Below are 110809 nucleotides of genomic sequence, written 5' to 3' on the forward strand. Positions count from 1 at the left end.
GACACCGTCATCAACGTCAATTTCCCGGCCTGTACGCCGGAAGAGGTGCTCGGCATCCGCGTCACCCGCCAGGGCAAGCGCAATCTCGGCTTCCTCAGGATCGACGAGCGCAGGGACGGCCGCAACAATCCCTATTTCTGGATCGGCTTCGAGCGCGCCGCGATGATGGATACGCCTGCCGAAGGCACCGATCTGGCGGCGCTGCGCGAGCGCTATGTCTCCGTCACGCCGCTCCGGCTCGACCGCACCAATGAGGCGTTTTCCGAAGCGCTGAGCGCGACGCTGAAGTAATCGCTAGCCGCCGCGAAGGGCGGCTTCGATGGTCTTGCCGAGCGCGTCGAGCTGGAACGGCTTCTGCAGCGCCGGCCGGTCGCGGTACTGCTCGGGCAGGCCGGAGGAGCCGTAGCCGGTGGCGAAGATGAACGGGCAGCCCTTCGCCCTGATCACATCGGCGACCGGAGAGATGACCTTGCCGTTGACGTTGACGTCGAGGATGGCGATGTCGAACTCGGTCGCCTGGGCGAGCCGCAGGGCCTCGGTGATATCGCCGGCCTCGGCGGCCACCTTGTAGCCGAGCTCTTCGAGCATATCCGCGACCATCATCCTGATCATCACCTCGTCCTCGACGAGGAATACAGAGCGGCCCGAAAGCCCTGTCGCGGTCATAGTCGTTGAGTCCTTGCCCATTTGCGGAAAACGTTCGCAGATAACGCGAATCGACGCAATGCGCGTTTCGGCGAGCGGACACCTGAAAATGGTCTTTGCAGCCAACCCGTTGCAAGCCGATTTATGGTCCAATACCGCGCCCGAACGGCTATCATGGGTTCCTGGGTAGGAACAGGATTCCTGCCCCGGGTCTTAACGAGACACGTGGCCCCGGACCCGACGAGACGATAAGCAGCGATGACCTCCGATCAGCACCCGCCGGAAAAGATGATGTTTCAGCTCTCGCTGAGGCGCCGCGGCATCAGCGATCAGGCGGTGCTGCGAACCATGGAGGAGGTGCCGCGCGATCTGTTCGTCGAGGAGGCCGATCGCGACGCCGCCTATCGTGACAGCGCGCTGCCGATCGCCTGCGGGCAGACCATCAGCCAGCCCTTCGTCGTCGCCTACATGACCGAGCAACTGCAGCTCCAGAAGAAGCACCGCGTGCTCGAGATCGGCGCCGGCTCGGGCTATCAGGCCGCCGTGCTGTCGCGTCTCGCGGGCCAGGTGCTGACCGTCGAGCGCTACCGCAAGCTCGCGGAGGCGGCACGCGCCCGGCTCGAAAAGCTCGGCTGTCACAATGTCGAGGTGATGCTCGGCGACGGCCTCAACCTGCCGGCCAATATCGGCCCGTTCGACCGCATCATCGTGACCGCCGCGATGGAGCAGCTTCCGGAGAACCTGGTCGAGCGGCTGGAGGTCGGCGGCATCCTGATCGCGCCCATCGGCCCGCACCATGGTGTGCAGACGCTGGTCCGCTTCAGCCGGACCGAAGCCGGGATCGAGCGCAAGGAACTCGTCGAGGTCCGCTTCGTGCCGGCGCTGCCCGGGGTGGCGCGGGAGCTGTAGATCTCCGGATCGGCTGTGCCGCCAACATCTTATTGGGAGGGTTAAGCCGTTATTTACTCGGCGCGTGTTTACTTAAAAGACCAGTTCTGTTGCGTACGAGTGAGTAACCATGTCTATCGTCGCCGAGTTGCTTTACTCGCGCCGCGTACCGCAGGTCGCGGCGCTGGCGCTGATCTCCTTCAGCTTCGCAGGGTGCAGCGCCGACATGTCGTCGCGCCTGTCCCAGTCGAACTTCTCCAACCCCTTCTCGTCTGATCAGACCGGTTCGGTGCAGCAGGCACCGCCGCCGCAGCGTGAGCTGCCGCAATATTCGCGGCCGCAGACGCAGCCCGGTTATTATCAGTCGCAGCCCTTGCCGCCGCCGGCGGTCTCCGCGCCGCAATCTTACCCCGTCACCGGGGGTGGTGGCGTGTCCGGGGGCGGCCGTGGCGTCAGTTCCTACGCGCCCCCGGCGCAGCCGCATCTTGAAACCACGGCCACCGTGCCGCCGCGCTCGGTCGCGGCCGCCCAGCCGGCCGGCGGGACCAAGATCATCGTCGGCACCAGCGACACGCTCGACGTGCTCGCCAAGCGCTATCGCGTCACGCCACAGGCGATCCTCGCCGCCAACGGCTACAAGGGCCCGCGCGCGCTCTCGCCCGGTCAGCAACTGATCATCCCGCATCCGGCCACAGCCGCTGCGCCCGCACCGGCGATGGCTCCTGTCGCGGCGGCTCCCGCGATGGCGCCTGCTGCGAAGCCGGTTGCAGCTGTCGTCGCACCATCGAGCACACACTTCGTTAACCACGGCGACACGCTCGCCAGCATTGCCCGCAAGAACCACATCTCGTCGGCCGAGCTTGCCCGTGCCAACGGCCTCGATCCGTCGGCCAAGCTCAAGCTCGGCACCAGGCTGACCGTGCCAGGCGCCAAGACCGCCGCCGTTGCGGCGCCGGTTGCTGCGGCCCCTGTCGCGGGGACGCTGCAGCCCGTTGCGGTTGCTCCCGCACCCGCCACCAAGATGGCCGCTGTTGCCGCACCCGTGCAAAGCGCGCGTCTGGCCCAGGCCACGACCAATGTCGAAGAGAAGGCCGCAGAGGCTCCGGCGAAAGCTGCGGAGACCACCAGTGCGCTGCCGACATTCCGCTGGCCGGTGCGTGGCAAGGTGGTCACGAGCTATGGCGCCAAGACCAATGGCAAGTCCAACGACGGCATCAATCTCGCGGTGCCCGAGGGGACGCCGGTCAAGGCGGCGGAAGACGGCGTCGTCGCCTATTCAGGCAACGAGCTCAAAGGTTACGGCAATCTGGTCCTGGTTCGGCACTCCAACGGCTACGTCACCGCATATGCCCATGCGAGTGAGCTGATGGTGAAGCGCGGCGATACCATCAAGCGCGGTCAGGTCATTGCCAAGTCGGGTCAATCCGGGGAGGTGGCGTCGCCGCAGCTCCACTTCGAGATCCGTAAGGGATCGAGTCCGGTTGACCCGCTTCAATTCCTGAACGGGGCGTGAGGCGCGGGCCCACAGAGTAGGGCACGCAATCACCACGAGTAGCTGTCATCGCCCGCCTTGTGCGCATTGCGCACTGGTGCGGGCGATCCAGTATTCCAAGGGCGGCGGTCGCCGCGCCGAGAAGCTGCCTCGAACCGTGGCGTATTGAGGCTTTTGTGTCCGGACAATCAATTTTTGAAAAACAACCCCATGCAAAGTAGCCGATGGCTGTCGGTGGGATGTCCTACTGTTCTGAATCTGCTTCGGTTTTGATGACGCCGCGGACATCGCGAGGCTTGCTGGCGACCCCGCGCCATCGTGAATGACCCAACCGGGAGCCTTTGATCTAGATCAATCTCGAAGAGTGGCATTCCGTTTCCGTAGCGGCGCAGGCCAATGACGCTCGGGTCCGGAGATCGCCATGAAGCTGGCTGATGCGAAATCGCCGCCTGATTCCGGACAATCGGTCCAGCATCCGGCAGGTGAGGGAATGCTGTACGTGCCGGGCGGCACGTTTCGCATGGGGTCGGATCGGCACTATCCGGAGGAAGCGCCGGTCCACCGTGTCACCGTGGATGCGTTCTGGATGGATTGCCATCCAGTGACGAACCGGCAATTCAAGGCGTTCGCCAAGACAACCGGCCACGTCACCGTTGCCGAGATTCCACCCGATCCAAAGGACTATCCCGGAATACTCCCGCACATGGTCTATGCGGGCTCCCTGATGTTCTCTCCGCCCGCGTATCCGGTCGATCTCCGGGACTTCAGCCAGTGGTGGACCTTCGCCAAAGGCGCGGACTGGCGGCACCCCTACGGGCCGGGCAGCGACATCCGTGGGCTGGACGATCATCCCGTCGTGCATGTGGCCTTCAGCGATGCGCTCGCCTACGCAAGATGGGCCGGCAAGGATTTGCCAACCGAAGCGGAATGGGAGTTCGCGGCGCGCGGCGGGCTGGATGGCGCCGAGTTCGCATGGGGAGATGAATTTGCGCCCGGGGGCCGTCACATGGCCAACACCTGGCAGGGCGAATTTCCACGCCAGAACACCGGGGACGACGGGTATGAACGGACATCGCCGGTTACGGCATTCCCGCCGAACGGTTACGGGCTGCACGATCTGATCGGCAACGTCTGGGAGTGGACGTCCGACTGGTACTCGCCTCGGCATGAGGCCGACGCTGCAAAAGCCTGCTGCATTCCAGAGAACCCGCGCGGCGGCCGCGAGGCCGATAGCTACGACCCCAGAACGATCAACGTCAAGATTCCACGCAAAGTCATCAAAGGCGGCTCGCATTTGTGCGCGCCGAATTACTGCCGACGCTACCGGCCGGCTGCGCGGCATGCGGAGCCGATCGACACATCCACGAGCCACCTTGGATTTCGGTGCATCAGGCGAGGTGTCTCTAACGCATCATAACGGGAGAGCGAGGCCATGTTGAATTGCATATTCAATGACGAGCTTTCGGTCGCAACGCCACGCAAGACGCAAAGCTGGATCAGACGGTCCTGCGCAGCGCTGCTCGGTGCGACGATGTTAATACCATCCCCTGGGTTGATCAGCACTCCGGCGACCGCACAGCCGGCGCAAAAGCCCAACATCCTCTTCATCATGGGTGACGACATCGGCCTGTACCAGCCAAGCATCTACCATCGCGGCCTGATGGTCGGGGAGACGCCCAACATCGATCGCATCGGCAATGAAGGCGCGATCTTCACGCATTACTATGCCGAGCAGAGCTGCACCGCAGGTCGGAACGCCTTTTTCACCGGTATGCACCCGCTGCGCACGGGCATGATTCCTCCGCAGCTTCCCGGCAGCCCGTCCTATCTGCGGCCCGGCACCCCGGCGCTCGCCAAGTTCCTGCTTGATCTCGGCTACAACACCGGCGAGTTCGGCAAGAACCATCTCGGCGATCACACCGACGCGCTGCCGACCGCGCATGGCTTCCAGGAATACTGGGGCTATCTGTACCACCTCGACGCCATGCAGGGCGTGAGCTTCCCGGACATCAACAAGTCGCCCACCCAGCAGACGGTTGCCCCGCCATGCAAGAACACGCCGATCCCCGGCATCCCGGAGGTGCCGGGCGCGGTCGATCCGAAAACGGCGGTTTGCCTGACGCCCCCGCGCAACGTCCTGTCGTGCAAGTCGGACGGTTCATCCAGGACACAGCAATGCATCGATCAAGGCCCGCTGACCCTGGAGCGATCGAAGGGCGTCGACGAGGAAATCTCGGCCAAGGTCATCGACTTCCTCGATCGCAACGATCCGAAGACGACGGGCAAGCCTTTCTTCGTCTGGTACAACCCGGCGCGCATGCATATCACGACCGTGCTGAACGACAAATACGCGGCCATGGTCGGCGAGCCCGGTGGCAAGGACTGGGGCCTCAACGAGGCCGGCATGAAGCAGCTGGATGACAATATCGGCTATGTGCTGAAGAAGCTCCAGGACATGGGCCAGCTCGACAACACGATCGTGGTGTTCACGACCGACAACGGTGCCGAAACCATCACCTTTCCGGACGGCGGCACCACGCCGTTCAAGGGCGGCAAGCTGAGCACCTGGGAAGGCGGCATGCGCGCTCCGGCGCTTGTTCGCTGGCCGGGGGTCATCAAGCCCGGCACCATCAAGAACGACATCTTCGCGTCACTCGACTGGCTGCCGACGTTTGTCAGCATCGCGGGCGGCGCAAAGGGAGACGCGCTGAAGAAGCGCATCGAGGCCGGCCAATATCCCGGCATCGTGAAGACAACGCTCGATGGCGTCGATCAGACCGAATACCTTTCCGGGCGTTCGGAAAAGTCGGCGCGCGATACCTTCTTCTACTATTCGGGCAAGGATCCGTCGGCGGTCCGCTACAAGAACTGGAAGATCTACTTCACGATGGTGTCCGACGCGCCGCAGGGCTTCATTGCCGGAGCGCTTCCTTATCACTGGGCCCAGGTCGTCAACATCAAGCGAGACCCGTTCGAGACTTCCATTGGTGCACAATACAAGACACTCATGGGCCTCGGCGGCGTCATCGGCTCCCCTTCTACAGCCTACGTGTATGACTGGAACATGCTGCCCATCGGCCAGGCGCTCTGGCTGAAGGAACTCGAGACCTATATTCCGTACCCGCCGCTGCAGGACCCGGCGAGCTACAACCTCGAGCAGGTGCTGCAACAGGTCAAGCAGGCCAAAATTGCCGGTCGCAGCGACTAGCGGCGTGCGACGAGTGTGATCCGACGAAGCGGGCGCCCCACGACGGGCGCCCGCCAACGGAATGGCAAGCAAGTGATCAAGGAGGCCGCGCCGGGCCGGTTGACACCTCCATAAGCGACGTCGGCCTCCGATGCATCAAGCGAACAGAGCCAGTTGCATCACAAGGGAGAGGAGCACGTCATGAGTAACAAGATTCCGCCGGAAGAATCCCACGACGTTGCGCCGCAATCGGGCGCCGGAATGAAACGCCGCGATCTGCTGCTGAGCGGCAGTTCGCTTGTCGCCGCTTCGGCGCTCTCGGCTGTCGGGCTGACAACCACAGCGCAAGCACAACAACAGGCGGCACCCGCTGCGGCCGGTCGGCGGCCGAACATCGTCGTCATCATGGGCGACGATGTCGGTTGGTTCAACATCGGCGCCTACCATCGGGGAATCATGTCGGGGAAGACACCGAACCTCGACAAGCTGGCCTCTGAAGGCATGATGTTCACGGACTATTACGCCGAAGCCAGCTGTACGGCGGGCCGGGCCAACTTCATCACCGGCGAGTTGCCGATCCGAACCGGGCTGACGACCGTGGGCCAGGCGGGTGCCGACGTCGGCATCCCGGCACAGGCGGCGACGCTTGCGACTGCCCTGAAGGCACAAGGCTATGCCACCGGGCAGTTCGGCAAAAACCACCTCGGTGACCTCAACAAGTATCTCCCGACCCTGCACGGCTTCGACGAGTTCTTCGGATACCTGTACCACCTCGACGCGATGTCGGACCCGTACTGGTACTCGTTCCCCATCGACGAGAAATACTACAACACCTACGGCCCGCGCAGCGTGATCCACAGCTATGCCACCGACACGGAGGATTCGACCGAGATGCCGCGTTGGGGCAAGATCGGCAAGCAGAGGATCGTCGATGAAGGCCCTCTGCCGCCGTTCCCGGACATGTCGAACGTGCCGAACATGCACGACTTGCCGTTCCTGAAGCCAAAATACGACATGACGACCTTCGACGAGGTGTTGGTCAAGGCTTCCACTGACTTCATGTCCAGAGCCAAGAGGGACGGCAAGCCGTTCTTCGTCTGGCACAATACCACGCGCATGCACGTCTGGACGTTTCTCTCCAAGAAGTACAGCTCGATGCAGAACAGCCAGACGAACTACGGTCTTGAGGAAGCCGGCATGACGCAGATGGATGACAGCATCGGCGCACTGATGAAGCATCTCGACGACATCGGCGAGGCCAACAACACCATCTTGATCTTCACGACCGACAACGGCGCGGAAGTATTCACGTGGCCGGATGGCGGCATGACGCCATTCAAGAACACCAAGGGCACCGTCGGGGAAGGCGGCTTCCGCGTACCTTGCATTATCCGGTGGCCGGGCCAGATCAAGCCGGGCACGGTCGAGAACGGAATCTTCTCCGGCCTCGATTGGTTCCCCACCCTGATGGCCGCGGCGGGCAACCCAGACATCACCACTCAGTTGCTGAGGGGCGTGAAGCTCGGCGAGCGGACCTACAAGAATCATCTCGATGGCTACAACCAGATGGATCTCCTTACTGGCAAGGGACCATCCAAACGCCAGGAGATTTTTTACTTCGGCGGCCCGCATCTGGGCGCGGTTCGCTTGGACGATATGAAGTTTACGTTCTTCGTGCAGCCTTGGGGGTGGCCGGGTGAAAAAGTCACCACGGACATGCCGCTCCTGACCAATCTCAGACAGGATCCATTCGAGAGGTTGTCGATCATGCGTGGCGAGTCGCTGAACACCGGGTCCCCTGGCTACATGAACGAGTTCTTCGCCCGTGAGTTCTGGCGCTTCGTCCTGGTGCAGCAATATGTCGAGAAGCTCGCGTTGACGGCGGTCGACTATCCGCCGATGCAGGACCCGGCTTCCTTCAACCTCGATGCTGTCAAGAAGAAGATCGACGAGATGATCAAGCACCGCGAGGGCCAGTAAGCCACTCGCAACGCTGGAGGTCGTCAAGGCGCAGGTCGAGAGGGCCATGCTGACGTTAGGGGCGGCGGCAGCAGGTGCCTATCCTGCTATGGCGCCGCCTGCGGCTAATACCCGTACCCACCCTGCTACTGAGGAGGATACATCATGAGCAATGACGAGAACTCGAGGAAAGTGGAGAGCACTGCGGAGAAAACCAGCGGAGGATTGAAGCGTCGCGATCTATTATTGAGCGGTAGTTCGCTCGTCGCCGCCTCGGCGCTCTCGGCTGTGGGGCTGACAACCCCGGCGCAAGCGCAGCAGCCGGCACCAGCGCCCGCAGCGGCCGGCCAGCGGCCGAACATCGTCTTCATCATGGGTGACGACATCGGCTGGTTCAATATAGGTGCCTATCACCAGGGTATCATGGCCAGTCGGACACCAAACCTCGACAAGCTCGCCGCAGAAGGCATGCGCTTCACCGACTATTACGCCGAGGCGAGCTGCACCGCGGGTCGCGCCAATTTCATCACCGGCGAATTGCCGATCCGCACCGGCCTTACCACCGTCGGCCAGGCCGGGTCTCCCATAGGCATGCCGGCGCAAGCGCCAACCATCGCGACCGCGCTGAAATCCATGGGGTACGCTACCGGACAGTTCGGCAAGAACCACCTTGGCGACCTCAACGAATTCCTGCCGACGGTGCACGGCTTCGACGAGTTCTTTGGTTACCTCTATCACCTCGACGCGATGGAAGATCCGGCCCACCGCAACTACCCCCAAGCGCTCTTGGCGACAGTCGGTCCCCGCAACATGGTTCATTCCTGGGCGACCGACGTCGACGATCCGACGGTGCAGACGCGCTGGGGTAAGATCGGCAAGCAAAAGATCGAGGACTCCGGACCGCTTTATCCAAAGCGGATGGAGACGGTGGATGACGAAATCCTGAAGATCACGTTCGACTTCATCGACAAGGCCAAGCGGGACAACAAGCCGTTCTTCGTCTGGCTCAACCCGACCCGCATGCACGTCGTCACGCACCTTTCGGAAAAATACGAGAACATGCGCAACTCCGAAAACGGCTGGTCGGTTTCCGAGGGCGGATTCGCCCAACTGGACGATATCGTCGGCGCCGTCATGAAGAAGCTCAAGGACGAGGGCTTCGACGACAACACGATCGTCGCGTTCACAACCGACAATGGCGCGGAGAACTTCACCTGGCCCGATGGCGGACAGACGCCATTTGCAGGCGGCAAGGGAACGGCCATGGAAGGCGGTTTCCGCGTGCCCTGCATGATCCGCTGGCCGGGCAAGGTGCCGGCGGGAAAGGTCGAGAACGGCATTATCTCCGGACTCGACTGGTTCCCGACCTTCGTCGCCGCAGCGGGCAATCCGAATATTGCCGACGAGTTGAGGAAAGGAAAGCAACTCGCCGGCAAGACCTACAAGGTCTACCTCGACGGGTACAACCAGATGGACCTGATTACCGGAAAGGGCCCGTCTGCCCGCCACTCGGTCTTCTATTTCACCGAGGGCACACTGAGCGCGGTGCGTATCGACGACTTCAAATATCGCTTCACCGATCAGCCAAGCGGCTGGTTGGGCGCCACGGTCAAGGTTGATTGGCCGATCCTCACCAATATCCGCCTTGATCCCTTCGAACGCACGAACATGCCCAACGGCGCGCAGGGGTCGTTGGCATTCTATAACTGGTTTGTTTACGAGTTCTGGCGGTTCCAGTTCGTGCAGCAGGAGGTCGGCAAGCTCGCCCAGACGGCGATCGAGTTCCCGCCGATGCAGAAGGGGCGAGCTTCAACCTGGAAGCGGTCAAGGAGCAGATCGAAAAGGCCATGCAGTCGCAGGCTGGCAAGTAGCAGATAAATATGAGGTGAGCGGGCGCTCCGCGTCGGAGCGCCCGCTTCAGGCCTTCACAATCACTGCCTTCACTGTTGAAAGGGACCAGCCATGGCGATGCCTCGGGCTTTATTCGGCGTCAACCGCCGCATCCTGCTGTCGTCGCTGGCGATGCTTCCATTGCTCTCTGCCTCGCTTCGCTCGACCACGGCGGAGGCTCAAGCGCAGCGCGATCCGCTTCCCTCCTGGAACGACGGCGCGACCAAATCGTCAATCCTCGACTTCGTCGCGCGTGTCACGACGCAAGGCGGACCCTATTTCGTACCGCCTGATCAGCGCATCGCGACCTTCGACAATGACGGCACACTATGGGTCGAGCAGCCGATGTATGTGCAACTGGCCTTCGCCCTCGACCGCGTGAAGGCCATGGCGCCAATGCATCCGGAATGGAAGACCAAGCAGCCGTTCGCGGCGGTGCTGGACGGCGACCTGAAGGCGCTTGCGGCTTCAGGCGAAAAAGGATTGGTCGAAATCATCGCCGTGACACATGCCGGCATGACCACGGCGGAGTTCGAGAAGATTGTCACGGATTGGCTGGCGACCGCGCGCGATCACCGCTTCAAGCGGCCGTATACCGAACTGGTCTATCAGCCGATGCTCGAACTGCTCGCCTATCTCCGGGCCAGCGGCTTCAAGACCTTCATTGTGTCAGGCGGCGGCATCGAATTCATGCGGCCCTGGACCGAGCGGATCTACGGAATACCGCCGGAGCAGGTTGTCGGATCGTCGATCAAGACCCGATTCGAGATCAAGGACGGTGCGCCGACGCTCTTCCGGCTGCCCGACATCAACTTCATCGATGACAAGTCCGGCAAGCCGATCGGCATCAACGAGCACATCGGCCGCCGTCCCATTGCCGCGTTCGGCAACTCCGACGGCGATCTCGAAATGCTGCAATGGACGACGCTCGGCGCCAGCGGCGCGCGGTTCGGCCTGATCGTCCACCATACCGACGCGGAACGTGAATATGCCTACGATCGCGACTCGCATTTCGGGAAACTCGACGTCGCGCTCGACGCTGCAGCGCTGAACAGGTGGACCGTCGTGGACATGAAGAAGGACTGGAAGCGCATCTTTGCCTTCGACTGACATGCTCTAAGGACCCATAAGTGCCATCTAGACGGCCATAGCCCTTGGCTGGCATCGCGTTGCAGCAAGAGACGCCAGGGAACGGCAATGCGAGCTTGCTTTTTTCTCACTCGTTGGTGGGGCCGAAAATAGAATCACTGGCACAAACTGCATACTCAACATTTCCAGCCATGTGAGGGTTGCAGCAAGTCTGCCGTGGCAACCGGTCGGACTTGGGTTACCGAATGTGGCTCTTTGGTCGCAGCATTGATCTTTCTTACGACAGATCTATCCCCGTTGAAGTTTACATGATGAGCCCCGGTCGCCTCGGGGGTACGCTGCTGTCGCCGAGTTGTATTCGGAGGCGACACATCTTACGAGGCACGACATGACAGGGAGCATTGCACTGGCTGCGGGGCAGAGTGAGCGACCGAGATCAGCAAGTCGACGCAGACTTGGCGTTGCTGCATTCGTCATGGCACCGTCGATTATGTTTTTTTCCCATTGTGCGTTGGCCGATGAAAACGGCGTCAGTTTCTGGGTGCCCGGCTTCTTTGGAAGCCTCGCGGCGACGCCGCAGCAGCCGGGGTGGTCGCTGGCGAATATCTACTACCATACCTCCGTATCGGCCGGCGCCGACGTCGCGCGTGCACGTGAATTTTCGCTCGGCAGGGTTCCGGCCAACCTGACCGTAAACGCAAACCTGAATTTGAGTGTCAACGCCACCGGCAATCTGGGCTTTGTGATCCCGACCTATGTCTTCGAGACGCCGGTGCTCGGCGGCCAGGCGTCGGTGTCCCTCATAGGAGCCTATGGCGTTGTCGGCACCAGCCTGGCGGGGACCTTGTCAGGCGTGCTCACGGGGCCGTTCGGCAACAGCGTCCCCTTCGCGCGGTCCGATACCATCAGCGACACGACATGGGGCTTTGGGGATCTGATCCCGCAATTCGCATTGCGCTGGAACGCCGGCGTCCACAACTACATGACCTATATCACCGGCGACATCCCGGTTGGCGCTTACCAATCCGATCGCCTGTCGAATATAGGCATCGGACACGGCGCGATTGATGCGGGCGGCGGCTACACCTATTTCAATCCGCAGACCGGCCACGAATTCTCCGGCGTGCTTGGCTTCACCTACAATACCAAGAATACAACGACGCAGTATCAGAGCGGCGTCGACATGCACTTCGACTGGGGTGCATCGCAGTTCCTGTCGAAGCAGGTCATGGTTGGCCTCGTGGGCTATGTCTACAAGGAGCTCGGCTGCGACAGCGGTTCAGGCGACCGTGTCGGCTGCTTCCAGTCCCAGGTGGTTGGAGTCGGTCCGCAGGTCGGATTCCTGTTTCCGGTCGGCGACATGCAGGGCTATCTCAATTTGAAAGCTTACGGCGAGTTCGCTGCGGAAAACCGGCCATCGGGCTGGAATACCTGGGTCACCTTCTCTATCTCGCCGCCCGCGCCCGGAGCACCTCCGACGACAAAGCCCATCGTCAGAAAATACTAGCAGCAATCAAGCTGCGGCTTGTCAGTTTGCTGATCATTCTTTGCAACACGCGGGCAACCGGTGGCACCTGGTCTCCGTCGAAGCTCTTGCGGTGACCACCACCGAGGCCGTAGTGCCGGCGCGTAGCAGGCGTCGCCTTCGCGCGCGATTCCTTTGCGATCTCGCCCGCCGCGCCTGAAAGTGCCGTCACGCCGACCCGGCACATGGTGACAAAGCATGGCACGCGCCTTTCTGGGAAAGACAGCCGTAACCGGGTTGCGATCCGACCGCTAATTCACCGTCAGCTTCACGCCGAGCCGTCCCGCTAGCTCCTGCACGAACTGCCAGGCAACACGGCCCGAGCGCGAGCCGCGCGTGGTCGACCATTCCAGCGCCTCGCGCTCCAGCGCCTCGTCGTCGACCTCAATGGCGAAATGGCTGCAATAGCCCCGCACCATGGCCAGATACTCGTCCTGGCTGCACCGGTGGAAGCCGAGCCATAGTCCGAAGCGATCCGACAACGAGACCTTCTCCTCGACCGCTTCGCCGGGATTGATCGCGGTCGAACGCTCGTTCTCGATCATCTCGCGCGCCAGCAGATGGCGGCGGTTGGAGGTGGCGTAGAGGATGACGTTTTCGGGGCGGCCCTCGATGCCGCCTTCGAGCACCGCCTTGAGCGACTTGTAGGACGCATCATTGCCGTCGAAGGACAGGTCGTCGCAGAACACGATGAAGCGGAAGGACGAGGCGCGAAGCTGTTCCATCAGCGCGGGCAGGCTCTCGATGTCCTCGCGGTGGATCTCGATCAGCTTCAGCTTGTCGGACGGTTTGCGCTCCGCGTTGATGCTGGCATGCGCCGCCTTCACCAGCGACGACTTGCCCATACCGCGCGCGCCCCATAGCAGGGCATTGTTGGCCGGCAGGCCATTGGCGAAACGCTCGGTGTTCTCCATCAGGATGTCGCGCATCCGGTCGACGCCCTTCAGCAGGAACAGCTCGACGCGGCTGACCCGCGGCACCGCAGCGAGGCGGCCGTCGGGGTGCCAGACATAGGCGTCCGCCCGCTCGAACGATTCGCGTTCGACGGCCGGCTTGCCCTGGGCGGCGAGGTGCGCCGCGATCGTCTCCAGCGCGCGGACGATACGATCCTGGGAGAGGTCCGGGGCTGCCTTATCGACGGCCTTGGGGGGGGCCTTGGGACGTTTTGCCGCGACGCGGGCAGGCATCCTGGCAGGGGTACGGGGGCCTTTGCCGGCCGGGCTTTTGCTTGGTTTTTTGGGCATGTCCGAAGTTCCTGAGAATGCAGCCTTATCGGGCCTGAGGCCGCGCCGCAAGGTGGCCAAATCGCCGGTCTGGCAGCGTTGCAATTGGGGCAATGGCCGCTATAGTCCGCGCGAATTTGACCGAACCGGTCGGCTTTGAGGGCCTGACCGGTTTTCCCCCGTTTCCGCGAGGATCGTCCGAATGCTGATTACCCCTGCGTATGCCCAGGCCGCGGGCGCCGGCGACACCAACAGCATGTTGATGTCGCTGCTGCCGTTCGCCCTGATCTTCGTGATCATGTACTTCCTGATTCTGCGTCCGCAGCAGAAGAAGGTGCGCGACCATGCCGACCTCGTGAAGAACATCCGCCGCGGCGACACCGTCGTGACCTCCGGCGGCCTCGTCGGCAAGGTCACCAAGGTCGTCGATGACGACCAGATCGAGTTCGAGATTTCCGACGGCGTGCGCGTGCGGCAGATGCGCCAGATGATCTCCGGCGTGCGCGCCAAGGGCGAGCCGGCCAAGGAGTCCAAGGATAGCAAGGAAGCAGCCAAGGACGACGCCGCGTCGAAGTGAGCGCTTCCGCGAGCATCCCAATCTCCTGATCTGACAGGTCCAGTCGATGTTGTATTTCACGCGGTGGAAGGCGCTCGGGATTATCCTGACGGCGCTGATCGTGTGCCTCTGCGCGGTGCCGAACTTCTTCCCCGAGGCGCAGGTCAAGACCTGGCCCGCCTGGGCGCAGCGCCGGCTCGTGCTCGGCCTCGACCTCCAGGGCGGCTCCTACCTGCTGCTCGAGGTCGATTCCAGCTATGTGAAGAAGGAGAGGCTGGACCAGGTCCGCGACGACGTCCGCCGGACGCTGCGCGATGCCAAGATCGGATTCACCGGCGGCGTGACCGTGCGCAACGACGCGGCCGAGGTTCGCATCACCAAGGAATCCGACGTGCAGCCGGCGCTCGCCAAGCTGCGCGAGCTGTCCCAGCCACTGGGCGGACTGATGGGATCCAGCGGTCAGCGCGACCTCGAGGTGACCGATGCCGGCGGCGGCGTGATCCGCCTGACGATTCCGCAGGCTGCGATGCTCGACCGCATGCGCAAGACGATCGAGCAGTCGATCCAGATCGTCGAGCGCCGCGTCAACGAGCTCGGCACCGTCGAGCCCGTCATCCAGCGCCAGGGCAACGACCGCATCCTGGTGCAGGTCCCCGGTCTTCAGGATCCGACCCGCCTGAAGGAATTGCTCGGCAAGACCGCGAAGATGGAATTCCGCATGGTCGATACGTCCGTGCCGCCGGATCAGGCGCAGCAGGGACGGTTGCCGCCGGAATCCGAACTGCTGATGAGCGCCTCGCCACCGCCCACGCCCTATGTGGTCAAGAAGCAGGTGCTGGTCGCCGGTGGCGACCTGACCGACGCCCAGGCGAGCTTCGACCAGCGCACGGGTGAGCCGGTCGTCAGCTTCAAGTTCAACACCTCGGGCGCGCGCAAGTTCGCGCAGGCCACGCAGGAAAACGTCGGGCTGCCCTTCGCGATCGTGCTCGACAACAAGGTGATCTCGGCGCCCGTCATCCGCGAGCCCATCACCGGTGGCCAGGGCCAGATCTCCGGCAATTTCACGGTGCAATCGGCCAACGATCTCGCGATCCTCTTGCGCGCCGGCGCGTTGCCGGCGCCGCTCACGGTGGTCGAGGAACGCACCGTCGGTCCGGGCCTCGGCCAGGACTCGATCGAGAAGGGTGAGCTTGCGGCCTATGTCGGCTCGATCCTGGTCATCATCTTCATGCTGCTGACCTACCGGCTGTTCGGGGTGTTCGCGAACATCGCGGTGGCGATCAACGTCGCCATGATCTTCGGCCTGTTGTCGCTGCTCAACGCCACGCTGACGTTGCCCGGCATCGCCGGCATCGTGCTCACCGTCGGCATCGCGGTCGACTCCAACGTGCTGATCTACGAGCGCATCCGTGAGGAGCTGCGGGGCGGCCGCAATGCGATTTCGGCGATCGACGCCGGATTCAAGCGGGCGCTTGCGACCATCCTCGATTCCAACATCACCACCTTCATTGCCGCCGCCGTGCTGTTCTACATCGGCACCGGCCCGGTGCGCGGCTTTGCCGTGACGCTCGGCATCGGCATCATCACCACGGTGTTCACCGCCTTCACGCTGACCCGGCTGATCGTGGCCTGGTGGGTGCGGTGGAAGCGGCCGCAGAGCGTGCCGATCTAGGAGCTAAGACCGTGACTCACTACGTTCTCATCGGGCTTGGCATTCTCATTGCCGTTCTCACCGTGGTCGCAGCGCTCGGGCTGCTGCCTTCGCTGCGCATCGTCCCGGACGATACGCATTTCGACTTCACGCGCTTCCGCCGGATCAGCTTCCCGATCTCGGCGGCGCTGTCGATCGTCGCGATCACGCTGTTCTTCACCCATGGCCTGAATTTCGGCATCGATTTCCGCGGCGGCACTTTGCTGGAAGTGCAGGCCAAGTCCGGCGTCGCCGACATCGCCGCGATGCGCACGACGCTCGATGGCTTGCGTCTCGGCGAGGTCCAGCTGCAGCAGTTCGGCGGCCCCGAGAACGTCCTGATCCGCGTCGCGGAGCAGCCGGGCGGCGACGCCGCCCAGCAGGAAGCCGTGCAGAAGGTGCGCGGTGCGCTCGGCGATTCCGTCGAATATCGCCGCGTCGAGGTGGTGGGACCGCGCGTTTCCGGCGAGCTGCTGGCCTACGGCATGCTCGGCCTGATGCTCGCGATCGTCTCGATCCTGATCTACCTCTGGTTCCGCTTCGAATGGCAGTTCGCGCTCGGCGCCATGATCGCCAACGTGCACGACATCGTGCTGACGATCGGCTTCATGTCGATCAGCCAGGTCGATTTCGACCTGACCAGCATCGCGGCCCTTCTGACCATTCTGGGCTACTCGCTCAACGACACAGTCGTCATCTACGACCGTATCCGCGAAATGCTGCGCCGCTACAAGAAGATGCCGATGCCGCAGCTGCTCAACGAGTCGATCAATTCGACCCTGTCGCGCTCGATCATCACCCACTTCACCGTGACGTTGGCGCTGCTGGCTCTGCTGCTGTTCGGCGGCCATGCCATCCACAGCTTCACGGCGGTGATGATGTTCGGCGTGGTGCTGGTCGGCACCTATACCTCGATCTTCATCGCGGCCCCGATCCTGATCTATCTCGGCGTCGGCGAGCATCGCGAAGATGCGCCCGATACGGCTACGCCCGCGAAGAAAACAAGGCATGATCCGAACCGCGTGCCCTCGCAGGCGTTTGCGAGGGCAGTAAGCTCATTCGGACGAAGCACATGGCCGGCGATCCCAACGCACCGCATTTTCCCCGCTCGGCGCCGATCGAAGCCTATGGTAAGGGCGGCTTCGCCTTTACCGGCATGTCGCATCGGGGATCGCTGCTCTGCCTGCCCGACGCGATCTGGGCCTGGGACGTGACGGACCCGACGAAGATCGACCGCTATTCGCTGGATCGCGTCTTCACGGCGGCCAACAGCATCGACACGCTTCTGATCGGCACCGGAACCGGCGTCTGGCTGCCGCCGCCGGACCTGCGGCAGGCGCTGAAGGCGGTGAGGGTGGTGCTGGATACGATGCAGACCGGTCCCGCCGTGCGCACCTACAACATCATGATCGGCGAGCGGCGCCGCGTCGCGGCCGCGCTGATCGCCGTGCCATGAGCAGCGCTGCGCCTCCGGCCGATTCCGTCACCTTCTGCGCCGGCCTCGTGCGCAGCCATGACTTTCCGCGCTATGCCGCAACGCTGTTTGCGCCGGCCGCCGAGCGCCAGGCGCTGCTGGCGCTCTATGCCTTCAATGTCGAGATCGTCCGCGTCCGCGACCAGGTGAGCCAGCCCTTGCCCGGCGAAATCCGCCTGCAATGGTGGACCGACATGCTGTCGGGCCATGTCCACGGCAGCGCCGAGGGCAATCCGGTGGCGGCAGAGCTATTGCGCGCGATCCGCGATTTCGACCTGCCGGTCGAGCCGTTGTCGCTGCTCGCCGACGAACATCAGTTCGATCTCTACAACGATCCGATGCCGACCATGGCCGCTCTGGAGGGCTATCTGGACGCGACCTGTTCGGCATTGTTTGGCCTCGCGGCGCGGGTCATGGCGCCACCTTCGGAGGCGGCCGAGCATGTCGCAAGGCATGCAGGGCTCGCCCAGGGCATCGCGCAGGTGATCGCGAATCTGCCGCGCGACTCGGCGCACCGGCAACTGTTCCTGCCGCAGCAGCTGCTGGCGGCCCATGGCTGCCAGATGGAGGACGTGTTCGCCGGCAAGGAGACGCCGAATCTGCATGCGGTGCTCAGCCAGCTCGTGGGCGAAGCCGAGCAGCATTTGACGACGGCCTTGTCGCTGTTGCCGGAGGTGCCGGCGCCGGCACGGCCATCGTTTCTGCTGCTGAGCCAGGTGCGGGGTGACCTCAAGCGCCTGTCGCAACCCGGGCGCAATCCGTTTGCGCCGCAGCCCCCGTCGCGGCTGCACACGCTGTGGACGCTGTGGCGGGCTTCACGTTCTCGGGAATTTACCAAATAGCGGCCGGCTTATCGCCTCAAACGGCCAAATGCTCTATGCTGTCCTATGGCTGAGTTGTCCCAAAACACGTCCCCCAATCTCGGCGGCTTGCCGGTCGCTCTGGGCGACATTCATGCCGCCGCCGATATCATCCGCGGCGCCGTCGTCGAGACGCCGTGCAGCTACAGCCGCACGCTGAGCAACATTTGCGGCTGCGACATCTGGCTGAAGTTCGAAAATCTCCAGTTCACCTCCTCGTTCAAGGAGCGGGGGGCGCTCAACCGGCTCACCGCGCTGACCCCGGAGGAGCGTGCGCGCGGCGTCATCGCGATGTCGGCGGGCAACCACGCGCAGGGCGTCGCCTATCACGCCAAGCGGCTCGGCATTCCCGCCACCATCGTGATGCCGGTCGGCACGCCAATGGTGAAGGTCGAGAACACCAAGCACCACGGCGCCGAGGTGGTGGTGACGGGCGCGACGCTGGAGGAGGCGGCCGCCTATGCGCGCAGCCATGGCGAGGCCCGTGGCATGATCTTCGTCCACCCCTACGACGACCCGCTCGTCATCGCGGGGCAGGGCACTGTCGGGCTCGAAATGCTGAAGGCGGTGCCGGAGCTCGACACGCTGGTGGTCCCGATCGGCGGCGGCGGCCTTATCAGCGGCATCAGCATTGCCGCGAAATCGATCAAGCCGACGGTGCGGATTCTTGGCGTCGAGGCGTGGCTCTACCCCTCGATGTACAACGCCATCCATGACGGCAATCTGCCGGCGCGCGGCGACACGCTCGCCGAAGGCATCGCGGTGAAATCGCCGGGCAAGATCACGACCGAGATCGTCCGCCGCCTCGTCGACGACATCGCGCTGGTGAACGAAGCCGAGCTCGAGCGTGCGGTCGCGACCCTGATCTCGATCGAGAAGACCGTCGTCGAGGGCGCCGGCGCCGCCGGACTTGCCGCGCTGATGTCCGATACGTCCCGCTTTGCCGGCCAGAAGGTTGGCCTCGTCCTGAGCGGCGGCAACATCGACACGCGGCTGATCGCCTCCGTCCTGACGCGTGAGCTGGCGCGCGAGGGGCGGCTGACCCAGCTGTCGCTCGATATCCCCGATCGGCCGGGGCAATTGGCTGCCGTCGCCTCACTGCTGGCCGAGGCCGGCGCCAACATCATCGAGGTCTCGCATCAGCGCACCTTCTCGGATCTGCCGGCCAAGGCGACGCTGCTTCAGCTCGTCATCGAAACCCGCGACAGCGCGCATCTCGACGAGGTGATGGCCAAGCTCGGCGCATCCGGCTTGAGCGCGCGCTGTACCTGAGCGGCGCGCCACTATCGCGGCGCCAAACCCGCGAGGTGGCCGATCAGCCGGTCGATCTCGGCTTCCGTATTGTAGTAATGCGGGGAGGCCCGCACGACCGGCGGCAGCGAGCGGATCTCGGCATCGATGCGGGTGCTCGCCGGATCTGAAGCGCCGATGGTGATGCCCGCTGCAGCGGCGCGGCTGACGATGGCGTCCGCCTCATACCCATCCATCGTGAAGCTGACGATGGCGCCCGGCGTGCGGCCGAGGTCGCGAATGGCGATGCCACGAATGGGCGCAAGGCCGCTGCGAAGTCGGTCCGCAAGCAGCCGGCAGCGCTGTTCGATCGGGCCGAGACCGATATCGAGCGCGTAGTCGACGGCGGCTCCGAGACCGAGCCGCGCTGCGTAATTGTTCTCCCAGGTCTCGAAACGGCGCGCGTCGTCACGCAACCGATATTCATCGCGCGAGACCCAGGGCGCGGCAAAGTGATCGATCATCGGCGGCTCGAGCCGTTGTAGCAGCTCGCGGCGGACGTAGAGAAAGCCCGTGCCGCGCGGGCCGCGGAGGAATTTGCGCCCCGTCGCCGACAACATGTCACAGCCGATGGCTTCGACGTCGACCGTCATCTGGCCGACCGCCTGGCAGGCGTCGAGCAGATAGGGAATCCCGTGCGCCCGCGCGATCTTGCCGATCGCCGCCGCGGGATTGACCAATCCACCATTGGTCGGGACCCAGGTGATGGCGATCAGCTTCACGCGCTCGTCGATCATGCGCTCGAGCGCGTGGACGTCGAGCTCGCCGCTGGCATCGCTCGGCACGACATCGATGATCGCGCCCGTGCGCCTTGCGACCTGAAGAAACGCGACGTAGTTGGCAGCGTATTCCGCTTCGGCGGTCAGGATCCGATCGCCATGGCGAAACGGAAGCGCGTAGAACGCCATCTGCCAGGCAATTGTCGCGTTCTCCATGAGGGCGATCTCATCGGGCGCGCCATTCAGAATGCGCGCTACGGAGCCGTAGACCGCATCGAGCCGATCGGCCTCGCGGTCGGCGGCGGCATAACCTCCGATCTCGCCCTCCAGGTCGATGTGGTCCTTCATTGCCGCGACGACGGCAGTTGGCATGAGGGCCGCGCCGGCATTGTGGAGATAAGCGAGGCGGGAGGCGGCCGGGGTGTCGGAACGTATCCGGTCGATGTCGATCAAGTGCGGTCTCCGCGTCTGCTGTCCCGATCCCATGAATTAGGCGCGTTGACGAGCGCGAGCAAGCTCATGTGCAGCTTGGAATAAAATGGCCGATTATTGCCTCGTCTTGGTATCGGATTCCAAATCGGCGGCCATTCTCCCTGAATTTTGAGAAACCCGGTGACTTCGAACGCTATATCTTCCCGGATTGGGAACAGACCATGCAAGAGAAAACGCAATCCCGCTCAATGACCGGGACGCCCAGGACCAACATCACCCGACGGATCGACCTCACGACCCTCAGGCTGTTCATCGCCATCTGTGAGGAAGGCAATTTGACGCGCGCCTCGCAGCGCGAGGCGATCGCGCCCTCTGCTGTCAGCAAACGCATGCATGATCTCGAGGAGGTGCTCGAGGTCGCGCTGTTCGAGCGGCATCCGAACGGCATGGCGCTGACGCCGGCCGGTGAATCGCTGCTGCATCATGCGCGCGTGACGCTGCTCAACGTCGAGAAGATCGCCGTCGACATGGCCGAGCATGCGCGCGGCGTGCGCGGGCATGTGCGGATGCTGGCCAATCTGTCGTCGATCGTCGAATTCCTTCCCGACGATCTGCCCGGCTTCTTTCGCTCCCACGAGCTGGTGCGGCTCGATCTGCAGGAGCGTCCGAGCGCCGATGTCGTTCGCGGCGTCGAGGAGGGCGTGGCCGAAATCGGCATCTGCTCGGCCGACGTGTCGACGCGCGGGCTGGAGCGGTTCTCCTATCGGCGGGACCGCCTCGTCATCGTGGTGCGATCCGATCATCCGCTCGCGTCGGCAAGAGACGTTTCGTTCGCCGACACACTCGACTACGACCATGTCGGCCTGTTTGCGACGAGCTCGATCTATCTGCGCTCGCAATACACCGCGCAGCAGATCGGCAAGTCGATCCGGTTGCGGGTCCACGTCCCGGGTTTTGATGCGGTGTGCCGGATGGTGCAGGCCGGCATGGGTATCGGCCTCATTCCCGACCGCGCGTTCCAGGTCCTCAGTCACGGCATGAACCTGACGGCCGTCGAGTTGAGCGACGACTGGGCTGATCGCGAACTGGTGCTGGTGGCCAGGGATCCCGCGGGACTGTCGGCGACGAGCCAGTTGATGCTCGATCATCTGCGATTGCCCGGAACCAAACCTCACTGATTGCGGCCTTCGTACCGTTCGTCATCCGCGAACGCGTGTTCATCAAAGGATATTGGACTTAGGGCCCTGCGCTCGGCGACACCACGATCAAGGACGATCGAGGAGCGCCAGACGTGGACGGACCATTATCCGGAATACGAGTCGTCGAACTCGGAACTTTGATCGCGGCACCATTTGCCGCGCGGCTCTTTGCCGAGTTCGGCGCCGAAGTCATCAAGATCGAGCAACCTGGCAGTGGCGATCCCCTGCGCAGATGGCGCAAGCTGCATCAGGGCACCTCGCTCTGGTGGTACCTGCAATCCCGCAACAAGAAGTCGATCGCGATTGATCTGAAATCGCCTGACGGCCGCGACGTCGCGCTGCGGCTGGCCGCGCAAGCCGATGTCGTGATCGAGAATTTCAAGCCAGGGAGCCTCGAGAAGCTCGGCCTCGGGTGGGACGTGCTATCAAAGCTCAATCCGGACCTGACACTGGTCCGCATCTCCGGCTACGGGCAGACCGGCCCCTATCGCGACCGCTCCGGATTCGGCGCGATCGGCGAAGCTATGGGCGGGCTGCGCTTCACCACCGGCGATCCCGACAGCCCGCCGGCCCGGGTCGGCATCAGCATCGGCGACAGCCTTGCGTCGCTTCATGGTGTGATCGGCGCGCTGATGTCGCTGCTTCGTGTCAAGACGGGGCAGGGGCGAGGGCAGGTGGTCGACGTCTCGCTCTATGAGAGCGTGTTCAACCTGATGGAGAGTCTCGTCCCTGAATATGACCTCATGGGTCATGTCAGGACCCGCACCGGGGGCGCCCTGCCGGGCATCAGTCCATCCAATACATATCCCAGCTCCGACGGGCGCAATGTCGTGATCGCCGGCAACAGCGACGCGATCTTCAAGCGCTTGATGTTGGTCGTCGGGCGGCCGGACCTTGCCGACGATCCGGCCCTTGCCAGCAATGACGGACGTGTCCGCAGCAACGCCTTGCTCGATGCTGCCATCACTGCATGGACCTCGGAGCGAACGATGGACGAGATCCTCGCTCACCTTGATGCGGCGGATGTTCCCGCAGGCCGGATCTATTCTGTCGCGGACATCGTCGAGGACCCCCATTACGCCGCCCGCGACATGATCCTGCCGACCGAGCTGCCGGGCGACGTCACCGTGAAGATGCCGGGCATCGCGCCAAAGCTCTCCGACACGCCCGGCGCGGTCAGATGGCCGGGCCCGACGTTGGGACAGCATACCGATGAGGTGCTGAAAGGCCTTGGCTTGCAGGCAGGCGATATCGCGCAGCTGCGCAGAAGTGGAGCGGTCCGATGATGGCAACACCGCCGCACATCATGATCCAGGAAGTCGCCCCGCGCGACGGCCTTCAGATCGAAGCGAAATGGGTCGAAACCAGCGAAAAAATCCGGCTGATCAATTCGCTCTCCGCGATCGGTTTCGGCCGCATCGAGGTCTCGTCGTTCGTGTCACCGGCGGCCGTGCCGTCGCTGCGAGACGCCGCGGACGTCTTCGCCGGCATCGAGCGGCGGCCCGGCACGATCTACACGGCGCTGATCCCGAACCGGAAGGGAGCTGAGCTCGCGCTGGCGGCGCGTGCGGACGAGCTCAATTTCGTGATGTCGGCGAGCGAGACGCACAACCACGCCAACATGAACTTGACGCATGCGCAGTCGCTGGCCTCGCTTGCCGAGATCGTGAAGCCGGCCCGCGCCTGCGGTGCCATGGTCAACGCCACCGTTGCGACCGCGTTCGGCTGCCCGTTCGAAGGTGTGCAACCGTTCGAGAAGGTGCTCGATATCGTCAAACGCTATCTCGATCTCGGGGTCGACGGCGTCACGCTCGCCGATACCACCGGCATGGCCAATCCCATCCAGGTCTCGCAGCTCGTGGCCGAGGTCTTGATGCTGGTTCCTGCGGACATGGTCACGCTTCACTTCCACAACACGCGAGGACTCGGGCTGGTCAATGTTCTCGCGGCCTGTGACACCGGCGTACGCCGCTTCGACGCTGCGCTGGGCGGCCTCGGTGGATGCCCATTTGCGCCGGGCGCCTCCGGCAATGTCTGTACCGAAGACCTCGTCAATCTCTGCCACGAGACGGGCTTGCGAACCGGTCTCGATCTGCAGCGCTTGATCGATCTCTCGTTCCGCTTGCCTGGACTGGTCGGACACGAGGTGCCGGGACAGGTCGCCAAGGCCGGCCGTCCCCTCGATCTGCATCCCATACCCGAACGGCTACGACGCTCGGCCTGAGCGATCGCTATCAAAATTCAAAATAAATTGGAGGAAACCATGACGATTGCCACGGCGGCAACTGCCGACCTCGATACTGGACTCACAGAGCATCAGGTCATCAAGAAGATTGCGTGGCGGCTGATGCCGCTGATCATCGTCTGCTACTTCTTTGCGTTCTTCGATCGCGTCAACATCAGCTTCGCCAAGGCCGCGCTCCAGACCGATCTCGGTCTCAGCAACACCGCCTACGGATTTGGCGCCAGCCTGTTCGTCGTTGGTTACGTCCTGCTGGAAGTGCCGAGCAACATGCTGCTCTATCGCTTCGGCGCGCGGCGCTGGATCGCCCGCATCATGATTTCCTGGGGGCTGGCGACGGCGGCGATGGTCTTCGTTCATAGCGAGTGGCAGTTCTATGCACTGCGCTTCGTGATTGGTGCCATGGAGGCGGGATTTGCGCCCGGCATTCTCTACTACCTGACACTCTGGTTTCCAAAATCGCATCGCGGCCGCATGACGTCCGTGTTCTTTCTCGCCACTGCATTCTCGGGGATCATCGGCGCGCCGATCTCGGGTCTCATCCTCAATTATCTGAACGGGCTGCACGGTCTGGCCGGTTGGCAATGGCTGTTTCTGGCCGGCGGCATTCCCTGCGTTGCGCTTGGCTTCGTCGTGCTGCTGCGCTTCGACGATGGGATCGAGCAGGCCGAATGGTTGAGCGACGACGAGCGCCGGTTGATCTCGGTTCAGCTGGATCGCCAGAAGAGTGAGATCGGAGAGAATTCGGCATGGCGCTCGCTGCTCATGCCCGGCGTGCTGCTGCTCGGATTCATCTACTTCCTGATCCAGATCGCCTCCTACGGCCTCAATTTCTGGGCGCCTGACCTGATCAAGGCGGCCGGCGGCGGAAGCGCGGCCGCGATCGGCTTCCTGACCGCCGTTCCCTATATCTGCGGCGCCATCTGCATGATCGTCGTAGGCCGATTGTCGGATGCATCAGGCGAGCGCCCGAAATTTGTCGCAGCCTTGATTCTGACCGCGGCCGTGGGCTTCTTCGCGTCCGGTGCATTCGACAGGAATGTCGTCACGCTGGTTGGCGCGCTTGCCATCCTTGGTGCCGGCGTGGTTGCGGCCATTCCGACATTCTGGACGCTGCCTCCGAAAATTCTTACCGGTGCGGGGGCGGCCAGCGGGATCGCGCTCATCAACACGCTGGGGCAGGTCGGCGGCATCGTCAGCCCGGTCATGGTCGGATCGGTCAAGGATATGACCGGCAGCACGACACCCGCGCTCTATGTCATTGGTGGCTTGTGCGTGCTCTGTGCGTTGCTGCTGCTGACGGCGCTTCCGCGAGACCTGAAAGCCAGGGACGTGACGGAACCCCGGAGCGCATAGGCCGCGGCATTGGCGCGCCTTGGTGGGGCGCATTCAAGAGGGTATCTAGGCGAAAGACATCACACCGCCGTCCATTCTCGATGGATGGCGGTGTGATGGCCCGGAACCGAAGGGGACGCGCAATGGCGAAGAACACGATTTGCCTCTGGTACGACAAGGACGCCGAGGCGGCTGCCCGCTTCTACGCCGAGACGTTCCCCGACAGCGCAGTGAGCGCCATTCACCGCGCGCCCAGCGACTACCCGTCGGGTAAGGCCGGCGACGTGCTCACCGTCGAGTTCACCGTGGCCGGCGTCGCCTGTCTCGGCCTCAACGGCGGTCCGATTTTCAAGCACAACGAGGCTTTCTCGTTCCAGATCGCGACCGACGATCAGGAAGAGACCGACCGCTACTGGAACGCCATCATCGGCAATGGCGGGCAGGAGAGCGCCTGCGGCTGGTGCAAGGACAGATGGGGCCTCTCCTGGCAGATCACGCCGCAGGTGTTGACTGAGGCACTGGCGGCCGGCGGCGCTGAGGCAAAGCGCGCCTTCGATGCGATGATGGAGATGACGAAGATCGACGTCGCCGCGATCGAGGCCGCGCGCCGCGGCTGAAATTATCTCGCCTCAGATGCAGAGGCCGAGCAGCTTGACGTGGCAGCCGCTGGACTTCGGCTTGCTGGCGGGGGCGGCCTCGCGCTTCACGGCAACCAACGGCTCCCCGTCCTTCTTGCCCTTGCCCTTGCCCTTCGGCTCGTAGTCGCCCGCGATCACCATGGCCCAATAGGTTCGCTTGCCACTGGCATTTTTGGCGCTGGCGATGCCGACGCGGGAGGCGTTGTGCAGCAGCAGGTTCTTGCGATGCCCGGACGAGTCGATCCACTGTCCCAGCGTCTTCTCGAAATTGTCGTAGCCGTAGGCGATGTTCTCGGCCGCGCGGCCCGCGCCGGCCGGTGCGACGCGCCGGTTGAACGGGCCAAGCGCGTCGTGGCTGAGGTCGTCCTTCGCCGCCATCGCGCGGGCCTGGTCCATGGCGATGCGGTCGAGGGTTGAATCGCGGACGACGCGGACCTCACCGTGCTTGAGGCGAAAGCTGGAGATCAGCTCGGCCGGGGAGTCGGCCATCGCGGGCGCGGCCGCGAGCAGCAAAAGGCCAGCGATCACGCCGCCAACCACACGATGCATCATCATCCCCCGAATGCCCATGACCCGCCGCCCGAATGATCCGATCGCTTCTCTATCGCCAATGTGGACGCTTCAAGGCGCGAGCACCCCGTCAGCTCGCCGGCAGGTCGGCCTCGAAGTTGAAACGGTCCCGCAGGTTCTTCCGCTGTTCCAGGATGTCCTTGAGGAAGGCGCGGTCCTGGTCGTTCTTCATCATCGGCTCGATCAGGTCGAGCTGGTTCATGGCGACCAGTTGCAGGATCTCGGTCCGCGGCTTGCCGCTGGTATCGCGGGGCAGCGCGTGTACGACCTGGATGTGCTCCGGCGGCTTTGGACCCTTGGCGGCCGAAAGTTCGCTGCGAAGCTCGCCTTCAAGCGTGGCCTGATCGGCCTCGACGAAGGCATAGAGCCCGACGCCGGAGCGGCGGTCGGCGAAGGCGACGATGGCGGTGTCGCGCACGGCCGGGTTCTTGCGGATCAGCTCGGCGAGCACCGGCGCGTCGTTGACCAGCCGGCGGCCGCCGCCCTCGCGGTCGGTGAAGTTGAACAGGCCGCGCGTGATCGCGCGATAGACCTTCTTGCCGGTCGCGAGCCACAGGCTGGCGGCGAATGACTTCTTTGCCAGGATTTTCCGCTCGCGTGGCGTCAGCGCCTCGGGTGCGTAGGAACGCTTGTGCTTGAGCAGATGCCGCAGGTCCTCGTAGGCGAGGATGCGGTAGAGCCGGCCACGTCGGTTGAAGCAGGCCGCGAGCTGGAAGTCGGTCACGTAGGCGCGGCCGTCGCGGCCGACCAGCCAGTTCTGCTCCTTGGCGAGATCGTTGTGGCAGATGCCGGCGCGGCGCAGCCGGCGTAGCGCCGCCTTGGCCGAGCGGAAATAGGCGAGGTCGCCATGCGGCTTGGCAAGATGCAGCGCGACGCCGTCCACGAAGCCGCGGACTAGCGCGCGGCGTCCGGCCCAGAGTAGCTCAGGGCCGACATTCAGCCCCTTGGCGAGGGCCAGCGCATGCTTCTCGCGGGCGAACAGATGACGCGCCAGCACGAAGGACCACCACGGCACTTCGTCGAGCCGGCGCAGTACGGCGTCGACCTCGCCGCTGTCGCCGCGGAAGCGGCCGCGCTCGACGGTCGAGAACACGTCGCGCTTGAGCAGCACGCCCTCGGTCCAGCGCGCCGACAGTGTCGCGGCGTCGTCTTTGGGAAGACTCATCGAAAACTCACGCGGCTGCGGCGATGCGCAGGTGATCGGCGATCCAGCGATCGAGATCGGCGAGCGCCAGCGCGCTCATCGCCTGTTTCTTGGCCACCGTTTTCTCGTTGCCGCGCAGGCGGGTGCCGTCGGGCTTCTTCGTCGGAGCATTCGCAAGCGGCGGGAACAGGCCGAAATTGATGTTCATCGGCTGGAACGAGCGCGTACCGGGCTCGATGGTCTCGATATGGCCGCCGGTGATGTGACCGAGCAGCGATCCAAGTGCCGTCGTAGCAGGCGGGCTCGCCAGTGTCTCGCCGCGCGCATCCGCTGCCGCATAGAGACCGGCGATCAGGCCGACGCTGGCGGATTCCACGTAGCCCTCGCAGCCGGTCATCTGACCGGCGAAGCGCAGCCGCGGCTGCGCACGCAGGCGCAGCTGGCCGTCGAGCAGCTTTGGCGAATTGAGGAAGGTGTTGCGATGCAGGCCGCCGAGGCGGGCGAATTCGGCCTTCTCCAGCCCCGGAATGCCGCGGAAGATGCGCTGCTGCTCGCCGTATTTCAGCTTCGTCTGGAAGCCGACGATGTTGTAGAGCGTGCCGAGCTTGTTGTCCTGGCGCAGCTGCACGATGGCGTAGGCCTTCGTGGTGGGATCGTGCGGATTGGTGAGGCCGACCGGCTTCATCGGGCCGTGGCGCAACGTCTCGGGGCCGCGCTCCGCCATCACCTCGATCGGCAGGCAGCCGTCGAAATAGGGCGTGTTGGTCTCCCATTCCTTGAACTCTGTCTTCTCGCCAGCGATCAGCGCGGCGACGAAGCCGTCATACTGCTCCTTGGTCATGGGGCAGTTGATGTAGTCGGCGCCGGTGCCGCCGGGGCCGACCTTGTCATAGCGCGACTGGAACCAGGCCACCGACATGTCGATGGACTCGCGATGCACGATCGGCGCGATCGCGTCGAAGAAGGCGAGCGCGTTCTCGTCGGTGAGCTCGCGAATGGCGTTGGCGAGTGGCGCGGAGGTGAGGGGGCCGGTCGCAACGATGACGTTGCTCCAGTCGGCCGGCGGCAGGCCTGAAACCTCGCCGCGGGCGATCTCGATCAGGGGGTGGTCGTTGAGCGCCTTGGTGACGGCCGCCGAGAAGCCGTCGCGGTCGACCGCGAGCGCGCCGCCGGCGGGCACCTGGTTGGCGTCGGCCGCGCGCATGATCAGCGAGCCTAGCCGGCGCATTTCAGCGTGCAGCAGGCCGACGGCGTTGTTGGCGGCGTCGTCCGAGCGGAACGAATTGGAGCAGACGAGCTCAGCGAGCCCATCGGTGCGGTGCGCCTCGGTCATGCGGTCCGGCCGCATCTCGTGCAGCACCACGGGCACGCCGGATTTGGCGACCTGCCAGGCGGCTTCGGAACCGGCAAGGCCGGCGCCGATCACGTGCACAATGTTGGATTGGGGTCCTGTCATGGGGCGGACAGGTAGCGCTTTTCGGCGGTCAGTGGAATCGCCGAGATGGAGTTTTCTGCCATCAGAAACGACAACGCCCGCACGAGGCGGGCGCTATCGGTTCGTCCGGTGAAGGGCTGAACGAATCAACCCTGATACTGACCGGCGGCAACGCGCGGGATGTCCGAGCGATCGAGGCCGATGTCGGCCAGTTCGCGATCGCTGAGCTGGGACAGCTCGGCAACATTGCGCTGATAGTCCCGGAAAGCCTGGATCATGCGGATGAGCGAGAGCAGCATTGGTAGTCTCCTGTAGTTCGATTCAGCCCTTGCCCGGGCCTCATCGTTGAAATGAATATAGGTGAGAGTGGTGCAGTGCGAAAGTTCCGATGTTGCGATGCAGCTAAGCGCGAGGTGCATAGCGGTAGTAACGGACGATTAACCCGGGAGCACTCTCGCCCAAAGGGTAGGCGAAATAGGGAGCCACTTGCCATAAATCACCGTGAATTCACGGGTTTACTACCACCGCTCTCGTCACCGGTGAAATGAAAATAGGTAGGGTTCCAACTGTTCTCAAGGCGATCAGTCAGCGTCTGCGCCCAAGTCTCGCATGCGCGAATCGCATGATGGTGGAACTATAAATATGAATATAAGTTCATTCTAATGAAGGGTGCCATGCGACCGGGTCCAGACGATCCGACTCGCTCCGGGCTGGCGTATCGCCAGACTAGCGGGCAAGGAGTCTGCTGAAACTCATCCTGACGCGTTTCAGACCGCAACCGCCTCCCTGGTGCGGTGCACACACGCCGAACGTGTGGCGTTCATTACAAGGGTGTAATGAAAATCAGAAATTTCGCATGGTGCCTCTGCGCTGCGCGCAACATCACGCAATTCTCGCGAGGAATTTATTGCGGCAAGTTGCCGCGCCCGGAGAAAAGTCATGTCGCAGATTCCGGCAATGTCGCTGGCTCTGTCCCAAGAAGAAGAGAAGGAAAGTAACATCATGACGAAGTTACTCGGGGTTATCGCAATTGCCGCCGTCGCGTTCGCCGTCGCGCCGGCCCAGGCCGCCAAGCACGCCATGGGCGGTTGCAGCTCGGCCAATCTGGAGAAGACGGAGACTGCGATCGAGAACATGGCCGACGGCGACAGCAAGTTCGTGGCGCAGAAGGAGATCGCGGCTGCGCAGGACGCGCTGCTCAACGGCAAAATGGGTGTGTGCGGCGCGCACCTGAACAAGGCGATGAACGCCACCATGGGTAAGTAAACGCACCAAGAGAGGGCCGATCGCCGGGCGATCGGCCCTACGCGTCCTATCGGGCGCTATTTAAGGGGCGCGTGCGAGCTGGGTCGCGAAATGGGCGACGGTCTTGGAGTAGACTTCGCTCTTGTTCCACTGCTGCAATACCGCAAAATTCGGACTGCCCGGCTGCCAATCCTTGCCGCGCTGCCAGCCGTAGCCGGCGAGATAATTGGCGGTGGAGGCGAGCACGTCGGGCGCGTTGTGCAAGAGGTCGCGCTTGCCATTGCCGTCGAAATCGACGGCGTATTTCATCCAGGACGACGGCATGAACTGGGTCTGGCCGAGCTCGCCGGCCCATGCGCCTTTCATGTCGGCGGGGGCGAGGTCGCCGCGCTGGACGATGCGCAGCGCATCCAGCAGTTCGGCACGAAACTGTTCGGAGCGGCGGCAATCATAGGCCAGCGTTGCCAGCGAGCGGATGGTGGCGAACTTGCCGGTGTTGACGCCGAAATCGGTCTCGAGACCCCAGATCGCGACCAGCACCTCGCCGGGCACGCCATAGGTCTGTTCGATGCGGGACAGCACCGAGCCGTACTGCTTCATCATGTTGGAGCCGCGCTGCATGCGCGGCGGCACCATGCGGCCGGAGAACTCCTCGAAGGTCTGGGCAAAGACTTTTTGCGAGCGGTCACGGTTGAGCACGCTCTGATCGAGCGTCACGCCGGCAAGCCCGGCGGCAACAGCCTGCTGCGAGACGCCCTTGGCCGTGGCGTCGGCTTTGAAGTCCGCGAGCCAAGCGTCGAAATTGCCCGAGCCGCAGGCAACAGCGGCGAGGGCTGGCTGGGCGGTTAGGATTGACGCGGAAAGGGCGAGGGCTGCGAGAGCGAGACGAGAAATCGTCGGGGTCATCAGATGAAATGGATTCCGTGAAGTGATCTGACCGGCGGCGCAATTTCGATTGTAACCGCGGCCAAAGCAAGGCGTATGACAGCACGCAATCCTGCCCGAGCCGAGCCCGGGCAGGATCGCGATGTCACGATATCGTCAGGCGTCCGTCCGATTGCGCCAGGGGAAGAGGTTGGCGGGGAAGTCGGCGGCCGGCTTGCGCGGGCGATGCGGCGGTGGCGGCACCGGACGTGCACCGGGCTCCGAGACGATCACCTTGCGGTAGAGGTGCCAGGTGGCATGGCCGAGCAGGGGGATCACCACGGCAAGGCCAAGGAACGCCGGAATCGTACCGAGCGCCAGCAGCACCGCCACGATCAGGCCCCAGGCCGCCATCGGCACCGGGTTCTTGGCGACGACGCGCAGCGACGTCACCATCGCCTCGAACGCGCCGGCATGGCGGTCGAGCATCAAGGGGAACGACACGGCGCTGATGCAGAGCGCGGCAAGCGCAAACAGGAAGCCGGTGCCGCAGCCGACCACGATCAGCCACCAGCCTTGCTGGGTCGTCAGCACGCGCGTCATGAAATCAGAGATCCCGGTCGCGCCCTCATAGCCGAACGCCGCGATATAGATCGCCTGAGCGGTCGCAACCCAGGTCACGAACAGAGCGAGCAGCAGCGTGCCGAGACCGAGCATGGCGCCGAACGAAGGCGAGCGCAGCACCTCCATGGCATCCCAGGCGCTGGCCTCCTCATAACGTTCGCGCCGGCTGGAGAGCTCATAGAGACCGAGCGCGGCGAACGGACCGATCAGCGCGAAGCCCGCGGCCAGCGGGAACAACAGCGGCAACACCGAATAGCCCATCACCACGCGGGCGAGCACGAGGCCCAGTACCGGATAGATCACGCAGAGGATGATGGCGTGGCTCGGCACCGCCTTGAAATCTTCCCAGCCGCGCCTGAGCGCGTCGTGCAGATCGGACACTTGGATGGTTCGGATCACCGGTCCAGCCGCATCCGCGGTCTGGGCCACAGTGGGGACATTGCCCGGGTAGAGTGTGGCCATGGTCGCTAGCTCCCTTGCCAAGCGGCCGAATTCGGCGCCGACAACGGCGCAAGCGGCCGCTTTTCTGAGTTTCGCGATTCCGGCCAGACGCGAATTCCGGACGTCATCGCGAGCTGAAAGTGGAGCGTACGCCCATTTCCGAGTCCTGTCCCACACGCTTGGTTGAGATTCGATGCCGCACCGCAACCTCAACGATGTCATTCGGTCGTCATTTCGCCGCAGATAAGCTGATGCTGGTTGTCGGTTCGCAGAACTTCGCGGGCGTAACGCAGTAACTTCGTCTATAAGTGGCACTCAAGGCCCTTCCAACGGATCCTTTTCGGGGAGAAGACATGAGCATTTTCGGGAAAATCATGGGCGCGATCTTCGGCAGCCATCCGGCTTCCGCCGCACCCGCAGGTGGCGCACCCTCGGGTAGCGCGCCCGCCAGCGCCGCGCCGGGCGGATCGGCGCCTGCTGCCGCGCCGACGGCAACCGTGGACGTTGCGGCCATCGTCGACAAGCTGGTCGCTGCCCAGAAGGAGAAGCTGGAATGGCGCACCTCGATCGTCGACCTCATGAAGGCGCTCGACATCGACTCCAGCCTTGCCGCGCGCAAGGACCTCGCCAAGGAACTCGGCTACAGCGGTGACATGAACGACTCGGCGAGCATGAACGTCTGGCTGCACAAGCAGGTGATGTCCAAGCTCGCCGCAAATGGCGGCAAGCTGCCGCCGGAGATCAAGCACTGACCGATTGGTGGTCGTAAGCCAGGGGGGCCTGCGATCTCGCGGGCCCCTTTTGCATTCAGGCGACGAGGTCTGCTTCCTCCGGATGCCTGTCGAGATAGTCGACGACGAAGCCGCAGCCGGCGATCACCTTCTTGCCGTCACGGCGGATCAAGTCCAGCGCGCCCTTGACCAGCTCGGATGCAATGCCACGGCCGCGTAGCGCGCGCGGCGTCTCGGTATGGGTGATGATCACGGCCGACGGCGTCAGCCGGTAATTGGCGAAGGCGATTTCGTTGCCCGCATCGAGCTCGAAGCGACTCCTGTCCTTGTTGTCCCGTACCGCCATGCCAGATCCCTTCGAAGCGCTGCGTGTTCTCTGATCTAGGCGCCTGAACCGGCCCTTGCCAAGGTGCGACCAAGGGAGGTTGCCGCAGGGGAGATATCCGCAAAATGCGTGTCCCGTTCAGCCTCATTGCGCTGCTCGCGGCGCTCGCCTCGACCGGGCCGCCGCCGACTACGGCGAGGCGATCCGCCTCGCGCCGACCGACGCGCGCGGCTGGCGCAATCGCGGCATGATCCGGCTCTATCGGGGCGACAACAAGGGCGGCCTCGCCGACTACGACAAGGCGCTGCAGTACGATCCCTCCGACGTGTTCTCCTGGAACAACCGCGGCCAGGCCAGGCTGCGCCTCGGCGACAGGCAGGGCGCGATTGCCGATTTCCGGAAGGCGCTCGAATTGCGTCCAGGCCTGCCGTCCGCCCATGATGCACTGCAGAAGCTCGGAGCGCTCACGCGAGAGCCATAATTGGCTCGCTGTTTCGCTTGCAAAAAACGCTGGTCAGTCTTGCAATCGTGCACCGGTTCCCCAAGTGTTGTTTCAGGACATACGCTCGAATGCGGCCGGCAAGGTCGCTAGACGTTCGGAGTGTTATGGTTGCCAGCCGCCGACGTATGCCTCTCTTGTAGGAGGGTACGATGTCGGACTTTAGTTTCTTCAAGACTCATCGAACGTGGGAAGATTGGTGCGGGATGCTGCTCGGCGCGCTGATTGTCGCGTCGCCGTGGTTCCCCATCCAGGATCACGCGCCGGTCATCGAACGCCAGGTGATGGTCCTGAACACTGTCGCAATCGGCCTCGTCGTATTCGGCCTCAGCCAGCTCGAATATGTCGCGTTGCAGCGCTGGCAGGAGGTGGCAACGATCGTGGTCGGGCTCTGGCTCATCGTCTCGCCCTATGTGTTCGGTTATTCCGGCGAAGGTTTTCTCCGGATCTACCATACCAGTCTGGGAGCGGTGGCGGTGATCCTCGGCGTGCTCCAGCTGTGGCAGGACTGGGATCTGAGTGACCAGGATATGCTGAAGCATGGGCAATAGGCGGTGGATTTGAGCAGGCCCGCCGCATGCACGGTGGGCCTGCGCCCGCTTAACTCTTCACCAAATCCGCATACTCCGGATGTTTCTCGATCCACGCCTTCACGAACGGACATTGCGGGATCAGTTTCAAGCCGGCCGCGCGGACCTGATCGAGCGCGCCTTGCACCAGCTTCGAGCCGACGCCCTTGCCACCGAGCTCCTTCGGCACGTCGGTATGCTCGAAGGTGATGACGTCGCCGTCGAGCTTGTAGTGTTCGGTCGCGAGATGGCCCTCCACCTCCAGCTCGAAGCGATGATCGGCCTTGTTATCGATGACGTCGCTCATGGTATCTCCCGTCAGGTCTTCAACGAGTCCGTCAGCATCTTGCGGATCGACCAGGCCTCGCCGTCGGACGAGCTCTTGATGTCGTCGATCCGCCAGCTATTGGCCTCGCGCACGAAGTCATAACGCACGATCAGGTCGGCGGGTTTGCGGTCGTTGCGGTGGCCGGTGATGGTCACCGCGATCGTCGCCTTGTCGGCCTCCACCTTTTCCGCGTCAACCTTGAAGGATTTCACATCCGGTTCCTGCGAGTTGGTGACGGGATCGAAATCGACCGGCCCGACATCGCCCTTCGGCGTATGCGCATCCGCCTTGGCCCACAGCGCGACCAGCGCCCTGGAGAGATATTTTGTTTTGGCCGCCTTGTTCTCGATGACGAAGGCGCCGCCGCCATCGCCTTTGCCCTTGGCTGCGCGCGTGTAGATGGCGGTCAGGATCGCGACGGGGTCGCTGGAGGCAGGCATCACGGCGAGTGCCGGGGAGGCGGTGGCAAGCAGAGAGGCGGCGACGAAGGTCCGACGGGTGAGCATGAAATGTCCCTGAGATAATGACGTGCGACTGCAGGGCCGGAGCGGCCGGCGTCAGCGCGTATCTCTGTAGACCTATGGAGCGGCCGCTCGGTTCAATCGGTCGCTTTGGCGAGCCTGGAATCTTCAGATTGCGGCTGCGGGCGGAGGCAACCCTGGCAGATGACGAGGGAGCGGGTGACCTTGGCGTCCTGCTCGGCCTCGATGCCGTCCTGGGCCTGCCACCATTCCTTCGAATAGGGCTGAAGTCCGGCCTGCGACCTGTTGCGCTCGGAGCCGGCGTCGGCGCGGGTGGCACGCGGAGCGCCGGAACGTGGCTGGTTGGGATCCTCGCCGGCGCCGTCCCATGCATAGCGCGCAGGCTTGAAAGCGGGGTCGGCGGAGAGGTGCGCCTGAGGCGCCACGGCACATCCGGCGAGCGCCAGCGACAACAGGAGGAAGGCGGGCGCTTTGACCATGATGCGGCACTCTGTACGCGAGAACTGGCCGAGGTTGCGCTGATCATGTTTAAAATTCCCTGAACGATTGCCGCTGCGCCGGCGACAAACGCGAATGCCATATCTGATCCTCCTGTTCACACTGCTCGCCACCGCTGCGCGCGCCGATGATGCAAGACCGTTCAATCCGGCCGACTATCCGCCCGGCGTGCAGAAGGCGCTGCGCTACGCCAATGAGGAATGCGACAGCCAGGACGGTGGCCAGGTGAGCTTCGCGCCTGACACCGTGCGCAAGATCGACCTGACCGGCGACGGCCGCGAGGATTACATCGTCGATTTCCGCGACACCAAATGCGGCGCGCGCGAGACACCACCTATTGCGGAACCGGCGGCTGCGTCATGAACGTCCTGGTGACTCTGCCCGATGGCAGCCTGCGCCCCGTGTTCGACGGCTATGTCCGCAGCTACAGGATCTTGCCGCCGGCGATGAAGCGTGGCGCGGCGCGCACCATTCGCTTCGATCTGCACGGCAGCTATTGCGGCGGTTTCGGTGCGCAGGCCTGCTGGAAGGAGAAGGCCATCACGGCGACGCCGTTTGCGTTCAAGCAGCCGTAGGGCAGATGCGCGGCCGGCGGCCTTGCTAGGTCGCGTTCGATGGCGATAAATGGGCTGCAAGGAGCGGGCAGCTCGTGCGCCGTCCGCCGTCGAAGAGGAAGCCCGATGCAGCCCCTGCGCATGTCCCGCCGCGTCATGAATCTCGCTCACATGCTGACCCAGAATGCGCGGCGGCATGGGTCGCGTCCCGGTTTCGTCTGGGGGGACAAATCCTGGACCTGGCGCGAGATCGATGCGCAGGTCTCGGCGCTGGCGGCCGCACTCGCCGCGCGCGGCATCGCCAAGGGCGACCGCATCCTCGTCCATTCCAAGAACGGCGACGAGATGTTCCTCTCGATGTTCGCCGCGTTTCGGCTCGGTGCGGTCTGGGTGCCCACCAATTTCCGCCTGATGCCGGATGAGGTCACCTATCTTGCGCAGGCCTCCGGCGCGAAGGCGTTCCTGTGCCACGTCGATTTTCCCGAGCACGCTGCAGCCGTGAAGGGCGGTGCGCTGGAGTTCACCTGGAGCGTCGACGGCAGGGGCTCGTTCGGCGAGCGCTCGGTGGCGGAAGCCATCGCCTCGCAGGTCGGTGCAAGCGTTGCGAACGTCGCCGTCGAGCACGACGATCCCTGCTGGTTCTTCTTCACCTCCGGCACCACCGGCCGCTCCAAGGCCGCGGTGCTGACCCACGGCCAGATGGGTTTTGTCGTCACCAACCATCTCGCCGATCTCACCCCCGGCGTCACGGAAGCGGATGCGTCGCTGGTGGTGGCGCCGCTGTCGCATGGCGCCGGCGTGCATCAGCTGGTGCAGACCGCCCGCGGCGTGTGCACCGTGCTGCTGCCGACGGAGAAATTCGACATCGACGAGGCGTTCCGCCTGATCGAGGCGCATCGGGTCAGCAATCTCTTCACGGTGCCGACGATCCTGAAGATGATGGTCGAGCATCCCGCCGCCGACAAATACGACCATTCCTCGCTGCGTCACGTGATCTATGCCGGCGCGCCGATGTACCGCGAGGACCAGAAGGCCGCGCTGAAGAAGCTCGGCAAGATCATCGTGCAGTATTTCGGCCTCGGCGAGGTCACCGGCAACATCACCGTGCTGCCGGCGGCGCTGCATGATCCCGAGGACGGGCCCTATGCGAAGATCGGCACCTGCGGCTTCGAGCGCACGGCCATGCAGGTCTCGATCCAGGACGACGAGGGCCGCGAGCTGGACGCCAACCAGAGCGGCGAGATCTGCGTGATCGGGCCCGCCGTGCTTGCCGGCTACTACGACAACCCCGAGGCCAATGCGAAGGCGTTCCGCAACGGCTGGTTCCGCACCGGCGACCTCGGCCACATGGACGAGGAGGGGTTCGTCTACATCACGGGACGGGCCTCCGACATGTACATCTCTGGGGGCTCCAATATCTATCCGCGCGAGATCGAGGAGAAGATCTTGACGCATCCCGCGGTCGGCGAGGTCGCGGTGCTCGGCGTGCCCGATGCGACGTGGGGTGAGGTCGGCGTCGCCGTCTGCGTCGCGCGCGAAGGCGAGAAGCCGGTGAGCGAAGCCGAGATGGCGGCGTTCCTCCTGCCGAAGGTGCCACGCTACAAGATGCCGAAGCGGTTCTTCTTCTGGGAAGCCTTGCCGAAGTCCGGCTACGGCAAGATCCCGAAGCGCATGGTGCGCGATGAGCTCGAGGCGCGCGGACTGCTCGATCTCGACAACAAGCAGGCGGGCTGAGCATACGCGATGCGCAGTATCAAGCAACCGGGCGCGCCTGTCCCCGAACGCATCCAATGGGTCGAGGCGCGGGGGCGCGCGTTCTCGTTCGGGCTCGAAGCTGGCCTGCCTCTGCTCGAAGCCGCGCGGCGTGGTTTTGCGGCGGAGGGGTTTGCCAGTGGCGTGCTGAACTTTGGCAGCGCGGCGCTCGGACCATTCGCATACGTGATGCCGGCGCTGTCGAAGACAGGTGAGAACGCAGCCTTCTACAGTGACACTTTTCGCCCCAGCGGCGTGACGCGCACGAAACTCGTCCGCATGACGCTCGGCATGCGCGACGGCGCGCCGTTCTTTCATTGCCACGGGCTCTGGACGGAGGCGGACGGCAAGGCAAGCGGCGGCCACATGCTGCCGGACGAGACTGTTGTCGCCGAGCCGTTCGAGGTCGAAGCGTTCGGCATCGACGGTGCCATGTTCACCGCGGAGCCCGATCCCGAGACCAATTTCAAGCTGTTCGGACCGGTGCCCGCTGCGAGCACCGGCGCGCGTACGACAAGCCGCGCCTTCGCGCTGCGGCTGCGGCCCAACCAGGATTTTGCCGGCTGCCTCGAAGCGTTCTGCCGCGCGCATGGCATCGCGCGTGCGAAGATCCACGGCGGCGTCGGCTCGACCATCGGCGCGCGCTTCACCCATGGTGGCGTGACCGAGCCGTTCGCGACCGAGCTCGCAATAACGGCCGGTGCGATCGCGCCTGGCCCTTCTGACGGGCTGGAAGCCACGCTCGATGTTGCACTGATCGACTACACCGGGGGCATCGCCGAAGGCCGTCTGGTCCGCGGCGATAATCCCGTGCTGATGACGATGGAGCTGGTGCTCGAGGTGTTGGGCTAGTATCGGCGAGCGATCATCAGTGAGCACGCAGCTTGGCGATGGCCAAGAACGTGGATTCACTTATCCCTGATATGCCTGAGCTCGATCCTTGAAAGAGGTTGAGCAAGGGAGATTGACCCTGGTCGATGCTCTGGCTGTTTCTGACGTCATACATGGCGGAGAACCGGCTCAACAGTTTTGCAACCTTCGCCGGATCGGAAAGATCCTTGATCTTCATGAATCTGTCCACGACCTTGGCCTGCTGATCGATCTGCATCGAGGCCATCGAGTCAGGCAAATCGAAGGTGGTCCTGAACACCTCCGAAAGAGCCTTGTCGGCAAGGATGTCGTATGCGGACGTGATTTCTCCCGCCTTTCGCTGGAAATAGAGCGCAAGGCGTACGCCGGGATTCGTATCACCCTGCTGCTGCTCCAGGCTTTGCTGGAGATAGTTCGCCTGTGTTTCCCGGAATTGATCTCTCTTCTGAGGACCCATCATCGGGAGGCGCGCGACGTTACCCTTGCTGTCGAAGTTGAACGACGCAACGATGTCGGCAAAGCGAGGATCGCTCTGCGTGTTCGCGAAGCTCTTTGGGTTGTTCAGGTCGGAGCTGAAGATCTTCTCGAGAAATTCGGTGCTGACCTTCTTGGGGTCCAAACCCTTGGCCACGAGAATGAAATCGACCATCGGCCTGTTTGCGAGAAGGTCGGAAACGCTGTCGATGCCTGCGATTGCCTCCTGATAAGCCGTCGCATCCTTCGTGGCCTGTGCCCGAACGGCCGTCTGCTGCTGAGGGCTTGCCTGTTTCAGCGCTGCAATGACGTAGTTCTTCGCAATCTCGACGACTTCAGCCGAGTCCTGAGCCACCAAGGGGGTCGTCAGATTGCCTTTTGCGTCGAAGTTGAAAGCGCGCGCGAGCTCTACGTACCGGTTGTCCTTGAGGGTATAGACGAAGCTCTTGGGGTCACTGAGGTCGCTTTCGAGGACAGCCTTGACGGTGGCCTCCGAGACCCCCTTGGGGTCGAGGCCGACAGCGCCCAACGCAAAATCATACACGGCTGGTGTTGATACGAACGCCTGGATTGAATTGATCTTGAGGATGGCAGTTCTGAATTGCCTGGCTGCAAAGGCCTCGTTAAGCGGGCTTGCCGCCGAATAGACGGCGGCCTTGCTGTCGTCGAACCGCTTCTTCGTGATGGTGACGTTTGCAGCAGTCTGGGCGGACACGCCTGACGGAAGCGACCCGTCGGACGAAAACTCGAACGCGCCGGCCAGGTCTACAAACCCGCCAATCGTCGTGATCTGGTCGCCGAGGCTGGAAATGCTTTTCGTGTATGACTCCAGGTGACTTTTTTCGACCAGGATCTGGATGTTCAACTGGGTCACGTCGGCGCCCGGTTGCGATAGTTGGGCCTTGTAATCGGCTATCTTTAAATCAGCGGCGCTGGCATCCGATTTGGCTTGAGCAAGCTGGGCGTTGAGGCCGGTCAACTGAGAAGCGAAGGTGGTGTTGACGTAGCTGTTCGGATCGGACGGATCGCTGCGCAAGACCTGACTTATCGTGTCACGCGGCCACTTGCTTTCATCGATCCCATATGCGGAATAGACATAGTTGCGAAGACGGTCGTTGTTCAGGAGCTGGTCTGCACTGCTGATGTTGCCGATTTCGGCACTGTAGTATTTCGAGTCGTCGGCAAGTGCATCGACCTGGCTCTTCTTGGTCGCCGTGTACAGATCGATCATCTCATCGATCTGCTTCTCCGATTGCGCAACCGGCGTCGCGCTGCCATTGAAGGAGAATGCCGCGGCAAACTCCTGGTAACGCTTGTCGACCAACTTGTTGACGAAGCTCTTTGGGTCGGAGAGGTCGCTCTCCAGCACCTTCTTCATGAAAGCCTTGGCGTAAGCCATGTCTTCCAGGCCATACGCCTTCATCGCGTAATGATACAGGCGATAGTCCTTCATGAAATCATCGACGGTCTTCACCTTGCCGATGTTGGCTTTGTAGTAAGCCGCCTCTCGCGCCACGTCCGCTTGCTGTTCGATCCGCGTCAGGGACTGCTTGAGATTGCGCGTGATGTAGCTGTAGCTAAAATACGTCGATACCATCGCGCACTCCTCGCGGCTTTACGGTCCCGGACGTCCGTCAATCATTGCCGGGGTCGCGAGGTGGGAGCCGGCCTCATGCCGGCAACTGTCTCGTAGCTACGTTTTCTTAATTCGCACCCGGGTGGCGGATGGCGGGTTTGTTTCAATTTGTTTCCATCTGTTTCTCAGATGCAGCTTTCGCGGGGATTGTGTTCCTGATATGTTCTTATCAAAAGATGGGTCGGAGTGGGTTGGAAGCCGGGCATGAGCCGAAGAAGCAATCGCACGATCAACCTGCCGGCGCCGTATCTGAAGCGGGTCTGGCTCGACCCGACGCAAGTTCGCGATCGGGAGGCTTATCCGTTTTGCCTGCCCATCTTTCCGGATGATTTCGAGCTCAACTTCGACGCCGCCATCACGATCATCGTCGGAGAGAATGGCACCGGGAAATCGACGATCCTCGAGGGAATCGCGGCGCTCGCCGGCTACGACGATGCCGGTGGCGGCAAGGGCTACATGCCCGTCGACCATTCCGAAGCGCGGGAGAAGATGGGCGGCCAGCTTTCCAGGGCCTTGCGGGCAAGCTGGCTGCCGAAGATCACCAACGGCTGGTTTTTTCGTGCCGAGAGTTTTTTCTCGGTGGCGCGATATCTCGACAAGGCCGCACGTGATGCCGGCCAGGCCGGCCCCGACTTCCTGTCGCATTCCCATGGCGAAGGTTTTCTGCGCTTCTTCGAAGAACGCTGCCAGCGCCAGGGTATCTTCATCTTCGACGAGCCGGAATCGGCGCTGTCCCCGGCGCGTCAGATCGAATTCCTGAAGCTCTTGCGACGCATGGACGAATCCCGCATCTGCCAGGTCATCATGGCGACCCATGCGCCTCTGCTGATGGCTTATCCAAATGCGAGACTGTTGCGGTTGGGCAAATACGGCCTGGAGCCGACGACGGTGGAGCAAACCGATCATTACCGGGTGATGCGCGAATTCTGTGACGATCCGCGCGGGTTCGTGGAGGCGACTCTGGCGGAATAGGCGAGGGCGCCCTCCCACGGTACTCGCTCTCTCCGTCGTCATTGCGAGCGCAGCGAAGCAATCCAGAATACTTCCGCGGCGGCAGTCTGGATTGCTTCGCTGTGCCGCTCGCAATGACGGAGTGTGGAGCAGCGGCATTCCCTCTCTCGCGTCCCGGACGCGACGCAGCGCGCAGCGGTGCGGCGCAGAGCCGGGACTCCATTGTGCGGAAATTGCGCTACGAAATTTGCACAGCGGCATACAGGCGAAGCCAAACATCCGGCCTTCCCTGCGCAGTGGTTTGACGGCTTATGCCGAGTTCTCGCCGGGGAGCGATGCACTATTGCCCCCGTCGCCTTGCGGATCACTGATGCACGCGCCCGGTTGGACCGCCACATCACTGCGAACTTGGCGCACAGGCTCCGGGCGCCAGGACGGCACGGTTTTACCGTACGCAGGCTGCACTGGTCGTGTGCGCGCGGCGTTCGCTCACGGTTGCCCGCCCTGCAAACCACCTTCGCGCCGACGCCGCCTGCGTCGACCACGCCCCATCCCGCGTGTCGTGACGATCGCGATAACGCCCCTCGGCTCGGGTTGCGATGGTTCTATATATATGATAATCCGAAATGCGGATAAAGAGAATTATTTCTGCGTGGTGTGGTTGACCCGCCCATTGGGTGTTTTGCCCGCCGGGCAGCGCAATGGGTGGTTGTGGGACGCGCGAGTGCGCGCCGCAACGCCGCCATGAACAGGTCTCCCCTCGGCCGCAAAATGCGTTACCATGATCCCAGCGCGCCTCAAGTCGCGCACGATCAACGAGACGCATGAGGAAACGAGATGAGGGTGACGATTGGACGGCGCACGGTCATGGGCGCGGTGCTGACTGCGGCGGGCGCGGTGGCTTTGACAGCGGCGTTTGGCCCGGCCTGGGCGCATGGGCCGACCCGGCAGAAGGTGCGCGAATCCATCGAGATCAACGCAGCCCCGGCCAAGGTGTGGGCCGCGATCGGCAATTTCCAGGACATGAGCTGGCTGCCGCCTGTCACCAAGACCGAGGGCGAGAAGGGCAATGAGATCGAAGCGACGCGGCGGCTGACCCTGACGGGAGGCGCCACCGTCGATGAGGAACTCTACAAGTTCGACGCAGCCGCGATGACCTATTCCTACCGGATCACCAAGGTGGACGTGAAGGTGCTGCCGGTCACCAATTACTCCTCGACGCTGACGGTGACGCCGAGCGCCGACGGCAAGGGCGCGACGCTGGAATGGGCGGGCGCGTTCTACCGCGGCTTCCCCAACAACGATCCACCGCCCGAGCTGAGCGACGAGGCCGCGGTGAAGGCGGTGAAGGGGCTTTATCAGGCCGGGCTCGAAGCGCTGAAGAAGAAGATCGAGAGCGGAAGCTGACCGTGCGGTCGCGGGTCCTGGCGGCGCTCGCCGCCGGCCTTTGCGCTGCCAGCATTGGCAGCGCGTCCGCCGAAGAGGCATTCGTCACCAACCAGCTCAGCGACGATCTGATGGTCGTGGACCTCGCGACATCGCGCAGCGTTGCGACCATCCCAATCGGCGGCAAGCCGGCCGGCGTGGCCGTCAGCGCGGATGGGCGCTTTGCCTATGTCACGAGTCCGGACGCCAAGGCGGTGACCGTGGTCGACGCGGCAACGCGGCAGGTCTCGGGGCGGATCGAGGTCGGCGGCGGGCCGCTCGGTATTGCCGTGACGCCCGATGGCAAGACGGTCTACGTCGCGGACTGGTATGCCGCCGCGGTGCGGGTGATCGATACGGCCTCGCGCAGCGTCATGGCCAGCATCGCGGTCGGCGCATCCCCGTCCGGCCTCGCGGTGACGCCTGACGGCAGGCTGCTGCTCTCGGCGGACCGCGACGACGACAACGTCTCGGTAGTGGACACCGCGACGCGTGAGCGCAAGGCGACCATCAAGGTTGGCACGCGTCCGTTCGGCGTCACCATCGATGCCGAGGGAAAACGCGCCTACACCGCCAATGTCGGCTCCAACGACGTCTCGGTGATCGACATCGCCGCGAGCCAAGAGATCGGCCGCGTGCCGGTCGGGATGCGCCCCTACGCCGTGGCGCTGACGCAAGGGAGCGGCTTCGTCACCGACCAGTATGGCGGCACCGTCAGCGTGTTCGATCTGGCGACGCTGAAGCCGATCAAGCGGATCAATGTCGGCGACTATCCCGAAGGCATCAATGCGACCGCCGACGGCAAGCGCGTCATCGTCGCCTGCTGGGAGAGCAACACATTGAGCATCATCGATGCCACCGAGCTGAAGGTGATCGGCGAGGTCAAGACCGGCGACGGCCCGCGGGCCTTCGGGGCGTTTTTGCGGAAGACGGAGTAGGGGCCGCGTCGCGCCTAGTTCGGCGCGGCAAACGCCTTCAACTTCAGGAAAAAGTCCTTCAGGATCGGGTTGCGATCCACATAGGTCACGTAGCGGATCGGATGCCGCCGGCGGTCGACGCTCCACGTGATCTGATCCGTGAGAACCGGGGCCGGGATGATCACGCTCGGTGCCCACACGGGGTTCAGCAGCCAGCCGACCGGCGCCATGTCCCAGATCTCCTTCGCCCAGCCCAGATGGTCGGACGAATAGTCCTTGAAGCGCATGGCGAGGAACGAGCCGATGCTGCCATGCGGTTCGACGTAGCGCTCGATCTCCGGCACCGTGCTGTGAAGGTGCGAGGTGACGCCTTTGCATGGCACGAGCACGAGCGGCACGCCGCTGTCGAACAGCACCTGCGCGCCGCCGACGTCCTGCTTGAGGTTGAACTCGATCGTATTAGGCCATTCCAGCGCATGACCGCCAAGCCAGACCACCACCACGCGGTCGATGATGTCGGGGGCCCTGAGCAGCGCCGAGGCGACATTGCTGATGGCGCCGATGGCAATGACGTAAAGCGGATTGTCAGGGGAGCCCGCGCGCGCCCGGGCCACGAGGTCATCGACGGCGGCCGCCTGCCGCGCCGTCTTGCCGGGGCCGACATAATCGGTGACGCCGCGATGAACCAGGCCATCCGGCGCGATGTTCAGGCGCTCCAGCAGGCGGAGGATTTCCTGGTAGCTCAGCTCCATGCCGTGGCCGGGACTGTCGGCGCGTGTATTGAAGAACGGCGCGGCGTAGATCGCCTCGACGTCGAACCGGTCCTTCGACAGCAGCATCTGCACCAGCGCGAACTGATCGTCGATCTCGTTGTAGGTGTCGGTGTCGAGCACGACACGCACCTTGCCGACCGGCGGCTCCAGGAGTTTGAGGCGGGCTGTGTCCGAGAGTGTCATCACCGTCTCCTTGGACCGGGAGTGTCGATTGCGGATCAGGCTTTGAGCGGAATCCGGCAGACCACGTCCGCGATCTCATCCATCTGCGCGAACATGTGATCGGGCGCAAGCGCCTGCAAAGCCGCCGGCGCGGCATAGCCCCAGCGGACCGCGCCGCAGGCGATCCCCACCGCGCGCGCGGCCTCGATGTCGCGGACCTCGTCGCCGATCGCGATCACGCGGCTCGGCTCCACGCCCGCGCGCCGGATGACGCGGCGGAATTTCGCGGGCTTGCCGAATAGCGACGCCGCGCAGTCAAAATGCGCAAACAGCGCGGCGGAATCGCCGAGCTTCTCGCGGGCATTGGCCTCGCTGTCCGAGGTCACCAGCGCAAGCTGCACGCCGTTCCCGGCCAGCGTCCGCAGCATCGTCTCGACGCCCGCAAACAGGGGAATCTCGCTAGCAGCCTCCGCCTTCAGCCGCCGCGCATGCCGCGCGATCGCCGGCAGCTTCCACAAGGGCACCTCGAGCCGGGCGAGGATCTCGCGCGACGAGGCATGCCGCAGTCCCTCGACATCCTCATCCGCGACACGACGAAAATTGAAGCGGTCGGCGACATCGTTGATGGTGCGCAGGAACCACGGAAAGCTATCGGCGAGGGTACCGTCGAGGTCGAAGATGGCGAGGGAGTAGGGCATCGACGGCTTGTTTGGCGGGGTCACACGGCAAGAGTTGCAAGGCTATCGCCAATGCAAGCTGGCCGCGACAACCTTTAAGAACAAATCCGCGCTCGGAATGAACAATAGGAGGTACCCCACGAGGCAAAGAACCAGGAGGCGGCCAGTTACCTTGCCAAATGCCAAATCTAAGAAGGCATCAGCTCGCGGCCCGTCGGATGAGGAGGGACATCAATCTCACTCCGCCGCCTCGCTCGTGCTCCGCCGCTTCGGCTTCCGCGCCTTCTTCAGCACCGGCTCCAGGAATTTGCCGGTATAGCTCCTTGGCGCCTTTGCGATATCCTCCGGCGGGCCCCAGGCGACGATCTCGCCGCCGCCGTCGCCGCCTTCGGGGCCGAGGTCGATGACCCAGTCTGCGGTCTTGATGACTTCGAGATTGTGCTCGATGACGACGACCGTGTTGCCTTGGGCGACCAGCTCGTGCAGCACCTCCAAGAGCTTCTTGACGTCGTGGAAGTGCAGGCCGGTGGTCGGTTCGTCCAGGATGTAGAGTGTGCGGCCGGTGGCGCGCTTGGACAATTCCTTGGCGAGCTTGACGCGCTGGGCTTCGCCGCCTGACAGGGTCGTCGCCTGCTGGCCGACATGGATGTAGTCGAGGCCGACGCGGTGCAGGGTCTGGAAAGTCTCGCGCACGCGCGGCACCGCCTTGAAGAACTCGGCGGCTTCCTCGACGGTCATGTCGAGCACGTCGGCGATGCTCTTGCCCTTGAACAGGACCTCCAGCGTCTCGCGGTTGTAGCGCTTGCCCTTGCAGACGTCGCAGGTGACGTAGACGTCGGGCAGGAAGTGCATCTCGATCTTGATGACGCCGTCGCCCTGGCAGGCCTCGCAGCGGCCGCCCTTGACGTTGAAGGAGAAGCGGCCGGGCTCGTAGCCGCGCGCCTTCGCTTCGGGCAGGCCGGCGAACCATTCGCGGATCGGCGTGAAGGCGCCGGTGTAGGTCGCGGGGTTCGAGCGCGGGGTGCGGCCGATCGGCGACTGGTCGATGTCGATGATCTTGTCGATGTGCTCGAGGCCCTCGATGCGATCGTGGGGTGCGGCGCCTTCGCTGGCGCCGTTCAGCTTGCGTGCGATGGACTTGTAGAGCGTGTCGATCAGCAGCGTCGACTTGCCGCCGCCGGACACGCCGGTGACGGCCGTGAACAGGCCGAGCGGAATTTCCGCCGTGACGTTCTTGAGGTTATTGCCGCGCGCGTTGACCACCTTGATGGTGCGGCGATGGTTCGGCGGGCGCCGCTCCGGCACCTCGACCTCGAGCTCGCCGGTCAGGTACTTGCCGGTGAGCGATTTAGGGTTGCGCATGATCTCGGCGGGCGTGCCTTCGGCGACGATGTTGCCGCCATGCATGCCGGCGCCGGGGCCGATGTCGAGGACGTAATCGGCAAGCAGGATCGCGTCCTCGTCATGCTCGACCACGATCACGGTGTTGCCGAGATCGCGCAGGCGCTTGAGGGTGTCGAGCAGGCGGGCGTTGTCGCGCTGGTGCAGGCCGATCGAGGGCTCGTCCAGCACGTAGAGCACGCCCGTCAGTCCCGAGCCGATCTGCGAGGCGAGGCGGATGCGCTGGCTCTCGCCGCCGGACAGCGTGCCGGAGGAGCGGGACAGGGTGAGGTAGTTGAGGCCGACGTCGAGAAGGAAGGTGAGGCGCTCGCGGATCTCCTTGAGGATGCGGCCGGCGATCTCGTTCTGCTGCGTGTTCAGCGCCTCGGGCACGGTCTCGAACCATTCGCCGGCCTTCCTGACCGACAGCTCCGAGATCTCGCCGATATGCTTAGCCCCGATCTTGACGCAGAGCGCCTCGGGCTTCAGCCGGAAACCCTTGCAGCCCTCGCAGGGGACGTCGTGGAAATATTTTGCGAGCTCCTCGCGCGCCCACTCGCTCTCGGTCTCGCGATAGCGGCGGTTGATGTTGGTGATGACGCCCTCGAACGGCTTCTTGGTGTCGTAGGAGCGGACGCCGTCCTCGTAGGAGAACTTGATCTCGTCCTCGCCTGAGCCAAGGAGGATCGCGTTCTGCGTCTTCTTCGGCAGATCCTTCCATTTGGTGGTCAGCGTGAACTTGTAGTGCTTGCCGAGCGCCGTCAGCGTCTGCACATAGTAGGGCGATGACGACTTGGCCCAGGGCGCGATCGCGCCCTTGCCGATGGCGAGCTCCTTGTCGGGGATGACGAGGTCTTCGTCGACATGCTGCTCGACGCCGAGGCCGCCGCAGGCCGGGCAGGCGCCGTAGGGATTGTTGAACGAGAACAGGCGCGGCTCGATCTCCGGAATCGTGAAGCCGGAGACGGGACAAGCGAATTTTTCCGAGAACAGGATGCGCTCGGGCCCGCTCTTGTCGTGGATTTTTGCGGTCTTCTTCTTTTCTTCGGCTGGTGCAGCCGCTGCAGCCGCATCGGCGAACTCGACGACGGCGAGGCCCTCCGCGAGCTTCAGCGCGGTCTCGAAGCTTTCGGCGAGGCGCTGGCCGATGTCGGCGCGCACCACGATGCGGTCGACCACGACGTCGATGTCGTGCGGAAATTTCTTGTCGAGCGTCGGCGCCTCCGCGAGCTCATGGAAGGTGCCGTCGATCTTGACGCGCTGAAAGCCCTTTTTGAGCCATTCGGCGAGCTCCTTGCGGTACTCGCCCTTGCGGCCGCGCACGACGGGGGCGAGCAGATAGAGGCGGGTGCCTTCGGGCAGCGCCAGCACGCGGTCGACCATCTGCGAGACGGTCTGGCTCTCGATCGGCAGACCCGTGGCGGGCGAATAGGGCACGCCGACGCGCGCCCAGAGCAGGCGCATGTAGTCGTAGATCTCGGTGACGGTGCCGACGGTCGAGCGCGGGTTCTTCGAGGTCGTCTTCTGCTCGATCGAGATCGCCGGCGACAGGCCGTCGATCTGGTCGACATCAGGCTTCTGCATCATCTCTAGGAACTGGCGCGCATAGGCCGACAGCGATTCGACGTAGCGGCGCTGGCCCTCGGCATAGATCGTGTCGAAGGCGAGCGAGGATTTGCCGGAGCCCGACAGCCCCGTGAACACCACCAGCTTGTCGCGGGGAATCTCGACGTCGACATTCTTGAGGTTGTGCTCGCGCGCGCCACGGATCGTAATTGCGCGCAGGCTGGATCCCGCGTTCTGCTGTTGGCGCTTCGCCTTGATCACTTCATCCATCCGAGTTGCCCTCAAGGAATCCCAAAGGTGCGCGATCGCGCCAACAAAAAAGGCGCGCGTCGCCCGGAACCGGGATCGGCGCCGATGGGTATGCCAGCGAACGTAGGAAGAACGGGGACGGATTTCCAGTGGCGTGTGCGAATCGTCAACGGATTGTTGGCGCGCTGGCGGCATCTGGCAGGAGCAGGGCGCCCGGAACGTGCGAAGGGCCGGCGCGAGGCCAGCCCTTCGTTCGCGTTTGAATGCGGATTTGGGGCAATCCGCACATGATCAGGACTTGAAGGTGACTTGGAGGCTCCTGAGGGAAGCTTTGTCTCAGTATTTGGCGACGACCGGGCCGCCCCAGCGGTAATTGATGCGGATCAGGCCCATGTCGATATCCTGGCCGATCCGGTCGGTGCGCGGCGGGAAGCCGCCGACGAGAGTTGCGAAGTCGGCGCTGTGATGGCCGAGGAACACATGGTTGTACGCGCCGCCGACCGACCAGTTCTCGGCAAAACCCCATTCCACGCCGATGCCGATCGTGTAGCCCCAGCGGGTCTGGTTGACGCTGTTGAACGTCGCCGCCGCTGGCGCGCCCGGAAAGAAGGTGTCGTATTTGTCGTGGGCCACGGCTGCGCCGGCCTTGCCATAGAGCAGCAGATTGTTCACGGCGTAGCCGAGCTGGCCGGTGAACAGACCGAAGCTGTCGATCTTGGTCTGGTTCGTGATCGGCGCCAACGCCACGCTGACATTGCTGCCCTTGAAGTCGGCCCAGTTGCCCTGGCCCTCGATGCCGAACGCCCAGCGCGATTTCTGCCAGCGATAGCCGAGCTGTCCGCCGACCGTGCCACCGCCCGCATTGTGACAGCCTTCGCCAACGGCCGGATCGACAGCGATGCCGAGCGCGCGGGTCACGCCCCAGCAGGCATGGGCCAAGCCGCCGCCGCCGTTGATGCCGGCATAGATGCCGCTCCAGTCATAGACGGGAACGGCGGCCGCCGGCGCCTTGTAGAGCGGCAGATCGGCGGCGGTAGCAGGCGCGACCGCGCCGAGTGCGAACAGGCTGACCGCAGCCAGCATCCATGTCTTCATGTCACGTCCCCAACTCGAAGCCATTCGCGGACGCCTTGCGCGCGCCTCACGACTCCAAGACGGTTGGGTGCACCCTCGCGCGAAAACAAAAGGCCGGCGCAAGGCCGGCCTTTCGTAACGCGATGGCGATGGAGGCGACGCTTAGTACTTCGCCACGACCGGGCCGCCGAAGGTGTAGTTCAGGCGAACGGTGCCCATATCGACGTCCTGCTTGATACGGTCGATGCGGTCGTTGATGCCGAGAAATGTGAACGAGTTGTTGCGCTGGCCCATGAACAGATGGTCGTACTCGATCGCAACGGACCAGCCCGGCGCGAAACCGAATTCGAGGCCGGTGCCGACCGCACCGCCCCAGCGCGTCTCGCTTGCGCTGTCGAGGACAACGCCGCCGATTAGACCGTTGTACTTGGCGTGCGTGACGGCCGCGCCACCCTTCACGTACCAGAGCACGTTGTTCCAGGCATAGCCGACCTGGCCGGTGAACAAGCCAATCCCATCGATCTTGGTCTGGTTGACCAGCGGGGGCGGGGTAAGCACCAAGCTCGTATTCGAGCCCTTCAGGTTGGCCCAGTCGCCCTGGGCTTCAAGGCCGAACACCCAGTTGGCCGACTGCCAGCGATAACCGACCTGGCCACCGACGACGCCGCCGGTCGCATTGTGACAACCTTCCGCCGTGTCCGGACCGGCAATGCCGAAGATGTTGTTGACATCCCAGCAGTTGCGGCTCGAAGCGCCGCCGCCGTTGATGCCGAGGTAGAAGCCGGACCAGTTGTAGACCGAGGCCACAGCAATGGGCGCCTTGGTGTAGGGGCGGGCCGCCAAATCGGCCGCCGAGGCGGGAGCCAACGCGCTGAGTGCGAACAGGCTGGCCGAGGCCAGCAAAACCTTCTTCATTTCAATTCCCCAGTTTCATTTCTCTTTGTCGGCGAAAAACGGCCGACCCAATGACCCAATCGATGTCATTGCTCTACACCATTGAAGCCGAAGGTTGTGTCACCGGAAGGCCACAGCTCTCCCCGAAAGCGTTGGGAATCGGTTGGCCTGCATCTGGACGCGCGAAAACAAAAAGGCCGGCGCAAGGCCGGCCTTTCGTAACGCGGTGCGTTGGAAGCGAAGCTCAGTACTTCGCGACCACCGGGCCCCCGAAGTGATAGTTCACGCCGACCTGCACGGTGTGGAAGTTGAGCGTGCCGGTGGGCAGGGCGCCCGAGAAGTAGGTCTCGCCGCCGAGGCTGCGATAGAGGTACTCGCCCTTGACCGACCACTGCGGAGCGAAGAACGCCTCGACGCCCGCACCAACGGTCCAACCGGAGTGCCACTTGCTGTCCGACGCGGTCAGGCCGAGAGCCGAGAGGGTGATCTTGTTGTCGATCCAGGCGTAGCCGCCGGTGCCGTAGAACAGGACCTGATTGACGGCGTAGCCGATACGGCCGCGCACGGTGCCCATGGCATCGGTCTTCGAGCTCGCCGTCGCGGTCACAACGCCGAATCCGGGAACAACAGTGGCGCCGGTCACCGAAGCGCTGACGTCAGCCCAGGAACCATCAGCCTCGACGCCGAACACGACGTTGCCGGTCTGCCAGTTGTAGCCGGCGGTGCCGCCGACGAAGCCACCCTTCATCTTCGGGTCGCCGGAACCGTTTTCCCAGGCGCCGCCGCCGACGATACCGAGGTAGAAGCCGGTCCAGTTGTAGACCGAGGCCACCGCCACCGGAGCCTTGGTGTAGGGGCGCGCCGCGAGATCAGCGGCCGAAGCCGGAGCAGCGAGAGCGAACAAACAGGCCGAAGCCAACAAAACCTTCTTCATTTTCAAACTAATCCCAGTCCCGGTTTCTGTTTTTGCCTTCCGTGCGTTCGGAAGGACATCGGACGCCGTGGTCCAACTGATGTCGTGCTTACACCAGCAAAGCCGCAAGTTGTGTCTCCCAAAAGGCACAATAGTCGCAAAACGTAACTATAACTGACCTATCATTCCCTTTGCCCACGCAAAAAGGCCGGCGCGAGGCCGGCCTTTGATTTCCAAGCGATTTCAGATGGATATCAGTATCTTGCGATCAGCGGGCCACCCCAGCGATAGTTCACGCGGACGAGGCCGATATCGACGTCCTGGCTGATGCGATCGGAGCGTGTGGCAACGCCGAGCGGGGCGATCACGAAATTGCCGGATCCGGTGAAGCCGACGGTGCGGTTGCCCATGAAGATGTGGTCGTACTCGAAGCCCACTGTCCAGTTCGGCGCGAATCCGAACTCGACGCCCGCGCCCACGGTGCCACCCCAACGGGTCTCGTTGGCCCGGTCGACTTCGAGGCCGCTGGCGAGGTCGAAGCTGCGGTAGCGATCGCTGACGACGGCGCCGCCGCCCTTCACGTAGAGCAGGACGTTGTTCCAGGCGTAGCCGACCTGACCGGTAATCAAGCCGAAGGCGTTGATCTTCGAGCGATCGCGCAGGCCGGTGATCGCGCTGATGTTGTCACCCGAGAAATCGGCCCAGTTGCCCTGGCCTTCGAAGCCGAACACCCAGTTGGCTGACTGCCAGCGGTAGCCAACCTGGCCACCGACCGTGCCGCCGGTTGCGTTGTGGCAGCCTTCGCCAAAGAAAACGCCGCCGCCGAAATCTGCGTCCCAGCACTTGTGGCTGGTGCCGCCGCCGCCGTTGATGCCGATGTAGAAGCCGCTCCAGTCGTAGATGGTCGCGATCATCGGCGCCGGGGCCTTGGTGTAGGGACGCGCCGCGATATCTGCCGCGCTTGCGGGAGCCGACAGCCCCAACGCGATTACACCAAAAGTACCAATCAAAATCTTATTCATTGCAGTCTCCCCAGTTTCGGACCGCTTTTCGAAGTCCCCCAAGCGGCCGATCAGGCGCGACGCCCATAAGAATCCAATTCCGCGGCAAGCGTAGCTTAGGCGGGAGGCGGAGTCCGTCTCCGGAATGCAACAGTCAGGCGGCTTCTGGACTGCTTCTAACTTGATGAATGTTAGGCTGTTTTCGTCATCCTCGGGGAATTGGGGATAGTTCCATTTGGCGCAGGCCGTCTTTGTGCAGCGCGGTGTCGTCGTGCCCACGCAACAACGTGAGAGATGTCGGAAGAACAAATCTGGAACGAACCGGCAGCGGGTGCTATATGTGGGGATAAGTGGAGGGGTGACGGGCCGATCCGTCCGCGCAAGCGTATAGGGTCGCGTCAACAGGTTGCAGAGGACGCGGGCGCGTCCCGGGCCTTTTGAAATTCAGTGGCATTCGGAGTGGAGAGCGGCGATGGCGGGAAGCGTCAACAAGGTCATTCTGGTTGGAAATCTCGGCAAGGATCCCGAAATCCGCCGCACCCAGGACGGGCGGCCGATCGCGAATTTGAGCATCGCCACCTCGGAGACCTGGCGCGACAAGAACAGCGGCGAGCGCAAGGAAAAGACCGAGTGGCATCGCGTCGTGATCTTCAATGAAGGGCTCTGCAAGGTCGCCGAGCAGTACCTGAAGAAGGGCGCGAAGGTTTACATCGAGGGCGCGCTCCAGACCCGCAAATGGACCGACCAGAGCGGCGTCGAGAAGTACTCCACCGAGGTCGTGCTCCAGGGCTTCAACTCGACCCTGACGATGCTCGACGGCCGCGGCGGCGGCAGTGGAGGCGGCAGCTTCGGCGACGAGCCGGGCGGCGATTTCGGCTCCTCTGGTCCCGTCAGCAGCGCGCCGCGCCGTGCCGTTGCCGCCGGCGGCGGTGGCCGCAACAGCGACATGGACGACGATATCCCGTTCTGAGGCGGGCGGGGCGCTTCGCCCCTGATGTCACCTTGCTCGCGTAGAGCGACAGGATTCCTTGCCAATTGGCGGGGAAAGCTCGGTTTTTCCGGGCTTGCCTCGTGTGCTGCCTCAAGCCTTTGACGGGACGTGATGTGAATGGTATTAGCTTGATGTTAATCCTATTCACATGATCGGCCGTCGATCGGAGGGAGCCCTGCATGAGCGTTGCGCCGCTGCTCGAGGCCGCTCCATCGATCCCGCTGCACGCCTTTGCCGCGATGGCCGCCTTCGTGCTCGGCCTCGTTCAGTTTGCCGCCCCCAAGGGCACGCTGCCGCACCGGACGATCGGCTGGATCTGGGTGGGGCTCATGGCGGTCGTGGCGGCATCGTCGTTCTGGATCCACCAGATCCGCCTGGTCGGGCCGTTCAGCCCGATCCATCTCCTGTCGATCTTCACGCTGGTGATGCTGCCGCTCGCGGTGTGGCGCGCGCACACCCACCGGGTCGCCGATCACCGGCGCATCATGATCATGACGTTCGTCGGCGCGCTCGTCATTGCCGGGCTGTTCACGCTCATGCCTGGACGGATCATGCACCGGGTGATTTTCGGGGCCTAGGACGTGGTTCCACGCGGCTCATTCCGGCTCCGCTCGAGGCAGTGGCGCTGAGCTCGTAAGTCTCTGGAAAAACAGTCGGAAAAACCGCTTCCCCAGGCCTCGCAAGGGTGGTTATCAGGGGGGCGATGCGCTATATGATTCCCAGATAAAATCTCACCGGATTTCCCCTTGGCTGACGACGACAACAAGCCCGGCGACCAGCCGGCGCAACCCTCGGACATTCGTCCCGTTTCCATCTACGAGGAGATGAAGAAGTCCTACCTCGACTACGCGATGAGCGTGATCGTGGCGCGTGCGCTGCCCGATGCGCGCGACGGGTTGAAGCCGGTTCATCGTCGCATCCTCTACTCGATGAACGAGCAGGGGCACACGCCCGACAAGAAGTACGTCAAGTCGGCGCGCGTGGTCGGCGACGTGATCGGTAAATATCATCCGCATGGCGACCAGTCGATCTACGACGCCATGGTCCGGATGGCGCAAGACTTCTCGATGCGCGTGCCGCTCATCGACGGCCAGGGCAATTTCGGCTCGGTCGACGGCGATCCCCCAGCGGCCTATCGGTACACCGAAGCGCGACTGACGAAGGCGGCGTTGGCTCTGCTGGCCGACATCGACAAGGACACCGTCGACTTCCAGCCGAACTATGACAACAACGAAACCGAGCCGTCGGTCCTGCCGGCCAAGTTCCCGAATCTCCTCGTCAACGGGGCGGGCGGCATCGCGGTCGGCATGGCGACCAACATCCCGCCGCACAATCTCGGCGAGGTCATCGACGCCTGCGTCGCGTTGATCGACAACCCTGCGCTCACCATCGACGAACTCATCAACATCGTTCCGGGACCGGATTTCCCGACCGGCGGCGTCATTCTCGGACGCGCAGGCATCCGCGCCGCCTATCACCTCGGCCGCGGCTCGATCGTCATGCGCGGCAAGGTCGCGATCGAGACCATCCGCAAGGAGCGCGAGGCGATCATCATCACCGAGATTCCGTACCAGGTGAACAAGGCGACGATGGTCGAGCGCATCGCCGAGCTGGTCAAGGAAAAGAAGATCGAGGGCATCGGCGACCTGCGCGATGAATCCGACCGCGACGGCTACCGCGTCGTCATCGAATTGAAGCGCGACGCCGTGCCGGATGTGGTGCTGAATCAGCTGTACCGATTCACGCCGCTGCAGACGAGCTTCGGCGTCAACATGGTGGCGCTCGACAGCGGCCGTCCGCGGATCATGCATCTGAAGGACCTGCTGGCGATCTTCGTCGACTTCCGCGAGCGGGTCGTCACGCGGCGCACCAAGTTCCTGCTCGCCAAGGCGCGCGATCGCGCCCACATCCTGGTCGGTCTGGCGATCGCGGTCGCCAATATCGACGAGATGATCCGCGTCATCCGGACCTCGCCCGACCCGACCACTGCCCGCGACACCCTGATGGCGCGCGACTGGCCGGCACGGGACGTCGAGGACATGCTGACGCTGATCGACGATCCGCGCCACCGCATCAGCGAGGACGGCACGATCCGGCTGTCGATGGAGCAGGCGAGGGCCATTCTCGACCTGCGCCTTCAGCGCCTCACCGCACTCGGCCGCGACGAAATCCGCGACGAGCTCGACAAGCTCGCCGGCGAGATCGCCGACTATCTCGACATCCTGCGTTCACGCGCCCGCGTGCTGGGCATCATCAAGACCGAGCTCGCCGAGGTGAAGGCCGAGTTCGCGACCCCGCGCCGCACCGTGATCATCGAGCAGGAGGGCGAGGTCGAGGACGAGGACCTGATCCAGCGCGAGGACATGGTCGTCACCGTCTCCCACGCCGGCTACGTCAAGCGCGTGCCGCTTTCGGCCTACCGGGCGCAGCGCCGCGGCGGCAAGGGCCGCGCCGGCATGCAGACCCGCGACGAAGATTTCGTCAGCCGCCTGTTCGTGGCGTCGACGCACACGCCGGTGCTGTTCTTCTCGTCGCGCGGCCAGGTCTACAAGGAGAAAGTCTGGCGCCTGCCGATGGCCGCGCCGAACGCGCGCGGCAAGGCGCTCATCAACATCCTGCCGCTGGAGCAGGGCGAGCGCATCACCACCATCATGCCGTTGCCGGAAGATGAATCGACCTGGGGCAACCTCGACGTGATGTTCGCCACCACCGGCGGCAACGTCCGGCGCAACAAGCTGTCCGACTTCGTCGACGTCCGCCGCTCCGGCATCATCGCCATGAAGCTGGACGAGAATGAAGCGATCGTGGACGTGCAGATCTGCACCGAGCGCGACGACGTGCTTCTGACCGGCGCCGGCGGCCAGTGCATTCGCTTCCCTGTCACCGACGTGCGCGTCTTCACCGGGCGCACCTCGATGGGCGTCCGCGGCATTGCACTCGGCGAGGGCGACAAGGTGATCTCGCTGGCCATCCTGCGCCATGTCGAGACCACTTCCGACGAGCGCTCGGCCTATTTGAAGATGCGCCGCGCGGTTGCCGGCGAAGCCGCGGCGGAAGAGGCACCAGTGGATGCCGAGGCCGAGGAGACCTCCGGCAGCTTCCAGCTTCCGCAGGAGCGCTATGCCGAGATGTCGGCGGCCGAGCAGGTCGTGCTCACCGTCTCCGTCAACGGCTACGGCAAGCGGACCTCGTCCTACGAATACCGCACCACGGGCCGCGGCGGCAAAGGCATCGTCGCCATGAGCGTCAACAACCGCAACGGCAATCTGGTCGCATCCTTCCCCGTGGAAGACGCTGATCAAATCATGCTGGTCACCGACAAGGGCCAGCTGATCCGCTGCCCGGTCGAAGGCATCCGCATCGCCGGCCGCTCGACCCAGGGCGTGATCGTGTTCGACACCGCCGAGGACGAGCACGTCGTCTCGGTCGAGCACATCACGGAAGAGGCCGAGAGCGGGAACGGTGCGAATGGGGAAGCAAACGGGGAGTGATAAGCCACTCCTCGTAGCCCGGATGGAGCGAAGCGAGATCCGGGTTCCTTGCCTTGCACAAAGAGTCCCGGATTGCGCTTCGCTCCATCCGGGCTACGAACTTCGCTAAATCTCCAGCTCCGTGCCGAACTCCACCACCTGCCTGGTCGGCACGCCGAAGAACGCGGCGGAGCGTTCGGCGTTGCGCTGGAGGAAGGCGAACAGGCCTTCGCGCCAGACCCACATGCCCGGGATGTCCTCGCTCGGGATGATGGTCTCGCGGCCGACATAATAGGTGATGTCGGAGAGGTCTATGCCCGGCAGCTTGCCTTGGCGGCAAGCGAGCTTGAGCCCGTCATAGATCGTCGGGTTCTGCATGAAGCCATAATGCAGGACCACGCGGGTGATGCCGGGGATGATCTCGATCACCTCGGCGCGGTCTTCGTCGGCGATGTGCGGGGATTCCTCGATCAGCACGGTGACGAGGACGATGCGCTCATGCAGCACGTGGTTGTGCTTGACGAATTGGGTCAGCGCCAGCGGCACGCCGCGCGGCGCGGATGCCAGGAAGACGGCGGTCCCGGGCAGTCTGGCGCGGCACTTGTTGACCGCGGTCTCGATCAAATCCTCCTCGGGCTGGCGCAGCTTCGCGCGCGCCGCCTCGACCAGCTTCACGCCGCTGCGCCAGGTCAGCATCATGAAGGCGACGAGGGCCGCGAGCAGCAGCGGAAACCAGCCGCCCTCGAACAGCTTGATCGAATTGGCGGAGAAGAAGATCACGTCGATCACGAAGAAGAAGCCGTTGACGGCGACCACGATCCACGGCGAATAGCCCCACTGGATCGCGACCAGGGCCGCGAGCAGCGTGGTGATCGCCATCAGCAGCGACACCGCGATGCCGTAGGCGCCGGCGAGCGCTTCCGAGGTGCCGAAGCTCAGGACCGCGCCGAGCGTGGCCGCAGCGAGCAGCCAGTTCACCAGGGGTACGTAGATCTGGCCAATCGCATCGCTGGTGGTGTGGCGGATCTGCATGCGCGGCAGGAAGCCGAGCTGGATCGACTGCTGCGTCAGCGAGAACACGCCGGAGATGATCGCCTGCGAGGCGATCACGGTCGCAACAGTGGAGAATGCGACCAGCGGATAGTGCAGGGCGTCGGGGCAGAGCTGGAAGAACGGGTTCTCGATCATCGCGGGATCGGTGATCAGCAGCGCGGCCTGCCCAAAATAGTTCAGCACCAGCGCGGGCAGGCAGATCGCGAACCAGGCGAGCCGGATCGGGAAGCGGCCGAAATGGCCCATGTCGGCATACATGGCTTCACCGCCGGTCACCGCGAGGAAGGCGGCGCCGAGGATCGCGAAGGAGATGTGGAAGTCCTGATGGATCAGGAAGTTGAAGGCATAGAGCGGGCTGAGCGCAGCCAGCACCGCCGGCGCCTGGACGATGCCGTGGATGCCGAGCGCGGCCAGCACGACGAACCAGGCCAGCATCACCGGCCCGAAGATGCGACCGATGAAGCCTGCGCCGTGCTTCTGGATCATGAACAGCCCGATCAGGATGGCGACGGTAATGGGCACCACCACAGGCGCGAGCGAGGGTGCGTCGACCTTGAGACCCTCGATGGCTGAGAGCACCGAGATCGCCGGGGTGATCGCGCCGTCGCCATAGAGTAGGGCGGCGCCGACGAGTCCGACGACGAGGAGATGCGCGCGCCAGGTGCCGGACTGGGCGTGGCGGGCATGCAGCAGCGCCAGCAGCGCGACGATGCCGCCTTCGCCACGATTGTCCGCGCGCAGGATCAGCAGTGCGTATTTGAGCGAGATGATGAGCAGCAGCGCCCACAGGATCAGCGAGGCAACCCCCAGGACAGCGCTGTGGCTTAGTGTGCCGCCATGGGCAGCTGCCTTGGCGGCTTCCTTCAGGGCGTAGAGGGGGCTGGTGCCGATATCGCCATAGACAACCCCGAGGGCGCCCATGGTCATGGCAATCGGCAGAGGGTCAGGGTGATGGCCGGAAACGACTGCGGGCGTACTGGACAAGGTCGACCCCCCGATGGGATCGCGCCCGCCGGGCCATTCCGACGGGCGCGAGCATCAGACAGTCTGCGACGAGACGTCGCAAATATCCATGGGATTTATCTCGGGGTTTATGTGACGCGAAGCTGACAGGTTTGACTACGGGGTCCGGTCGGCGGTCACGAGGCGCGCCTCGCGGATGTTGGCCTTGGTGCCGGCCTGACGCAGGCAGGACGCCTCGAAGTTCGGCCAGGCCTGCTGCGAGCAGTCCTTGCCGATGGTGCGGATATCGAGGCGGTCGCTCTTGGCCAGCGGCTGCGGGACGCTCGCTTCGACGGTCGGAGCGAAACCGGGAAGGACGGTGAGAGCGGCGGCAACGAACGCAGCGATAGCGATGGCCGAGATGGTCTTGATCATTGACGGTCCCCTGTGATGCGGCCGCTACGCCCAGTTGTGCGGCCCGTCATTTGTTGGGTGGACTAGTAACCATGGCCAGTTTCCGGACGTCTTCGCGGACGCCCGAAATGGTTTCGTTTGCACTCCGTTTTGTTTCATGGCCGCCCCGAGGACGAAACAATTCGGGGGATTCCGACTCGGCGCCGCCGAAAAACCGGCAGGGAACCTGTCTGGCTTGCCGGGCCGGGCCGGGCGCGGTAGGACGGGGTCATGCCGCGTATCGCCTTCTACCCGGGTTCCTTTGACCCCATCACCAACGGCCATCTGGACGTGGTCCGGAACAGTGTCCCCCTGTGCGATCGGCTCGTGGTCGCGATCGGGGTCCATCCCGGCAAGAAGCCGCTGTTCTCAACGGAGGAGCGGCTCAAGATGCTCCATGACGTCTGCGGGCCGGTCGCGGCCCAGGTCGGCTGCACGCTTGATGCCGTGACCTATGACGATCTTGCGGTCACCGCGGCACGCAGGCACGGCGCGACTGTCATGATTCGGGGTCTGCGCGATGGCACCGACCTCGACTACGAGATGCAGCTCGCCGGGATGAACGGCGCCATGGCGCCCGACGTCCAAACCGTGTTCCTGCCGGCCTCTCCGGCGGTCCGCCCAATTACCGGCACGTTGGTGCGTCAAATCGCGGCCATGGGCGGAGATATCTCGACCTTCGTGCCGCCGCTCGTCGCCAACCTGCTCAAGGCCAAATTCGCCGGATAACGGCGCAATTCTTCATCCTACCTGATCCGGAGTTCTCATGATCCGTCGTCTCGCAATTCTTGCCACGATCTTTGCCGCGCTCTTCAGTGCGGTCCCGGCGGTGGCGCAGCAATTGCCGGCCAACCTCGACAAGGCCAACGCCATCGTCATCGACACCACCAAGGGCCGCATCGTGATCAAGCTGCGGACCGACATTGCGCCTCAGCATGCCGAGCGCATCAAGCAGCTCGCGCGCGAGGGCTTCTACAACAACGTGCCGTTCCACCGCGTGATGGACGGCTTCATGGCGCAGACCGGCGACGGCGAGAAATTCAACGGCACCGGCGGCTCGAAATATCCGAACCTGAAGCAGGAATTCTCCAAGGTTCATTTCGCACGCGGCATTGTCGGGATGGCGCGGCGCGGCGACAGCGTCGACAGCGCCAACTCGCAGTTCTTCATCATGTTCGCGGACGGCGGCAGCCTCGATAACCAGTACACCGTGATCGGCGAGGTCGTGCAGGGCATGGACGTCGTCGACAAGCTGAAGAAGGCACCGCCCGGTTCAGCCGGCGGTGCCGTCACCGATCCCGACAAGATGGTGAAGGTCCAGGTGGCCTCCGACATCAAATAGGATGGGACCATGGCGCGCTGTGGCACTAGGCCTCTGCTGACTGCCGCGCTGCTGCTGCTCGGCGTTTCCGGCGCGGCCGCCGGGGACGCAGAGGTCAACACCATCCAGGACATCTTCCAGCACCTGCGGACCTGCTGGAAGCCGCCGCCGCCCAACAAGGCTCGCCCTATCGACATCACCGTCGTCGTGAGCTTTAACCGGGCCGGAAACATTCTGGGCCATCCGAGGATTACCTATGAATCCGCGGAGGCCTCCGACAATGACCGGCTGCAATACCGGGTCGCGGTGATGGAGGCGCTGCAACGCTGCACGCCGATGCCATTTACCGATGCAATGGCCGGCGCTGCCGCGGGACGTCCATTCGCGATCCAGTTCCGCAACCGGAAGACTTCACCCCCAACGCAAGAGAGACGAGCATGAGCGTCACCGAAAACACCCTGATCCTCGAGACCACGCAGGGCCCCGTCACCATCGAGATGCGGCCCGATCTCGCGCCCGGGCACGTCGCACGCATCAAGGAACTGGTCCGCGAGGGCTTCTACGACGGCATCGTGTTCCACCGCGTGATCGAGGGCTTCATGGCGCAGACCGGCTGCCCGCAGGGCACCGGCACCGGCGGCTCCGGCAAGAAGCTGAAGGCCGAGTTCAACAAGGAACCGCATGTGCGCGGCACCACCTCGATGGCCCGCGCCGCCAGCCCGGATTCCGGCGACAGTCAGTTCTTCATCTGCTTCGACGACGCCCGCTTCCTCGACAACCAGTACACGGTGTGGGGCAAGGTCACCGAGGGCATGGAGAACGTCGACAAGATCAAGCGTGGCGAGCCCGTCCAGAACCCCGACAAGATCGTCAAGGCGCGGATGGCCGCGGACGCGGCCTGACATCGCGCATTCGTCGTGAAGCTTCTGGAACGGGATGACGGTCATCGTCATCCCGTTCTGATTCCTGGCTGAGCGCTATTCGTCGTGAGCTGACGGACGGCGCCGATCCAGTCCTCGATGTGATAGGAGCGGACCATCTTGCCGCCCTCGAGCGTGTGCACATCGATCGACATCACCTTGAACGATTTGCCGCTATGCGGTGCGCCCATGAAGTCGGCCGCGGGCGTGCCCGTTGCTTCACCGCGGATCGTGACCTGGTTGCCGGAGACGAGCACGTCCTTGATCTCCCATTTCAGGTCGGGAACGGATTTGAGGCGCTGGCCGATGCCCGCGATGACCTCGTCACGCGTGTTGCAGACATCGTTGCCGCGGCAGGATACCCAGCCCGCGGCCGTCGACTGTCTGATCAAATCGGGGCTGTCCTTGGCGAATTCGGCGTTCAGCGCCTTGTAGAACGGCGCGACGCTGGCGCGCGCCGCCTCCGTGCCGATCTCGGCGGTGGCCGGGCAGGCCGACAGGGCAATGGTGGCGCAGGCCGCAAATATCCATTTCATGCTGGTTCCAGTGATTTGTTTAAGAGGCGGGCGGTGCTATGAACCGGCCTGGATAATTAATCCAATGAGTAATGATGCCTCCTCATGAATGAAATCGATTTACGTCGGTTCGACCTCAACCTGCTGGTCGTGTTCGATGTTCTGATGGTCGAGCGCAGCGTTACCCGCGCGGCCGAGCGGCTGGGGCGGACGCAGTCGGCGATCAGCCATTCGCTATCCCGGCTGCGCAGCCAGTTCGGCGACCCGCTGCTGGTCAAGGGCGGGGTGCGGATGCAGCCGACGGCGTTCGCGCTCGATCTGATCGAGCAGGCGCGGCCGATGCTGAGCGGCATTCAGCGCGCGCTGTCGCCGACGCAGGTGTTTGATCCAGCGGATTCACAGCGCGTGTTCAGGCTCGCGGTGCCTGATTTTGCGCTCGCGCTGTTTGCCGAACTGCTCGCGCGGGTGCGCAAGGAGGCGCCGTTGGTGTCGGTCGAGTGGACCACGCCACGCGCGCCGACCCTGCTTGACGTCGCGGAGGGCCAGGTCGACCTCGCGATCTTGCCGTCGGAACTGCAATGGCCGCAGAGCGTGGCGGGCGAGGCGATCGGGGCGCTGGGTTGGCGCTGCTTCGGCCGGCGCGATCATCCGGCATTCTCGGCATGGGGGCCCGCGAACTGGGCGCGCTGGCCGCATCTTGCGGTACGGATCGGCGACAATGTGAGAAGCCCGGTCAACGTTGCCGCCGCAGCCGCCGGCCTGACGCGGACGATTGCCGGATGGGTGCCGCATTTTCCTGCGATCGCGCCGATCCTGGCCCGGTCCGATCTGTTGGCGACGCTGCCGTCGGCGGCTATGGCGGATGTGGTCGACGCTTACGATCTTGCGAGCATGGAGGTTCCGTTTGCGATTGCGCCGCTGCCGCATGCGATGGTGTGGTGCAGCGGCCGCAGCCGCGATCCCGGCATGATCTGGTTGCGCGACCGGCTCCGTCCGATCGCCAGACGCACTTTCGCCGTTTAGAAGCACAGGACACATGCGTACTGATCTCTTCGACTTCGAGCTTCCTCCAGAACGGATCGCGTTGCGCCCGGCGAGCCCGCGCGACTCCGCGAAGATGCTGGTCGTGGAAGGTGGCGCGCTGCGTGACCAGCTCATTTCCGAGCTGCCGCAATGGCTGAAGCCGGGCGACCAGCTCGTCGTCAACGATACCAAGGTGATCGCGGCGCAGCTCAAGGGCCGCCGCATCGGCCGCGAGACCGAACCCAAGATCGAGGCGACGCTGATCAAGCGCCTCGACGGCTCGCGCTGGCAGGCGCTGGTGAAGCCGGCGAAGAAACTCACAGCCGGTGACCGCATCCGCTTCGGCAATGAGGGCAAGGTCTGCCTGCTCGGCCATCTCGACGCCGAGGTCGAGGCCAAGGGCACCGATGGTGAGGTGACACTGTCATTCTCGTTTCACGGCCCGGCGCTGGATCAGGCGATCGAAGATCTCGGCAGCCCGCCGCTGCCGCCCTATATCGCCTCGAAGCGCACGCCCGACGATCAGGACCTCGCGGACTACCAGACCATGTTCGCGGCGAACGAAGGCGCCGTCGCGGCGCCCACCGCGGGCCTGCATTTCACCCCGGCGCTGGAGCAGGCGCTGCGCGACCGCGGCGTCGGCATCAACCACATCACGTTGCACGTCGGGGCAGGGACCTTTCTGCCGGTGAAGGTGGACGACACCGAAGGCCACAAGATGCATGCCGAATGGGGCACGATCTCCGCCGAGACGGCGGAGCGGCTCAACACCGCACGGCAGAATGGCGGCCGCATCATCGCCGTCGGCACGACGTCACTGAGGCTGCTCGAAAGCGCGGCCAGCGAGGACGGCACCATCCAGCCGTTCGCGGCCGAGACGTCGATCTTCATCACCCCCGGCTATCGGTTCCGTGCGGTCGATATCCTGCTGACCAATTTCCATTTGCCGAAGTCGACGCTGTTCATGCTGGTGTCGGCGTTCTCCGGGCTCGAGGCGATGCAGCAGGCGTATGCGCACGCGATCGCGAAAGGGTACCGGTTCTATTCGTACGGGGATGCGTGCTTGTTGTTTCGCGCGGAGCCGTAGGGTGGGCAAAGGCGCGTAGCGCCGTGCCCACCCTCTATCCGCATATTTCAGGTCGATTGGTGGGCACGCTTCCGCCTTCGCTCTTCGAGCTACGGCGGACAAGTCGCTTTGCCCACCCTACGAGACCAGTTACGCCATCACCCGCTGCGGCAACAACTCCGCGATCTGCACCGCGTTCAGCGCGGCGCCCTTGAGCAGCTGGTCCGCCGCCACGAACATCGAGATCGAATGCCCTGAGGGGTCGCTGAGATCCTTGCGGATGCGGCCGACCAGGACGTCGTCCTGGCCCGAAGCGTCGATCGGCATCGGGAAGTAGTTCTTCACGCGGTCGTCGACGAGCTTCACGCCGGGCGCCTGCGCCATGATGGCACGGACCTGGTCCTCGGTGATCGGCTTCTCGCATTCGAAGGTGATGGCCTCGCAATGGGCGCGCAGCACCGGCACGCGCACGCAGGTGACGCCGATCGCGATCTTCTCGTCCTCGAAGATCTTGCGGGTTTCCTTGATGACCTTGGTCTCTTCGTCGTTGTAGCCGGTCTCGGGATCGACGGCGGTGTTGTGGTTGAAGAGATTGAAGGCGTAGGGGTGCGGCATCACCTTGGGCGTATAGACCTGCCCGTTGAGATTGGCGCGGGTGGACTCGACGAGCTCGTCCATCGCGGCGGCGCCGGCGCCCGAGGCCGCCTGGTAGGTCGAGATGATGACGCGCTTGATGCGGTTCTTCTGGTGGATCGGCCAGAGCGGCACCAGCGCGGTGATCGCGGCGCAGTTCGGGTTCGCAATGATGCCCTTGTGGTCGCGGATGCGGTTGGCGTTGATCTCGGGGATCACCAGCGGGACGTTGGGGTCCATCCGGAAGGCGGAGGAGTTGTCGACCACGACGGCGCCGGCCTTGACGGCGATTGGCGCGAACTTCTTGGAGATGCTGCCGCCGGCCGAGAACAGCGCGATGTCGACGCCCTCGAAGGCGCGCTCGGTGAGCTCCTCAATGACGACGTCCTGGCCGCGGAACGACACCGTCTTGCCGGCCGAGCGGGCGCTTGCGAGTGCCTTGAGCTTGCCAACGCGAAAGCCGCGCTTGTCCATGGTGGCGATGAATTCGGCGCCCACCGCACCGGTGACGCCGACAATTGCGACGACGGGATCGTTACTCACATTCTCCTCCATTGCATTGAGCTGAAGACAACAAAAAAGCCCCGGACCAGAGGTCGGAGCTTCGGTAGAGTGGATTGCGTTTAAGTCGACGACCTACGCGCGCACGCCTCCCCGGGCCCCGAAGGCCGTGGTGGTTTTAGTCGTGCGTTTGGTGGTCGTGAACATGGCGGCGACTTATGCGGGAGAGTTTGGCGCCCGTCAATGGCTTTTCGGCGGGATTGTGGCCGCCGCTATTTCGCCCGGGCGCCCGGCGGCTCCAGGATGACCTCCTTGAGGTTGTCGCCGCTGATGACGACGATCGCGAAATTCAGCCGGCCGCGTTCGCGCACCAGTCCGCCGCTGATTGCCTTGCCCGAGGCCGCACGTTCGGCGACGTGCACGGCATCCGCAAGGCGGTGCTTGATGGCACCGAGCGCCGCGAGGTTGCTGCGGTCGTCGAGATCGAGCTCGGCGAGGGGGAGGGCGGCTTCGCCGCCGACGAGCTCGCCGGTGGCGGCATTGATGGTGTGGCGCCAGATACGGTCGTTGTGCAGGGTCTTCACCCGGTAGACCGGCACACCGGAGGCTCCGTCGAAACTCACATCCGCCGTCGTGGCGCCGGCATGACGGGCTTCCGCAATCGCCATGGCCTGGCTGATCGAGATCGACGAGCTACGGAATCGTTCGATTTCGCGACTGACCGCTTGGCGGTCTGCCTCGGCATCACCATCTGTGTCGCCGTGAAGCGCGGTCGGCGTGCCCGTGGTGACGATCGCCCGCGCCGGCGCGGCAAGGAGCAGCGCGGGCAAGGCGATCGCAAGTAATCGCGAGGTCAATCGTTTGGCTGTCGTCATGCTCGAAACCCTCGGCCAGCGAGTGTGCCGGATGATCGTAAAGAATTCGCGGCCGACCTTGGGCATCGGCCGGCCGCGGAGCGTCGCAGCGGGCTGCACCCGGCACGGCGATCTTGGGCGGTACGGACCACTTTGGGGCTGGTGAAAAAGCGGTCCGTATCGCTTATAACTAAACCATACCGTATCGTTTTGTTTTGGTCAATGACGCGGGCGTAACCTCCAGGGGGAAACGTCGCTACCTCACGGAATTGTCAGCGGGACGGGCGCCGCCGCTGGGTGCCCTTTGCGCTCTGGATGCGGTCTGCTGGTCCCAGCGCACCGGCCAGGAACAGCTTGATCGCCGCGCGCATGCGCTTCTCGGCGGCCTTCAGCTCCAGCGCCGTGCCGAACGTCGCCAGGCGGTGGGTGTGACCGACGACGACGTCGAGGAACACTTCTGCCGCGATCGTGGTGTCGTCGACGTCGAGTGCGCCCTGCGCCACCAGATGGTCGAAGAAGCGGGCCGTGGTGGCGACGGCCTTCAGCCAGCCTTCCTCCTTGCCGAGCTTGGCGATGTCGGGGAAGTTGATGGCCTGTGACGTCATCATGCGGCTGAAGGCGACGGCATCGGGCCCGCAGGTGAAGGTCAGCATCTCGCGCCCGATCTCGACCAGCCGCTGCTCGACCGAAATGTCCGAGGCGCTGGAGAGCTGGGTCTCGGCGGCTGCCGATAGCGGCGCAAGCCAGCGCGCGATTTCGCGCCTCAGCACGGCGGCAAACAGGCCGCGTTTGTCCCCGTAACGGGAATAGACGGTGGGTTTGCTGACCCGGGCGGCTTCCGCCACCGCGTCGAGCGAGGTCGCGTCGAAGCCGCGATCCAGGAACAGGCGGGTGGCGACCTCGATGAGCCGCTGATCGCGCTCGATCGCAGCGGTTTTCGTCGGACGGCCGCCGCGTGATTTCGGCACCTCGCGCCGTGGCGCCGCCGGTTTTGTCCTGGTCGCAGTCAATCCCATGCCCAATGATTCCTGCGCGCTTCTAATCGTCGTCATTTGCTCTATATCGCGCAGGAGCGGGGGCGTCATCGCGAATCTGGCCGAATTGGCCATATCGTCAACGGTTTCGGCACTGTCTCGTTCCGTCACGAGAGATCACGGCAGCTTTGAAGTCCAGGCCTGGCCGGAGGCAGCCTTCTCATATCCGTACTGATACAGCGCCCGCATATAGGCGGTGTCGAACCCTTCCGAAGGCGGCGCGGGATAATCGCGTGCGATGTAGGAGAGGTGGAAGCCGAGATTGTTGCGCTTGGCGAAATCATAGGTCGAGAAGATGATCGAGCGCGTCTGCGACTGGGTGATCGACGACAGGCTGCGCGAGGCGACGTCGATGGTGCTGTTGGACACGAGCTCGAAATTGCGTTCGATCTTCTTGTTGACGAGGATGTAGATGTTCATCCGCGCGTTGCCGGGCAGGCGGTCCTGGGAGAGCAGGGCTTCCGGCAGCGTCAGCACCGGCGCCGTCACGCCGCCGTCGACATGCATCTCCTGAAATCTGCGGCCCTGGCCTTCGGCGTCGATCATGATGGGCGGAAACACCAGGGGAATGCTGGCGGAGGCCGCCATCACGTCGCGAAACAGTTTGAGCGCCTCGGGTGTTCCGACCGCTGCGATCTTGCCCATGTCCCAGATGGCGGTCCGCTGGGTGTCGAGATCGGTGGTCACCACCAGCAGCTTTCGACCCCTGGCGTTTTCACGCGCGACCTGCGCCATGATCTCCGGCCCGACATAGCGGGCGACGAGCTCGCGCAGCCGCGTGTTGCCGAACAGGCCGGATCCGAACAGCACGCGCATGATGCTGGGATCGTTCAGGAGGCTCTCGGCGATGCCGCTGGTGTAGACCTCCCTCAGCGTGTCGTCATATTGCGAGCCGAGGAACGCAAAAGGCGCGATCAGGCCGCCGGTGCTCACGCCCGAGACGACCGAGAAGGTGGGACGGGTTCTGGCAGCGGTCCAACCGCTCAGCACGCCGACGCCGTAGGCGCCGTCAGCGCCGCCGCCGGAGAGCGCCAGATAGGATTTCGTCGCGGTGCTGGTGTCCTTGTCGAATCTGAATTTCGTGACGGGCTCGTCGGCGTAGCGGCGCAAGCCGTCGATATCGAGCACGCGCGACGTGCTGGCCTCGGCGGAGGTATAGGGCGTGCGGGGCAAGGAGGTGCAGGCGCCGAGTGCCAGGCTGCACGCCAGAACCAGGAATCCGGTCAGGCGGACGCCTGTCTGTCTGATCCAGCCGCGCGAGGGGCCGGACATTTCGGTCGAACATGAAGCGGAGGGCATTGTCGGTGGCTGGCGATCACGCAAGTACTGCCGCCGGCAAAATTCACCGTGGCATCTCGTCCAACCCCGCGCAAAAACTACACGGTATCGTTTTGTTTGGCAAGCGAGCCGGGCGATCAAGTCGGCGTCAAATATGTCCCGGTCTGAACCACAAGCCGGCTCTGGCGTGGTCCGAGCGGGTTGATCAGCCTCTTCCGACACGCAATAAGCACGACCATGAATCTTCCCGACACCGGTCTACCCAATCATTTCGAACTGCTCGCCACCGATGGCGCCGCGCGCACCGGGCGCCTGACCACGCCGCACGGCGTGGTGCGGACGCCGGCCTTCATGCCGGTCGGAACCGCCGGCGCCATGAAGGGCATGCACTGGCGCGAGGTGCGTGAGGCCGGCGCCGACATCGTGCTCGGCAACACCTATCATCTGATGCTGCGTCCCGGCGCCGAGCGGATCTCGGCGCTCGGCGGCCTGCAGCGGTTCACCGGCTGGAACGGGCCCATGCTGACGGATTCGGGCGGCTTCCAGGTGATGTCGCTGTCGGACCTGCGCAAGGTCACCGAGAACGCCGTCACATTCCGTTCGCATATCGACGGCGCCAAGGTCGAGCTGTCACCGGAGCGCTCGATCGAGGTGCAGCGCTTCCTCGGCTCCGACATCGCCATGCAGATGGACGAATGCGTGCGGCTGCCGGCCGAGCGGGACGACATCGAGCGGGCGATGCGGCTGTCGCTGCGCTGGGCCGAGCGAAGCAAGCGCGCATTCGAGAGTGCGCCCGACGGTTACATGCTGTTCGGCATCGTGCAGGGCGGCGACGTGCCGCAGCTTCGTCACGCCAGCGCCGAAGGCCTCGTTGCAATCGGCTTCCATGGCTATGCGATCGGCGGCCTTGCCGTCGGCGAGCCTCAGGCGGTGATGCTGGCGATGATCGACGAGACCGCGCCGATGCTGCCGAGGGAGCGGCCGCGCTACCTGATGGGCGTCGGCACGCCGGACGACATCCTCGAAGCGTTCAAGCGCGGCATCGACATGTTCGATTGCGTGATGCCGACGCGCAATGGCCGGCATGGCGTCGCCTTCACGCGCTTCGGCCAGGTCAATTTGCGCAACGCGCGCCACGCCGACGATCCGCGCCCGCTCGACGAAGAGAGTTCCTGGCCGTCGGCGCGCAACTACGCGCGCGCCTACCTGCATCATCTCGTCAAGGCGGGCGAGACGCTGGGCGCCATGCTGCTCTCCGAGATCAATATCGCCTACTACCAGTTCCTGATGCAGGGCATCAGGGACGCGATCGCACACGGGACGTTCGACGAGTTCTACCAGCGTACGCGCCAGGACTGGGCGAGGGGCGACATCGCCCCGCGCTAGTCAATTGCAGACGATCCGCTGCCTGACGGCGTGCTTGGTCACGAAGCCGTAGCCGCAATTGTCGCAGGTCCAGAGATAGCTGATCATGTGGTCAGAGATGTAGGCGGATGCTTCGGCGGCGACCATCGAGTCGGCGCAGACGGGGCAGGTCGGCAACTCGCTGCAACGCGGGTCGCGATGATGGGCGACGGTCGACAACACTTCAGCAACTGCTGACATCGTGGTGACCTCTCTGCTTTAAGACCTAAGTCTAACATAGACCGAATCAGTTGACGAGGTCGCAACACAAATACGTTGGTTTTCTGATAATTACAGCTCACGCGATTTTGCGATGCAGCGTATTTAACATGTGCCGCATTGTCGCTTGCGTGTCATCCCAAGCTGTCCGTTACTGCACAAGAGACGCTGCAGAAGCAGAAATTGTCGTCACAGGGAGTTCATCATGGACGCATCGTCCAACACGGGTGCAGCGCACCAGCCCGGCCGCGGCCGGATCTATTCTTCGATCGTCGAGGCCTTTGGCGACACGCCGATCGTGCGCTTGCAGCGGCTGCCGGGCATGCACGGCGTCAACGCGACGATTTTGGCAAAACTTGAATATTTCAATCCCGCCGCGAGCGTGAAGGATCGCATCGGCGCGGCCATGATCATCGCGATGGAGAAGGCCGGCATCGTCAAGCCTGACACCGTGCTGATCGAGCCGACCTCGGGCAACACCGGCATCGCGCTCGCCTTCGTCGCGGCTTCGCGCGGTTACCGGCTCAAGCTGGTGATGCCGGAATCGATGTCGATCGAGCGGCGCAAGATGCTGGCCTTTCTCGGCGCCGAACTGGTGCTGACGCCTGCGGCACAGGGCATGAAGGGCGCGATCGCGACCGCCGAGGAGCTCCTGAAGACGACGCCGAACTCGGTCATGCCGCAGCAGTTCAAGAACCTCGCCAATCCCGAGGTGCACCGTCGCACCACCGCCGAGGAGATTTGGAACGACACCGGCGGCAGCGTCGATGTCTTCGTCGCCGGCGTCGGCACCGGCGGCACCATCACCGGCGTCGGCCAGGTGCTCAAGCCGCGCAAGCCGTCCTTGCGGGTGGTGGCGGTCGAGCCGGAGGAAAGCCCTGTGCTCTCAGGGGGCCAGCACACGCCGCACAAGATCCAGGGCATCGGCGCCGGCTTCGTGCCGGACATCCTCGACCGCTCGGTGATTGACGAGATCGTGAAGATCAACTCGACGACCGCGATCGAGACCGCCCGGGCGCTGGCGCGGCATGAGGGCATTCCCGGCGGCATCTCCTCAGGCGCTGCGATCGCGGCTGCGCTCCAGATCGGCAAGCGGCCGGAAGCTGCGGGAAAAACCATTCTGGCTATAGTGCCGTCCTTCTCCGAGCGGTATCTTTCGACGGCTCTGTTTGAGGGAATCTAGGACATGACGGATCAACCGAGGCGGCCGCGCACGCTTGGCGATGCGCGGTCGGAGGCCGAGGCGGCGTTCAAGAAGGTGACCGCCAAGGTCGCCGTGGCGCCGCCGAAGCCGAACGTGGCGCCGGGAATCAGGGAGCAGGTCACGCTGCGCATCGACCAGGACGTGCTGGAGTTCTTCCAGCAGGGCGGGCCGGGCTGGCAGGAGCGGATCAACGAGGCGCTGCGCAAGGCGGCGGGGAAGTAACGCCCCCTGCCAGGGGCGCCGAAGGGCGGCGTGCCGGCGAACTCAGAGGACTTGCGACAGAAACCGCTGCGTTCGCTCGTCCTTTGCTGCCGTAAACAGGGCCTCCGGCGGCCCGTGCTCGACGATCACACCGCGGTCGGTGAAGTAGACGTGATCGGCGACCTCACGTGCGAAGTTCATTTCATGGGTGACGAGGAGGCATGTCATGCCATCCTCGGCCAGCTCCCGGATGGTGACCAGGACCTCCTTGACCGTTTCCGGATCGAGGGCGGCCGTAACTTCGTCGAACAGCATGATGTCGGGTCGCATCGCCAGCGAGCGGGCGATGGCCACGCGCTGCTGCTGTCCGCCGGAGAGTTCGCCGGGATAGGTATCCTCCTTCCCCGCGAGCCGCACCTTGGCAAGCAGCGCCCGGGCGCGCGCTTCGACCTCGGCACGCTTCTGGCCGAGAACATGGATCGGCGCCATCATCACGTTCTGGAGCGCCGTCTTGTGCGGGAAAAGATTGTACTGCTGAAACACCATCCCGACCTTGCGGCGCAGCGCCAGCTTGTCGAGCCTGGGATCGGACACCTCGATGCCTTCGATCTGAATGCTGCCGGACGAGATCGGCTGCAGCGCATTGATGCAGCGGATCAGCGTGGATTTTCCTGATCCAGACGGGCCGATGATACAGATCACCTCGCTCTTTTTGACCGACAGGCTGATGCCCTTCAGAACCTCGAGAGCTCCGAACGACTTTCTGACGTCTGTGCATTGGACGATGGGCTGATCCGGAGTCCAGCTCGTTGCCATGCTCTGCTCCCTCAGCGTATGCGGAACCGACGCTCGAGACGAGCGGTCCAGAGGTTGATCGGATAACAGTAGAGAAAGAAACACAGCAGCGCGAAACCATAGAGCGGCGCGAACAGCTCCGGCCTGCCGCCTTCGGCGGCATGCACCTGCGCCGTCAGGGTGAGCATCTCCGAAACACCGACGATCGATGCCAGCACCGTCGACATCGCGACCAGCGCATAGACGTTCATCCAGGGTGGCAGCATGCGCTTGATGCACTGTGGCAGCATGATCAGCCACATCGTCTGGCGCCGCGTGAACGAGAGCGATTCCGCCGCCTCCCATTGCGTCGACGGAATGGAGCGGACGGCGCCGCGCACGACCTCGGCGACGTTCGCCATGACCGGCAATGCGAAGCCCACCGTTGCCTTGATCCAGTCCGGCAACGGGATGGTCGTCTTGATGACAGTGACCTGGAAGGGCACCAGAAACATGACGAAGAACAGCAGCACCAGCCAGGGCGCGTTGCGGAAGAATTGAGTCAGGAGCCAGCTGACGGCGGCGAGCGGCCGAAACTCCGACAACAACCCCAGACCCAGGCCAAGCCCGGCGACGGTCCCCAGCAGCATGGCCAGCAGGGAGATCAGGATGTTGAAGGCGAACCCGCGCAGCAGCAGCGGCGACCACTTCACGATGACTTGCAGCGGGGACAGCACCGCCGGTCCGGTCTGCGCCCACGCGGTGGACGCGGCCATGATGGCGCAGAAACAAAGGATCGCGGCCGCCAGCGGGCCGATCCGAACGGATATCCGGGCCGGCGCGAGACGGTACGGCAGAAGGACGGCAAGCCGGTGCTCGGGTTGGGCGTCCTTCATCGGGCATATCCCGGGATGCGCATCGCCCGCTCCCAGCGATGCATCAGCCAGACGAGGACGCCGACAAGGATGCCGTAGGTCGCCAGCAATACGACCATCATTTCGAAGACGTTCTGCGATTCCGACCAGATCTGCTTGACCGCATACAGCGTCTCGGGAACGGCGATCGCGTAGGCGAGGGTGGTCGTCTTGAGCAGGTTGACGAGGTTGTTGTTCAATGCGGGAAGGCAGACACGAATGGCCAGCGGAAGGACGATATGGATGTAAGCCTTGAGGCGCGTGTATCCGAGCGCCTCCGCGGCTTCCAGCGTCGTCCTCGGCACCGCCTCGATGCCGGAGCGGAAGATTTCGACGTTGAAGGCGGCGGCGAACAGTGACAGCGAAATGATGGCCCATTGGACGTTGCTCAGCAGCGGAACGCGCATGCCCGCCGCCTCGACGGCCGGGAGCATGGTGCCGAGGCCGAAATAGAAAAAGAAGATCTGGACCAGCGGCGGCGTGTTGCGGAACACCACCACGAAAGCATTGACGGGCAGCCGCAACAGCATCGACGGACTACCCTGCAGCAAGGCGCCCACCGCGCCGATGATGAGGCTCAACAGGATGGTCGTGACGCTCAGAAGCAGCGTCATCTTGAGCCCGCCGAAATAGCGGTCCCAATCGTAGGCATCGTAGAATACGGAGAAATTCAGCCCCGTTGTTTCGTAGAGCCGTTGAAACCAGTCGCCGATTGCGTGCATTTTACGCGACACCAAACTGTTGAGGCGATGCCTCGTATCAGTGCATTGGCTCGACCTGTTCGGAACGCAAGACGTATCTCGCGCTCCGCTCTGCGCGTCTATTTGTCCTTGTATTGCTCGTGCATGAGCAGCGAATACTCGGTCGGCGTAATGCCCCACTTCTTTTCCGCTGCCACGATGAAGCCGGTCTTCATCCAGTCCTTTGTTGTATCTTCGAGCAGCTTCTGCAGGCTGGCATTATCGAGCGCGACAGCGATCATCCATGGCGATGGCAAAACACCTTTCAGGGGCAAGTCGTAGTCCGCCTTCCACTCGTCCTCGAGCAGTTTGCCTTGCAGGAAGGTCTGATCGTAGACATAGCCGATGCAGTTGCCCTGCTTCATGGCGAACAGAGGCTTCTCCGAGCCGTCAAACGCAACGATTTCGGGGCCGTAGGATTTGGCAACGTCCTTGTTGTACCAGGCCCCCGACGTGGCACAGACGGGCTTCCCCTTGAGTTCGGCCCAGTCCTTGATGCCGGACTTCTTGTTGAGAAGGATGTTCACATAGTCCGAGTAGTACAGCGGTTCGATGGCTTGAACCACGCGGCGGCGCTCCGGCCTGTCCGACATGGTCGCGATCAGCAGGTCGACCTTTCCCTGCTGAAGAAATTCGATCCTGTTGGAGGCCGCGACCGGAACGAGTTCGAGTTTGACGCCGAGGCGCTTGGCAATGTCTGCGGCGAGATCCGGCTCGATGCCGACCACGTTTCCCGTGGGATCGCGGAAGCCGAAGGGCTTGTAGTCAGCCTTGACGCCGACATTCAGTGTACCGCGCTGCTTGATGGCATCGACGCCATCAGCTGCTTGGGCACTGCCAAGCATCAGCAGCGCCGCGATGCCTGTCATCATGGAACGGACAATGTCTCTCATCGGATGACGCCTCCAGGATTGTGATCACGACGCGCGTTGCGTGTGCTGTTCAAGATACAAGGCTCGTGCCAAACGTCACGAAAATCGGGAGATGGAGAATGGGCTGAGGTCGATCGCGCTGCGACCGTCAGTTACCATCCCGGCTACGACGTTGCCGATACCTGCCGAGTGCTTGAAGCCGTGGCCCGAGCACGCCGAGACGACACAGATTCTGTCCTGGTCGGGATGGCGGTCGATGATGAAGCCCCGATCGGGCGTCACCGTGTAGATGCAGGCGGCCGCCTGCGCGACGCGCGGCGTGGCGCCGGCGAGCCGCCCCGCGACGTGCTTCCGGTACATTTCGGCCGATTCCGCGGGATCGACGGTGCGGTCGATGGTGTCGGCCGTCGTGCTGGTCTCGTACTGCTCGGTCGCGACCTTGAGGCGACGATCGCCAGGCAGCGGCGGGAAGCCGTAGAGGTAGTCGACATCCGTCGCGCCGTGCATCCAGATGAACACAGGCGAATTGGCGCGATACGCGCTGGTATCGTCGAGCTCGTACCAATGCAGCACCTGCCGCTTCACCGTGAGCACGCGGTCAAACGGCGCGCCGAGCAGGTGGGCATTCCAGCCGCCGGCCGACACCACCACCTGGTCGGCCTCGAATGTGCCCGAGGACGTTTCCACCCGAACGGCGGAGCCTCGCTGCGCGATCGAGAGAACCTCGACTCCCGTGCGGATCGTTGCTCCGAGCTGCTCCGCGCGCGTCAGCTGCGCCTTGATGCAGCGCTCCGGAAAAACGTATCCTCCGCCGGGCTCGTAATAGGCCTTCTCGTTGCCCTGGAGATTCAGGAACTGCGGGAAGCGATGAGCCACCTCTCTCCCGTCGATCACTTCATGCGCGATGCCGAAGTCACGCGCCGCCCCGATTGAGCGCGCGACGAAATCCGGCTTGCCGTGGTGCGACGTCTCGCCGACGCCGGGCGCCATGACGACGAGACCGCATGGGTTCAGCAGCTCGGCAGACGTCTCGGCCTCGAGCTCACGCCAGATCCGGTGGGTATCCAGCACCAGGGGCACGTAATCGCGGCCTTCGCCGACCGCCTGCCGGGTGATGCGGGTTTCGCCGTGGCTGGATCCCATCGTGTGGGGTGGGGCGAAGCGATCGAGGCCGACCGCCTTTACCCCGCGCCTGGCCAGTTGATAGAGGGCCGCGCTGCCCATGGCACCGAGGCCGATCACCAGAATATCCGCTTGCTCGCTCATGGATCGGGACTGCTTAATTGTTAGGACAGCACGAATTCTGCTTTCAGATGCGGCTCTTCGACAAGGATAATTCATGGAATGAAGAGAATTTGCATCCCTATATGACTTCTGCTTAAGTCATCGAGATGCAGCCACCCGTTCCAGACCTGCGAAGCCTGCAGATTGTCGCTGCCGTTGCGGACTCCGGCAGCATGCTCGAGGCGTCGCGCCAATTCGGGATGACGCAATCCGCGGTGTCCCAGGCGGTGAGGCGTGCCGAAGCCGCCGTCGGCGTCGCCTTCTTCAACCGGAGCCGCAGGCCGCTGACGCCGACACGGGCAGGGCGCATCCTCGCAGACCGCGTTCTCGATCTGAATCGCGACTTCGACGTGCTTCTCAGCACGCTCCGGGCTGCGGCGGAACAGTCTGCACGTGTCGATCTCCGGCTCGGCCTCGTCGATTCCTATGCGGGCACCGTCGGCGCGCACCTCGTCAAGGAACTCATGACGGGCTCGATCGCGCTAAGCCTGTCGGCATGGTCGGGGCTTGCGCATTCTCATGCGGAGGCCCTTGTTCGTCGCATGATCGACGCGGCGATCACATGCGATGCGATGGACGTCCTGTATGATGTCGAGCGCTTCCCGTTCTACCGCGAGCCGTACCTGCTGGTGGTGCCGCGCGGACTGGAAGCTGAATTCGCCGACCTTGATTTGCGCGAGATCCTCGCCCGGCATCGTCTGGTCCGGCACAGCGAACGCTCCTATGTCGGCGCTCAGGTCGAGCGCCATCTGAGCCGCTTGGGCATTCGCCCGCCACGGGCCTTCGAGTTTGACACCTCGGACAGCCTGGTAGCCATGGTCGCGACAGGGATGGGCGTGGCGATCACCACACCGCTGTGCCTGTTGCAGGGGCTTGCCCACGCGGCCCAGGTCAGCGCTCTCCCGCTGCCGGGCCCTGGATTCTTTCGTGAGCTGCTTCTGGTGACCCGCCGTGGAGATCTCTCGTCATTGGCGCCGCGCATCGCCGAGATGGCGCGAATGAGCATTACGACGCAGGCGATGCCGCGTGTCCGGACGCTCGTGCCCTGGTTCACCCAGGATTACTAGCAGCGAAAAAGCCCGGCTGGCGCCGGGCTTTTCTGCTTGAGCTCTGGTCTTGCGCCTCAGCGGCGGAACATGCCGCCCATCATGCCGCCGACGACGCCGCCGACGAAGGCTGCGCCGGCATCGCCGCCGCCGCTGTTGCGATGCTGAACCGGTGCGCTGCTCTGGGCCTGGGCGGGGGCAGCACGCCGGGCCGGCTTCGCGCTGTCGTCGCTCGCGGTAGCCGGCGCGGTCGCCACGATCTCGGACAGCAGCGCTTTGTGCTGGAGCTTGTTGAGGTAGCCGGTCGAGGGATAACCGCGAGCGGCCTGCCAGCGCTTCAGCACCGAGCGGGTCTCGTCGGTGAACGCACCGGTGACCTTGGTGTCGAAGCCGAGCCCGGTCAGGCGGCGCTGCACGTCGCGGCGCTGGCCCTTGTCGAGGCCGATCTGGTCCTCGGTGAGCTGGCTGGCGTCATCGGTGAAGGTCGCGGGATCGATGCCGGAGTTCAGATTGCGGGTCGCCGTGGACGGGCCGCTCTTGATCGCCGCAAGCCGCGCCAGCGCCAGCGCCTTGAACTGGCCGTTCGGATAGGCCGAGAGATAGGCGTTGAGCTCTTCCGGCTTGTTGGATTCCTTGACCGAGCGCCAGTACTCGAGCTCGACACCGTCGGAACTGCTCGCTGCTGCCGGCACGTTTCCAGAAGCGGTCGGGGCTGCGTTGGCAACCTGCGTCTGCTGCGACGGGTTGAGATAGACCGCGCCGATCAGGTTGGTGTGGCCCCAAGGCAGCTGGCCCTTGCGGGTCTCTTCGTTGACCTGGGCGCGCACCGACGTCATCGCCTGCTGGATCTCGACGCCGGGCTTGGTGATGTTGTCGATCAGCGCGCGGGTGAACGGGCTGTTGTTGCCCTCCTGGCCGTCGAGCGCGGTCTGGCCCGGGCCGGTGGCGAACGCGATCAGAGTGCCTTCGCCCGACTTCATCTCCGCAAGACCGCTCTGCACGTTGACGCTGCGCGTTGCCGAGTTCGACTTGATCTTGGCGGCGAAAGGATTGTCGCGGCAGGCGTCGAGGAAGACAAGCTTGACCTTGGCGTCGCCCATGGTCTGCTCGAGCGTCAGGTCGATATTGATGGCTGCGCCGAGCTTAACGTCCATCTCCGACTTGATGTCAGCGTCGACGGGCAGGAGGTAGTTGCTGCCGCTGACCGCGATGCCGTGGCCGGCGTAATAGAACACTGCGACATCGGAGCCTTGCGCCTTGCGGCCGAAGTCCAGGAGCTTCTCCGTCATCTGGTCGCGGGTGAGGTTGGATCCCTCGATCACCTCGAAGCCGACATTGCGCAGGGTCGCCGCCATCGCCTTTGCGTCGATCGGCGGGTTCGGCAATTGTGCGACGTTCTTGTAGGAGCCGTTGCCGACGACGAAAGCGACACGGCGGTCGGCCTTCGCGGCACTGACCGAAAGTGCCATGCACATCAGCGAAGCGAGCAGGGTGAGAGTGCGCATCTGAAATCCCCAACAGAATCGAATTGCAGGCAGCAACAAATTGGCAACGAACCTACACGAAGTGCCCGACTTCGCGCCACCAAAACGGCAGTACGTCGTATTCAACCCGCTGCTGTGTGGCCGAATGTGCACGATGGAATGACCCTCCAACGTGATCCAGATCACACGGCCACTTCGTTTTTGTCGCGCGAGACCGGGCGAGGTTCACTGTGCGCGGGCGGGAATCGGGGCGGTCGGCTTCAGGTTCAGGAGATTGCCGCACAGGATCAGCGTCGCGCCGAGCACGGTCCAGGCATCGAGCCGCTCCGAATACAGCAGCCAGCCGACAGTCGCGGTGAGCGGCACCCGCAGGAAGTCCATCGGCACCACGATGGTTGCATCCGCGTAGCGGAGCGCGCTGGCGAGGCAATAGTGCGAGAATGTGCCGCAGACCCCGATGACGAAGAGCCATCCCCAGAGGGTGGTTGACGGCCAGGTCCAGACATAGAGCGTCGGCAGCAGGCCCACGACCATCTGCACCACGATCATCCAGAACAGGATCGACAATGCGCTCTCGGTCCGGGTCAGCGATTTCGCCAAGATCATGGAAATGCTGAAGCCGATCGCGGCTCCCAGCGCGATCAGCTGACCCGGATTGATCTCGCCGGTGGCGGGCCGCACGATCATGACGACGCCGACGATGCCGAGCGCGATGGCGGCGATCTTCCACACGGTCATGCGCTCGGACAGGAACGTTGCGGCCAGCAGCGCGGTCCAGATCGGCATGGTGAATTCGATCGCGACGACCTGGCCGATCCCGATCAGCGTCAGTGCATAGAACCAGCCGAGCTGCGCGAAATAATGGACGCCGTTGCGCGCGAGGTGCTGGGGCAGGCGTTTGGTCGCGACCGCCTTGAAGCCGCCGGCCCGGTAGATGATCGGCAGCAGCAGCGTGAAGCCGATCACCGAGCGCACTTCCATAATTTCAAAAACGTTCAGCTCGCGCGTGGTCTCGCGGCCGGCAACCGCCATGACCAGCATGAGCGCCAGCCAGCCGGCCATCCACAGTGCAGCCATCGTTTTGGACGGTGTCGCGGTCATCTTTGCTGGTGCGGGCGATCGAGCCTGAGGGGAGGGCCGGTATCGGCGACATCGCCGGCGTTTGCAACGGCCAAAACTGCGGATGCAGCGATGCAGGGCGGCGTGCTAAGGCATCATTGAACAACAAGAAAAGCGAGATCTTCGCTCATGCAAATCTTGCAGCCGGCCGAATGGAAGAAACCGCGGGGCTTTTCTCACGGCGTGGTGGCCGAAGGGCCGGGCCGCTGGGTGGTGCTGGCCGGGCAGACCGGCGGCGACGAGACCGGCAATTACGCGCCTGACATGGCGGCGCAGGTCGCAACCGCGCTGAAGCGGATCATCAAGCTGCTGGGCGAGGCCGGAGCCGGCCCGGAGCACATCGTCCGCCTGACCTGGTACCTGACCAGCCGTAGCGAATATGAAGCGGCCGGGGCGGGCATCGGCGCGGCGTGGAAGGAAACACTGGGGCGAAATTTTCCGCCCTCGACGCTGCTCTACATCGGCGGTCTCGTGGACGAGCGGGCCAAGGTCGAAATCGAGGTCACGGCGTTCGTGCCGAACGCACAAAACGCATAAAAAGCCCCGGCGGAATCGCCGGGGCTTTTGGCTTGAACGCGGCCCGCCTTAGCGCGACAGCGAGATGTTGGCGCCGCGGAACTGGCTGTCCGCGCGCATCGTGACGCTCTGCTTGTTGCCGGACGTCTTCAGCGAGATGTTGGCGTTGAAGCCGGCGGTCGAGGCGACGAGCTCGTAGGTTCCGCCAGCGCCGCGGCCCTGGAGGGAGCCGCTGATGTTGCGGCTGGCCTCGGACCAGCTGCCGGCGATGGCGCCGCCTTCAGCCCTGACGTTGGCGCCGAGATTGAACTTGTAGGCGTCGCTGGCGCAGGTCAGCGACATCTCCATCGTCGGTCCGATCGGGGCGTATCTGGCCCGGCAGCGGATCCGCTCGGTCGAGCCGTCATCCAGCGTGACGGTGCCTGCACCGCTCCAGCTGCCCGCCAGCGGGGCGAACGGGCCGGACTGGGCCTTGCTCTCAGAGTTGGCGATCCCCGCCGCAAACAAAACGGCGGCCGCAATCAGCAGCCGCCGGTTTAGGGTGCTGGTCCCGAATTGCTTATTGGCGCGATGCTTCCCACCGCCCGCTGCACGGTATGCCTGCAGATGCTCCATTCCACTTCCCCGATCCGGCGTTGCCGCTGAGTTGACCGTTGGCATATGCACCATTGATCGAAACTTTCACAAGTCCCCCGCTGCCGATGGTGCCGGAAACGTTAGCGCCGGGCGCGGTGATCTTGCCGTCGGCAACCGTCAGCATGGAACTGGCGGTCGGCTCGCAGGTACCGCTCTTGGTGACGATGGTGACGTGCCAGTTGCCGTCATAGGGGGTCTGGGCGAAAGCGGGAGCGGCGAGGGTGATGACTGATGCGGCACAGAATGCCGTAATGCGACCAAAACGCATGAATTCCGTCCTTGAATCTGTCTGATATGCTGACGCTTATTCGGCCCAAATGTGACGGAAATTTGTTGCGTTGCCAAAGCGAAAATTGTTCCTGTGGAAACAATGGTTTATTTGTGTTTCCGGCTCCAATTTTCGAAGCAGAATCAACGCGGCTTCACGTTAAGGGTAAACGTCAGGAGAGACTCAGGGGAAGGACTGAGGAAAGGACTCACGAAAGACTTGGCGCCAAGGTCGCGAACTGCTCGTCCTGAACCTTGGAGGGCAGCGCCTTGTGGACCTTGACGTAGTCGATCACGTCGGCCAGCAGCTTGAGGCCGAGCGGAGCGAGCGCGCGCTCCCAGAGCTCGCGAGCCGTCTCGCCCTTCTTGACGAAGCACCAGTCCTGGGCGGCGATGGCGCCGGCGTCCATGACGTCGGCAAGATGATAGATCGTGCCGCCGGCGATTGGATCGCCTTCCTTGATGGTCCATTCCACGGCGGCTTTGCCCCGATGACGCGGCAGCAGCGAGGGATGATAGCCGATCCCGCCGAACTTCGCCGCGGCCAGGGCGTCCTTGCCGATCCGGGCGTGGCTGTGGGCGGTGATGATCAGGTCGGTGTCGGGGCCGATTTCGGAGGCGACCACCAGCTTCGGATTGGCCTGGACCGCCACCTCGATGCCGGCCGCCTTGGCGCTCGCGGCGAGGCGATCCTCGGCGTCGGCCACGACGACCCGCACGATCGAGACGCTGTGCTCCCGGAGCATGTTCAGGGTGGTCACGCCGAAATGGCGGGAGCCGACGAGGGTAATGCGCATGGGTGTCCGATCCGTCTCGCAACTGCGTCATCCCCCGATAACACGTCGGTGCGTCCTGTCACCAGCCGCGGGCGGTTTGTGCCGGTTATCAACAATGCACCGGGCGCAGGGCGCGACGGGCTCCGCGATTGCGCAGCCGGCCGTTCCGGTGCTTCCATGCGCGTATTGCCCCGTATCAGGAGCGAGCGCATGCGAAGCGCGTGGTTTTTCCTTCTCGCGGCACTGAGCGTAGCCGCGCCCGCACGCGCCGGCGGGCCGTATCCGGCGGTCCCGCCCGAGGTCGGGGTGGCGCCGTTCATCGGTCCGACGTGGGATGCCTTTCGTTGCGCCGAAGGGCCGGTCTATAATTTCTATCACGGCGCCTATTACGGCGAGGAGCCGCCCGCACTCTATCGCAGCTACGCCTACAGGCCGTACTACCGCTACAGCGCCTACCGCAGGCTGCCGCGCACGTATTTTTGCGTCACGGACTAGCGTTGCCGCGCGGCCACATCGACAGCAAATGATGCATCCGCCGGTTCCTCTGTTTCATTCCTGACATAAGGAGCCCTCGTATGCCGCTAGAATGCGCCAACCGGGGCTGGCCAAATTTGATTCCGAATCCGTTTTCGAACCCGGCTTTGGCCGCTGGCGAGTGATCGCCAGCGGCTTTTTATGCCGGCGCCATCACGAAATCATCAAACGGTAACGCGTTCTCAACCTGCCTGTCGTATCGACGAATCCGTCGCGGATTTGTATTGCGTACCGCGACACCAAAAATGTCCCGCAGGCGTGGGTGCGCCGCGTGGGCTTTTTTGCCGGGACCGATTTCATGCCGAGCGCAATTGAGCAGATCGTGGACGCCTATGTGCGGCTGAGGAACCGCCGCGGGCTCGACGAGCTGATGATGCACAGGCAGCGGCTCGCGGTCGATCTGAAGAGCAGGTCCGGCTATGATTTCAGCCTCCCGATCGGCAAGATCGACGAGGAGATCGCGATCATCGAGGAGGGGCTCAGCCGGCTGAAGGCTCAGTCTCCGGATGCCCGCGGGATACGTCCGATCTGACGCGCTCAGTCGCGCCGGCCGCCGTCGATGACGGTGAACAGCGGCCGTGCCTGGGTCGGCTCGACCAGCAGTTCCTCCACCAGCGCGGTTGCCGCATCGACATATTTGCGCGTCGGTTTGTCGAGCTCACGTTTGGCCTCGTCGTCGAGCGCGACCTTTGCGGCCTCGACCAGCTTGCGCATGCGCGCCGCATGATCGTCGCCCGCCGTCAGCGTCGCGCGCGCCAGCGAGCGCAGCACGAACAGCTCGCCTTCGAGGCGGAGCAGACGGTCGTTGAGCCTGGTGAGGACGGCGTTGAGGTCGGCCATAGCTGCTGTTCGTAGCGGAGGATCCATCCTGATCTAGCGGCGATCGGTGAACGGAATCCAAACGCCATTGGCGCAATTGGGTTGATCTCCGGCGTCTCCTGGCGGCGGCGGTGCCGCCGATGTGAGACATCGTGACGTTGCGATGCATCGTCCCGGCGTGGTTCCCGCACCACATGGGAGCCCGGGTGGACGCCTGGAGCACGTACGATGCGGTCTGTGCTGGCTTTGGTCCTCTTGATTGCAACATGCGCCGCGGCGGCTGCCGCGCCGGCGCATCATCCCCGCCCGCGCCATCACGTCGCCGTCCATCTGCCCGAGGACGCGCCGGTGCCGCCCGGCTGGTACAAATTTCCCGGGCAGCCGCCGATTCCGCCGTCAGAGAACAGGAATCTCGATCCCTCCAATTTCGGCGGCGGTTGATCGAAGCTACGCCGCGGTTCGGGCGAGATAGTCGCGGGCGAAGGCGAGATACCAGTCGAGGCACGCGGGATTGGCCATCGCCTCCTTGTTGATGACCTTCTCGACGGGCTGGCCGAGCAGCAGCTTCTTGATCGGCAGCTCCTGCTTCTTGCCCGAGAGCGTGCGCGGGATCTCGGCGACGGCAAAGATCTCGTTCGGCAGGAATCGCCGGGACAGGCCGGCCTCGATCGCCTTGTTGATCTTGGCCTGCATCGCGGCGTCGAAGGCGGTGCCCTCACGCAGCACCACGAACAGCGGCATGTAGCTGTCGCGGCCGAGATATTCGAGGTCGACGACGAGGCTATCCAGCACCTCCGGCAGCGCTTCGATCGCGGAATAGAGCTCGCTCGTGCCCATGCGCAGGCCGTGCCGGTTGATGGTCGCATCGCTGCGGCCATAGATGATGCAGGAGCCGTCCGGATTGACCTTGAGCCAGTCGCCGTGCCGCCACACCGGCCCGCGGCCGCTGCCGTCGAAATTGTCCGGATAGGTCTCGAAATAGCTGGAGCGATAGCGCGCATCGCCCTTGTCGTTCCAGAAACGGAGCGGCATCGAGGGCATCGGCTCGGTACAGACGAGCTCGCCGACCTCGTCGATGACGGCGCGGCCCTGCTCGCTGAAGGCTTCGACCGCCGCGCCGAGCAGGCGGCATTGCATCGCACCCGGAGTCTGCGGCAATTCGCGGTTGCCGCCGATGAAGGCGCCGGCAAAATCGGTGCCGCCGGAGATGTTCGCCCACCAGATGTCGGCATGCGCCTTGCTGCCGTTGATTTTCGACAACGCCGCGAAGCGAGCGTTGAACCAGGCTTGCGTATCGGCGCTGAGCGGCGAGCCGGTCGAGCCGAGGCAACGCAGCCGCGACAGATCGCCGGCCGCAGTGAGATCGATCTCGGCCTTGGCGCAGTTGGCGAAGAACGCCGCGCCGGCGCCGAAGAAGGTCGCTTTCGACTGTGCCACGAACCGCCACAGCGTGGTCCAGTCCGGCTTGTCCCTGGTGCCGCCCGGGCTGCCGTCGAAGATGCAGCAGGTGGTGCCGCTGAGCAGGCCGCCGACCTGAGAATTCCACATGATCCAGCCGGTCGAAGAGTACCAGTGATAGCGCTCGCCGAACGAGTTCTCGTGGTAGGAGCAGCCGAGGTCGTTGTGCAGGCCCAGCAGCGCCAGCACCACGATGACGATCCCGCCATGGCCGTGCACGATCGGTTTCGGCAGGCCGGTGGTGCCGCTGGAATACACGATCCAGAGCGGATGATCGAACGGCAGCCAGGCCGGCTCGAACGCGTCGATCGCGGCGCCTGTCCTTGCGACGATGTCGGCGAGCCGGGCGTCCGGTGCTGTGGGCGCAGCCTCGCTGTGCAGGATGACGTGCTCAACCGTCGGCAGCGATCGCCGCAGCTCCGCGACGACGTCCTTGCGATCATGCCGGCGGCCGGCATAGGTGACGGCATCGCAGGCGATCAGCACCTTCGGCTCGATCTGCTTGAAGCGGTCGATCACGGCGGGCGCAGCCATGTCGGGCGCACAGACGCTCCAGACCGCGCCGATGCTGGCGCTCGCCAGAAACGCGATGATGGTTTCGGGGATGTTGGGCAGGTAGGCCGCGATCCGGTCGCCGGGCTTGATGCCCTTGTCCTCCAGATGCAGCGCGAGCGCCGCCGCCTTGCGACGCAGCTCCGGCCAGCTCGTTTCGTTGAGCTTGCCGTCCTCGCCGCTACTGACGATCGCGGGCAGGCCGGCGGCGTCGGCGGCCTCGACATGCCGAAACACCTGCCGCGCATAGTTGACCTGCGCGCCGGGGAACCACACCGCGCCCGGCATCTTGCGCTCGGTGATCACGGCCGCAAACGGCGTCGGCGATTGCAGATCGTAATAGTCCCAGATGCTGCGCCAGAAGCCGTCGAGATCGCGCACCGACCACTGCCGCATCTCCTCGTAATTCGCGAAGGAAAGGCCACGCTGCTCGGCGAGCCAGTTGCGGTAGAGGGCGATCTGCGGAACGAAGGGAGCGGTCATTGCGTGTCGGCTTCTGTTGCGGGGAGGGGGAGTTTATCCGGTGTCTCGGCGTAGCAGAAGCGTCAGTTCCTCATCCCTGCGTCACGGCAAAACGCTCGCCGCCGATCCCGGCCCGATGCCAAGCGGCCGGCGCTGAAGCCGGCGTTCAAACGCCCTCAAAGCAAAAGCTGAAAAACAACCCCATACACAGTAGCGGGGGTATTGAATGCATTCGTCATTTTCAGTTGGTGCCAAGCAGGTCCTTCTCGGACTTGTCCAACGCGAACACCTACCGATATCTCGACGGCGCGACGCATCGCCTCGTCCGGATTTGACACGTCGGGCAAAACACTGGCAGAGTGGCATCATCGGAAATTCGTAACACCCGCGCGGGAAAACCTGCCGCGGGTTTTTTATGCCGTAGCAGTTGCCACGATCAAAGGATCGCTATTTCCGCCGCAACGGGCTGACAATCGCATTGGGAATTTTGCGTGAAGTGTTTTGCCCGACGACGGGCAAGGTGTCACTGCGAACTCCGTCGATGCATTCTGCGTCGTTGCTTCAACATCGTCATTGCGAGCGTAGCGAAGCAATCCAGAATCTTTCCGCGGAGAAGCTCTGGATTGCTTCGTCGCAAGAGCTCCTCGCAATGACGGCGAGAGTGGCAATGGGGTTTCGTAGCCCGGATGGAGCGAAGCGCAATCCGGGGTTCGTGCAATGGAGCGACACTGGTCCCGGATTTCGCTTCGCTCCATCCGGTCGACGGCAGTGAAAACCCTTGCCTCGGCCTACCAACCCACTCCCGCCCATCGTCTCCCGAACACCGGCGGCTTTGTCTTCACCGCCGACCAGCCGAAGAAGTGGTGCTTGCCGGACCAGCTGTGCACCACGCCGCTGCAGATGCTGCATTTGAAGCTGCCGGTGTGGGCTTCGCTGTGCTCTTCCCGTGTCGCGGTGTAGTTCATGCTGCAACCCGCGCAGGTGAATTCTTCGGTCGTCCAGATGCTGTTGGCCATTGCACGTCGATGTTCTTGGATGCGTTGTGGGAAGCGTAGGTGCGAGCCTTTGCAGCCGCGTAAACCGGCGCGTGGAAATCCGGTTAATTGTCGTTAGCCAACCCCCGCGTGCAAGCGTGCGGCCCTCGGCGCACCCGCCTGACAGCGCGCGGCGGCAGCTGGCCTTGCACCCGGCCGGACCGGTTCTTGTCGTGGATCGCACAAGTGCCAAAAGCCCGGCGCGGCGCTTGGCTCGAGCGCATAGTGTATGCCGCGATGAATGCTGGTGCGGCGATCGGGCTCCTTGCGGTGCGCTTCGGGCCGAAGCGTTCCTTAAATCCCGGGGCCGCCGCGGGTCCGGTCGTCTTGACGGCGGATGCGCGGCTGGCAATAACGCTTTGCCGCGCAAGTGCCGGAACCCGCGTCAATGCCGCAAGGAAAGGCGTGCCCGTGAAAAGTCTCCGTCAGCTCCTGACGGGAGAGGACATCATCCAGCTCCTGATCCGGGTCGTTCTGCTTGGCCTGCTGATCATCTGGACCTTCCTGATCATCCGCCCGTTCGTGCCGATCCTGGCCTGGAGCGCCGTGCTCGCGGTCGCGTTCTATCCGGCCTTCAGCTGGGTCGCCAAGATCCTCGGCGGCCGCCCGAAGACCGCGGCCGCGATCCTCACCCTGATCACGCTCGGCATCGTCATCGGCCCGGCGACCTGGCTCGGCCTCAGCGCGGTGGACGGTGCGCGCGAGTTGGCGAAGCAGCTCGGCACCGGCGACCTCGCGCTGCAGTCGGCGCCAGAGCAGCTCAAGTCGTGGCCGGTGGTCGGCCCTTGGCTCTACGATCTCTGGGATCAGGCCTACAACAACATCCGTGCGGTGCTGCGCGAGGTCGCGCCCTATCTCCAGCCGCTGGCGGGGCCCTTGTTGTCGCTTGCGGGCGATGCGAGCCTCGGCACGCTCCAGTTTCTGGTCTCGGTGTTCGTCGCCGGTTTCCTGTTTCCGCACGGGCCGCGGCTGGTTGCGGCCGGCCGCGGCTTCCTGTTCCGGATCGTGCCCGAGCAGAGCGAGCATTTCCTGGAGCTTGCGGGCGCGACCATCCGCGCCGTGGCGCAAGGCGTGATCGGCGTCGCGATCGTGCAGGCGCTGCTCGCCGGCATCGGCTTCAAGCTCGCCGCCGTGCCGAGCGCGGGCCTGCTCGCCTTCATCGTGCTGCTGCTCTCGATCGTTCAGATCGGCGCCTTCCTCGTGCTGCTGCCGGTGATCATCTGGATCTGGACCGCCAAGGACGTCACCACGGCGCTGCTGCTCACCGTGTTTCTCGTCCTCGTCGGCTTCATCGACACCATGTTGAAGCCGCTGGTGATGGGGCGCGGCCTCACCACGCCCACCATCGTGATCTTCGTCGGCGTGATCGGCGGCACGCTCGCCCATGGCATCGTCGGCCTGTTCATCGGGCCGATCATCCTGTCGGTGGCCTGGGAGATGATGATGGCCTGGATCAGGACCGAGGACCGGGCGGCGGCGGGCGAAAGCTGAGCTGCTCGCACGGGCTGTGGTCAAAGCGCCCCGCGAACTTGTCTATTCGACTAGACAAGTTACGATACGGCGATTCTGTTTTCGATCTACGGCAGAAATGGCGAAGGCTTCCAAGCTGGTTGCCGCAAAGCGCGGCAAGGTATTGTTGGTCAGACGGCGGTCGGACGGCCTGTGGATGTTCCCGGGCGGCCGCAAGCGTTCGCGCGAGTCCGACAAGGACTGCCTGCGGCGGGAGATCAAGGAGGAGCTGCCCAAGCTGAAGCTCGGCCGGATCAGCCTGTGGAAGGAAGTGACGGCCAGGAATAAGCGCTCCGGTCGCAAGATGAGCGACGCGATCTTCATCGCCAAGGGCGCCAAGGGCAGGCTCGAGATCGGCGACAAGAAGGAGATCGACCGCGCCGCCTGGCAGAAGCCGCGCGGCATCCGCCTGACGCCGACTTCGCGCTACATCCGCGATCGGCTGTTTCCGAGCAAGCCGCGGCGCCAGTGAGCAGGGGCGGCCGCGTCTTCGCGGCGCCGGTGCGACAAATCGCCCGTCCAGAACACGAGCCCGAGAGGCTGTCGGCGGAGTCGGTTTCGACGACCTGACGTCGGCCAAGTGAGATCGGCCAAGCGAAGTCCATTCACTTCGAGGCGTGGTCGATCTTGTGCCCGAGATGCCCGGTGTCGTGATCGCGACGCAACTGGCTCAGCGAGGTCTCGTTCAATTGATGCAAGACCTCGCTGAGCGGAGTCGCATCGGGATAACCGGCCGCAAATCCCTTTCCGTAGATCTTGCGCAACGTACCGACCAGCGTGTTGCCGTGCTTCTTGCTGATCGCGCCATCCTTGTCCCGATGGCGACCGTCCAGGCCCGGTTCCTTCATGTGGTTCTCCCCGTGCGGCGTCTTAAGCGCCTGGGGAGAGCGTGCTCCCAAACGAATTGGTTGGCAACGGTGCGGCGCGCGGGAGTTGAGCGGCGGTTCGCTCCATCGCAAGAGCGTCGCGTTCGCGCTTCGCTCTCCTAGCTGTGAAGCCGCGTCAGATCGCGGTGGGACGGTCGGCGTACTACATGAGCGGCAGCGGAGTCGATTGGAGCCGATACGATGCGTCTAGTTGTGGCCCTGGGCCTTTTGGTCGTCTTGTGCACGTCTGCAGACGCCGCGCACCACGCTCGTGCGCACAATCCTGCGACACGCCATCCTCCGGTCGATCGTTTCGGCACGGAAGTGAATCCTCGTGCGCGCTTCGCAGTCCCCGGCTGGAGCGATGAAGCAACGGCGCGCTGGCTCAACAACGCCTCGTCCAACGTCGGCCGAGGCGGATAGCCACACCCGGGCGTGGTGCGCGAAGATCGGCGGAGCCGTGTGAACCAGTTCACACTCGCGCTTCGAGACCGGTGCTATGAAGGCCTCATTGCTTAACCAATTTATATTTTGAAAACGCCCCAGCGCTCCCTCAGAGGCGCTGGGGTTTTCATTTCGATCGCGGTCACGGCCACGGGTCGCGAAGCGTGATCGGAGGGGCGGGTGCTTTCTGAAAAATCCCGAAGGCGGGCGGGGCGACTAAGCGGCTTGCTCCTCGAACGAGGTGTAGACCTGCCCAGCCGGATCGACGATCTGAACGTCCCAGCACCCGTCTTCGACGAGCTCTCTGGCCTTCTTGAGGGCGGCCGCGAGTGACAGCCGCTTGAGGCTGACGACGCCTGCCGTGTCGAAACCGCTGATTTCAAACATGCCGTTCCTCCGGTTTTCCTGAATCTTACACCTTTCGAGGGCGTTGTCTCCCGGCTTTTGTGGCAAGGCGCTTGGAACTGCAGACAGCTGCAGTTCCGGTGCAGCGCGGTGGGCCGCCATCGTGCCATCGGCCGACCCGGATGGTCGTGGCGCTCCCGTCTCGTTCAGGCGTCATTCAGAGGGCTTGTCTATCTTGTTGCCTTGGAGGACCGCTTCGATGTTGATCACCACTATCGCGACAATCCTTGCTCTTCATGGCGGTGCAACGGCGCCTGCCGCAGCTGTCGAACGCCCGCTCGAGGTGCAGTATCGCGGCGTGCCGAGGCATCCACCTCCGTGCGGCCATCATTGGGATCTGAGCGCCCGCGACGGGATGTGCTATCCCAACGGCTATCTCCGTCCCGAAGACCAGGCGGCGCTGCAGGGGTACTATCAGGGCCCGCGGCCTTACTACGGAATGCGCCGGCGTCCGGTGCCATGCGGCCACGGCGCTGACGTCGATATCCGCGACGGTGTCTGCTACCCCAACGGCACAGTTCCACTGCAATTCCAGGACCGGCCAGAGAATTACTATCGGCGCTATTGAGAGACGGGCCGTCACGCGCAAGGCCGAGCTTGCTGCTGATCAGCGAGCTCTTGATGAGGCAGCTGCGGAGCCGGCCCAGCGCCACGACCAGGCGGCCTGCGCCTCAAGCGGGGTGTGCACGCGCCAGGTCGGATCGACGACCTGAGCGTCCCAGCCCCCGTCTTCGACAAGCTCCCTGGCCTTCTTGAGGGCGGCCGCGAGTGACAGCCGCTTGAGGCCGACGACGCCTGCTGTGTCGAAACCGCTGATTTCAAACATGCCGTTCCTCCGGTTCTCGTGAATCTTACACCTCCAGGCGTCTCGGTCGGCCACGTCGCTAACGTGGAATTAATCCAAAATGCTCACAATTTTAGGCAGTTGTAGGTGGGTGCTGCGTAGAGGAGCCGTCGCGAGGACGTTCCGGCGTCGGCTTCCTGTTGCTCGCTCATTTGAGGTCAATGGACATGACCACGACATCCGAGGCGCCAGGCCTCGTCGAACAACTCGACCCCGCGGCGCTCGCGCTCGCAGTCGCAGCACTCGAACCTGCTGCCCCGGAAGCTCCGGCACCGGCCAAGCAGTCCAGCCGGAAATCGGTCCTGGCACTGTCGGTGTGCGCCTTGGCCATCAATGGCGCGGCGGCGATCTATACATTGCCGGCTGATCTTCCGTCGCTGAGTGTCGGCAGTCTGGCTGAACTGCTTCCGCGCCGGGAAGCTTCCGCGCCAAAGGCGGATCCGGTTGCCGCTGCCTTGAAGGACATTCAGTCGGCCCAGCAGCAACACACGGCTTCGCTGCAGGAGAGCAACCACGCCTTGCAGCAAAATGCCGCTCTGCTGCAGCAGGATTCAATGGTGCTGCTGTCGCTGCGACAGAGCATCACGGACGAACGGGTCGATGTGAGGAAGATTTCTTCGCAGCTGTCCACGCTCATCGCGAAGGTCGATGCGCTGCAAAATGCAATGATGTCGGACGTCACGTCCTCGATCCGAAAAGCGAATGCGCGCTATGGATTGTCCGCTGCGATGCGCAAGCGGATGGTCCGGCAGTCGAAGTCCGTCGGGCCGGTTTCGGTTGGGGGCGCTCCGCTGAGTGTGCCGGCTACGGTTTCAACTCCGGAAAGCTGACGATTGGTCAAGCGAAGCAGTTGGCATTACCGGCCTTCGAGTTCACGCTGGCCGGTCCTCTTGTCATGCCAAGCAGGACACGATGGCGAGCACGACGTCGGCGCCCAGGTCGCCTGAGTACATCGTGAAAAGGATGGCAGCGCCAAGAACAACAGCAGAGACCTTGAGAATAATCATTTTGAGATCCCCTCGTGGGTGAGAGGACACTGGACCCGGATTGTTTCCTGAGTGCTTCGCGTGATGCGGCGAACGGTTTCATTCACCGAGGTGTTATCCGTGAGGGGCCGCTCGACTTGGAGGCCGCAACAGGGCTGCTGCGCCCCGATGCATTTTCGAGATCAAGCCCGGGGGGCATCCCAATCGATCTGGCGCGCGCCAACGATGACTTCAAAACTCTCTCGCAAGAGCGAGCGGAAGGGCCTCAGTTGCTCCGTTCCGACCTCCAGCCGGTGTCCCGATGTGAAATGGTGGCGGTGATATCGACATCTCTGCCGGCCGACTGGCGCCAGGCCGCCACGCCGAAACACACCGTCAGCGTCAATGTCGTCAGCAATAGCAGCACGGACAGAAACTGGCTCACGCGTACCCCCAGCAAGATCACGCGCGAACGCGCGCACATCTGGCTGATTCGAAAAATGCAGTCCGACTGACCTAGGGAGCGTTTTCCCCAAGGTTGCAAACCCGCGGACCAACACTCGTAGCCCTTGAGCCACCGCGACTCAGGAGCCGGCTCCGCACGCACCAGGCTTCTGCGCTTCACAAGAATTGGCCGGCTATTGCCGTCGTCACGGCATAGGCTTTGACGGGATGCTCGATGGCAGCCTCGCCGGCCTTCGTTCCATGAGGGAGGCGCGTCGAGGCCGGGCGTTGGCGCCTGGAAGCGCCGGCATCTGATGACACACCACGGCGGCTGAGGCGGTAGCGACCACCAGGGCTCGCCGGTTCACACCACGCAGGGCACCAACAAATACGCCGCCGGGCTCTAATACATTGTCCCGGCGGCGGTGTTCATTTCCAGCCCCGAGATGGGAACTAGCAAAAATCTCGGATAGAGATTTTACGCACGAAATCTCCGAGGGTTTCAGGCCGCCGGTTCACGCGTTGACGCGGTCGGGGAAGCTGTCACATTACTTTGACAGACAGGTGCCAATTTGGCCGGCGCTGGGATTTCAGAGCCCAGACCGGAATACGCGGCGAACGCTGCCAAGCGAACATATTCCGCTTGTGCAGCGTTCAGCATCCTCTCAATTTCGGGAGTTCGGCGTGTTTGATGCTGAAATGACTGCGCTGCTCAGGGCGGTGCTCGACGAAGTTTGCGAAAATATTCCTGTAAGCGAGACCGGCGCCAGAGCGTACGTCGCCTCGAAGCTGCTCGATGCCGCGGCGCATGGGCACCGCTCAACCGACGCGTTGAAAGCGGCAGGTCGCAAGGCCCTGAACCCACCAACGATGTGGCGCTGATTATCCGCTCCTCATCCGTACAACGATGATTCCGGTGGGTCGCTTGTTCAGTTAAGTCTTTGATTTGGCTTGGTGAGCGCGCTGGGGCTCGAACCCAGGACCCCGTGATTAAAAGTCACGTGCTCTACCGGCTGAGCTACGCGCTCCCATGGCCGCTGATGGCTTTCAAGATCGATCGCCATCGTCTTCGGACATTCGAGAAGCATGTCTTGCCGCTGCCTCAACTGGCGTCGCGGGGAAAAACCGGCTGTTTCCGGATCATGCTTTCGGCCCGCGCTGTGTAGGGGGATGGGGCGCTGAGGTCAATAGCGCGAGTGGCGGCCCAAACTCCTGGCGGCGTAGGGGATTCGCTCGCGCTTTCCGCCGCTTAGGCCGGAATTTTCAACCCGATTGGCGGCCCGCTATCCACGCCGAACAGCGCCGGTGGCTTGCCGGCGCGGAAGTTTCACCGGCGCCGCGAGACCGTTCGGCCCGTCAGTTCGCCTCCCGCCGCACCTCGCTCGGCACCGGCTGCGGCGTGCCGGCGGGGGTCGGCAGCGCAACCGGGCGCAGGCCGATCAGTTCGGCGGTGCGGATCGCGCTGTCGCGCCAGAACTGGAACGAGTTGATGCGGCTGAGCTCGAGGATCGCGATCGCGACCGCGGCCAGGAACGGCAGGCTTTGCAGCACCAGGACGCCGGCGAAGATGTAGATCTCGGTGATCTGGCGATAGCTGTTGGAGGCGATCAGCACGCCGGCGCCGATCACCAGCAGGGTGCCGATCACGGCCTCCCAGAATGCCTGGAACTCGATCGACATTCTGGACAGGCCGCCCTTGGAGGTGCGCGCGAACGCGATGTGCTCGGTGATGAGACCTTGTGCCACCGCGCGCGACACCGTCCATTGCACGCTCATCGCCGCGATCATGGCGCCCATCATCTGGCCGGGTTTGATCGCGACGCGTGCGCGGTACATCGACAGGAAGTGCGCGAGCGAGACGACGAAGGCGCCGATGATCGGCAAGGTCAGGATCTTGTCGGGGATGGCGATGTCGGCGAAGGCGACGATCGGCACCCAGATGAGGTTGAGCAGCGCGACCACCACGCCGAGGCTCTCGGCGCCGAGCCAGTTCAGCCAGCCCAAGCCATATTCGCGCTTCTGGTCGGGCGTCAGCCGGCTGCGGCCGGGCAGGAAGTGCCGCCAGTGCTTCTTCACGATCTGGAGGCCGCCATAGGCCCAGCGGTGACGCTGCTTCTTGAAGGCCTCGTAGGTGTCGGGGAGCAGGCCCTGGCCGTAGCGGTGATTGGTGTAGTGGGTGGTCCAGCCGAGCTCCTGGATCGCAAGGCCGAGATCGCTATCCTCGCAGATCGTGTCGGATGACCAGCCGCCGGCCATGTCCATCGCGGCGCGGCGGATCAGGCACATCGTGCCGTGTACGATGATGGCGTTGGCCTCGTTGCGCTGGACCATGCCGATGTCGAAGAAGCCCGCATACTCGCCGTTCATGATGTAGTGCATGATCGACAGGTCGCCGTCGCGATGCTCCTGCGGCGCCTGCACGAGGCCGACGCGCGGGTCGGCGAAAGCGGGCACGAGGTCCTTCAGCCAGTCGGGATCGACGGCATAGTCGGCATCGAGGATGCCGATGATCTCGGCATCGACGGCGGTGCGGTCCATCGCGATCCGCAGCGCGCCGGCCTTGAAGCCCTGCACCTTTTCCGCGTTGATGAACTTGAAGCGTTCACCGAGCGCGCGGCAATGGTCCTGGATCGGCTGCCAGAACGCGGGATCAGGCGTGTTGTTGATGATGACGACGCATTCATAGTTCGGATAGTTCAGCCGCGACAGCGCATCGAGCGTCTGCTTCAGCATCTCGACCGGCTCGAAATAAGCGGGGATGTGGATCGAGACCTTCGGATAGTAATTTTCCGGAACGTTCTCGACCGGCTTGCTCTTGGAGAGCAGCCGCTGCGGCGGCCGGCCCAAGGCCACCGCCGCGATCTCGTCGACGCGCGCCATCGCGATGAGGACAAGGGGAACAAGCAGGATCATGCCGAGCGTGAGCGCGAAGGCCGAGCCGAAGATGAAATAGTGGTCGTTCCAGAACGCGAACACGGTCGCGGCCCAGGCGCCGACGCCGTTGGCGGTCGCCGACAGCAGGAATGCCTGCCTGGCGGTCGGCTGCTCCAGCCGCAGGATCGGCAGCGACAGGAGGATGCCGACCAGCAGCGCAATTCCCATCAGCTTCCAGTAGTCGGGATTCTCGACCGGGCCGGTCCAGGCGAATTTCGGCTCGCGGCTGGCGTTGAGGATGCCCCAGTACGGGCCGACGCCGCCCTCGAAATACTTCCAGGGCTGATCGATGGCTTCGACGATGTTGTATTCCATGCCGATGGCTTCGGCGCGGCTGACGAAGTTGCGCAGGGTCAGCGCCTGCTGGAACGGGCCGGGGTCGGCGTTGCGCAGGTTGTAGCCCTGGCTCGGCCAGCCGAATTCGGCGATCACGATGCGCTTGCCGGGGAACAGATTGCGCAGCAGGTTGTAGCGGTCGACGGCCTGGTCGACCGCCTGGTCCGAGCGGAAGTTTTCCCAATAGGGCAGCACGTGGGCGGCGATGAAGTCGACATTGGAGGCAAGGTCGGGATTGTCGCGCCAGATGTTCCAGATCTCGCCGGTCGTGACGGGCACGCGGACCGAGCCCTTGACCTTCTTGATCATGTCGATGAGGTCTTCGACCTTCTGCTCGCCGCGGTAGATCACCTCGTTGCCGACCACGACGCCGACGACGTTGCTGTTCTTGCGGGCGAGCTCGATGGCGGCCTTGATCTCGCGCTCGTTGCGATCCTTGTCCTTGTCGATCCAGGCGCCGACCGTGACCTTCAGGCCGAACTCGGCCGCGATCGGCGGCACCAGCTCGACGCCGCCCGTGGACGAATAGAGACGGATCGCGCGCGTCATCGTCGACAGCGTCTTCAGGTCGGCGCGGATTTTCTCGACGGTCGGGATATTGTCGATGTCGGGATGGGCCGCGCCTTCGAACGGGGCGTAGGAGACGCTGGGCAGGAGGCCCTTGAAGTCGGGCGCGGGTTCCCTGTCCCGCATGACTCCCCAGATGCCGGCGTGAAGCGCGGACACAAGCAACAGAACGGCGGCGACAACGCGCATCGCGGCTAAACCAAAAGGGGCTGAGGTGGCAGGGAAGCGGATCCGACCCCGAGATCCGACCGAGTCCGCGGCAAATGGAGCATACCTCTGCCGGACGGTTTCACAACTGTCATGGCCTCATGACCGTATGAGGGCATGACAGTTTCGGAATGTGCGGCAGTGCCAACCGCTTCTATCGCCGATCGTTCCTGAACGGCGGCTGAAACAATCGCGGCTATTTCGAGGGCGCCGGCGTCGGGCTTGCCGCAGGCGCGGGGCTCGCGGCCGGCTGCGGGGCCTGCGAATTGCCCGTGGTTGGCGCCGCCGTCTGGGCGGCGCTGGCTGCCGCCTGCTGCGGCTGGGATGCCGGGTTGATCCAGCAGGCGTGCACGCGGCTGTCCAGGGTCTCGGCGACCTTGGGATCGATCTGGCCGCCAAAGCGGGTCAGGCAGCGGAAAGCCGCCTGGATGTGGCCGCCGGGGCAGCCGAAGCGGTCGTAGAGGTCGAGATGGCGGAACGCGGTATCGAGGTCGTCGCGCCACATCAGCCGCACCACGCGCCGGCCGAGCCAGACGCATTCGGGGTTGCCGGCCGGGCCGTTGATGACCTGGGCTGCTTCGGCGAACTCGTCGGTGCGGCGCTGGTTCTGGGCGGCGTCCTTGGCGGCGGCATCGGCGGGCTGGGCAGCCGCCTTGCCCTGGTCCGGGGCAGGCGTGCCGCTCTGGGCGGAGGCGCCACCGAGACCGACCATCACGACCAGGGAGGAGACGGCCAAGGTGGCGGCGAACTGCCGCAGGACCGCATTTCGTAACTCGAACACCCGTTGCCGCATGAATTCCCCAATATATCAGCTGACCGCCCGCGCCAGGACCTCGCGGACTCGCCGGTGATGGCGTCCAAATGGGTCCCCAATGCGGCGGCAAAGTCCTGCCGAGTCCATGACCTGAATTTGAAATTTTGTCCAGCAAAGTCACGATCCTAGGCCTCTGTCGAACGGCCGCAGGTAAATTCCTCGGGGGAGGGAAGGATCCATCTCGGACACACCCCTTGGCAGATGGCGCGTGAGCAGGTAATCGACGGCACCTCGCGGAGGACGGAACCGATTTCTCTTCGTACGCCACTGGCGCTTCTGCTCGTTTCACTGGGTGCGATTGCTGCCGTGTGGTGGTGGCTGGCCACGCCAATCACACTCGCGCGCGCCCCGATCGACCCGGCCGACAAGGTCCAATGCGTCTCCTATGCGCCGTTCCGCGGGGATCAGTCGCCGCTGAACGCGTGGACCCATATCGAGGCCGACCAGATCGAGCAGGATTTGCGCCAGCTCAAGGAGATCACCGACTGCGTCCGCACCTATTCGATGGAGAACGGGCTCGACCAGGTGCCGGCGATCGCCGCCAAGGTCGGCGGGCTGAAGGTGCTGCAGGGCATCTGGCTCTCCAGCAACCGCGCGAAGAATTTTGAGCAGGCCGCGCTCGCCGTCCGCCTTTCCAAGGAATTTCCCGGCATCGTCACCAGCATCATCGTCGGCAACGAGGTGCTGTTGCGCGGCGAGATGACGACGGCGGACCTCGTCTCCATCATCCGCTCGGTGAAGGCGCAGGTCAGCGTGCCCGTTACCTATGCCGACGTCTGGGAGTTCTGGCTCAGGAATCGCGAGGTCTATGACGCCGTCGACTTCGTCACGATCCACATCCTGCCTTATTGGGAGGACATTCCGGTGAAGGCGAAGTTCGCAGCGAGCCATGTCGAGGCGATCCGCGAGCGCATGGCGGTCGCGTTCCCCGGCAAGGAGATCCTGATCGGCGAGACCGGCTGGCCCAGCGAAGGGCGCATGCGCGAGGGCGCGCTGCCGTCGCGCACCAACCAGGCGCGCGTCGTCTCGGAAATCCTGGGCCTGGCGAAAGCGAACAAGTTTCGCGTCAATCTGATCGAGTCCTATGACCAGCCCTGGAAGCGCAAGCTGGAAGGCACCGTCGGCGGCTATTGGGGCCTGTATGACTCGGTGCGCCGGAACCTGAAATATCCGCCGGGCCAGCCGATCAGCAATTTCCCGTACTGGAAATGGTACATGGGCGCCGGCATGGGCCTCTGCGTGCTGGTGTTCGCGGTCGCCGGCCTCACGCTGCGCCGTCGGCCGTGGACGCCGCGCTTCTCGGCATGGCTCGGCGTCGCGATCTCGGCGACGTCAGCGGGCGCCCTGCTCGGGATCGGCGTCGACAAGATGTATTATGAGAGCTACGGCATCGGCGGCTGGCTGCACTGGGGCGCGCTGCTTCTGGCCGGCATCCTGTCGCCGATCTTCTGCGCGCAGGCGATGGTGATCGGCCGCAGCCTGCCGACCTTCCTCGATCTGCTCGGCCCGCGCGAGGGCCGGAAATGGTCGAAGCTCACCGCCGTGCTCGGCCTGACGCTGGCGGTGACCGCGGTGATTGCGGCGCAGACCGCGCTCGCGTTCGTGTTCGACTCGCGCTACCACGATTTCCCCTACGCCTCGCTGACGATGGCGGTGGTGCCGTTCGCAGTGCTGATGCTGAACCGGCCGCAGATCGGCCAGCGTCCGATCGCGGAATCGGTATTCGCGGGCCTGCTCGCGCTGGCGGCCGCCTATGTGCTGTTCAACGAAGGCCGCGAGAACTGGCAGTCGCTGTGGACCTGCGCGATCTACTTGCTGTTCGCGTTCACGCTGTGGCGGGCGCGGGCCGAGCAAATCCAAGAATGAACAGGCCGATCGCAAGGCCCGACAGCACGACATTGTAGAGCACGATGCCGAGGCCGGCGGCGACGATGCCGACGGTCAGCAGCACGATCGACGGCCGCATCAGGTTCAGCGTCGCAACCACCAGCGCGACGATACCGAACACCGAATTCTTGAAAAGCACCGTCGCGACCGAGCGCGCCTTGCAGATCAGCGTCTGCAGGCCGGCATCACAGGCGAGGCCGACGGTCGAGTTCTCGATGCCGAGATAACGCAGATAGATCGCATAGCCGACGGACACGAAGCCGACGACGATCAGGAACTGCACCTGGTAGGGCGTGAGGCGGAAGGGCTTTTTTGTCATGGGCGCAATATGGTCGGGATGACGGGAGGGGGCAACAGGCGAGGTGGATATTTCTGATCGCTTGCGCCGTTCGACGAGTCATTGCTCGGCGGCCATTGAGGCCCCAGGGGTTGCGTAACAAGAGGGTCGCGCAACAGGGATCCGCGGGTAATGATCGAACTCGTAGGCGTTCCTACCGCCTGAAGAACGACGACAGCGTCGATCCCGCCGAGGCCGTCTCCGGCTTCGCCGGTGCGGCCGGCGGCTGAGGCGCGGGGGCAGGCGCGGGCTCCTCGCGCTTCGACGAGCGCTTTGAGGAGTAGCTGCGGCGGCGCTTCTCCGGTTTGGCGGCAGGCGCGGGTGCCGTCGCAGTCTCGGCTTGCGGCGCCGCGTCCTGGATCTTCTCGGAGTTCTTCTCCTGAACCCGGTCCTGAGTCTTCTCTTGGCCCTTCTCCGCTCCGCCGCGCATCGACAGGCGCTGGCCGTCGAACACGGTGGTCTCGCAATGGCGGTCGTTCTCGGCGAGGCCCGCGCAGAGCTTTGCGGCGGCCGCCGCATTGATCAGCGGCCCGGCGCCGAGACGGAGCTGCATGCCGACGCTGGCATTGCCCTCCTTGATCATGATGATCGGCCGCAGCGCCGCGATCTCGGGATTGGACTTGGTCAGGCCGCGCCAGAGCGCGCGCAGGCCGTCGAGCGAGTTGGCGCCGCCGAGGTCGATGGCGAAGCGCGTCTGCTGGACCGCGATTGCAGGGGCCTCGCTCTCGGCCGTCTCCGGCGGCTTGGCTGGCGCCGCGGCGACCTCGGTCGGGGCAGGCGTCTGTTCGGGCTTCTTCTCGGCGGCCTTCTCGGTCGTCTCGGGCTGCGTCAGCTTCGACGCGGCGGGATCGGGTGGCGCCATGATCGATTTTGATGGCACCAGCGGAAGCATAGGCAGTGCCGCCGTCGTCAGCGGCGACTGCGACACCAGCGAGGCCGCGGCAGCGGTCTGCGGCGGCGGGATCAACTGATCCTTTGCGGCCTCCTTCAGAGCGTCTTTTGCCGGCTCCTTCGCCTGGTCCTTCGCGGCTGCCGCGCGCGGCTTGTCACTCGACGGAGCCGGCGTCGAGGCGACCGGCGCGACGTTCGGCGCCGCGGGCTGTGCGTCAGGCGCCGGCGCGTCCTGCGGCTTCGCGCTCTGCTTGGCGATGGCGCCGGTGACGGAATCCATCCCTTGCTCGAGCACGGTGACGCGCGAATAGAGCCGGTCGCGGTCGGTGTTCAGCGTCTCGATGGCGGAGGCGAGGCGGCGGGCCTCGTTCTGGCTGTCCTTGGTCAGCATCTGGAGCCGGTCGGCCTGGCGCGACAGATCGGCCGACGCCACCTGGTCACGGCGCCAGCCGAGCTGGGCCTGATTGGCCAGCACGGCCAGCACGACGGCGCCGACGGCGGCCACGCCCCACGAGCCCAGCCGCCACATCATGCTGCGGTCGACTTCGCTTTCCTCGGCCAGAAGTCCGGAGAACAGCCCGCCGGTCTCCTTGGTCCCGAAGGCATCCGCCAATGGGTCGGAATCCTTTGCCATGAACGTTAAGTGCCCAGCCCCGAACAGCTTCCCCGAATCAATCAGGGAACATTAACAGGAAAACCCCGTCGCACTTGAATTCCGGGCGTTCGCGGGGGTAGCAAGGCGACAGCTCAAGACGGCATCGGCCTGCCGCCGCCCGTTGATTCGGCCATGTTTGACAGGATTTCGATGACTGCCCGTTCCAGCCTCACGATCGTGCTCGCCGCCGGCGAAGGCACGCGCATGCGATCGAACCTGCCGAAAGTGCTGCATCCGGTCGCCCACCAGAGCCTGCTCGCGCACGTGCTCGCCGCCACGCCGAAGGGAACCGGCACCTCGCTCGCCGTCGTGATCGGCCCCGACCATCAGGTGGTCGCGGACGAGGCGAAGCGCATCCGTCCCGATGCGCTCACCTTCGTGCAGGCGGAACGGCTCGGCACCGCGCATGCGGTGCTGGCGGCGCGCGAGGCGATTGCGCGGGGCGCTGACGATCTGCTGATTGCCTTCGGCGATACGCCGCTCATCTCGGCCGAGACCTTTGCGCGGCTGCGCTCAGCGCTCGCGAAGGGCGCAGCGATCGCCGCGCTCGGCTTTCGCGCCGCCGATCCCACCGGCTATGGCCGCTTCATCGTCCAGGGCGACCGTCTGGTCGCGATCCGCGAGCAGGCCGATGCCAGTGCGGAAGAGCTCAAGATCGATCTGTGCAATGCCGGCGTGATGGCGATCGACGGGCGCCGTGCACTCGCGATCCTCGACAAGATCGGCAACGCGAATTCGAAGGGCGAATATTATCTGACCGACGCGGTCGGCGTCGTTCGTGAACAGGGATGGGAGGCCGTCGTGATCGAGACCAGCGAGGACGAGGTGCGCGGCATCAACACAAAGGCGCAGCTCGCGGAGGCCGAAAGCGTGATGCAGGCACGCTTGCGCAAGGCGGCGATGGAAGCGGGCGTCACGCTGATCGCACCCGAGACCGTTTATCTGTCCGCCGACACCGTGTTCGGCAATGACGTCACCATCGAACCGTTCGTGGTGATCGGTCCGGGCGTGTCGATCGCCGACGGCACGGTGATCCATTCCTTCTCGCATATCGTGCAGACCACGCTCGGCAAGAACGTCTCGATCGGCCCCTATGCGCGGCTGCGACCCGGCACCTCGCTCGGCGACGGCGCGCGCATCGGCAATTTCGTGGAAACCAAGGCCGCGACGCTGGAGGCCGGCGTCAAGGTCAACCATCTCTCGTACATTGGCGATGCCACCGTCGGCGCCAATTCCAACATCGGCGCCGGCACCATCACCTGCAACTACGACGGCTTCAAGAAGCACAAGACGATCATCGGGCAGGGTGCCTTCGTGGGCACCAACTCCTCTCTCGTCGCGCCGGTAAAGATCGGCAACGGCGCCTATATCGGGTCCGGCTCGGTGATCACCCGCGATGTGCCCGACGACGCCATGGCGCTGGAGCGCAACCAGCAGACCATCCGCGAAGGCGGCGCGGCGCGCTATCGCGAGATGAAGACGGGCGGCAAGAAGCTGGAGAAATGAGCGGCCGAGTGCCGACACCCGATCGGTGTTAGGGCAGCGCTCATGGACGACGACGAAATCGACGATGTGATCTCATTCCTCGTCAAGCGCGTCATCACACCGCCGGGACGATGGGTGCTGGAACAGGTCGGCGATCCCAGCCCAACCGAGATCGCATCGCTGATCACAGGACTGGCGTTCTGGGCGTTCGTCGTCTTCCTCGTCTTTGCCCTGGTGCTGGGGTGGTAAGGCGCGCCGCTATTCGTCGTCGGAGAATTCCGAGAAGATCGCGCGCGTCAGGCGCCAGCCGCGCGGCTTGGCGCGTTTCGCAGGTTCTCCGGCGGCGTGCTTGACGAAGACGGGCTTGCTTTCCTTGCCGCGCTGGGGGGCGGCCAATGCGCAAGGTGCGTGCCAGTGGTCTCGCTGGCGTGGGCATACATCGATGACAGGCCTTTGCGGCCGGACGAGCTTTTCATGACCTTAACTCCCTGGCCGGGAATCGTTGGTCAAACTCATTGACAACAAGTTAATTCGCGCGGTTTAAGGCCGGCCAATTCGACGCAGTCGAAATCGGAAGCGAACCGGCGCTGTCTCAATCAGCAATAATTATTGAGTATCTGGTTCCTTAGGAACTTCGCTAAAGACCGAGCGGGTCGTTTAGGCGATTTTTCGACGATTTGGGGGATATTGATCCGCATGTGCGGGATTGTCGGCATTCTCGGGCGCTCGCCGGTTGCAGAGCAATTGGTGGATTCGCTCAAACGTCTCGAATATCGCGGCTACGACTCCGCGGGCGTCGCCACGCTCGAAGGCAAGCATCTGGCGCGCCGCCGCGCCGAGGGCAAGCTGAAGAACCTGGAGAAGCGTCTCGAGGCCGAGCCGCTCAAAGGCACGACCGGCATCGGCCACACCCGCTGGGCCACCCACGGCAAGCCGACCGTCAACAATGCCCATCCGCACGCGACCGAACGCGTTGCCGTGGTCCACAACGGCATCATCGAGAATTTCCGCGAGCTGCGCGGGGAGCTCGAGAAAAAGGGCACGGTGTTCCACACCGAGACCGACACCGAGATCGTGCTGCATCTCGTGGACGATCTGCTCACGCGCGGCAACAAGCCCGTGGAAGCGGTGAAGCTGACGCTGGCGCGGCTGCGCGGCGCCTTCGCGCTCGGATTCATCTTCGCCGGTGACGCCGACCTCATGATCGGCGCCCGCAACGGCCCGCCGCTCGCGATCGGATATGGCGACGGCGAGATGTATCTCGGCTCCGACGCCATCGCGCTCGGCCCGTTCACGGACACGATCAGCTATCTCGAAGACGGCGACTGGGTCGTGCTGACGCGCAAGGGCGCCACGGTCTTCGACAAGGACGGCCACGCCGTCCAGCGCGAGAAGATCAAGCACGCCGCCTCGACCTCGCTGGTCGACAAGGCCAATTACCGGCACTTCATGGCGAAGGAGATCCACGAGCAGCCGGAAGTGGTCGGCCACACGCTGGCGCGCTATGTCGACATGGCGACCGAACGCGTCTCTCTGCCGGTCAAGCTGCCGTTCGACTTCAAGAGCATCCAGCGCATCAACATCACCGCCTGCGGCACCGCGAGCTATGCCGGATTCGTCGCGAAATACTGGTTCGAACGCTTTGCGCGCGTGCCGGTCGAGGTCGACGTCGCCTCCGAATTCCGCTACCGCGAGGCGCCGTTGCGCAAGGGCGATCTCGCCATCTTCATCTCGCAGTCGGGCGAGACCGCCGACACGCTGGCCGCGCTGCGCTACGCCAAGGCCGAGGGCGTGCACACGGTGGCCGTCGTCAACGTGCCGACCTCGACGATCGCGCGCGAGAGCGAGACCGTGCTGCAGACGCTGGCCGGTCCCGAGATCGGCGTCGCTTCGACCAAGGCCTTCACCTGCCAGCTCATGGTGCTGGCAAATCTTGCGATCGCGGCCGGCAAGGCCCGCGGCGAATTGTCCGACGAGGACGAGACCAAGCTCGTTCATGGCCTCGTCGAGATCCCGCGCCTGATGTCGGACGCGCTCACCACCGAGCTCCAGATCGAGAAGCTCGCGCGTGAGGTCGCCAAATCGCGCGACGTGCTCTATCTCGGCCGCGGCACCAGCTTCCCGCTCGCGCTCGAAGGCGCGCTGAAGCTGAAGGAGATCTCCTATATCCATGCCGAGGGTTATGCCGCCGGCGAGCTGAAGCACGGACCGATCGCGCTGATCGACGAGACCATGCCGGTCGTCGTCATCGCCCCCTACGACCGCGTGTTCGAAAAGACCGTCTCCAACATGCAGGAGGTTGCCGCCCGCGGCGGCAGGATCATCCTGATGACGGACGCCAAGGGCGCGGAGGAGGCGACCGTCGAGTCCCTCGTCACCATCGTCATGCCCGACATGGCGGCCGCGTTCACACCGATGGTCTATGCCGTCCCCGTGCAGCTGCTCGCCTATCATACGGCGGTCATCATGGGCACCGACGTCGACCAGCCGCGCAACCTCGCGAAATCGGTGACCGTGGAATAGGCAGAAGGGATCAGGCCGGAACGCTAGGTAGTCTTCCAAAACCTGCTAGAAGACCCTAGTTTGAGTGCAGCGACCGACCTGGAACCCGAATGACCCCCCGCGACGACGCGCCTGCGCCGCTTGATCCCATCCCGGAGCCGCATACCGGCCTGATGGGCCGCTTCCGTAATTATTTCCTCACCGGCCTCGTCGTGACGGGGCCAATTGCCATCACGCTGTATCTGGTCTGGTGGTTCGTCACCTGGGTTGACGGCGTGGTGCGGCCGTTCGTGCCGTTGGCCTATCGGCCCGAAACCTATTTGCCGTATGTCATTCCAGGTTGGGGACTGATTGTCGCATTCTTCACGCTGACGCTGGTCGGCTTCCTCGCCGCCAATCTGATCGGCCGGACGCTGGTCGATATCGGCGAGACCTTCCTCGGCCGCATTCCGGCGGTGCGCGCCATCTATCGCGGCCTGAAGCAGGTGTTCGAGACGCTGTTCTCGGGCAAAGGCTCGAGCTTCCGGAAGGTCGGCCTGGTCGAGTTTCCGTCGCCGGGCATGTGGTCGATCGTGCTGATCTCACAGTCGCCGAATGAGGAGGTCGCGCGCAGCCTGCCGGGGCAGGAGGAGCACGTCTCCGTGTTCCTGCCGTGCTCGCCGAACCCGACCACGGGCTTCTTCTTCTACGTGCCCAAGAGCAAGATCGTCGAGGTCGACATGAGCACCGAGGATGCCGCGACCCTGATCATGTCGGCCGGCGTGGTGCAGCCGGGCTCGGCGCCCGACCCGAAGAAGGCCGCGGCGCTTGCGGGCATGGCGAACGCCGCGCGCATCGCCAATGCTTCGGCGCTCCAGCCCCAGCCTGCGAAGGTGGAGTAGGGCCATTCCCGTTTCGGATGGCCGCATTCACGCAAGCACTTTCGTCCTCTGCTAGTCTTCCGGTTGAATCGAGCGCCTCGCTCGGAATTCGACCTGGAGTGCATGATGACGAAGACCATTGCCATCCTCGCGCCCGGCGCCATGGGCAGCGCCGTGGCCCGCCGCATCGGCGAAAACGGTGCGCGCGTGCTGACGTCGTTGAAGGGGCGTAGCGAGGCGACGCAAAAGCGCGCCGCGGATGCCGGCATGATCGGCGCCGAAGACGACGCGATCGCGGAGGCCGACATCATCCTTTCGATCGTGCCGCCGGGCGAAGCCGTGGCTTTGGCCGAACGCCTGGCGGCGCTGATCGTCCGGCGCGAGAAGAAGCCCATCGTCGTCGACTGCAACGCGGTCAATGTCGATACCGTGCAGCGGATCGAGGAGATCATCGGCTCGGCACAGGCGCCGTTCGTCGATGGCGGCATCATCGGCTTCCCGCCGCAGCCCGGCGGCAAGAGCCCGGCCCTCTACCTGTCCGGCGAATACGCTGGGGATCTCGCGGTGCTGAAGGATCTCGGGCTCGACGTGCGGATTGTCGAGGGCCCCGTCGGCGCGGCCTCCGCGCTGAAGATGTCCTATGCCGGCATCGTCAAGGGCCTCGCCGGCATCGGCTCGGCCATGGTGGTCGCGGCCACGAAAGCGGGCGCGGCTGACGCGCTGCGCGACGAGCTCGCGCTGAGCCAGCCCGCGGTCCTGGCCCGGCTCGAAGTCGCGCTGCCGGACATGATCCCGAAGGCCTATCGCTGGGTCGCGGAGATGCGGGAGATCTCGGGTTTCCTCGGGCCCGACCATCCGGCGAGCCAGATCTACGAAGGCTTTGCGCGCTGGTTCGAGCACCTCGCCGCAGACGCGAATGGCGAAGCGGCGGATGCGGCACTGCTGAAGGCGTTCGCAGCGCGTGTCGCCCAGAAGAAGGCCTGACCGTCCAGTCCGAAGTCACGGCAATGGATCACTCGCCGTGCACTGAAACCGACTCCAGAAAGCCCTGGATGTCCCGGTCGCGTCTCAGGCGCACGACCGGGACATCGGGGCCATGTTGACGGCGCTCGGCCTCGATGACAGGCACGCGCTCGGTGTCGTAGCGCCACGCCTCCTTCATCAGTTTCCAGTCGAACTGTTCCGGACATCCCTCGGGCAGATCGGGGCGCGTCGTGTCGCGATCGAACGCGGAGCGCCAGAGAATGCGCCACTGGCAGAGCCAGCGCGGGCGGTCGATGACGACCAGGGTGTCGGCACGCGCAAGCGTGAGATCGAAGGCGAGCCCCGAGAAGCTGCCGTCGATGACCCATGCGTCGCCCGCGATCGCCTCCGCGACGCGTACACGGAAGCTCGCAATGTCGGATGGCTTCCACCCCGGACGCCAATAGAGCACGTCGAGATGCACCACGGGCAGTCCAAGCTTCCGCCCGAGATTTCGGGAGAGGCTCGTCTTTCCGCTTCCCTGGGAGCCAACGACGATGATCCGGCGCATGAGCGCAAGGTTCCATAAAGTCGGTCGTGAGGAAAGAGCACGCCTTCCGGGCGCGCTTTATTACCTCGCATGTAATTGAGCCAATTCGCAGCCCGTCTACTTTGCTGATCGTCCACCCGCGGGGAGCCTTCAGGCCTCCTGTCGAGCGCGCGTGTCAGCGCATGAGGAGAGAGAGATGCAAGTCGCGTTCACGAAGAAGGCGCCGCCACAATGGCTGCTCGATATGTGGAAGGAGATCGACGACAAGACCTTCGGGCAAGGTTTCGACTGTTTTGCGGAGGATGCCGTCTGCAATCTCGGCGTCGCCGATTGGAAGGGGCGGGAAGCGATCAGCGCCAATCTGAAGGCCTTCATCGACACCGGTTTCACCGCGCTGCATCACGTCACCGAATATTGGGATGCCGGCTCCCTGAAGGTGTTTCGCGGTGTCGTCGACATGACACCCGATGATCCCTCGATGACGACGGTGCATCCGACGATGACGCACTTTTTCTACATGGACGAGACCGACGACACCAAGGTGCGGCACTGGGTCGGCGCCGTGGGGCCGGTCACCTTCGGTTGATCGCCTGGAATAAGCCTGCCATCGGCGGCGGCGCCTCGGGTAAACCGGCGCCGCCGCCGATGCGCGTCGACGATATCGACCGGAAGGATCGATCGCATGAAAGCCGTGGCCAGCGACGTCAAGACAGCCGTCAGATCCGCGGGTGGTCTGCTGCGTCAATGGCGGGACATTCGCGGCAAGACGCAGCTCGATCTGTCCTTCGACGCGGGCGTCTCGCAGAAGCACATCAGCTTCGTCGAGAGTGGCCGCAGCATCCCAAGCCGGCAGATGCTGCTCGATCTCGCGCAGGCCCTCGACGTCCCCTTGCGCGAACGAAACGAGCTGCTACTGGCCGCGGGCTATGCGCCGTCATATTCCGATCCCGCGCTCGATGCGCCCGCCATGACGAGCATCAACCGGGCCCTGCGGCGCATGCTGCGTCAGCATGAACCGTTTCCGGCCATCGTCATGGACCGGTACTGGAACGTGCTGATGACCAATGACGCCGCGCCGCAGCTCTTCAACTGCTTCATCGACATGTCTGCGCGACCGGCTCCCCGCAATCTATTGCACCTGATGTTCGATCCGGCCGGCATGCGTCCCTTCATCGCGAACTGGCCGCAGACCGCCCGCGGCCTGCTGGCCCGTGTCCATCGTGAGGCGGTCGGGCATGTCATCGATGTCAGGACCAAGGCGCTGCTGGAAGAGCTGTCGCGATACCCGGGCGTGAAGCCGGAATGGCGCGCACCCTCGGCCTCCGATGCGGTGCCGATGATCCCGCTCAGCTTCGTCAAGGACGGTGTGACGCTCGACTATTTCTCCCTGATCACGACGGTCGGAACTCCACAGACGGTGACGGCGGAAGAGTTACGGCTCGAGTGCATGTTTCCGGCCAACGAGGCGACCGAAGCGGAGCACGGCAGGTTCTTGCGCGCGCATGCCGGGTGAGGGGGCGTCGCCGCGAGTCGGCCCGATCGACGGCTGCTGCGCTCTGCCTACACCGTCATTGCGAGCGCAGCGAAGCAATCCAGAATCTTCCCGCGGAGACAGCCTGGATTGCTTCGCTGCGCTCGCAATGACGAGGAGGAGACGGCGCGGGATCCATCTGTTACTGTCTTGCGGAGGCAGATGGATGCAATCGGAGTTCGAATGAGAGTGCTGGTGATCGGCGCGGGCGCGCTTGGCGGTTATTACGGAGCCTGCCTGGTCCGAGCGGGTGGCGACGTGACATTTCTGGTGCGCGAGAAGCGGGCCGAGCAATTGCGGCAGAATGGATTGCAGGTCGTGAGCCCGCACGGCGACTTTGCCGTACAGCCGAAGATCCTTCTGGCAAATGATCTGAAGGACACGTTTGACGTCGTGCTGGTCGGAGTGAAGGCTTACTCGCTCGACGATGCGATGGCCCAGTTTGCCCCTGCTGTCGGCGCCAACACGATGATTCTGCCGATACTCAACGGATTGAAACATATTGACGCTCTGACCGCGCGGTTCGGCGCCGCGCGCGTCCTCGGCGGATTGGCGAACGTCAGTGCCGGGCTCGACGCGGATGGTCGTGTTGTTCAGTTCATGGCCAATCAGACGATCGTCTTCGGCGAGACCAAGGGGGCGCTGAGCGAGCGTGCGCTCGCGCTGCAGGCACTGCTCCAGGTCCCCGGCATCGACGTGCGCGCCAGCGAAGCGATCATGCAGGACATGTGGGAGAAATTCATCCAGCTCAGCACACTCGCCGGCATCACCTGCCTGATGCGCGCGAGTATCGGCGACATCCTGGCGGTGCCGAACGGCGAGCGGTCTATTTTTCGGCTGTTCGCGGAATGCTGTGCCGTCGCAAAGGCGTCGGGTTTTGAGCCGCGTGCGCCGTTCATCGCGTTCGACCGGAAACTGTTCACCACCCTGGACTCGCCGCTCAAGGCTTCGATGCTGCGCGATATCGAGCGTGGTTCGGTCACCGAAGCGGAGCATATCCTGGGCGATATGGCCAATCGCGCCCGCACGCTCGGTATCGATACGCCGCTCTTGGATCTGGCCCGCGCGCATGTGGCGGCTTACGAAGT

Annotated in this window: 111 protein-coding genes, 1 tRNA gene and 3 pseudogenes (2 of these 115 only partly in view); 63 read left to right on the plus strand and 52 right to left on the minus strand. The window is 64.0% G+C overall.

The annotated features are described in order from the left end of the window. Positions 1-291, plus strand: the 3' portion of a protein-coding gene (surE, locus tag BJ6T_RS23930) for a 5'/3'-nucleotidase SurE (protein ID WP_014495056.1). It extends 477 nt beyond the left edge of the window; 291 of the gene's 768 nt are visible here — the last part of the coding sequence; its start codon lies beyond the left edge, outside the window; it ends in the stop codon at positions 289-291. 3 nt (positions 292-294) lie between these two features. On the opposite strand, the gene BJ6T_RS23935 is transcribed toward surE, so the two are convergent. Further along, a complete protein-coding gene (locus BJ6T_RS23935; RefSeq protein WP_014495057.1) occupies positions 295-666 on the minus strand; it encodes a response regulator in 372 nt (123 codons plus the stop codon). Positions 667-903: 237 nt separating this feature from the next. Between BJ6T_RS23935 and BJ6T_RS23940 the strand changes: the two genes are divergently transcribed. The 8 genes and pseudogenes from BJ6T_RS23940 to BJ6T_RS23975 all read left to right on the plus strand — a co-directional run bounded on the left by BJ6T_RS23940 (position 904) and on the right by BJ6T_RS23975 (position 12657). Then, positions 904-1554, plus strand: a complete 651-nt coding sequence (locus tag BJ6T_RS23940; protein WP_014495058.1) for a protein-L-isoaspartate(D-aspartate) O-methyltransferase — start codon at positions 904-906, stop codon at positions 1552-1554. 109 nt (positions 1555-1663) lie between these two features. Beyond that, positions 1664-3046, plus strand: coding sequence for a LysM peptidoglycan-binding domain-containing M23 family metallopeptidase (locus BJ6T_RS23945; RefSeq protein ID WP_014495059.1), 1383 nt, complete (start codon positions 1664-1666; stop codon positions 3044-3046). A gap of 400 nt (positions 3047-3446) precedes the next feature. Then, positions 3447-4442 carry a formylglycine-generating enzyme family protein gene (locus tag BJ6T_RS23950; protein ID WP_014495060.1) on the plus strand — a complete coding sequence of 332 codons (996 nt, stop codon included), beginning with the start codon at positions 3447-3449 and terminating at the stop codon, positions 4440-4442. Positions 4443-4457: 15 nt separating this feature from the next. Further along, entirely contained in the window at positions 4458-6233 is a 1776-nt protein-coding gene (locus BJ6T_RS23955; RefSeq protein ID WP_014495061.1) for an arylsulfatase, read from the plus strand. 180 nt (positions 6234-6413) lie between these two features. Then, positions 6414-8192 carry an arylsulfatase gene (locus BJ6T_RS23960; RefSeq protein ID WP_014495062.1) on the plus strand — a complete coding sequence of 593 codons (1779 nt, stop codon included), beginning with the start codon at positions 6414-6416 and terminating at the stop codon, positions 8190-8192. A gap of 144 nt (positions 8193-8336) precedes the next feature. Next, positions 8337-10042: pseudogene (locus BJ6T_RS23965) on the plus strand (arylsulfatase). A 151-nt stretch (positions 10043-10193) separates the two neighbouring features. Then, a complete protein-coding gene (locus BJ6T_RS23970; RefSeq protein ID WP_370151667.1) occupies positions 10194-11171 on the plus strand; it encodes an HAD family hydrolase in 978 nt (325 codons plus the stop codon). Positions 11172-11640: 469 nt separating this feature from the next. Beyond that, a complete protein-coding gene (locus BJ6T_RS23975) occupies positions 11641-12657 on the plus strand; it encodes a SphA family protein (protein ID WP_014495065.1) in 1017 nt (338 codons plus the stop codon). A gap of 269 nt (positions 12658-12926) precedes the next feature. Here the strand turns inward: BJ6T_RS23975 and BJ6T_RS23980 are convergent, their stop codons facing one another. Further along, a complete protein-coding gene (locus BJ6T_RS23980) occupies positions 12927-13919 on the minus strand; it encodes an ATP-binding protein (RefSeq protein WP_028169486.1) in 993 nt (330 codons plus the stop codon). Positions 13920-14100: 181 nt separating this feature from the next. Here BJ6T_RS23980 and yajC point away from each other — a divergent pair, with 181 nt between their 5' ends. From yajC to BJ6T_RS24010, 6 genes and pseudogenes are all read left to right on the plus strand, one after another. Beyond that, on the plus strand, positions 14101-14475 hold the full coding sequence (gene yajC / locus BJ6T_RS23985; RefSeq protein WP_014495068.1) for a preprotein translocase subunit YajC: 375 nt from the start codon (positions 14101-14103) through the stop codon (positions 14473-14475). A 46-nt stretch (positions 14476-14521) separates the two neighbouring features. Beyond that, positions 14522-16126, plus strand: a complete 1605-nt coding sequence (gene secD / locus BJ6T_RS23990; RefSeq protein WP_014495069.1) for a protein translocase subunit SecD — start codon at positions 14522-14524, stop codon at positions 16124-16126. An 11-nt stretch (positions 16127-16137) separates the two neighbouring features. After that, positions 16138-17151: pseudogene (secF, locus tag BJ6T_RS23995) on the plus strand (protein translocase subunit SecF); the annotation flags it as partial. A gap of 65 nt (positions 17152-17216) precedes the next feature. After that, positions 17217-17600 carry an Mth938-like domain-containing protein gene (locus BJ6T_RS24000; protein ID WP_028169488.1) on the plus strand — a complete coding sequence of 128 codons (384 nt, stop codon included), beginning with the start codon at positions 17217-17219 and terminating at the stop codon, positions 17598-17600. Continuing rightward, on the plus strand, positions 17597-18460 hold the full coding sequence (locus BJ6T_RS24005) for a phytoene/squalene synthase family protein (RefSeq protein ID WP_014495072.1): 864 nt from the start codon (positions 17597-17599) through the stop codon (positions 18458-18460). The genes BJ6T_RS24000 and BJ6T_RS24005 overlap by 4 nt, the downstream gene beginning before the upstream one ends. A gap of 45 nt (positions 18461-18505) precedes the next feature. Next, a complete protein-coding gene (locus BJ6T_RS24010; protein WP_014495073.1) occupies positions 18506-19750 on the plus strand; it encodes a threonine ammonia-lyase in 1245 nt (414 codons plus the stop codon). An 11-nt stretch (positions 19751-19761) separates the two neighbouring features. On the opposite strand, the gene BJ6T_RS24015 is transcribed toward BJ6T_RS24010, so the two are convergent. After that, positions 19762-20940, minus strand: a complete 1179-nt coding sequence (locus BJ6T_RS24015; RefSeq protein WP_014495074.1) for an aminotransferase class V-fold PLP-dependent enzyme — start codon at positions 20938-20940, stop codon at positions 19762-19764. A gap of 227 nt (positions 20941-21167) precedes the next feature. On the opposite strand from BJ6T_RS24015, the gene BJ6T_RS24020 reads away from it, so the two are divergent. The 5 genes from BJ6T_RS24020 (at position 21168) to BJ6T_RS24040 (ending at position 26312) form a co-directional block, all read left to right on the plus strand. Next, complete coding sequence (locus BJ6T_RS24020) at positions 21168-22097, plus strand: LysR family transcriptional regulator (protein WP_014495075.1); 930 nt, start codon at positions 21168-21170, stop codon at positions 22095-22097. A 113-nt stretch (positions 22098-22210) separates the two neighbouring features. Then, positions 22211-23404 carry a CaiB/BaiF CoA transferase family protein gene (locus BJ6T_RS24025; RefSeq protein WP_014495076.1) on the plus strand — a complete coding sequence of 398 codons (1194 nt, stop codon included), beginning with the start codon at positions 22211-22213 and terminating at the stop codon, positions 23402-23404. Next, the gene (locus BJ6T_RS24030) at positions 23401-24342 is read left to right on the plus strand and encodes a hydroxymethylglutaryl-CoA lyase (RefSeq protein ID WP_014495077.1); all 942 of its coding nucleotides are present in this window, start codon (positions 23401-23403) and stop codon (positions 24340-24342) included. The genes BJ6T_RS24025 and BJ6T_RS24030 overlap by 4 nt, the downstream gene beginning before the upstream one ends. A 39-nt stretch (positions 24343-24381) precedes the next feature. Continuing rightward, positions 24382-25716: an MFS transporter gene (locus BJ6T_RS24035; protein ID WP_014495078.1), complete on the plus strand. Its 1335-nt coding sequence runs from the start codon at positions 24382-24384 to the stop codon at positions 25714-25716. A gap of 122 nt (positions 25717-25838) precedes the next feature. Next, positions 25839-26312: a VOC family protein gene (locus BJ6T_RS24040; RefSeq protein WP_014495079.1), complete on the plus strand. Its 474-nt coding sequence runs from the start codon at positions 25839-25841 to the stop codon at positions 26310-26312. A 12-nt stretch (positions 26313-26324) separates the two neighbouring features. Here BJ6T_RS24040 and BJ6T_RS24045 read toward each other — a convergent pair whose 3' ends face one another. The 4 genes from BJ6T_RS24045 to BJ6T_RS43835 all read right to left on the minus strand — a co-directional run bounded on the left by BJ6T_RS24045 (position 26325) and on the right by BJ6T_RS43835 (position 29781). Further along, positions 26325-26882, minus strand: a complete 558-nt coding sequence (locus BJ6T_RS24045; protein WP_014495080.1) for a CAP domain-containing protein — start codon at positions 26880-26882, stop codon at positions 26325-26327. 91 nt (positions 26883-26973) lie between these two features. Beyond that, positions 26974-28068, minus strand: a complete 1095-nt coding sequence (locus tag BJ6T_RS24050; protein ID WP_014495081.1) for an AMP-binding enzyme — start codon at positions 28066-28068, stop codon at positions 26974-26976. 7 nt (positions 28069-28075) lie between these two features. Beyond that, positions 28076-29503 (minus strand): methylenetetrahydrofolate--tRNA-(uracil(54)-C(5))-methyltransferase (FADH(2)-oxidizing) TrmFO, encoded by a 1428-nt coding sequence (trmFO, locus tag BJ6T_RS24055; RefSeq protein ID WP_014495082.1) that lies wholly within the window; start codon positions 29501-29503, stop codon positions 28076-28078. Between the two features lie 125 nt (positions 29504-29628). Then, on the minus strand, positions 29629-29781 hold the full coding sequence (locus BJ6T_RS43835; RefSeq protein WP_007590701.1) for a DUF1127 domain-containing protein: 153 nt from the start codon (positions 29779-29781) through the stop codon (positions 29629-29631). 640 nt (positions 29782-30421) lie between these two features. Between BJ6T_RS43835 and BJ6T_RS24060 the strand changes: the two genes are divergently transcribed. After that, on the plus strand, positions 30422-30748 hold the full coding sequence (locus tag BJ6T_RS24060) for a hypothetical protein (protein ID WP_014495083.1): 327 nt from the start codon (positions 30422-30424) through the stop codon (positions 30746-30748). A 60-nt stretch (positions 30749-30808) separates the two neighbouring features. Here the strand turns inward: BJ6T_RS24060 and BJ6T_RS24065 are convergent, their stop codons facing one another. Together BJ6T_RS24065 and BJ6T_RS24070 are read right to left on the minus strand one after the other, a co-directional pair. Further along, positions 30809-31633: a lytic murein transglycosylase gene (locus BJ6T_RS24065; RefSeq protein ID WP_014495084.1), complete on the minus strand. Its 825-nt coding sequence runs from the start codon at positions 31631-31633 to the stop codon at positions 30809-30811. A gap of 135 nt (positions 31634-31768) precedes the next feature. Then, positions 31769-32677: a DUF2189 domain-containing protein gene (locus BJ6T_RS24070; RefSeq protein ID WP_014495085.1), complete on the minus strand. Its 909-nt coding sequence runs from the start codon at positions 32675-32677 to the stop codon at positions 31769-31771. A gap of 332 nt (positions 32678-33009) precedes the next feature. On the opposite strand from BJ6T_RS24070, the gene BJ6T_RS24075 reads away from it, so the two are divergent. Then, positions 33010-33408, plus strand: a complete 399-nt coding sequence (locus tag BJ6T_RS24075) for a DUF3597 domain-containing protein (RefSeq protein ID WP_014495086.1) — start codon at positions 33010-33012, stop codon at positions 33406-33408. A 55-nt stretch (positions 33409-33463) separates the two neighbouring features. Here the strand turns inward: BJ6T_RS24075 and BJ6T_RS24080 are convergent, their stop codons facing one another. After that, on the minus strand, positions 33464-33733 hold the full coding sequence (locus BJ6T_RS24080) for a GNAT family N-acetyltransferase (protein ID WP_014495087.1): 270 nt from the start codon (positions 33731-33733) through the stop codon (positions 33464-33466). A gap of 79 nt (positions 33734-33812) precedes the next feature. Here BJ6T_RS24080 and BJ6T_RS24085 point away from each other — a divergent pair, with 79 nt between their 5' ends. Further along, positions 33813-34193, plus strand: coding sequence for a tetratricopeptide repeat protein (locus BJ6T_RS24085; protein WP_014495088.1), 381 nt, complete (start codon positions 33813-33815; stop codon positions 34191-34193). Between the two features lie 170 nt (positions 34194-34363). After that, positions 34364-34762, plus strand: coding sequence for an SPW repeat protein (locus BJ6T_RS24090; RefSeq protein ID WP_014495089.1), 399 nt, complete (start codon positions 34364-34366; stop codon positions 34760-34762). 49 nt (positions 34763-34811) lie between these two features. Here BJ6T_RS24090 and BJ6T_RS24095 read toward each other — a convergent pair whose 3' ends face one another. From BJ6T_RS24095 to BJ6T_RS24105, 3 genes are all read right to left on the minus strand, one after another. Continuing rightward, positions 34812-35087: a GNAT family N-acetyltransferase gene (locus tag BJ6T_RS24095; RefSeq protein ID WP_014495090.1), complete on the minus strand. Its 276-nt coding sequence runs from the start codon at positions 35085-35087 to the stop codon at positions 34812-34814. 11 nt (positions 35088-35098) lie between these two features. After that, entirely contained in the window at positions 35099-35614 is a 516-nt protein-coding gene (locus BJ6T_RS24100) for a DUF3828 domain-containing protein (RefSeq protein WP_014495091.1), read from the minus strand. A gap of 92 nt (positions 35615-35706) precedes the next feature. Continuing rightward, a complete protein-coding gene (locus tag BJ6T_RS24105; RefSeq protein ID WP_014495092.1) occupies positions 35707-36069 on the minus strand; it encodes a hypothetical protein in 363 nt (120 codons plus the stop codon). A 94-nt stretch (positions 36070-36163) separates the two neighbouring features. On the opposite strand from BJ6T_RS24105, the gene BJ6T_RS48530 reads away from it, so the two are divergent. The 4 genes from BJ6T_RS48530 (at position 36164) to BJ6T_RS24120 (ending at position 39246) form a co-directional block, all read left to right on the plus strand. Further along, entirely contained in the window at positions 36164-36451 is a 288-nt protein-coding gene (locus BJ6T_RS48530) for a hypothetical protein (RefSeq protein ID WP_014495093.1), read from the plus strand. After that, positions 36448-36663, plus strand: a complete 216-nt coding sequence (locus BJ6T_RS48535; RefSeq protein ID WP_014495094.1) for a hypothetical protein — start codon at positions 36448-36450, stop codon at positions 36661-36663. Before BJ6T_RS48530 ends, BJ6T_RS48535 begins: the two co-directional genes overlap by 4 nt. A gap of 105 nt (positions 36664-36768) precedes the next feature. Then, positions 36769-38376, plus strand: a complete 1608-nt coding sequence (locus BJ6T_RS24115; RefSeq protein WP_014495095.1) for an acyl-CoA synthetase — start codon at positions 36769-36771, stop codon at positions 38374-38376. A gap of 9 nt (positions 38377-38385) precedes the next feature. Then, positions 38386-39246: a PCC domain-containing protein gene (locus BJ6T_RS24120; RefSeq protein WP_014495096.1), complete on the plus strand. Its 861-nt coding sequence runs from the start codon at positions 38386-38388 to the stop codon at positions 39244-39246. Between the two features lie 16 nt (positions 39247-39262). Here BJ6T_RS24120 and BJ6T_RS24125 read toward each other — a convergent pair whose 3' ends face one another. Then, positions 39263-41335 carry a DUF1217 domain-containing protein gene (locus tag BJ6T_RS24125; protein ID WP_014495097.1) on the minus strand — a complete coding sequence of 691 codons (2073 nt, stop codon included), beginning with the start codon at positions 41333-41335 and terminating at the stop codon, positions 39263-39265. Between the two features lie 243 nt (positions 41336-41578). On the opposite strand from BJ6T_RS24125, the gene BJ6T_RS24130 reads away from it, so the two are divergent. The 3 genes from BJ6T_RS24130 to BJ6T_RS24140 all read left to right on the plus strand — a co-directional run bounded on the left by BJ6T_RS24130 (position 41579) and on the right by BJ6T_RS24140 (position 44688). Further along, positions 41579-42346 carry an AAA family ATPase gene (locus tag BJ6T_RS24130; protein ID WP_014495098.1) on the plus strand — a complete coding sequence of 256 codons (768 nt, stop codon included), beginning with the start codon at positions 41579-41581 and terminating at the stop codon, positions 42344-42346. Positions 42347-43162: 816 nt separating this feature from the next. Further along, the gene (locus BJ6T_RS24135; protein ID WP_014495099.1) at positions 43163-43732 is read left to right on the plus strand and encodes an SRPBCC family protein; all 570 of its coding nucleotides are present in this window, start codon (positions 43163-43165) and stop codon (positions 43730-43732) included. Between the two features lie 2 nt (positions 43733-43734). After that, positions 43735-44688, plus strand: coding sequence for a YVTN family beta-propeller repeat protein (locus BJ6T_RS24140; RefSeq protein WP_014495100.1), 954 nt, complete (start codon positions 43735-43737; stop codon positions 44686-44688). A 14-nt stretch (positions 44689-44702) separates the two neighbouring features. On the opposite strand, the gene BJ6T_RS24145 is transcribed toward BJ6T_RS24140, so the two are convergent. The 7 genes from BJ6T_RS24145 to BJ6T_RS24175 all read right to left on the minus strand — a co-directional run bounded on the left by BJ6T_RS24145 (position 44703) and on the right by BJ6T_RS24175 (position 53377). Beyond that, positions 44703-45623, minus strand: a complete 921-nt coding sequence (locus tag BJ6T_RS24145) for a nucleoside hydrolase (protein WP_014495101.1) — start codon at positions 45621-45623, stop codon at positions 44703-44705. Positions 45624-45658: 35 nt separating this feature from the next. After that, a complete protein-coding gene (locus tag BJ6T_RS24150; RefSeq protein ID WP_014495102.1) occupies positions 45659-46300 on the minus strand; it encodes an HAD-IA family hydrolase in 642 nt (213 codons plus the stop codon). A gap of 216 nt (positions 46301-46516) precedes the next feature. Further along, on the minus strand, positions 46517-49495 hold the full coding sequence (gene uvrA / locus BJ6T_RS24155) for an excinuclease ABC subunit UvrA (RefSeq protein ID WP_014495103.1): 2979 nt from the start codon (positions 49493-49495) through the stop codon (positions 46517-46519). 315 nt (positions 49496-49810) lie between these two features. Next, positions 49811-50569 (minus strand): outer membrane protein, encoded by a 759-nt coding sequence (locus tag BJ6T_RS24160; protein ID WP_028169490.1) that lies wholly within the window; start codon positions 50567-50569, stop codon positions 49811-49813. 141 nt (positions 50570-50710) lie between these two features. Beyond that, a complete protein-coding gene (locus BJ6T_RS24165) occupies positions 50711-51463 on the minus strand; it encodes an outer membrane protein (protein ID WP_014495105.1) in 753 nt (250 codons plus the stop codon). A gap of 223 nt (positions 51464-51686) precedes the next feature. Continuing rightward, entirely contained in the window at positions 51687-52376 is a 690-nt protein-coding gene (locus BJ6T_RS24170; RefSeq protein ID WP_028153430.1) for an outer membrane protein, read from the minus strand. A 233-nt stretch (positions 52377-52609) separates the two neighbouring features. Then, a complete protein-coding gene (locus BJ6T_RS24175; protein ID WP_014495107.1) occupies positions 52610-53377 on the minus strand; it encodes an outer membrane protein in 768 nt (255 codons plus the stop codon). Between the two features lie 451 nt (positions 53378-53828). Between BJ6T_RS24175 and BJ6T_RS24180 the strand changes: the two genes are divergently transcribed. The 3 genes from BJ6T_RS24180 (at position 53829) to gyrA (ending at position 57838) form a co-directional block, all read left to right on the plus strand. Beyond that, complete coding sequence (locus BJ6T_RS24180; protein WP_014495108.1) at positions 53829-54326, plus strand: single-stranded DNA-binding protein; 498 nt, start codon at positions 53829-53831, stop codon at positions 54324-54326. Positions 54327-54526: 200 nt separating this feature from the next. After that, a complete protein-coding gene (locus tag BJ6T_RS24185) occupies positions 54527-54925 on the plus strand; it encodes a DUF2306 domain-containing protein (RefSeq protein WP_014495109.1) in 399 nt (132 codons plus the stop codon). Between the two features lie 168 nt (positions 54926-55093). Continuing rightward, positions 55094-57838, plus strand: a complete 2745-nt coding sequence (gyrA, locus tag BJ6T_RS24190; protein ID WP_014495110.1) for a DNA gyrase subunit A — start codon at positions 55094-55096, stop codon at positions 57836-57838. 105 nt (positions 57839-57943) lie between these two features. Here gyrA and BJ6T_RS24195 read toward each other — a convergent pair whose 3' ends face one another. Together BJ6T_RS24195 and BJ6T_RS24200 are read right to left on the minus strand one after the other, a co-directional pair. Next, on the minus strand, positions 57944-59797 hold the full coding sequence (locus BJ6T_RS24195; RefSeq protein WP_014495111.1) for a potassium transporter Kup: 1854 nt from the start codon (positions 59795-59797) through the stop codon (positions 57944-57946). A 192-nt stretch (positions 59798-59989) separates the two neighbouring features. Further along, positions 59990-60247 carry a hypothetical protein gene (locus BJ6T_RS24200; RefSeq protein WP_014495112.1) on the minus strand — a complete coding sequence of 86 codons (258 nt, stop codon included), beginning with the start codon at positions 60245-60247 and terminating at the stop codon, positions 59990-59992. 249 nt (positions 60248-60496) lie between these two features. Here BJ6T_RS24200 and coaD point away from each other — a divergent pair, with 249 nt between their 5' ends. The 4 genes from coaD to BJ6T_RS24220 are packed head-to-tail and all read left to right on the plus strand — an operon-like array spanning position 60497 to position 62488. Next, positions 60497-60994 carry a pantetheine-phosphate adenylyltransferase gene (gene coaD / locus BJ6T_RS24205; protein ID WP_014495113.1) on the plus strand — a complete coding sequence of 166 codons (498 nt, stop codon included), beginning with the start codon at positions 60497-60499 and terminating at the stop codon, positions 60992-60994. A 37-nt stretch (positions 60995-61031) separates the two neighbouring features. Beyond that, positions 61032-61607 carry a peptidylprolyl isomerase gene (locus tag BJ6T_RS24210; protein WP_014495114.1) on the plus strand — a complete coding sequence of 192 codons (576 nt, stop codon included), beginning with the start codon at positions 61032-61034 and terminating at the stop codon, positions 61605-61607. A 9-nt stretch (positions 61608-61616) separates the two neighbouring features. Further along, on the plus strand, positions 61617-62027 hold the full coding sequence (locus BJ6T_RS24215; RefSeq protein WP_014495115.1) for a UCP034077 family protein: 411 nt from the start codon (positions 61617-61619) through the stop codon (positions 62025-62027). Next, positions 62024-62488, plus strand: a complete 465-nt coding sequence (locus BJ6T_RS24220; RefSeq protein ID WP_014495116.1) for a peptidylprolyl isomerase — start codon at positions 62024-62026, stop codon at positions 62486-62488. Before BJ6T_RS24215 ends, BJ6T_RS24220 begins: the two co-directional genes overlap by 4 nt. Positions 62489-62535: 47 nt before the next feature. Here the strand turns inward: BJ6T_RS24220 and BJ6T_RS24225 are convergent, their stop codons facing one another. Then, the gene (locus tag BJ6T_RS24225) at positions 62536-63042 is read right to left on the minus strand and encodes an ester cyclase (protein ID WP_014495117.1); all 507 of its coding nucleotides are present in this window, start codon (positions 63040-63042) and stop codon (positions 62536-62538) included. Positions 63043-63126: 84 nt separating this feature from the next. Here BJ6T_RS24225 and BJ6T_RS24230 point away from each other — a divergent pair, with 84 nt between their 5' ends. Then, positions 63127-64044: a LysR family transcriptional regulator gene (locus BJ6T_RS24230; RefSeq protein WP_014495118.1), complete on the plus strand. Its 918-nt coding sequence runs from the start codon at positions 63127-63129 to the stop codon at positions 64042-64044. Between the two features lie 13 nt (positions 64045-64057). Continuing rightward, positions 64058-65131, plus strand: a complete 1074-nt coding sequence (gene queA / locus BJ6T_RS24235) for a tRNA preQ1(34) S-adenosylmethionine ribosyltransferase-isomerase QueA (protein WP_014495119.1) — start codon at positions 64058-64060, stop codon at positions 65129-65131. Positions 65132-65260: 129 nt separating this feature from the next. On the opposite strand, the gene BJ6T_RS24240 is transcribed toward queA, so the two are convergent. The 4 genes from BJ6T_RS24240 to BJ6T_RS24255 all read right to left on the minus strand — a co-directional run bounded on the left by BJ6T_RS24240 (position 65261) and on the right by BJ6T_RS24255 (position 69404). Beyond that, complete coding sequence (locus BJ6T_RS24240; protein ID WP_014495120.1) at positions 65261-66298, minus strand: aspartate-semialdehyde dehydrogenase; 1038 nt, start codon at positions 66296-66298, stop codon at positions 65261-65263. Between the two features lie 218 nt (positions 66299-66516). Continuing rightward, a complete protein-coding gene (locus BJ6T_RS24245) occupies positions 66517-67119 on the minus strand; it encodes a PepSY domain-containing protein (RefSeq protein ID WP_014495121.1) in 603 nt (200 codons plus the stop codon). Positions 67120-67370: 251 nt separating this feature from the next. Continuing rightward, positions 67371-68114: a TetR/AcrR family transcriptional regulator gene (locus tag BJ6T_RS24250; RefSeq protein ID WP_014495122.1), complete on the minus strand. Its 744-nt coding sequence runs from the start codon at positions 68112-68114 to the stop codon at positions 67371-67373. Between the two features lie 135 nt (positions 68115-68249). Next, on the minus strand, positions 68250-69404 hold the full coding sequence (locus BJ6T_RS24255; RefSeq protein WP_014495123.1) for a patatin-like phospholipase family protein: 1155 nt from the start codon (positions 69402-69404) through the stop codon (positions 68250-68252). 243 nt (positions 69405-69647) lie between these two features. Between BJ6T_RS24255 and tgt the strand changes: the two genes are divergently transcribed. Beyond that, on the plus strand, positions 69648-70796 hold the full coding sequence (tgt, locus tag BJ6T_RS24260; RefSeq protein ID WP_014495124.1) for a tRNA guanosine(34) transglycosylase Tgt: 1149 nt from the start codon (positions 69648-69650) through the stop codon (positions 70794-70796). On the opposite strand, the gene BJ6T_RS24265 is transcribed toward tgt, so the two are convergent. After that, positions 70797-71015, minus strand: a complete 219-nt coding sequence (locus BJ6T_RS24265; protein WP_014495125.1) for a hypothetical protein — start codon at positions 71013-71015, stop codon at positions 70797-70799. 223 nt (positions 71016-71238) lie between these two features. Here BJ6T_RS24265 and cysK point away from each other — a divergent pair, with 223 nt between their 5' ends. Together cysK and BJ6T_RS24275 are read left to right on the plus strand one after the other, a co-directional pair. Continuing rightward, on the plus strand, positions 71239-72216 hold the full coding sequence (gene cysK / locus BJ6T_RS24270; RefSeq protein ID WP_014495126.1) for a cysteine synthase A: 978 nt from the start codon (positions 71239-71241) through the stop codon (positions 72214-72216). A gap of 3 nt (positions 72217-72219) precedes the next feature. Further along, positions 72220-72459: a BrnA antitoxin family protein gene (locus BJ6T_RS24275; protein WP_014495127.1), complete on the plus strand. Its 240-nt coding sequence runs from the start codon at positions 72220-72222 to the stop codon at positions 72457-72459. A gap of 42 nt (positions 72460-72501) precedes the next feature. Here BJ6T_RS24275 and BJ6T_RS24280 read toward each other — a convergent pair whose 3' ends face one another. The 5 genes from BJ6T_RS24280 to solA form a co-directional block, all read right to left on the minus strand. Beyond that, a complete protein-coding gene (locus BJ6T_RS24280; protein ID WP_014495128.1) occupies positions 72502-73254 on the minus strand; it encodes an amino acid ABC transporter ATP-binding protein in 753 nt (250 codons plus the stop codon). A gap of 11 nt (positions 73255-73265) precedes the next feature. Beyond that, the gene (locus BJ6T_RS24285; RefSeq protein ID WP_014495129.1) at positions 73266-74108 is read right to left on the minus strand and encodes an amino acid ABC transporter permease; all 843 of its coding nucleotides are present in this window, start codon (positions 74106-74108) and stop codon (positions 73266-73268) included. Further along, complete coding sequence (locus BJ6T_RS24290) at positions 74105-74848, minus strand: amino acid ABC transporter permease (protein ID WP_014495130.1); 744 nt, start codon at positions 74846-74848, stop codon at positions 74105-74107. The genes BJ6T_RS24285 and BJ6T_RS24290 overlap by 4 nt, the downstream gene beginning before the upstream one ends. 98 nt (positions 74849-74946) lie before the next feature. After that, the gene (locus tag BJ6T_RS24295; RefSeq protein ID WP_014495131.1) at positions 74947-75759 is read right to left on the minus strand and encodes a transporter substrate-binding domain-containing protein; all 813 of its coding nucleotides are present in this window, start codon (positions 75757-75759) and stop codon (positions 74947-74949) included. A gap of 75 nt (positions 75760-75834) precedes the next feature. Next, positions 75835-77004 carry an N-methyl-L-tryptophan oxidase gene (solA, locus tag BJ6T_RS24300; protein WP_014495132.1) on the minus strand — a complete coding sequence of 390 codons (1170 nt, stop codon included), beginning with the start codon at positions 77002-77004 and terminating at the stop codon, positions 75835-75837. A gap of 125 nt (positions 77005-77129) precedes the next feature. On the opposite strand from solA, the gene BJ6T_RS24305 reads away from it, so the two are divergent. Beyond that, complete coding sequence (locus BJ6T_RS24305) at positions 77130-78089, plus strand: LysR family transcriptional regulator (RefSeq protein ID WP_014495133.1); 960 nt, start codon at positions 77130-77132, stop codon at positions 78087-78089. Between the two features lie 56 nt (positions 78090-78145). Here BJ6T_RS24305 and BJ6T_RS24310 read toward each other — a convergent pair whose 3' ends face one another. Both BJ6T_RS24310 and BJ6T_RS24315 read right to left on the minus strand, forming a co-directional pair. After that, positions 78146-79573, minus strand: coding sequence for a caspase family protein (locus BJ6T_RS24310; protein ID WP_014495134.1), 1428 nt, complete (start codon positions 79571-79573; stop codon positions 78146-78148). A gap of 204 nt (positions 79574-79777) precedes the next feature. Further along, positions 79778-80653 (minus strand): DMT family transporter, encoded by an 876-nt coding sequence (locus tag BJ6T_RS24315; protein ID WP_028169492.1) that lies wholly within the window; start codon positions 80651-80653, stop codon positions 79778-79780. 147 nt (positions 80654-80800) lie between these two features. On the opposite strand from BJ6T_RS24315, the gene BJ6T_RS24320 reads away from it, so the two are divergent. Further along, positions 80801-81208 carry a RidA family protein gene (locus BJ6T_RS24320; RefSeq protein WP_014495136.1) on the plus strand — a complete coding sequence of 136 codons (408 nt, stop codon included), beginning with the start codon at positions 80801-80803 and terminating at the stop codon, positions 81206-81208. 48 nt (positions 81209-81256) lie between these two features. Here the strand turns inward: BJ6T_RS24320 and BJ6T_RS24325 are convergent, their stop codons facing one another. From BJ6T_RS24325 to BJ6T_RS24330, 3 genes are all read right to left on the minus strand, one after another. Continuing rightward, positions 81257-81802, minus strand: a complete 546-nt coding sequence (locus BJ6T_RS24325; RefSeq protein ID WP_014495137.1) for a hypothetical protein — start codon at positions 81800-81802, stop codon at positions 81257-81259. Beyond that, positions 81747-82091: a hypothetical protein gene (locus BJ6T_RS43845; RefSeq protein ID WP_014495138.1), complete on the minus strand. Its 345-nt coding sequence runs from the start codon at positions 82089-82091 to the stop codon at positions 81747-81749. The genes BJ6T_RS24325 and BJ6T_RS43845 overlap by 56 nt, the downstream gene beginning before the upstream one ends. Positions 82092-82299: 208 nt before the next feature. Further along, on the minus strand, positions 82300-82887 hold the full coding sequence (locus BJ6T_RS24330) for a formyltransferase family protein (protein ID WP_014495139.1): 588 nt from the start codon (positions 82885-82887) through the stop codon (positions 82300-82302). A 189-nt stretch (positions 82888-83076) separates the two neighbouring features. Here BJ6T_RS24330 and BJ6T_RS24335 point away from each other — a divergent pair, with 189 nt between their 5' ends. Together BJ6T_RS24335 and BJ6T_RS24340 are read left to right on the plus strand one after the other, a co-directional pair. Further along, on the plus strand, positions 83077-83361 hold the full coding sequence (locus tag BJ6T_RS24335; protein WP_014495140.1) for a hypothetical protein: 285 nt from the start codon (positions 83077-83079) through the stop codon (positions 83359-83361). Between the two features lie 337 nt (positions 83362-83698). Beyond that, complete coding sequence (locus BJ6T_RS24340; RefSeq protein WP_039156921.1) at positions 83699-83932, plus strand: hypothetical protein; 234 nt, start codon at positions 83699-83701, stop codon at positions 83930-83932. Positions 83933-83937: 5 nt separating this feature from the next. Here BJ6T_RS24340 and BJ6T_RS24345 read toward each other — a convergent pair whose 3' ends face one another. After that, positions 83938-84240, minus strand: a complete 303-nt coding sequence (locus BJ6T_RS24345) for a hypothetical protein (RefSeq protein WP_014495142.1) — start codon at positions 84238-84240, stop codon at positions 83938-83940. A gap of 207 nt (positions 84241-84447) precedes the next feature. Between BJ6T_RS24345 and BJ6T_RS24350 the strand changes: the two genes are divergently transcribed. Further along, positions 84448-84660 (plus strand): hypothetical protein, encoded by a 213-nt coding sequence (locus BJ6T_RS24350; protein ID WP_014495143.1) that lies wholly within the window; start codon positions 84448-84450, stop codon positions 84658-84660. A 6-nt stretch (positions 84661-84666) separates the two neighbouring features. Here the strand turns inward: BJ6T_RS24350 and BJ6T_RS24355 are convergent, their stop codons facing one another. Next, positions 84667-86712 carry an acetoacetate--CoA ligase gene (locus BJ6T_RS24355; RefSeq protein ID WP_014495144.1) on the minus strand — a complete coding sequence of 682 codons (2046 nt, stop codon included), beginning with the start codon at positions 86710-86712 and terminating at the stop codon, positions 84667-84669. 767 nt (positions 86713-87479) lie between these two features. After that, on the minus strand, positions 87480-87707 hold the full coding sequence (locus BJ6T_RS24360; RefSeq protein ID WP_014495145.1) for a hypothetical protein: 228 nt from the start codon (positions 87705-87707) through the stop codon (positions 87480-87482). Positions 87708-88136: 429 nt separating this feature from the next. Here BJ6T_RS24360 and BJ6T_RS24365 point away from each other — a divergent pair, with 429 nt between their 5' ends. Further along, on the plus strand, positions 88137-89216 hold the full coding sequence (locus BJ6T_RS24365) for an AI-2E family transporter (RefSeq protein WP_232208432.1): 1080 nt from the start codon (positions 88137-88139) through the stop codon (positions 89214-89216). Positions 89217-89313: 97 nt separating this feature from the next. Further along, a complete protein-coding gene (locus tag BJ6T_RS24370) occupies positions 89314-89706 on the plus strand; it encodes an NUDIX hydrolase (protein WP_014495147.1) in 393 nt (130 codons plus the stop codon). A 133-nt stretch (positions 89707-89839) separates the two neighbouring features. Here the strand turns inward: BJ6T_RS24370 and BJ6T_RS24375 are convergent, their stop codons facing one another. Both BJ6T_RS24375 and BJ6T_RS47380 read right to left on the minus strand, forming a co-directional pair. Next, the gene (locus tag BJ6T_RS24375) at positions 89840-90082 is read right to left on the minus strand and encodes a hypothetical protein (protein WP_014495148.1); all 243 of its coding nucleotides are present in this window, start codon (positions 90080-90082) and stop codon (positions 89840-89842) included. A gap of 678 nt (positions 90083-90760) precedes the next feature. Continuing rightward, on the minus strand, positions 90761-90931 hold the full coding sequence (locus BJ6T_RS47380) for a hypothetical protein (RefSeq protein WP_167541702.1): 171 nt from the start codon (positions 90929-90931) through the stop codon (positions 90761-90763). 217 nt (positions 90932-91148) lie between these two features. Here BJ6T_RS47380 and BJ6T_RS45875 point away from each other — a divergent pair, with 217 nt between their 5' ends. After that, positions 91149-91517, plus strand: a complete 369-nt coding sequence (locus BJ6T_RS45875) for a hypothetical protein (protein WP_014495151.1) — start codon at positions 91149-91151, stop codon at positions 91515-91517. Between the two features lie 39 nt (positions 91518-91556). Here BJ6T_RS45875 and BJ6T_RS24385 read toward each other — a convergent pair whose 3' ends face one another. Further along, positions 91557-91775 (minus strand): hypothetical protein, encoded by a 219-nt coding sequence (locus BJ6T_RS24385; RefSeq protein WP_014495152.1) that lies wholly within the window; start codon positions 91773-91775, stop codon positions 91557-91559. Positions 91776-91954: 179 nt separating this feature from the next. Between BJ6T_RS24385 and BJ6T_RS24390 the strand changes: the two genes are divergently transcribed. The 3 genes from BJ6T_RS24390 (at position 91955) to BJ6T_RS24400 (ending at position 94084) form a co-directional block, all read left to right on the plus strand. Then, a complete protein-coding gene (locus BJ6T_RS24390; RefSeq protein ID WP_014495153.1) occupies positions 91955-92623 on the plus strand; it encodes a hypothetical protein in 669 nt (222 codons plus the stop codon). A 191-nt stretch (positions 92624-92814) separates the two neighbouring features. Further along, a complete protein-coding gene (locus BJ6T_RS47385; protein ID WP_014495154.1) occupies positions 92815-93273 on the plus strand; it encodes a hypothetical protein in 459 nt (152 codons plus the stop codon). Between the two features lie 613 nt (positions 93274-93886). Continuing rightward, positions 93887-94084 carry a hypothetical protein gene (locus tag BJ6T_RS24400; RefSeq protein WP_028169495.1) on the plus strand — a complete coding sequence of 66 codons (198 nt, stop codon included), beginning with the start codon at positions 93887-93889 and terminating at the stop codon, positions 94082-94084. A gap of 70 nt (positions 94085-94154) precedes the next feature. Here the strand turns inward: BJ6T_RS24400 and BJ6T_RS24405 are convergent. From BJ6T_RS24405 to BJ6T_RS24415, 3 genes are all read right to left on the minus strand, one after another. Then, positions 94155-94230: transfer RNA gene (locus BJ6T_RS24405), tRNA-Lys, on the minus strand. 328 nt (positions 94231-94558) lie between these two features. Beyond that, positions 94559-97228 (minus strand): glycosyltransferase, encoded by a 2670-nt coding sequence (locus BJ6T_RS24410; protein ID WP_014495155.1) that lies wholly within the window; start codon positions 97226-97228, stop codon positions 94559-94561. 214 nt (positions 97229-97442) lie between these two features. After that, on the minus strand, positions 97443-98039 hold the full coding sequence (locus BJ6T_RS24415) for a hypothetical protein (protein ID WP_014495156.1): 597 nt from the start codon (positions 98037-98039) through the stop codon (positions 97443-97445). A 222-nt stretch (positions 98040-98261) separates the two neighbouring features. On the opposite strand from BJ6T_RS24415, the gene BJ6T_RS24420 reads away from it, so the two are divergent. Beyond that, a complete protein-coding gene (locus BJ6T_RS24420) occupies positions 98262-99926 on the plus strand; it encodes a glycoside hydrolase family 17 protein (RefSeq protein ID WP_014495157.1) in 1665 nt (554 codons plus the stop codon). On the opposite strand, the gene BJ6T_RS24425 is transcribed toward BJ6T_RS24420, so the two are convergent. Next, positions 99886-100266, minus strand: coding sequence for a hypothetical protein (locus BJ6T_RS24425; RefSeq protein ID WP_014495158.1), 381 nt, complete (start codon positions 100264-100266; stop codon positions 99886-99888). The two genes, BJ6T_RS24420 and BJ6T_RS24425, sit on opposite strands and share 41 nt — an antisense overlap. 172 nt (positions 100267-100438) lie before the next feature. Continuing rightward, positions 100439-101809: a hypothetical protein gene (locus tag BJ6T_RS24430; RefSeq protein WP_014495159.1), complete on the minus strand. Its 1371-nt coding sequence runs from the start codon at positions 101807-101809 to the stop codon at positions 100439-100441. 171 nt (positions 101810-101980) lie between these two features. On the opposite strand from BJ6T_RS24430, the gene glmU reads away from it, so the two are divergent. Further along, the gene (glmU, locus tag BJ6T_RS24435; RefSeq protein ID WP_014495160.1) at positions 101981-103336 is read left to right on the plus strand and encodes a bifunctional UDP-N-acetylglucosamine diphosphorylase/glucosamine-1-phosphate N-acetyltransferase GlmU; all 1356 of its coding nucleotides are present in this window, start codon (positions 101981-101983) and stop codon (positions 103334-103336) included. 42 nt (positions 103337-103378) lie between these two features. Then, positions 103379-103564 carry a hypothetical protein gene (locus BJ6T_RS24440; RefSeq protein WP_014495161.1) on the plus strand — a complete coding sequence of 62 codons (186 nt, stop codon included), beginning with the start codon at positions 103379-103381 and terminating at the stop codon, positions 103562-103564. Positions 103565-103573: 9 nt separating this feature from the next. Here the strand turns inward: BJ6T_RS24440 and BJ6T_RS24445 are convergent. Next, positions 103574-103791, minus strand: a pseudogene (locus BJ6T_RS24445) (hypothetical protein). A 220-nt stretch (positions 103792-104011) separates the two neighbouring features. Here BJ6T_RS24445 and glmS point away from each other — a divergent pair. The 3 genes from glmS to BJ6T_RS24460 all read left to right on the plus strand — a co-directional run bounded on the left by glmS (position 104012) and on the right by BJ6T_RS24460 (position 107661). After that, positions 104012-105838, plus strand: coding sequence for a glutamine--fructose-6-phosphate transaminase (isomerizing) (glmS, locus tag BJ6T_RS24450; RefSeq protein ID WP_014495162.1), 1827 nt, complete (start codon positions 104012-104014; stop codon positions 105836-105838). An 89-nt stretch (positions 105839-105927) separates the two neighbouring features. Continuing rightward, positions 105928-106698 (plus strand): DUF502 domain-containing protein, encoded by a 771-nt coding sequence (locus BJ6T_RS24455; protein ID WP_014495163.1) that lies wholly within the window; start codon positions 105928-105930, stop codon positions 106696-106698. 105 nt (positions 106699-106803) lie between these two features. Next, positions 106804-107661, plus strand: a complete 858-nt coding sequence (locus BJ6T_RS24460; protein WP_014495164.1) for an NAD(P)-dependent oxidoreductase — start codon at positions 106804-106806, stop codon at positions 107659-107661. A 28-nt stretch (positions 107662-107689) separates the two neighbouring features. Here BJ6T_RS24460 and BJ6T_RS24465 read toward each other — a convergent pair whose 3' ends face one another. Then, on the minus strand, positions 107690-108211 hold the full coding sequence (locus tag BJ6T_RS24465; protein WP_014495165.1) for a P-loop NTPase family protein: 522 nt from the start codon (positions 108209-108211) through the stop codon (positions 107690-107692). Positions 108212-108386: 175 nt separating this feature from the next. Here BJ6T_RS24465 and BJ6T_RS24470 point away from each other — a divergent pair, with 175 nt between their 5' ends. From BJ6T_RS24470 to panE, 3 genes are all read left to right on the plus strand, one after another. Continuing rightward, entirely contained in the window at positions 108387-108776 is a 390-nt protein-coding gene (locus BJ6T_RS24470; RefSeq protein ID WP_014495166.1) for a hypothetical protein, read from the plus strand. A 96-nt stretch (positions 108777-108872) separates the two neighbouring features. Continuing rightward, positions 108873-109703, plus strand: a complete 831-nt coding sequence (locus tag BJ6T_RS24475) for a helix-turn-helix domain-containing protein (RefSeq protein ID WP_014495167.1) — start codon at positions 108873-108875, stop codon at positions 109701-109703. A gap of 201 nt (positions 109704-109904) precedes the next feature. Then, positions 109905-110809: the 5' portion of a 2-dehydropantoate 2-reductase gene (gene panE / locus BJ6T_RS24480; RefSeq protein ID WP_014495168.1), read on the plus strand. 25 nt of this gene lie beyond the right edge of the window; the window shows 905 of its 930 coding nt (coding positions 1-905); its start codon is at positions 109905-109907; the stop codon falls past the right edge of the window.

The organism is Bradyrhizobium japonicum USDA 6, from assembly GCF_000284375.1.
GTDB classification, from domain to species: domain Bacteria; phylum Pseudomonadota; class Alphaproteobacteria; order Rhizobiales; family Xanthobacteraceae; genus Bradyrhizobium; species Bradyrhizobium japonicum.

Coding starts and splice junctions, on each gene's coding strand:
- BJ6T_RS23935 (WP_014495057.1), bottom strand. CDS start 666: ATGACCGCGACAGGGCTTTCGGGCCGCTCTGTATTCCTCGTCGAGGAC.
- BJ6T_RS23940 (WP_014495058.1), top strand. CDS start 904: ATGACCTCCGATCAGCACCCGCCGGAAAAGATGATGTTTCAGCTCTCG.
- BJ6T_RS23945 (WP_014495059.1), top strand. CDS start 1,664: ATGTCTATCGTCGCCGAGTTGCTTTACTCGCGCCGCGTACCGCAGGTC.
- BJ6T_RS23950 (WP_014495060.1), top strand. CDS start 3,447: ATGAAGCTGGCTGATGCGAAATCGCCGCCTGATTCCGGACAATCGGTC.
- BJ6T_RS23955 (WP_014495061.1), top strand. CDS start 4,458: ATGTTGAATTGCATATTCAATGACGAGCTTTCGGTCGCAACGCCACGC.
- BJ6T_RS23960 (WP_014495062.1), top strand. CDS start 6,414: ATGAGTAACAAGATTCCGCCGGAAGAATCCCACGACGTTGCGCCGCAA.
- BJ6T_RS23970 (WP_370151667.1), top strand. CDS start 10,194: ATGCTTCCATTGCTCTCTGCCTCGCTTCGCTCGACCACGGCGGAGGCT.
- BJ6T_RS23975 (WP_014495065.1), top strand. CDS start 11,641: ATGTTTTTTTCCCATTGTGCGTTGGCCGATGAAAACGGCGTCAGTTTC.
- BJ6T_RS23980 (WP_028169486.1), bottom strand. CDS start 13,919: ATGCCCAAAAAACCAAGCAAAAGCCCGGCCGGCAAAGGCCCCCGTACC.
- yajC (WP_014495068.1), top strand. CDS start 14,101: ATGCTGATTACCCCTGCGTATGCCCAGGCCGCGGGCGCCGGCGACACC.
- secD (WP_014495069.1), top strand. CDS start 14,522: ATGTTGTATTTCACGCGGTGGAAGGCGCTCGGGATTATCCTGACGGCG.
- BJ6T_RS24000 (WP_028169488.1), top strand. CDS start 17,217: ATGGCCGGCGATCCCAACGCACCGCATTTTCCCCGCTCGGCGCCGATC.
- BJ6T_RS24005 (WP_014495072.1), top strand. CDS start 17,597: ATGAGCAGCGCTGCGCCTCCGGCCGATTCCGTCACCTTCTGCGCCGGC.
- BJ6T_RS24010 (WP_014495073.1), top strand. CDS start 18,506: ATGGCTGAGTTGTCCCAAAACACGTCCCCCAATCTCGGCGGCTTGCCG.
- BJ6T_RS24020 (WP_014495075.1), top strand. CDS start 21,168: ATGACCGGGACGCCCAGGACCAACATCACCCGACGGATCGACCTCACG.
- BJ6T_RS24030 (WP_014495077.1), top strand. CDS start 23,401: ATGATGGCAACACCGCCGCACATCATGATCCAGGAAGTCGCCCCGCGC.
- BJ6T_RS24035 (WP_014495078.1), top strand. CDS start 24,382: ATGACGATTGCCACGGCGGCAACTGCCGACCTCGATACTGGACTCACA.
- BJ6T_RS24040 (WP_014495079.1), top strand. CDS start 25,839: ATGGCGAAGAACACGATTTGCCTCTGGTACGACAAGGACGCCGAGGCG.
- BJ6T_RS24045 (WP_014495080.1), bottom strand. CDS start 26,882: ATGCATCGTGTGGTTGGCGGCGTGATCGCTGGCCTTTTGCTGCTCGCG.
- BJ6T_RS24050 (WP_014495081.1), bottom strand. CDS start 28,068: ATGAGTCTTCCCAAAGACGACGCCGCGACACTGTCGGCGCGCTGGACC.
- trmFO (WP_014495082.1), bottom strand. CDS start 29,503: ATGACAGGACCCCAATCCAACATTGTGCACGTGATCGGCGCCGGCCTT.
- BJ6T_RS43835 (WP_007590701.1), bottom strand. CDS start 29,781: ATGCTGCTCTCGCTCATCCGCATGATCCAGGCTTTCCGGGACTATCAG.
- BJ6T_RS24060 (WP_014495083.1), top strand. CDS start 30,422: ATGTCGCAGATTCCGGCAATGTCGCTGGCTCTGTCCCAAGAAGAAGAG.
- BJ6T_RS24065 (WP_014495084.1), bottom strand. CDS start 31,633: ATGACCCCGACGATTTCTCGTCTCGCTCTCGCAGCCCTCGCCCTTTCC.
- BJ6T_RS24070 (WP_014495085.1), bottom strand. CDS start 32,677: ATGGCCACACTCTACCCGGGCAATGTCCCCACTGTGGCCCAGACCGCG.
- BJ6T_RS24075 (WP_014495086.1), top strand. CDS start 33,010: ATGAGCATTTTCGGGAAAATCATGGGCGCGATCTTCGGCAGCCATCCG.
- BJ6T_RS24080 (WP_014495087.1), bottom strand. CDS start 33,733: ATGGCGGTACGGGACAACAAGGACAGGAGTCGCTTCGAGCTCGATGCG.
- BJ6T_RS24090 (WP_014495089.1), top strand. CDS start 34,364: ATGTCGGACTTTAGTTTCTTCAAGACTCATCGAACGTGGGAAGATTGG.
- BJ6T_RS24095 (WP_014495090.1), bottom strand. CDS start 35,087: ATGAGCGACGTCATCGATAACAAGGCCGATCATCGCTTCGAGCTGGAG.
- BJ6T_RS24100 (WP_014495091.1), bottom strand. CDS start 35,614: ATGCTCACCCGTCGGACCTTCGTCGCCGCCTCTCTGCTTGCCACCGCC.
- BJ6T_RS24105 (WP_014495092.1), bottom strand. CDS start 36,069: ATGGTCAAAGCGCCCGCCTTCCTCCTGTTGTCGCTGGCGCTCGCCGGA.
- BJ6T_RS48530 (WP_014495093.1), top strand. CDS start 36,164: ATGCCATATCTGATCCTCCTGTTCACACTGCTCGCCACCGCTGCGCGC.
- BJ6T_RS48535 (WP_014495094.1), top strand. CDS start 36,448: ATGAACGTCCTGGTGACTCTGCCCGATGGCAGCCTGCGCCCCGTGTTC.
- BJ6T_RS24115 (WP_014495095.1), top strand. CDS start 36,769: ATGCAGCCCCTGCGCATGTCCCGCCGCGTCATGAATCTCGCTCACATG.
- BJ6T_RS24120 (WP_014495096.1), top strand. CDS start 38,386: ATGCGCAGTATCAAGCAACCGGGCGCGCCTGTCCCCGAACGCATCCAA.
- BJ6T_RS24125 (WP_014495097.1), bottom strand. CDS start 41,335: ATGGTATCGACGTATTTTAGCTACAGCTACATCACGCGCAATCTCAAG.
- BJ6T_RS24130 (WP_014495098.1), top strand. CDS start 41,579: ATGAGCCGAAGAAGCAATCGCACGATCAACCTGCCGGCGCCGTATCTG.
- BJ6T_RS24135 (WP_014495099.1), top strand. CDS start 43,163: ATGAGGGTGACGATTGGACGGCGCACGGTCATGGGCGCGGTGCTGACT.
- BJ6T_RS24145 (WP_014495101.1), bottom strand. CDS start 45,623: ATGACACTCTCGGACACAGCCCGCCTCAAACTCCTGGAGCCGCCGGTC.
- BJ6T_RS24150 (WP_014495102.1), bottom strand. CDS start 46,300: ATGCCCTACTCCCTCGCCATCTTCGACCTCGACGGTACCCTCGCCGAT.
- uvrA (WP_014495103.1), bottom strand. CDS start 49,495: ATGGATGAAGTGATCAAGGCGAAGCGCCAACAGCAGAACGCGGGATCC.
- BJ6T_RS24160 (WP_028169490.1), bottom strand. CDS start 50,569: ATGAAGACATGGATGCTGGCTGCGGTCAGCCTGTTCGCACTCGGCGCG.
- BJ6T_RS24165 (WP_014495105.1), bottom strand. CDS start 51,463: ATGAAGAAGGTTTTGCTGGCCTCGGCCAGCCTGTTCGCACTCAGCGCG.
- BJ6T_RS24170 (WP_028153430.1), bottom strand. CDS start 52,376: ATGAAGAAGGTTTTGTTGGCTTCGGCCTGTTTGTTCGCTCTCGCTGCT.
- BJ6T_RS24175 (WP_014495107.1), bottom strand. CDS start 53,377: ATGAATAAGATTTTGATTGGTACTTTTGGTGTAATCGCGTTGGGGCTG.
- BJ6T_RS24180 (WP_014495108.1), top strand. CDS start 53,829: ATGGCGGGAAGCGTCAACAAGGTCATTCTGGTTGGAAATCTCGGCAAG.
- BJ6T_RS24185 (WP_014495109.1), top strand. CDS start 54,527: ATGAGCGTTGCGCCGCTGCTCGAGGCCGCTCCATCGATCCCGCTGCAC.
- BJ6T_RS24195 (WP_014495111.1), bottom strand. CDS start 59,797: ATGACCATGGGCGCCCTCGGGGTTGTCTATGGCGATATCGGCACCAGC.
- BJ6T_RS24200 (WP_014495112.1), bottom strand. CDS start 60,247: ATGATCAAGACCATCTCGGCCATCGCTATCGCTGCGTTCGTTGCCGCC.
- coaD (WP_014495113.1), top strand. CDS start 60,497: ATGCCGCGTATCGCCTTCTACCCGGGTTCCTTTGACCCCATCACCAAC.
- BJ6T_RS24210 (WP_014495114.1), top strand. CDS start 61,032: ATGATCCGTCGTCTCGCAATTCTTGCCACGATCTTTGCCGCGCTCTTC.
- BJ6T_RS24215 (WP_014495115.1), top strand. CDS start 61,617: ATGGCGCGCTGTGGCACTAGGCCTCTGCTGACTGCCGCGCTGCTGCTG.
- BJ6T_RS24220 (WP_014495116.1), top strand. CDS start 62,024: ATGAGCGTCACCGAAAACACCCTGATCCTCGAGACCACGCAGGGCCCC.
- BJ6T_RS24225 (WP_014495117.1), bottom strand. CDS start 63,042: ATGAAATGGATATTTGCGGCCTGCGCCACCATTGCCCTGTCGGCCTGC.
- BJ6T_RS24230 (WP_014495118.1), top strand. CDS start 63,127: ATGAATGAAATCGATTTACGTCGGTTCGACCTCAACCTGCTGGTCGTG.
- queA (WP_014495119.1), top strand. CDS start 64,058: ATGCGTACTGATCTCTTCGACTTCGAGCTTCCTCCAGAACGGATCGCG.
- BJ6T_RS24240 (WP_014495120.1), bottom strand. CDS start 66,298: ATGGAGGAGAATGTGAGTAACGATCCCGTCGTCGCAATTGTCGGCGTC.
- BJ6T_RS24245 (WP_014495121.1), bottom strand. CDS start 67,119: ATGACGACAGCCAAACGATTGACCTCGCGATTACTTGCGATCGCCTTG.
- BJ6T_RS24250 (WP_014495122.1), bottom strand. CDS start 68,114: ATGGGATTGACTGCGACCAGGACAAAACCGGCGGCGCCACGGCGCGAG.
- BJ6T_RS24255 (WP_014495123.1), bottom strand. CDS start 69,404: ATGTCCGGCCCCTCGCGCGGCTGGATCAGACAGACAGGCGTCCGCCTG.
- tgt (WP_014495124.1), top strand. CDS start 69,648: ATGAATCTTCCCGACACCGGTCTACCCAATCATTTCGAACTGCTCGCC.
- BJ6T_RS24265 (WP_014495125.1), bottom strand. CDS start 71,015: ATGTCAGCAGTTGCTGAAGTGTTGTCGACCGTCGCCCATCATCGCGAC.
- cysK (WP_014495126.1), top strand. CDS start 71,239: ATGGACGCATCGTCCAACACGGGTGCAGCGCACCAGCCCGGCCGCGGC.
- BJ6T_RS24275 (WP_014495127.1), top strand. CDS start 72,220: ATGACGGATCAACCGAGGCGGCCGCGCACGCTTGGCGATGCGCGGTCG.
- BJ6T_RS24280 (WP_014495128.1), bottom strand. CDS start 73,254: ATGGCAACGAGCTGGACTCCGGATCAGCCCATCGTCCAATGCACAGAC.
- BJ6T_RS24285 (WP_014495129.1), bottom strand. CDS start 74,108: ATGAAGGACGCCCAACCCGAGCACCGGCTTGCCGTCCTTCTGCCGTAC.
- BJ6T_RS24290 (WP_014495130.1), bottom strand. CDS start 74,848: ATGCACGCAATCGGCGACTGGTTTCAACGGCTCTACGAAACAACGGGG.
- BJ6T_RS24295 (WP_014495131.1), bottom strand. CDS start 75,759: ATGAGAGACATTGTCCGTTCCATGATGACAGGCATCGCGGCGCTGCTG.
- solA (WP_014495132.1), bottom strand. CDS start 77,004: ATGAGCGAGCAAGCGGATATTCTGGTGATCGGCCTCGGTGCCATGGGC.
- BJ6T_RS24305 (WP_014495133.1), top strand. CDS start 77,130: ATGCAGCCACCCGTTCCAGACCTGCGAAGCCTGCAGATTGTCGCTGCC.
- BJ6T_RS24310 (WP_014495134.1), bottom strand. CDS start 79,573: ATGCGCACTCTCACCCTGCTCGCTTCGCTGATGTGCATGGCACTTTCG.
- BJ6T_RS24315 (WP_028169492.1), bottom strand. CDS start 80,653: ATGACCGCGACACCGTCCAAAACGATGGCTGCACTGTGGATGGCCGGC.
- BJ6T_RS24320 (WP_014495136.1), top strand. CDS start 80,801: ATGCAAATCTTGCAGCCGGCCGAATGGAAGAAACCGCGGGGCTTTTCT.
- BJ6T_RS24325 (WP_014495137.1), bottom strand. CDS start 81,802: ATGGAGCATCTGCAGGCATACCGTGCAGCGGGCGGTGGGAAGCATCGC.
- BJ6T_RS43845 (WP_014495138.1), bottom strand. CDS start 82,091: ATGCGTTTTGGTCGCATTACGGCATTCTGTGCCGCATCAGTCATCACC.
- BJ6T_RS24330 (WP_014495139.1), bottom strand. CDS start 82,887: ATGCGCATTACCCTCGTCGGCTCCCGCCATTTCGGCGTGACCACCCTG.
- BJ6T_RS24335 (WP_014495140.1), top strand. CDS start 83,077: ATGCGAAGCGCGTGGTTTTTCCTTCTCGCGGCACTGAGCGTAGCCGCG.
- BJ6T_RS24340 (WP_039156921.1), top strand. CDS start 83,699: ATGCCGAGCGCAATTGAGCAGATCGTGGACGCCTATGTGCGGCTGAGG.
- BJ6T_RS24345 (WP_014495142.1), bottom strand. CDS start 84,240: ATGGCCGACCTCAACGCCGTCCTCACCAGGCTCAACGACCGTCTGCTC.
- BJ6T_RS24350 (WP_014495143.1), top strand. CDS start 84,448: ATGCGGTCTGTGCTGGCTTTGGTCCTCTTGATTGCAACATGCGCCGCG.
- BJ6T_RS24355 (WP_014495144.1), bottom strand. CDS start 86,712: ATGACCGCTCCCTTCGTTCCGCAGATCGCCCTCTACCGCAACTGGCTC.
- BJ6T_RS24360 (WP_014495145.1), bottom strand. CDS start 87,707: ATGGCCAACAGCATCTGGACGACCGAAGAATTCACCTGCGCGGGTTGC.
- BJ6T_RS24370 (WP_014495147.1), top strand. CDS start 89,314: ATGGCGAAGGCTTCCAAGCTGGTTGCCGCAAAGCGCGGCAAGGTATTG.
- BJ6T_RS24375 (WP_014495148.1), bottom strand. CDS start 90,082: ATGAAGGAACCGGGCCTGGACGGTCGCCATCGGGACAAGGATGGCGCG.
- BJ6T_RS47380 (WP_167541702.1), bottom strand. CDS start 90,931: ATGTTTGAAATCAGCGGTTTCGACACGGCAGGCGTCGTCAGCCTCAAG.
- BJ6T_RS45875 (WP_014495151.1), top strand. CDS start 91,149: ATGTTGATCACCACTATCGCGACAATCCTTGCTCTTCATGGCGGTGCA.
- BJ6T_RS24385 (WP_014495152.1), bottom strand. CDS start 91,775: ATGTTTGAAATCAGCGGTTTCGACACAGCAGGCGTCGTCGGCCTCAAG.
- BJ6T_RS24390 (WP_014495153.1), top strand. CDS start 91,955: ATGGACATGACCACGACATCCGAGGCGCCAGGCCTCGTCGAACAACTC.
- BJ6T_RS24410 (WP_014495155.1), bottom strand. CDS start 97,228: ATGCGCGTTGTCGCCGCCGTTCTGTTGCTTGTGTCCGCGCTTCACGCC.
- BJ6T_RS24415 (WP_014495156.1), bottom strand. CDS start 98,039: ATGCGGCAACGGGTGTTCGAGTTACGAAATGCGGTCCTGCGGCAGTTC.
- BJ6T_RS24420 (WP_014495157.1), top strand. CDS start 98,262: ATGGCGCGTGAGCAGGTAATCGACGGCACCTCGCGGAGGACGGAACCG.
- BJ6T_RS24425 (WP_014495158.1), bottom strand. CDS start 100,266: ATGACAAAAAAGCCCTTCCGCCTCACGCCCTACCAGGTGCAGTTCCTG.
- BJ6T_RS24430 (WP_014495159.1), bottom strand. CDS start 101,809: ATGGCAAAGGATTCCGACCCATTGGCGGATGCCTTCGGGACCAAGGAG.
- glmU (WP_014495160.1), top strand. CDS start 101,981: ATGACTGCCCGTTCCAGCCTCACGATCGTGCTCGCCGCCGGCGAAGGC.
- BJ6T_RS24440 (WP_014495161.1), top strand. CDS start 103,379: ATGGACGACGACGAAATCGACGATGTGATCTCATTCCTCGTCAAGCGC.
- glmS (WP_014495162.1), top strand. CDS start 104,012: ATGTGCGGGATTGTCGGCATTCTCGGGCGCTCGCCGGTTGCAGAGCAA.
- BJ6T_RS24455 (WP_014495163.1), top strand. CDS start 105,928: ATGACCCCCCGCGACGACGCGCCTGCGCCGCTTGATCCCATCCCGGAG.
- BJ6T_RS24460 (WP_014495164.1), top strand. CDS start 106,804: ATGACGAAGACCATTGCCATCCTCGCGCCCGGCGCCATGGGCAGCGCC.
- BJ6T_RS24465 (WP_014495165.1), bottom strand. CDS start 108,211: ATGCGCCGGATCATCGTCGTTGGCTCCCAGGGAAGCGGAAAGACGAGC.
- BJ6T_RS24470 (WP_014495166.1), top strand. CDS start 108,387: ATGCAAGTCGCGTTCACGAAGAAGGCGCCGCCACAATGGCTGCTCGAT.
- BJ6T_RS24475 (WP_014495167.1), top strand. CDS start 108,873: ATGAAAGCCGTGGCCAGCGACGTCAAGACAGCCGTCAGATCCGCGGGT.